This is a genomic window from Arthrobacter sp. S39 (assembly GCF_004320525.1).
Lineage (GTDB): Bacteria > Actinomycetota > Actinomycetes > Actinomycetales > Micrococcaceae > Arthrobacter.
The window spans coordinates 1-113,630 of sequence record NZ_SIHX01000001.1 but is presented as its reverse complement, the minus strand read 5'-3'; the positions used below and the strand labels follow the sequence as shown (position 1 = coordinate 113,630).

Below are 113,630 nucleotides of genomic sequence, written 5' to 3'. Positions count from 1 at the left end.
TGCCAGCAGGTCACCCACGCGCGGTCCCCCGGCGACCACCACAATGAAGACGCCCTGGAGCCGTCCCCGCAGGTGGTCCGGCGTCGCGGCCTGCAGGATGGTGTTGCGGAAGACGCTGCTGATGGAGTCCGCGATGCCTGCCAGGGCACAGCACAAAGCCGCCGGCAGCAGCCACAGGGTGGCGCCGCCGTCGTCCGTCCGGCCTGCCAGGAGCACCACCACGCCGAAGCCCGCAATCGAGGCGCCCCAGCCCATCACCGACCACACCACGGCACTCCCCTGCCAGCGGACGTGGCCGAGCGGCCCGGAAAACAGCCCGGCCAGGAACGCGCCCACCGCGGTGGAGGCCAGCAGAATGCCAACAGTGGACTCGCCGCCGCCGATCATCACCGCACCGATGGCGGGCATCAGCGCCCGCGGCTGGGCCAGGATCATGGCCACGAGGTCGATGATGAAGGTCATCCGCAGGTTGGGCCGCGTGCCCAGGAAGCGGAAGCCTTCAACGACGGACCGGATCCCGGCGCGCCCGGCGCTGCCCGCCGGCGGCATGGCGGGCAGCCGGAAGACGGCCCAGAGCACAAACGCGAAGCTGATGAAGTCGATCGTGTAGGTCCAGCCGAAGCCCACCCACGCCACGAGCACACCGGCCAGCAGCGGGCCCACCGTCATGGCCAGGCCGAAGGACACCATGCTGAGCGCGTTGGCGGCCGGCAGCAGTTCCTTGCGGATCAGTACGGGGATGATGGCGCTGCGGGCCGGCTGGTTGATGGCCTGCGCCGCGCTCTGCAGCGCGACCAGCAGGTAGAGGATCCACACGTTGCCCAGCTGCATCCATGACTGCAGGGCGATCAGGCCCGTAGTCAGCCACAGGACCGCGGTGGCCAGGAGCGCCACGCGCCGGCGGTCGTGGGAATCGGCGATGGAACCGCCCAGCAGGCCGCCGAACACCAGCGGCACCAGTGCAAACACGCCCAGCAGGCCAACATAGAAGCTGTCCTGGGTGAGCCGGTACACCTCGAGGCTCACGGCCACGAGCGTGAGCTGGCTGCCGACTGCGGATACAGCGGACCCCAGCCAGAGACGGCGGAAAGCAGGGCTCTCCCTGAGCGGTGTGATATCGGCCAGCAGTTTCCCCACCCTGCAACCCTAGTGGGGCAGCCATGTCCTGATTTGTCACACGCTTGGTATCCTCAGGCGGGGGAAGGAATTGGCTTATGAAACTGTCCAGGCGGCTGCTTTTTGCATCGGCGTTTTGGGAGGTGGCCCGGCCCCGGACCGCCCTGAACGCCGGCCATCTCCTCATCCGGCTCACGAATCCCGCCATCGCCTTCGATCTTCGCTCCGCCGCCGACTGGCTGCTGTGCCACAACGCGGCGAGGCAGGCCCTCACTGACGTGCTCGGCGCCAAACGCTGCACCGTGGTTTTTGCCCACCAGTGGCATCCCATCGGGGCGGCCATCGGAGAGCCGGAAGTCGAGTCCTCCACCCCCACCTTCCACGTGTTCGGGCGCTGGGACGGCGAACCGGTCACGCCGGGCGAACAGCTCCGCCTTCCCGCGCAGCGCCGCATGCCCGTTCCAGAGGACCAGCTCCTGGAGTACGACGGCGGCCTCCGCGCCGCCCTGCGCCGTTCGGCTTTGGAGCGCCAGACTGATGCGAGTTGGCAGTTGGCGGAGCCTGCACCGGTGGGCGATGCCGTTCCGGAACTCGTTGCGGCGCCGCCCCGGTTCAAGGCGGGGGCCCACCACACTGTTTTATCTGCGGCGTTGCCGTTGCCGTCGGCGTCGGGCGAACCGGGCCTGACACCCGGGCACCTGCTGGCGCTGGCTGCCTCCCTGCAGGGCCTGACGGAACGCCGCGGCGTGACCGGACTGAGCTGTGTGGTGCCGGAGCCGGGCAGCGGGCCGCTGGAGGTCCATGCCATGGGCCGCTCGGCAGGGGAAGCCGTCAATCCCATGCAGGAATTCCTGGATCTGCCGGAGGTTAGCCAAGCCTTATTGTGAAGAACTCATAATAAGTGCTTGAATAGAGGCATGACGGAACACTTTGGCGGCCACGAAGCATGGGCTGCTGCCCTGCGCGCCCACGGCCGCCGGGTGACCAAACAGCGGCTGGCGGTGCTGGCCGCCGTCGAACACCACCCCCATTCTCCGGCCGAGAGCATCCTGGCCGCCGCGCGCACGGAACTCCCGGAGCTCACGGCCCAGTCCGTCTACGTGGTCCTGGGCGACCTGACCGACCTTCACATGTTGCGCCGCTTTGAGCCGCCGCACTCCCCCGCGCTGTACGAGACCCGGGTGGGCGACAACCACCACCACGCGATCTGCATCAGCTGCGGCCGCGTCGAGGACGTGGAGTGCGCCGTCGGGCATGCGCCGTGCCTTACCCCGCACTGGGATGAGAACGCCAAGCCCATGACCATCCAGATCGCCGATGTTATGTACCAGGGCATCTGCCAGGACTGCCAGCAGTCCCAACAACTTTCCCCTCGAACGTCCCAAGTAACAGAGAAATAGGAGAAAAATGACTGCCATTTCAACCACCCAGTCAGGTGCGCCCGTCACGTCCGACGCGCACTCGAAGTCAGTTGGTGCCGACGGTGCCATCATCCTGACCGACCACTACCTGGTGGAAAAGCTCGCCCAGTTCAACCGCGAGCGGGTGCCGGAGCGCGTAGTGCACGCCAAGGGCGGCGGCGCATTCGGTACGTTCAAGGCCACCGAGGACATCTCCAAGTACACCAAGGCCGCGTTCCTGCAGCCGGGTGCCGAGACCGAGATGCTGATCCGCTTCTCCTCCGTTGCCGGCGAGAACGGCTCCCCGGACACCTGGCGCGACCCCCGCGGTTTCGCCGTGAAGTTCTACACCTCCGAGGGCAACTACGACCTCGTGGGCAACAACACCCCCGTCTTCTTCATCCGCGACGGCATCAAGTTCCCGGACTTCATCCACTCCCAGAAGCGCCTGCCGGGCACCCACCTGCGCGACGCCGACATGCAGTGGGATTTCTGGACCCTGTCCCCCGAGTCCGCGCACCAGGTCACCTGGCTCATGGGCGACCGCGGCCTGCCGGCTTCCTGGCGTGAAATGCAGGGCTACGGCTCGCACACCTACCAGTGGATCAACGCCGCGGGCGAGCGCTTCTGGGTCAAGTACCACTTCCAGTCCAACCAGGGCGTCAAGACCATCACAGGCGACGAGGCTGCTGAGCTGGCCGGTTCGGACGCGGACTTCTACATCCGCGACCTGTCCGAGAACATCGCCGCCGGCAACTTCCCGTCCTGGGACCTGCACGTCCAGGTCATGCCGTACGAGGACGCCAAGACCTACCGGTTCAACCCGTTCGACCTCACCAAGGTCTGGCCGCACTCCGACTACCCGCTGATCAAGGTGGGCACCATGGAGCTGAACAAGAACCCGGAGAACTACTTCGCGCAGATCGAGCAGGCCACCTTCGCGCCGTCGAACTTCGTGCCGGGCATCGCTGCCTCCCCGGACAAGATGCTGCAGGCCCGCATCTTCTCCTACGCCGACGCACACCGCTACCGCGTAGGCACCAACCACGCCCAGATCCCGGTGAACCAGCCCAAGAACCAGGTCAACAACTACAGCCAGGACGGCTCGGGACGCTACCTGTTCAACGCCCCCACCGTCCCGGTCTACGCCCCCAACTCCGTGGGCGGACCGGCCGCAGTTGAGCCGGCTGTTGCCGGCGGCGGCTGGGAGAACGACGGCGAGCTGACCCTCTCCGCGCACACCCTGCACACCGAGGACAGCGACTTCGGCCAGGCCGGCACGCTGTACCGCGAGGTCTACGACGACGCCGCCAAGGCCCGCTTCCTGGACACCATCACCGGTGCCGTGGGCGGCGTGAAGAGCGCGGACATCAAGGAACGCGCCATCCAGTACTGGACCAACGTCGACACCGAGCTCGGCGCCAAGCTGCGCGCCAACCTGGGTGCGGCTCCGGCTGCGGACTCCGCCGCCGAGGCTGCCAACAAGATCGGCTAATTGGCCCTTGCACCACTTGGTGGCTTGTGCCACCTAAGAACACCCCGCTGCGGATACTCCGCGGCGGGGTGTTCTGCTTTGCGGCTGCTTGTCCCTTTCTCCGGCGCTATCCACATAGCGGATACCTGCTCTGGCTGGAGCCCGCTGCGGTCCCTAGGATCACTGCATGAGTACATTCCAAGGCATCCCCGCTGGGGCATTCGAGTTTTATGCCGAACTTGAGGACAACAACAACCGGGAGTGGTGGCTGGAGCACAAGGACAGCTACAACACCCTGGTCCGGGACCCGGTCACGGCCCTGCTGGCCGAGCTCGAACCGCGGTTCGGGCCGGGCAAGGTCTTCCGTCCCAACCGGGACATCAGGTTCTCCCAGGACAAATCTCCGTACAAGACGGCCCAGGGCGGCTTCGCGGCCACCCAGGAAGGCGTCGGCTACTACGTGCAGGTCAGCGCCGATGGCCTGCTGGTGGGCGGCGGCTGCCACACCAGCACGCCGGCCCAGCTGGTCCGGTTCCGGAACTCCGTTGATGCCTCAAGCACCGGCGAAGCCCTCCGGCAGATCGTTGATTCCGTCGCCGCCGCCGGCTTTGCCGTGGAGGGCGAAAAGCTGAAGACCGTGCCCCGTGGGTTCGACAAGGACCACCCGCGGGCGGAGCTGCTGAAGCACAAGTCACTGTCCGCCCGCGTTGAGCTGGGTGAGCCCGACTGGGTGCACAGCCCGGAAGCGGCCGCAAAGATCTCCGAAATGTGGGACCAGCTGCGGCCGCTGGTGGAGTGGGTGGGCCGGCACGCCTCACCCTGAGGGTGGTTGCGAAAGCCGGTCCGTCTTTGCCGATGGGTTAGGCAGAGGACTCCTGAGCCACTGCTGCGAGCCGGGTTTCCAGGTTGTTGAAGAAGACGGTGAGCATCAGCTCAAAAGCCTTCGTAGCGGCTTCGGGCTGGTTCATCACTACAAAGTCGAACTGCAGGCCGTAAAAGGTGGACGTGAAAAGCCGGGCATCGGTGTCCGCGAATTCCTCCGGGATGCCCTGCACCATCAGCCAGTCGCGGGTTTTGTGGTGGAGCATGCGGAAGTGTTCCTGGGAGGTTCCGCGCGGCTCAGCTGCCACGATGTCCTGGGCCGTGGCTTCGAACTCGAGGCGGGCCAGGTGCCGGTTCCGCTGGGCCATGGTCCACTGCCAGGACTCCAGCAGGTAGGTCCTCCAGGCTTCCCGGTCGATGTCGCGCACGTCAGCGCCGCGCATGCTGTCCAGCCGTGATTCGATGGACCGGATGATCTCGTTGACCAGCTGCTCGCGGCTGCCGAAGTGGTACACCAGCACGTACGCGCTGATGCCCAGGCCATCCGCCAGACTGCGGAACGTCAGTTCCGCCAGCGTCTTGTCCATCAGGTAGTCCAGGATCGCGGCGAGCAGCTCTGCCTTGCGTTCAGGTTTTGCGGGGCGGGCCATGGATCCATCTTAGGTAAAAGCCGCGAAGCCGCCCGCCGGTCCATGCTGCGGGCACAGCAAAGGTCAGCGGGCGGCTTCGGGGACATGTCTGATCCGGCCGGGTTAGGCGCGGCTGAACTCGTCCTCGTCGTCAGAGGTCTTGCCGGCAGTCTCAGAGTCAGCGGTTGCGTCCGAGGGTCCGTTGACAGCTTCCTTGGCCTCGGTGAAACGCTCGTTGAGGCGCGAGTGGCGCTGGCCGTAGGCGAAGTAAATGGCGAGTCCGATGACCAGCCAGATGGCGAAGAAGATCCACGTCTCCACCGCCAGGTTGGTCATCAGGTAGAGGCACAGAACGGCGGAAACAACCGGAAGGACCTTGCCGAACGGCACCCGGAAGGAGGGCTTGAGGTCGGGGCGCTTCTTGCGCAGCACCAGGATGCCCAGGCTCACCATCACAAACGCGGACAGCGTGCCGATGTTGATCATTTCCTCCAGCAGGTCCACGTTGGTGAGGCCGGCGACGAGTGCCACGGCGGCGCCGCAGATCACCTGCAGGCGTGCCGGCGTCGAACGCTTTTCACTGGTCTTGGACAGGGCACGCGGCAGCAGGCCGTCGCGGCTCATGGCCAGCACCACGCGGGACAGGCCCATGAGAAGCACCATGATCACGGTGGTCAGGCCGATCAGGGATCCGAATGCGATGACCTTCGCCGCGGTGGTGTCGCCCACCGCTTCGAAGGCGGTGGTCAGCGTGGGGTTCTTGGCTTCAGCCAGGTCGGTATAGGACACCATGCCCGTCAGCGCGAGGGAGACCAGGATGTAGAGGAGCGTGACGACGGCGAGGCCGCCAAAGATGCCCCGCGGCAGGGTCTTCTGCGGGTTCTTCACTTCCTCGGCGGACGTGGCCACCACGTCGAAGCCGATGAAGGCGAAGAACACCAGGGCTGCGCCGGCGAAGATGCCCAGCGTGCCGTACTGGGCGGGGGCAGCGCCGGTGAGGAAGCCGAAGAAGGACTGCTTGAGCACGTCGGCGGTGCCGCTGGCGCCGGTGGGCTCAGCGGCGGGCACAAACGGGCTGTAGTTCTCGAACTTGACGTAGGTGAAGCCCACCACGATCACAAAGAGGACCACGGCGATCTTGATCAGGGTGAAGATGTTGCCCACCCGGGCGGAGAGCTTGGTGCCCAGGACCAGCAGGACCGTGAAGATCGCCACGATCAGGAAGGCTCCCCAGTACAGGTCGACCCCGCCGAGGGACACGGCAGCCGGAACGTCGGCGCCCATCAGGGCGAACACCTTGCTGAGGTAGATGCCCCAGTACTTGGCGATCACGGCCGCGGCGGTAAAGAGTTCCAGGATCAGGTTCCAGCCGATGATCCAGGCCAGCAGTTCACCCATCGTGGCGTACGTGAAGACGTAGGCTGACCCGGCGACGGGGATCGCGGTGGCAAACTCGGCGTAGCACATGATGGCCAGCGCGCAAGTGACGGCGGCGATGGCGAAGGAGACGGTCACGGCGGGTCCGGCAAAGTTTGCTGCAGCCTTGGCTCCAACGGAGAAGATGCCGGCCCCGACAGCAACGGCGACACCCATGATCATCAGGTCCCAGGTGCTGAGGGACCGTTTGAGCTTGCGTCCGGGTTCATCGGCGTCGGCCATTGACTGCTCGATTGATTTGGTCCGGAGAAGGTTCATAAGAGATCCACAATCCTGATAGGGGATGGAAACAGACTTATCAACTTTACTGTCCATCCACTGGACGGTTCCAGTTGTCCCGCATCGTGAGACAGCCCTAATGCCGAAGTTAATTGCGGTAAACAGCTCGAGGCCCTCCTTTTTGGAGGGCCTCGAGGGTAAAACATCGAACTGCCTAAACAGGCCAATCCATCAGGGTGGACCGGATGAGGAAGCGCTTCCCCTCCGGCGCCTCCACCGAGAACCCGCTGCCCCGGCCCGGAACAACGTCCACCGTCAGGTGCGTATGGCTCCAGTAGCTGAACTGTTCACGGGACATCCAGAACTCCAGCGGCCGACCGTGCCCTGGGCCGCCGGGAGGGTCGGACGTGACGCCTCCGCCGGTCCCGGCACCGGAGAGGTCGAACAGGCCCAGCAGCACGTCCGAGTCGCCGGTGATGAACTCCCCGGCGGGATAGCACATGGGCGAAGAGCCGTCGCAGCAGCCGCCGGACTGGTGGAACATCAGCGGCCCGTGCTGCAACCACAGTTTCTGCAGCAGGCCCACGGCCTCGGCGGTGAGCGCCACCCGGGAGAAGTCCTCCCCGGGCAGCGTCACTGCGGCGTCGAGCCTTGCCTCCGTCATCAGAACGCGGCCGCCATCAGTACTTGATGACGACGCGGCCGTCGATCTTGGCATGCTTCATCTCGTCAAGAACGGCGTTGACCTCGGAGAGTTCCCGGGTGGATACCGTGGGGTGGATCTTGCCCTCCGCGTAGAACTCGAGGGCCTCCTCCAGGTCCTGCCGGGTCCCGACGATTGAGCCGCGGACAGTCAGGCCCTTGAGCACAATCTCGAAGATGGGCGCCGGGAAGTCGCCCGGCGGCAGCCCGTTGAACACAATCGTGCCGCCGCGGCGGGCCATGCCGATCGCCTGTCCAAAAGCTGACGGGTGCACCGCGGTGACCAGGACTCCATGGCAACCTCCGGTTTCACGCTGGATGACTTCTGCTGGATCTTCGTGCAGGGCGTTGACGGTCAGCTCCGCACCGTGCTTCTTGGCCAGGGCGAGCTTGTCGTCCGCGATGTCCACGGCGGCCACCCGCAGGCCCATGGCCACGGCGTACTGGACGGCGATGTGCCCCAGGCCGCCGATACCGGAGATCGTGACCCACTGCCCCGGCCTGGCTTCGGTCATTTTCAGGCCCTTGTAAACCGTGACGCCGGCGCACAGCACAGGTGCAACTTCCACGGGGTCCGAGCCGGCCGGGATCCTGGCCGCAAAGCGTGTGTCCACCAGCATGTACTCGCCGAAGGATCCGTCCACGCTGTAGCCGGCATTCTTCTGCACCTCACACAGCGTCTCCCAGCCGGTCCGGCAATACTGGCAGTCGCCGCAGGCGGACCAGAGCCAGGCGTTGCCGACGAGGTCTCCGACGGCCAGGTCAGTGACACCATCACCCAGGGCAACCACTTCGCCGACACCTTCGTGGCCCGGGATGAACGGCGGTGACGGCTTGACCGGCCAGTCGCCCTCCGCGGCGTGGAGGTCTGTGTGGCAGACGCCGGTGGTGATGACCTTGACCAGCGCCTCACCCCGGCCCGGGGTGGGAATGGGGAGGGTCTGGATCTGGAGATCCTTGCCGAACTCGGTTACTACTGCTGCTTGCATTGTCGTCGTCATTGGCGAAATCCTTGCGTTGTTGTAGCGGTGGTAATGCAGTGGACGCAGACCGGGCTTAGAAGAAGCCCAGCTTGTTCTCGTTGTAGCTGACCAGGAGGTTCTTGGTCTGCTGGTAGTGGTCCAGCATCATGGAGTGGTTTTCACGCCCGATGCCTGAGGACTTGTAGCCGCCGAACGCGGCGCCAGCCGGGTAGGCATGGTAGTTGTTGACCCAGACACGGCCTGCCTGGATTTCGCGCCCGGCACGGTACGCAACGTTGCCGTTGCGGGACCACACGCCGGCTCCGAGGCCGTAGAGGGTGTCGTTGGCGATTTCCATCGCGTCGTCATAGTCACTGAAGCGGGCGACCGAAACCACCGGCCCGAAGATCTCCTCCTGGAAGATCCGCATCTTGTTGTGGCCCTCGAAGACCGTGGGCTGGACGTAGAAGCCCCCGGCCAGGTCGCCGGGCAGCTCCGCCCGGGAACCGCCGGTGAGCACTTTGGCGCCCTCCTGCTTTCCGATGTCGATGTAGGAGAGGATCTTTTCGAGCTGGTCGTTGGAAGCCTGCGCGCCCACCTGGGTTTCGGTGTCCAGCGGGTTGCCCTGGATCATCTTCTCCACCCGGGCAACGGCGTCGGTCATAAAGGAGTCGTAGATATCCTCCTGGATCAGGGCGCGGGACGGGCAGGTGCAGACTTCGCCCTGGTTGAAGGCGAAGAGCGCGAAGCCTTCCTGGGCCTTGTCGTAGAACGCGTCGTTCGTTTCGGCAACATCGTTGAAGAAGATGTTGGGGCTCTTGCCGCCCAGTTCCAGGGTGACGGGGATCAGGTTCTGGCTGGCATACTGGCTGATCAGCCGGCCTGTGGTGGTTTCGCCGGTGAAGGCGATCTTGCGGATCCGCGGGCTGGAGGCGAGCGGTTTGCCCGCTTCGACACCGAAGCCGTTGACGATGTTCAGCACACCTGCCGGGAGCAGGTCACCGATGAGTTCGATCAGGACCAGGATGGACGACGGCGTCTGTTCGGCCGGCTTGAGGACCACGGCGTTGCCGGCGGCGAGGGCCGGGGCGAGCTTCCAGACGGCCATCAGGATGGGGAAGTTCCACGGGATGATCTGGCCCACGACGCCGAGCGGCTCGTGGTAGTGGTAGGCGGTGGTGTCGTCGTCGAGCTGGGACAGCCGGCCCTCCTGGGCGCGGACGGCGGAGGCGAAGTAGCGGAAGTGGTCCGCGGCGAGCGGGATGTCCGCGTTCAGGGTTTCGCGGATGGGCTTGCCGTTGTCCCAGGATTCGGCCACGGCCAGCATCTCGGTGTTTTCGTCGATCCGGTCGGCGATCTTGTTCAGGATGGCGGCGCGTTCGGCCACCGAGGTTTTGCCCCAGGACGGCGCAATCTTGTGTGCGGCGTCCAGCGCCAGTTCGATGTCCTCCGCCGTGCCCCGCGCAACCTCGCAGAAGACTTTGCCGGTGACAGGGGTGATGTTTTCGAAGTACTGGCCCTTGACGGGGGCAACCCACTCGCCGCCGATCCAGTTCTCATAGCGGTCCTTGAACGTGACCTTCGAACCGTCGGTACCGGGCTGTGCGTAAACAGTCATTGCTAGCTCCTTTGCTGTGCATGAGGCGGCGCTTGATGCTGGCGTCCGCCGTTGGTTTCAGCGTAGGAGCGTGGAGGTTGCAGTCAGGTTGCAACCGTGTGAGCCGGATCACGGCGGGTGATGCCCCTGGGTCCCCCGGGTCTCGACAAGCTCGACCACCGGCCAGGGGCTTTAGGCGCTGAGTTCGGCTTCCAGCCGTTCAAGGTCGGCGACGACGGCGGCCCGCTTGGGCGACCGCGCAGGCAGCAGCTTAAGTGCCACAGTCCGGACGTCGACGTCGTCCCTCGCCTCGGGCAGTGCCGCGTACTTGAGCAGCGTCTCGGCGCTGCCGTCGGTGAGCACCGCTTCGCGCATCAGCGAGGAGACCCTGTCGCGGAGGTCGATGATGCCCGGCGCCTCGGACCGCGGGAGCACTGCGCCGCGGTAGATTTCCAGGGCGATGCGGTGGGCGCCGCGCTGCAGGCAGCTGAGTACCTGGCCGCTGTCCGGGACCAGGTCCATGCTGAGCTTGTACGGCCGGGATTCGGGGACGGCGGCCGGGTTGAGCTGGTGCAGGATCTTGCGCAGCCGGACCATTTCGGCGCGGAGCGTCATGGTGGAGCCGTCGCCCGGGTAGAGCAGGACGCTGAGCTCCTCGGCGTTCAGCCCGTCCGGGTGGGTGCTCAGCAGGGCGAGGATTTCGCTGTGCCGGGCGGACAGCGCCACGGTTTTGCCTTCGATGCTGAGCAAAGCCTGGTCGCGGCCCAGCAGCTGCAGGCTGTTGCGGTACAGGCTGCCTTCCTTCGCGCCGCCGGCCCCCGCTCCCTGGGCCCGCGCCGAACCTGCCCTGGCCGCGGAACTGCTGCTCCGCCGTCGCGCTGGCCGGCTGGCCAGGGTTGCCGCCAGCTGGAGCCGTTCAACGCGCAACTGCGCCTGCGCGGCAGCCACGGTGGCTTCGACGAGCGACAGCGTGTGGGGCGCCACGGCAGAGGCCTTGCCCGTGATGTCCACAACGCCCAGCAGCGCGCCGGAATCCGGATCATGGAAGGGCACCGCGGTGCAGCTCCAGGGGTGCACCGACCGCTGGTAGTGCTCGGCTCCGGAAATCTGGATGCCGCGGCCCAGGGCCAGGGCCGTTCCGGGTGCACTGGTGCCCACGGTGGCCTCGGACCAGTCCGCGCCGGGCACGAACATCATGCCTTCCGCGCGGCGCTGCAGGACCGGGTCGCCCTCCACCCAGAGCAGCCGGCCCACCTCGTCACCCACGGCTACCAGGAGGCCGCTGTCGTGGCTGGGCTGGACCAGGAGCTTGTGGATCACGGGCATGATGCTGGCGAGCGGGTGCTGGCGGCGGTATTCCTCGAGCTCGTCCGTGTCCAGCGCCAGGGGCGCTTCGGGGTTGTCCGGGTTGGCCAACAGCTGCGCCGACCTTTGCCAGGACTCGCGGATCAGCTTGCGCAGGCCGGGGATTTCCTCTGCGCCCGGGAAGCCGGCGCCGGGGAAACCGGCGCCGGGACCGGCGAGGCGGATCACGCCGTCGAGCCGTTCATGGCCCGCCAGGGCACTGCGCTGAATCAGGCCCTCGGATTCGTTACCGGGAGCCGCCGGGTGGATCAGGTTCCTCATCGAATTCCCACTTGCGCTCAGCCTGCAGGCGCGGCGCATTGCCGACAGCCTTGGTGTGGCCACAAGTGTAGCCCCGCGCCCGCACGCCCGCCTAGGGCCGGAGTGTGGGGGCGGACGGAGGTCAGTCGCGGACTACTCGCGGGAGATGCTGATCATTTCCTCGCGCGGAACCACCTTGATGCGTTCGCGGACGACGCCGTCAGTCCCGTCAGTGCCTGTCCACGCCGCGCCGAGGGCTGCTTCGTGGGCGTCGAGCTTGTTCCAGCCTTCCCACGTGGTGTACTCGATGCCGCGCTCCTCCAGCAGGTGGATGATCGCCTGCGGGTCCGGGTTCTGCGCCGGCGGCAGTGTGAGGCGGTCCTCGAGCAGGAAGCCGATGGTCTCCAGGGCGTCGCCCTTGGTGTGCCCAATCAGGCCAACCGGGCCACGCTTGATCCAGCCCGTGGTGTAGATGCCCGGGACCGGGGCGCCGTCGGCGTCCAGCACGCGGCCGCCCTCGTTCGGGACCACGCCGCGCTTGGCGTCGTACTCCAGTTCGTCCAGCGCCGAGCCGTGGTAGCCGATGGCGCGGTAGACGGCCTGCACGGGGTAGTCCACCATCTCGCCGGTGCCCTTGACGTTGCCGGTGCCGTCCAGTTGCATGCGCTCGAACTTGATGCCTGCCACTTTCCCGGTCCCGCCGTTGTCGGCGTCCTCGTAGATCTCCACCGGGCTGTGCAGGAAGTGCAGGTGAAGGCGGCGGGAGGAGGGTTCCTCAGCTTCGGCGTGCTCCTCGACGAGCCAGTTGGTGAGGGTGTTCACCATGGTTTTGATCTGGTTGTTGCTGCGGATCGCGTCGTCGGATGCTTCGTCGAATTCGAAGTCCTCGGGGTACAGGACGATGTCCACGTCCTTCATGTGGCTCAGTTCGCGCAGCTCCAGCGGAGTGAACTTCACCTGGGCGGGCCCGCGGCGGCCGAAGACGTGGACGTCCGTGACGGGCGAGTTTTTCAGGCCCTGGTAGACGTTGTCCGGGATTTCGGTGGTGAGCAGTTCATCGGCGTGCTTGACCAGCATCCGGGCGACGTCGAGGGCCACGTTGCCGTTGCCGATGACGGCGATTTCCTTGGCGTCCAGCGGCCATTCGCGGGGAACGTCCGGGTGGCCGTCGTACCAGGAGACGAAGTCGGCGCCGCCGTAGGAGCCGTCCAGCTCGATGCCGGGGATGTCCAGCCGGGCGTCCTTGATGGCGCCGGTGGAGAAGATCACGGCGTCATAGAAGGCGCGGAAGTCGTGCAGGGTGAGGTCCCGGCCGTAGGTGACGTTGCCCAGGAAGCGGATGTCGCCGCGGTCCAGGACCTTGTGCAGGGCGTTGACGATGCCCTTGATGCGCGGGTGGTCCGGGGCCACGCCATAGCGGATCAGGCCATACGGCGCGGGGTAGGCCTCGAACAGGTCAATGCTGACTTCAAAGTCGCCGCCCTTGACCTCGTTGGACTTGGTGAGGATGTCCGCGGCGTAAACCCCCGCCGGTCCGGCGCCCACAATGGCGACGCGGAGGGGACGTTTGGAGCTGGTTTCGCCTGGGTTGGACACCGGAAGCCCTTCTGGAAGCAGGATATTGCGCCGGAGGCACAGTGCAGCAGCGCGCACAGTGCAGGAAGCGCACAATGCCCCATTCTAAATGTCTGCAGGGCCGGACGGGGTAACCCGTGACGCAGGACTCAGCCGCTATTCTGCAACGGAACAACGTCCCCTTCGCGGTACAGCAGCGCCCGCAGCTCGGACTCCGCCGAGTCCACCCGCCTCGGGTCGATCGTTTCACCGGCGGCGAAGTGGTCCAGCAGCCGCGGATCCACGTAACTCTTGCGCGCGATCGACGGCGTGTTCCCCAGCACGGCGGACGCGTCCTGCATGGCTGCGCTGATGGCCTGCTTCCGGGCGCCAACGGTTTTCTGCGGGCCGCTGCGGGCCAGGCTGACCGCGGCGGCAACGGTGCCGCGCAGGGTGCGGAAGTCCTTGGCGGTGAAGTCCGAGCCTGTGCGCTCCTTGACGTAGGCGTTGATGTCGGCGCTGGTGACCGGGTGCCAGCTGCGCCCGTTCTTGAACGCCAGCAGCCGGGCGTTGCCGCCGCGCCGCTTGAGCGTGCGCACCAGGGCGGCGAGGTCGGCGTCGTGGATTTCCGATTCCCAGTCCTTGCCGCTCTTGGCCGGGAACTTCAGCTCCAGGCATTCCTTCCGCACGTGGACGTGGGCGCACAGGAGCGTGGCCAGGCCATGGCTGCCGTTTTCGTTGGTGTACTTCTCGGAGCCCACCCGGAGGGAGCCGCTGTCCAGCATCCTGAAGGCGGCAGCCAGGACGCGTTCGCGGCTGTGGCCGTCGGTGCGCAGGTCCAGGGTGACCAGGCGGCGGGCGGTGGGCAGGGACTCCGCCAGCTGCAGGGCACGGTCGAACTTGACCCGGTCCTTCCGCTCCCGCCACTCAGGGTGGTAGATGTACTGCCGCCGGCCCACGGCGTCGAGCCCCGTTGCCTGGATGTGCCCGTTGTCGAACGGCGCGATCCACACGTCCGTCCAGGCCGGCGGGATGCCGATGCTTTCGAGCCGGTCCCGGATGGGGCCCGGCTGCAGCGTGGAGCCGTCAAGGTCCCGGTAGCTGAAGCCAGTCCCGGCGGCAACCCGGCGGTAGCCGCGGCCGGAGGCGTTGCTGCGGCGGAGCCTCACGCCGCGCACTCCGCCGGGTTCATCCTTGTCATAAAAGCAAGCATACTGACTACTTGGTGGAATACCTGTCCATCAACTGGTGTTAATGGTTAGGTGCCTACTCCCGACGGATCCGTCTCCTCCCCCAGCGTCCCCGCGATGCCAGCCCGGCAAACCCGGTCCAGCCCCGGTGTGCCGGCGCCCGGGCTCAAGGCAGTGGACAAGGAGACGACGGCGGGGATCGCCTTCGGTGTCGGCGCGTACGGCCTGTGGGGGCTGCTCCCCCTGTACTTCTTTGCGCTGCAGCCGGCCGGCGCGGTGGAAATCGTGGCCAACCGCGTGGTCTGGTCGCTGATCTTCTGCGCACTGCTCATCACGGTCACCCGCTCATGGCGGGCCATCGCGGGCGCCTTCCGCGACCGTTCAGTCTTCGCCACCCTGGCCATCGCCGCCGTGCTCATCGCCATCAACTGGCTGACCTACACCTACGGCGTGACCACCGGGCAGGCCGTCGAAGCCTCGCTGGGCTACTTCATCAACCCGCTTGTGTCCGTCCTGCTCGGCGTGTTCGTCCTGAAGGAGAGGCTGCGTCCGCTCCAGTGGGCCGCCGTCGGGATCGGTTTTATTGCCGTGGGCGTGCTGACGGTGTCCTACGGCAAACTTCCGTGGATCGCGCTGACGCTGGCGGTGAGCTTCGGCCTGTACGGGTTCGTGAAGAAACGCGTGGGGCCCAAGGTCGACGCCGTGACCAGCCTCAGCGTGGAAACAATGGTCCTGGCGCCGTTGGCTGCCGCCACCATGGTGTGGCTGGGCGTGAGTGGCGTGGCCACCCTCACTAGCCAAGGCGCCGGGCATTTCTGGCTCCTGCTGGCCTCCGGAGTGATCACCGCGGTACCGCTGCTGTTCTTCGGGGCCTCGGCACGGCGGCTGCCGATGACCACGATCGGGCTGCTGCAGTACTTCGCTCCCGTGCTCCAGTTCGTTGTGGCGCTGCTGGTGTTCCAGGAAGCCATGACCCTTGACCGCTGGATCGGCTTCGGCGTGGTGTGGCTGGCGCTGCTGGTCCTCACCGTGGACATGCTCCGCACCACCCGCAAGAACTCCGTGGCGAGGAAGCGCGCCCGCACCGCATAAAGCCGCACGTTTAAACAAGCGCGAACTGGCAGTTAATGACGTCAAATCCGGGATTTGAGGTCATCTGCTGCCAGTTCGCGCTATGTGTTCGCGCCGTTGCGAGGAGGCGCTAACTCTGTGGGGCTGCGTCCTAGGCGTTTGCCTTGATCGCGGCGGCCAGGACGTCCAGGCCGTCGTTCAGCAGCTCGTCGGTGATGACGAGCGGCGGGAGCAGGCGGATGACGTTGCCGTAGGTGCCGCAGGTGAGGATGATGACACCATCCTTGAGGCAGGCAGCGGCCACGGCCTTGGTCAGCTCCGGGTTGGGTTCCTTGGAGCCGGTCTGGACCAGTTCGATGGCCAGCATGGCGCCACGGCCGCGGATGTCGCCAATCACGGCGGATCCGGAAGCAGCCAGCTCGGCCTGGAGCTTCTGCAGGCGACCCGTGGCGAGCGCCTCAATGTGGCGGGCGCGCCCGGCGAGGTTGTATTCCTCCATGGACCCGATCGCAGCCAGCGCGGCAGCGCACGCAACCGGGTTGCCGCCGTAGGTGCCGCCGAGGCCGCCCGGGTGGACGGCGTCGAGCAGGTCCGCGCGGCCGGTGATCGCGGACAGCGGCATGCCGCCGGCGATTCCCTTGGCCATGGTCAGGATGTCCGGGACAACACCTTCGTGGTTCACGGCGAACCATTCGCCGGTGCGGCAGAAACCGGACTGGACCTCGTCGGCGATGAAGACGATGCCCTTTTCCTTGGCCCAGTCGGCGAGAGCCGGCAGGAAGCCTTCGGCGGGAACGATGAAGCCGCCCTCGCCCTGGATGGGTTCGATGATGATCGCGGCCACCTGGTCGCCGCCGATCTGCTTCTCAATCATGGTGATGGCGCGCTTGGCGGCCTCGGCACCGGTGATCGAGGGGTTCTCTTCGCGGTACGGGTAGCTCATGGGCATGCGGTAGACCTCGGGCGCGAACGGGCCGAAGTTGGTCTTGTACGGCATGGCCTTGGCGGTCAGCGCCATGGTCAGGTTGGTGCGGCCGTGGTAGGCGTGGTCAAAGGCGACGACGGCGTCCCGTCCGGTTGCGAGCCGGGCCACCTTGACGGCGTTCTCCACTGCCTCGGCACCGGAGTTGAACAGCACCGTGCGCTTTTCGTGGTCGCCCGGGGTCAGGCGGTTCAGCTGCTCGGCGAGGGCCACGTAGCTTTCGTACGGGGTGACCATAAAGCAGGTGTGGGTGAAGTGCTCAACGGCTTCCTTCACGGCACCGACGACGGCGGGATCGGACGCGCCGACGCTGGTCACCGCGATGCCCGAGCCGAGGTCGATGAAGGAGTTGCCGTCGACGTCGTGGATGATGCCGCCGTCGGCGTCCGCCACGTAGACGGGAACGCTCGAGGCGACGCCGGCGGCAACAACTGCCTTGCGGCGTTCGGTCAGGGCCACGGACTTGGGGCCCGGGAAGTCGGCCTGGACACGGCGCTTCTGCTCCAGGCGGAAGGTGAGTTCACTTGCGGTGGTGGTCATGGAGAAGCCTTTCTTGAAAGCTGGGGATGTTGGGGTCTCGACAAGCTCGACCACCGGGTAGTTATGCATCGAGGGCGGACATCACGTGCTTGATGCGCGTGTAGTCCTCGACGCCGTACATGGAGAGGTCCTTGCCGTAGCCGGACTGCTTGAAGCCGCCGTGGGGCATTTCGGCGGTGAGGAGGATGTGGGTGTTGATCCACACGGCGCCGAAGTCCAGGTCGCGGCTCAGTCGCATCGCCGTTCCGTGGTCGGACGTCCAGACACTGGAAGCCAGGGCGTACTCGACGTCGTTCGCCAGTTCCACTGCCTCTTCCTCGGTGCTGAACTTCTGCACCGTGATGACCGGGCCGAAGGTTTCCTTCTGCACGATGTCGTCCGTCTGCTTGGCGCCGGTGACGATGGTGGGTTCGAAGAAGAAGCCCTTGTCGCCTGCGCGGTGGCCACCGGTGACGATCTTGCAGTTCTCCGGGAGGTGCTCCACTACCGACGTCACGGCGTTGAAGTGGTTCACGTTGTTCAGCGGGCCGAAGTAGTTGTCCTCATCGTTCTGCGAGCCCGTGTGCAGGGTCCTGGTGTGCTCCACCATGGCCGCCACAACGTCGTCGTGGACCGAATCCTCAACCAGCACGCGGGTGATGGCGGTGCAGTCCTGGCCGGCGTTGAAGAAGGCGAACTCGGCGATGGCCGCGGCGCTCTTTTTGATGTCGGCGTCCTTGAACACGATGGCCGGGGCCTTGCCGCCGAGTTCCAGATGGGCGCGCTTGAGGCCCTTCGCAGCTCCGGACGCGACGGCGATGCCGGCCCGGACCGAGCCGGTGATGGAGACCAGGCCGGGGACCTTGTGCTCCACCATCATGGCGCCGGTTTCGCCTGTTCCGAGGACAACGTTCAGCACGCCGGCGGGCAGGATTTCGCCTGCCAGGCGGGCCAGTACCAGGGTGGATTCGGGGGTGGTGTCGGAGGGCTTGAGGACCACGGTGTTGCCGGCAGCGAGGGCGGGGCCGATCTTCCAAATGGCCATCAGGAAGGGGTAGTTCCAGGGTGCCACCTGGGCGACGACGCCGATGGGTTCGCGGCGTACGTAGGAGGTGTGGCCCTCGAAGTATTCTCCGGCGGACTTGCCTTCGAGGATGCGGGCGGCGCCGGCGAAGAATCGGAGCTGGTCGGCGCCGGCGGCAACTTCCTCGGAGGCAATCAGGCTGCGGACCTGGCCGGTGTTGCGGTGCTGGGCTTCGACGAGTTCGTCGCTGTTGGCCTCGACGGCGTCGGCGAGCTTGAGCAGCATCAGCTGGCGCTGGCCGGGGGTGACGTGCTTCCAGGTCTTGAACGCATCCTTGGCGGCGGTCATCGCCGCATCAACGTCGGCCTGGACGGAGATGGGTGACTGGGCCACGACTTCGCCGTTGGTGGGATTGACGATGTCCAGCAGGCCGGTGCCGGCGGGCGTGACGAACTCACCGTTGATGAAGTTCTGCAAGGTTTGAACCACGGTGTGCAACCTCTTTCATAGGGATCATCAGCTGCGAAGCGGATGGATGCGACTGCTTTGAGCCTATGCCAGCACCCCTAGCCAGGGAATAGCCACCTGCACACCCTTGACGAACATGTTTAGTGCGGTTGCCCAGCGCCCGGCTATCCTTTAAACCATGGCCATTTCCCTCGCTGCACTCCTTGGCGTGAGCTCCCTGAACCTGTCCAAGGCAGGCCTCGCCGAAACCACCTGGCACCAGGACATCAACTGGGTCGCCGTGACGGAACTCGAGGATCCGCAGCGGTTCATCAACGGCGGCGAACTGGTGCTCACCACCGGCCTGCGCCTGAAGTCCGCGCCGGAACAGCGCCGGTTTGTCCGCCAGGTCCAGCGCGCCGGTGCCGTGGGGATCGGCTTCGGCATCGGCCTCTCGCACGACGCCGTCCCGCCGGCCATGATCGCCGAGGCCAACCGCTGGGGCCTGCCCATGGTGGAAGTCCCGTACGAGACGCCGTTCATCGCCATAGGCAAGCTGGTGGCGGACGCCCAGTCCGCAGACCACTACTCCAAGCTGGAGCGGCTGATCGCCGGGCACCAGGTCCTGGCCCGGGCGCTCCTGACCGGCGGCGGCCTGGCGGAACTGCTGAAGCACCTGGGCAGCATGCTCCGGACCGACATCGCCCTCACCCAGTTCACGGCGCAGCTCTACAGCAGCAGCCAGGACCACCCCTCCGCGGACACCTGGGCCTCCTACCCGATCCCCACCGGCCGCCGCGATGCCTGCACCCTCTGGGTCCGCCAGCCGTTCGAGGATTCGGGCATCATCGGCTACGCCCAGAACCTGATCAGCGTGGAGCTGAACAACATGGTCAAGCAGCGCCAGGCCCAGCGCGCCCTCTGCGGCCAGGTGCTGGAGGACGTCATCCACGGTGCCCTCGAGACCAGCGAGGCCCAGCGCAGGCTCGCGGGCGTGGGGCTGAACAGCACCCGCAAGAACGTGGTGCTGCTGGCGGTGTCGGCCGCCCACCACAAGGCCCTGGTGAGCACCTCGGTGCCGCAGCCGCTGGAGAACGCGGTCGCCGCCGTCGTCGGGAAGGACCTGGTGGTGGTGATTAACGACGACGGCGGCGCGGCACCTGCGCTGGCCCGGAGACTCAGCGACCACCTGGCTGAGGCCGGCATCCATGCGACGATCGGCATCGGCGGCGCGTACACCAAGCCCAACGGCCTGCGCTGGAGCTACTTCGAGGCCCGCGATGCGGCCAGCCATGGCCTGCCGGTGAACGAACCGGAACGGCTGAGCCTGACCTCGCTGCTGCTGGCGAGCGAGGATGTCCCGCTGGCGGACATGGCCAACGAATCCCTCAATCCCCTGCGGACCTTCGATAACGCCCACGGAGCGGAACTGATGACCACCCTGGAAAGCTACCTGGGCAACAACGGTTCGGTGGCCGCCGTCGCCGAAGCCCTGACCCTGCACCGGAACACCGTGCGCTACCGCCTGGCGCAGATCACCGAGCTGACCGGCTACGACCCCTCGGTCACGGCAGACCGGGTGCAGCTGTGGCTGGCCCTTGCTGTCGCGAGGCTCGGCGGCCGGCAGGGCAGGTAGTCCCCGCTGTCAGCAACGCGGGGTCACTTAATGCCCAAAGAACGGGCCGCATTGGGCGTTAAGTGACCCCGCGTTGCAGTGGGTGGTGGGCGCCAAAGCCGGACACTCGAACCGGCCTGCCTAGAGCACCCCGGCTTTCAGGCGCTTCTTCGACTTCTTCCAGGCCTTCACGTACGCCGCCTCGGCTTCGGCCGCGAGCTGGACTTGCCGGGTCTGGAGCGTGATGTAGGCCGAGGCGACGGGTTCGGGCAGGCCCGGGATGGCGCCTAACTCAGCCAGCAGGTCCCGGGCGATGACACCGTCGTGGAAATCGCCCAGTGCCTGCTGCAGCCGGTGCGCGGCCTTCGCGACCTTCACCGCCCGCTTGCCGTGGACCGGCACCATCGACTCCGCCACGTGCCGCACCTTCTTGGCATCCTTGCGGACCTGGTGCAGGGCGGATTCGTGCGGAGCGCCCCGCCGCGCATTCTTCGCCGCCCGGTGCGAGAGGCGCAGCCGCTTGGCGGCCTTGCCCACCAGCTTGCCGGCCATCTTCCGGGCCGGAGCATCCGCCTCCGGCCTGGCGGGGGGCTGGTCGCGGAAGCGTTCGAGGTCGTCCAGCAGCCGGTAGTACCGTTCGGACAGCAGGGTGCCCTGGAGTTTCCGGTAGGCCGTGTCCAGGGTGTCCCCCAGGTCGTTCTCCAGCTGGGCCTTCACGGCCGTCGCGGCCGGGCCGGGCTCAAGTTCGTCGATATGGCCGCGGAGCCGGTCCAGCATGACTTCGGCGTCACGGGGTTCCCCGAGGATCTGGCCGAGCCATTTGAGTTCATCACACAGCCGCCGGACTGCCACTGCGCTGTAGAGCTGCCGGTAGGCCGAGAGCACCGAACGTGCCCGGCGCGTGGCTGAGCGCATCTCGTGGACGGCTTCGGGTTCTTCCAGGCGGACACCCGGATCGCGCGCCAGGATCTCCTGGATCTGCGCACCGAGGTAGGCCGTGACGACGGCGGTCGCAGGCGATTTCCTGCCGGCGGCTGCAGCGGCCGGGGCGGCCCGGTCGTGGGGACTCAGGTCCGGCCCGCCGGCGAGCGCCCGCGCCAGTTTCGAGGCATATTCGGCAGGGCTGGCTCCCGCGGCGGCGAGGGCGTTGTCCGCTGCTGGGAAGAGCTCGGGGCTGCCATGGACGAGCTCAAGTTCCCACTCGCGCCACCGCTGGGTCGTGCCGGAATCCCCCGCGGCGCCGAGCAGGTCCGCACTCACGCGGTCGTCCGCAAGGTCCGCCAGGTGCATGCCGTCTTCGGCATACAACGGGTAGGTGGTCCGCCTGGTCTCCAGCCTGACCACCGGCGCCACGTCATCGCCACGCAGGTAGGCGCGCAGGTGCGCCAGCAGCCTGTCAGGCACGACGTCGGCCTGGCCCAGTGGCTCGTGGAGCTCACGCCGCTGCTGGGGTGCTGAACCGGCGGCAGCGTCGGATGCGCCGGGCACGGCTTCCGCCGGGAGTTTCAGGTGCCACCCGGCGTCGGTATCGCCGGTCCGCCGGCGCAGGGTCATCCGCCGTGAGGCCAGGGTGTGCCTGTCGGTGTCGAAGTACACGGCATCCAGGGTTGCCGCCCGCGGCTCCCCCACCCGCGCCACTCCCGGCACGCCGGTCAGGGACGGCACCTCGGCCGCCTCGCCGACGTCGTACTTCTTTTCGATCTCGACTCCCTGGGTAACCACTGCGCGCCGTCCTTCCACATCACTTCACTGCGGCGCATCCGGACCATGCTGTCCGGACATGCCGTGGCCACGAGTCTATGGCCCCGACGTTAACGGCCGGGAGAGGTTGGCCACAAAACTCTAGACATCAAACGTCTAACGTCTAACCTTGTTAGATGACCACCGCCGCCTCAGCCCCCTCCGCACTGGACGCCCCACCCAAGCCGCGCACCGCCGTCGTGCTGGGTGTCATTGCCCTGGTGCTCATCGGCCTGAACCTCCGCGCCGGGATCACCGGGGCGTCGGCCTTGCTGCACGACCTCCAGGTGGTGCTCGGCTACGGGCCGCTGGTGGCGTCGATCATTCCGTCCATTCCCACCCTGTGTTTTGCGGTGGCGGGCGCAGGCACGTCCTGGCTGACTGGGCGGCTGGGCGTTGAGAAAGCCATCCTGCTGGCGCTGGCGATGCTGGCCGGCGGGCTGATGGTCCGCGGCATCCCGGCCACGGGCGCGCTGGTAGGCGGCACCGTGCTGGGGATGTCCGGACTGGCGGTCTGCAACGTGGCCATGCCGTCCTTCATCCGGGAACACTTCGCCCGTAAGACGTCGCTGATGACCGCGCTGTATACGGTGACCATGACCACCGGGGCCACCGTGACCGCCGTCGCCGTAGTCCCGCTGGCGCAGGCACTGGGATCCCCCTCGGCCGCCGTCGGGGCGATCGGCATCATGGCCGTGGCCGCGTTCCTGGGCTTCCTTCCCGTGGCGCTGCACGCCCACCGCAACAGCGTCCGCGCCACGGCCGGCCACATCTCGCCGTGGCCGCTGCTGCGCACCCGCAAGGGCCTGCTGCTGACCGCGATTTTCACCCTGCAGGCCCTTCTCGCCTATGCGCTGCTGAGCTGGTTCCCGTACATGCTGACCACCATGGGGCTCAGCGCGTCGGCGAGCGGCCTGATGTACGGGCTGATGCAGCTGGTGTCCGTGCCGGCCGGGATGGTGCTGATCGCCATCGGCTCCCGCCCGCGGATGCTCCGGCCGGCCTTCTACCTGGCCAGCGTCACCATGGCGGCGGGCGTGGCGCTGCTGTTGTTCCTGCCGGTGTCACTGGCGGTGGTCCCGGCGGTCCTGCTGGGCTTCGGTCTGGGCATTTTTCCGCTGGTGATGGTGATGATCAGCCGCAGCGGCGAGAGCACCGCGGAGACCACGGCCCTGTCCACCCTGGCCCAGTCCACCGGTTACCTGCTGGCCACGGCGGGCCCGTTCGGCACCGGGCTGCTGCACAGCGCCACCGGCGGCTGGACGTTGCCTCTCGCCATCCTGCTGGGCCTCGCCCTGGTCCAGATTGTTGTTGCGCACCTGATCAGCGGCCGCCCGGCAGTTAACGGCCGCCCGGCCGCGAAGAAGAAGTAGGCCACCATGACCCTGAGCACCTCGCACCGCCAGCCGCTGGCCGACGAAATCACCGCCAAGCTGCGCGCCATGATCCACTCGGGCGAGTGGCCGCTGCAGCAGCGGATTCCGTCCGAACCCGAGCTGATGGCCAAGCTCGGCGTCTCCCGCGGCACCCTCCGCGAGGCGGTCAAGGCCCTGGCCCACAGCGGCATGCTGGAAGTCCGGCGCGGGGACGGCACCTACGTCCGCGCCACCAGCGAGATGTCCGGCGCGGCGCGGCGCATGTACCAGGACCACACCGAGGAGCACATCCTGGAGGTCCGGGTGGGGTTGGACACCCAGGCAGCCCGCCTCGCCGCCCGGCATGCAACGGACGACGACGTCTCCGCCCTGCGTGCCCTGCTCGCCGAGCGCGATGCGGCCTGGCACGCCGCCGACTACGCGGCGTGGGCCCGCGCCGACTGGGGTTTCCATGAGCGCGTGGCCCAGGCATCCCGGAACCCGCTGCTGCACGAGCTGTACGTCAGCTTCGGCGACGTTTTCCATGACGACCTGCTGAAGCAGCACGTCCGCGCCGGCTTTGAGGGCCTCCCGCACGAAGGCCACGACACCCTCGTGGATGCCATCGAGGCGCGCGACGGCGACGCCGCCGTGGCCAGCGTCAACCGGAACCTGAACTCCTGCTCGGAGTGGCTGGGCGCGTAGCCCCGCATTGCAGGGTTTCGCCACACTCCAACCGGTCAGTAGGCTTACCATCTGACGTAGGTAGTAACGCCGCGGGCGCCGCCGGCACCCGGAGGTGCCCGCCGATGAAGGAGTACACATGGCGCGAGCAGCACGCCCGTCCGAGAACCGACGAAAGCCAGCCGCGGCACTGTGGGCTGACGGGCTGGGCAGGGTGGGCATCCGTTCCGCCCAGGTCCTGCTGATCCTGGCAGTGGCCGTCGCCTCCGTTTACGCGTTGATGCAGATCAAGCTGCTGGTCATTCCGGTACTGATCGCCCTCATCCTTGCGGCCGCCATCGGACCATTCGTGAACATGCTCCGCCGCCGAGGACTGCCCGGCGCCGCGGCCACGGGCATTGCCTTTGTGGCCCTCCTCATTTTGCTCGCCGGCGTCTCCACGGTGATCTACTTCTCCGTGCGGAGCCAGTGGGGCGATCTGGCGCAGCAGGCGTCGTCGGGCCTGGACGAACTGGAGCAGTTCCTGCGTAACGGCCCCGTGCCGATCGACCAGGAGCAGCTGGACCAGGCGCGTGAGGGGATCATTCAATTCGCTACGAGCAGCCAGGTCCGCTCAGGCGCCATCACCGGCCTGTCCGTGGTGACCGAGTTCATCACCGGGACCATCCTGATGGTGGTGATCCTGTTCTTCTTCCTCAAGGACGGCGCCAAGATCTGGAACTTCTTCCTGCGGCCGTTCACGGGTGAGCGCGAAGCGAAACTCCGCCGCGTGGGAAGCCGCACCTTGGAGGTGCTGGGCGGTTATGTCCGCGGCACCGCCATCGTGGCCCTGGTGGATGCAGTAGCAATCGGCGCGGCACTCCTCATCCTGCAGGTACCGCTGGCCTTCCCGCTGGCCATCATCGTTTTTATGACCGCCTTTATCCCGCTGGTGGGGGCAACGGTGGCGGGCATCCTCGCGGCACTGGTTGCCCTCGTCGCCAACGGCCCCGTGGTGGCGCTGATCGTCGTCGCCGTGGTGGTGGCCGTCAACCAACTGGAGGGCGACTTCCTGCAGCCTGTCGTCATGGGCAAGTCCCTCCAGCTCCACGCCCTGGTGATCCTGATGGCCTTGACCGCAGGCACCATCCTCGCGGGGATCGTGGGCGCCGTGCTGGCCGTCCCGCTGGCCGCCGTCGCCTGGGCGATCATCCAGGTGTGGACCGCGGAGGATCCGCACCTTGAGGACATGAACCCGGACCTCCCGCCGGCCAACACCCAGCCCGCCTGAGGGTCCCAGGGAGCGCCCGACGGCGGCCCGGCACCTGGGTGCCGGACCGCCGTCGTACTTCCACCAGCGCGAACGTACACTTGGGGCCCTTTGGCGAGGGCCTCAACTGTACGTTCGCGCCGTCTTTGTGGCTGGTCAGGAGCGGAGGCCGGCGAAGACGTTCTTGGGCCGCTGCATCTCGCCGTGCTTGGCGCCGAGGACGACTACCGCCGCCGCGAAGGCCGGAATGGCCCACTGCAGGATCTTGAGCTGCTGCTGCGCCGATTTCAGCTCGTCGGACGCCGCCGGCTGGGGCTCCGTCGCGCCGCGCGCACCCTGGTCGGCGAGCTTCTCCACCTTCTTGCCGAGGATGCCGGAGTACAGCGTCACTCCGGCACCCGCCAGTGTCACCGCCGTCTTGATCACAGTGTCCCTGGCCACGCCGTCCTGCGTTGCGATGCGCCCCTTGTTCTCCAATGCGATGGCGAGGTCAGCCACCAGGTGCGAGGCGAACGCCGCCGTCTGGACCGGCGCCCACTTCATCCAGCCGGCGCTGGAGAGCCGGGTGCGTTCCGCCGGATCCTTGGCCTGCGCGGCCGCCCCGTTCAGCCCGATCGCTCCCATCAGCGAACCGCCGAACCATGCCGCGGCGCTCAGGTCGTGAACGGACCGGGCAACAAGATTTCCTGCCATGATGTGGTTTCCTAACGTCGAACTGGTTCCGAAAATGCCGCTGGTGCGGTCTTCACTGGCCGTGATCCATCAATGTCATGGAGTAGCTATGGTAAGCACACTTACTAATGTTACGAAACCCCGACTTGAAGGACTCTTACGCGTAATATCGTCGCCATGGAAAACACTGGGACTTTGTTCGGCTGGGCATTCGGCGACCCCGCCCGTGAAGATGATGCCGCGTACATGGCAGGCCTTGAGAAGGAAGCGCTGGAGAACGCGACGGCGACAGCCAAGGCCAAGGGCGTGACGGTGGTCGCGGGCTCGGAAGTCTTCACCGCACTCAGTGCCAACGACAGCCTGGTGGAGCTCGATCACGCTCCGGGCAAGCTGGTGGTCCGCTGCACGGTGCACGTGGAAGGCCCCGGGGCCGCGAAGCTGCACGCCGAGGGGCCCATGAACGGATAGCTCTCATGGCCGATGGGGAATCCGGCCTCAGCGAGGCGGCGGATGCAGTCGAGGAGGCGTCGGACACCAAGGCGCTGGATGTGGTGGCGCGCTCCGGATTCGCCGTGATGGCCCTGCTCCACATCATCGTCGGTGCGATTTCCGTCGCCTTGGCCTTCGGCCAGCCGGGGCAGGCCGAACCCACCGGCGCCATCGAGCAGCTGGCCGCGAACCCGTGGGGACCCGCCGTGCTGTGGGCCTGCGTGGTTGCCTGCACCGGGCTTGCGTTGTGGCAGCTGAGTGAAGCGACGCTCCGGGCACGGCGCCTTCCCGCCGGGAAGCGGCTCGGGAAACTCATCTCGTCGGGATGCCTGGCCGTGGCCTACGGCAGCGTCGGGCTCAGCTTCGCCGGGTTCGCCGTGGGCATGCGCGGGGACTCGGGCGACACCACCCGGGACTTCAGCACCGCGCTCCTGAACGCACCGTTTGGCCTGCCCGTGCTGGTGGCGGTGGGCCTGACCATCATGGGCGTTGGCGTCTATTTTGTGGTGAAGGGGCTGCGGCGCGGCTTCAAGGAGGAGCTGTTCCGGTTCGACGGCAGCCGGCGCGGCAAACTCATCGATGCCCTGGGCGTCACCGGGCACGTGGCCAAGGGAATCGCGCTGAACCTGGCGGGACTGCTCTTCGTCATCGCCGCCGGGAAGCAGAGTCCGGAGGAATCCACTGGACTGGACGGCAGCCTCAAGGCGCTCCGCGACCACCCGTTCGGCCCGTACCTGCTGGTCGCGATCGGGGCGGGCTTCATCTGCTACGGCATGTTTGCGCTGGTCCGGGCGCGGTTTGGCCGGATGTAGCCCTGGAACAGCAACGCGGGGTCACTTCCCGCCCAATAAACCCCGTTTATCGGGCGGGAAGTGACCCCGCGTTGCGTGTCTTGGTCCGGACTTAGACGTTGGCGGCTACGCCATCGCGGGAGATGGCAACCATGTCCTCGCGCGGCACCACCTTGATGCGCTCACGCTTGACCTCCACGCCGTGTGATCCGCCGGCCTCGGTGGCGGCTGCGCCGAGGGCGAGTTCGTATGCGTCCAGGGCAAGCCAACCTTCCCAGCTGGTGAACTTCACGCCGCGGGCGTCCAGGAGTTCGACGACGGCGTCCGCCTCGGGAACGGCGGCAACCGGCAGGTTTTCGCGGTCTTCGAGCAGGTACGTGACGGTCTCCAGGGCGTCGCCCTTGGTGTGGCCGATGAGGCCGACCGGTCCGCGCTTGATCCAGCCTGTGGCGTAGATGCCCGGCACGTGGGTGCCGGCGGCATCCAGGACGCGTCCGCCGTCGTTCGGGACAACGCCCTTCTTGTGGTCGAACTCGATCTCCGGCAGGGCCGAGCCGAAGTAGCCGATGGCGCGGTACACGGCCTGGACCGGGTAGTCCACGAACTCGCCGGTGCCGCGGGCGTTGCCCGTGCCGTCCAGCTCGGTGCGCTCGAACTTCATGCCGGCAACCTTGCCGGGGGTTTCGGCGTCGTCGAAGATTTCCACCGGGCTGTGCAGGAAGTGCAGGTGCAGGCGGCGGGAAGCCGTGAGCTCGGAAAGGTCCTCGGGCTGCTCGGCGATCCAGTTGGTGAGCGTGCCCACCATGGTCTTGACCTGGTTGTTGCTCTGGATCAGGCGGTCCGATTCCTCGTCGAACTCGAAGTCCTCGGCGTAGAGGATGATGTCCACGTCCTTGGAGTGGGACAGTTCGCGGAGCTCCAGCGGGGTGAACTTGACCTGGGCGGGGCCGCGGCGGCCGAAGACGTGGACGTCTGTGACGGGCGAGTCCTTCAGGCCGGCGTAGACGTTGTCCGGGATTTCGGAGACCAGCAGGTCATCGGCGTGCTTGGACAGGACGCGGGCCACGTCCAGTGCCACGTTGCCGTTGCCGATCACGGCGATTTCCTTGGCGTCCAGCGGCCATTCGCGCGAAACGTCCGGGTGGCCGTCGTACCAGGAGACGAAGTCCGCGCCGCCGTAGGAGCCGTCCAGCTCAATGCCCGGGATGTTCAGGTCCGCGTCCTTGATGGCGCCGGTGGCGAAGATGACGGCGTCATAGTGGGTGCGGAGGTCCTCGATGGAGAGGTCCGTGCCATAGTCCACGTTGCCGAAGAAGCGGATGTCTCCGCGGTCCAGGACCTTGTGCAGGGCGTTGACGATGCCCTTGATGCGCGGGTGGTCCGGGGCGACGCCATAGCGGATCAGGCCGTAGGGTGCCGGGTAGCGGTCAAAGAGGTCGATGCTCACGGTCAGCTCGCCGCTCTTGACGGCTTCGCTCTTAGTGAGGATGTCCGCGGCGTAGACGCCGGCCGGGCCGGAGCCCACAACGGCAACGCGCAGCGGACGCTCGGCAGATCCTACGGTGGTGCTGGTTGACACGGCTGTGTTCCTTTTCTTCTGCATCGGTTGCTCCGTAATGGCCCTTTTGAGGCCTCATAAGGGCGGTTGCGGAGCAATCGATGGGTTTCAGGGGGTTAGAACTCGGGTGGTACGGGGCTTGTTCGGGCTGGTGGTGCTGTAGTCGGCGGTCTTGAAGTGCGACGGCGCGAAGGGGCTCACGCGCACCACGTCACCGATCACAATCACGGCGGGATTTGCGACGCCGGCGGCGTCCGCCTGGTCGGCGATGGAACCGAGCGTGCCGATGGTCACGCGCTGATTCGGCAGATAGCCGTTCTCAACGATGCCAACTGGAGTGTCCAGAGGCAAACCGGCCTGGTGGAGGGCGGCGGCGGAATCGCGGAGCGCGGCGACGCCCATCAGCAGGACGACGGTGTGGTCTGCGCGGGCCGGGACCTCGGAAAGTTCCTCATGCCCGGTGACCACGCTGAAGCCCTTGGCCAGGCCGCGGTGTGTCACGGGAATGCCGGCGGCGGCGGGAACGGAGATCGCGGACGTGACGCCGGAGACCACTTCCACCTCGACGCCGTGCTGCCGGCAGTACTCGGCTTCCTCGCCGCCGCGGCCCAGGACGTACGGGTCGCCGCCTTTGAGTCGGACCACACGGTGCCCGGCGAGGGCTTCTTCGACGAGGATGCGGTTGATCTCGGCCTGCGGCACGGGATGGTGGCCGGGGGTCTTGCCCACCTCGATGACGCGGACGTCGGGGGCAAGTTCGTTGAGCAGTTCGCGCGGGCCAAGGCGGTCAGCCACCACGACGTCGGCCTGGCCGAGGAGCCTGCGTCCGCGGACGGTGATGAGGCCGGTATCGCCGGGTCCGCCGCCCACGAGGGCCACGGAGCCGGCAGATGCACGACGGCGGCGCAGCGGGAGGTCGCCCGTTTCCAGTGCGGTGGCGACGGCGTCGCGCAGGGCCATGGCGCGGCGCGGGTCTCCCCCGGCGTTCACGGCGATCTGCACGTCGTCCACCACGGCGACGGCGGGAGTCCACGCGGCGGAGGCTTCGTGGTCGGAGGCGTTGACGCACCAGATGCGCTGCGCCTCGGCGTCGGCCGCAACCTGGGTGTCCACGGCGGGATCGCCGGTGGCGGTCTGGACGAACCAGACGCCGTCGACGTCGGTGCCGACGTAGGTGCGCGGCTCCCAGGTGAGGAGGCCGGCGTCGGCCAGTTCCTGGAGCGCGGCGGAGGCAACGGGAGCCACGACGGTGACCCGGGCACCGGCGTCGAGCAGCCCCTTGGCGCGGCGGGCAGCCACGGGGCCGCCGCCCACCACCAGCACGGGGCGGCCGAGCAGCCGCAGTGCTGTGGGGTAAATATCCTGAATTGCCATGGATCAACGGTAGGGCCGCGTCACATTCACCAACAACGGCAGTGGAAACACCAGTTCACGTAAGGTAACGCTGCGTCACATACGGCCGGGCCGCCGTCGTGGGGCAGATTGGCGACGATGAGGGCCGGCGGGGGCTCAATTGGCGGCGTGTCCGTGTCGAAGTGCCCCACGACGGCGGCTGCGGGGTTAGTGCGCGGCACCCGGCAGCCCGCGCGAGAGGGCCTGGTTGAGCAGGGCGGCCGCCGTCCACCGCTGGGAGGCGACGGCGTCGTCCCGGCTCAGGCCGCCGACATCCGTGAGCCAGACCAGGGACTCAATGCCGGTGGCACTGCGGATCGCCAGGACCAGCCGGTGAATATCCTTCTCCGCCATCGTTTCCTGGAGCGGGGAGAGAGCCTCAGTGATCCAGGCGATCGCCCGGCCCTGCCGCAGGGGCAGGCCTTTTTGCTGCTCAGTGGTCTGTTCGAGGGACAGCCTCAGCATGGTCCGCTGCTGCGCTTCCGTTTCGAGGATCATCCGGGTGAACTCAACCACGACGGCGTCCAGGCGCCCGGCGACGTCGGCCGGCGGATTTTCCGGGAGCATCGTCGTCCGGGCAGTTTCCGGATGGGCGGCAGCCAGCAGCTCACGCTGCCCCGGGAAGTACCGGTAGGCCGTGCTGCGGGCGACGCCGGCGACGAGCGCGGCCTCGTCCACCGTGGGCGTGGCGCCATCAGCAACAAGCTGGCGCGCCGCTGCGACCAGGGCATCAAGGGTGCGGCGTTTCTGGCCCGTGCGGCCGACGTCTGCGTAGGGTCTTGACATGCACTTCATGGTACTCCAGTCTTGTTATGGGACATGAGTCCCATAAGCCCATCAGCGTCGAGGCGGCCACCATGGAGACAAAGAATTCAGCATCCGCAATTGTCCGGCAGCCCGGCGAAGGGGCCAGGCGCTGGTTCTTCGGCGGAGGCGTGCAGACCTGGAAGGCCACGGAGGAGGACACCGCCGGGGCGTTCCTCCTGTTCGAAGACGAGATGGAAATCAACAAGGTCACTCCCCTGCACACCCACCCGGACTCCGACGAGACGATGTACATCCTCTCCGGCGAGATCCTGATGAACATGGACGGCACCGAGCACCGGGTCGCCGCCGGCGGGGTGACCATCGCCCCGAGAGGCGTCCCGCACGCGTTCAAGGTCACGCAGGAGGGCACCCGCGTCCTGTGCCTGCACACCCCCGGCGGTGCCCAGGCGTTCTACTTCGGCGCCAGTGAACCGCTCGCGGCCGGTGAGGCTTCAGGTCTCGTTGACTTCGGCCGCATCCGCGAATCCGGCCGGCTCAATGGCGGCATCGAGCTCCTGGGTCCGCCGCCGTTCCCGGAAGGCTAGGCGTTCTTCAGCCGCAGGTAGTGGTCCCGGTCCGGCTTGTCCAGGTGCTCGATCGCGTAGCGCAACGCCGTCCGCGGCATCGAGGCCGCGTGCGCGTCCAGGAATTCCAGGAGGCGGGGCCGGTCGCTGCGGCCGGCGTCGCGGAGCCAGCCGCCGGTGGCCTTGTGGATCAGGTCCTCCGTCTCGTCGAGGAGCAGCTCGGCGATGGCGAACGTGTCTTTTACGTCGCCGGTCCGAAGGAACCAGGACGTGGCGACGATGGCCGTCCGCCGCTCCCACAGGTTTGCTGAGCGGGCCATTGTGTACAGGACCTCGCGGGGCTTGTCGACGAGCCACCCGCCCACAACGCGTCCGGCCCCCAGGTCCACGAGGTCCCAGTTGTTGATCCGGTCGTGGCGGCGCAGGTAGAGCCCGTACAGATCCCTGCGGAGGTCATCGCTGGCCTTTTTGCCGGCGGCCTGGAGGGCCATGATTTTGACTGCCCCGGCCCGCGCCTCGTGGATGTCCACGTCCAGGAGGGCCTCGATCTGCGGCAGCTCCATGGCCACGAATTCCTTGCCGAGATCGAAGACCTGCCCCATCCGAACGCCCAGGAAGAAGTCGCCTTCGGCGTAGTCTCCCGGACCCGTCTTGAAGTAGCGCTGGTACTTCCGCTGTTCGTCGTCGGACTGCAATTCCTGCAGCCGGGCCAAGAACGCGGCGGCGGTGGGATGCGCTGGAGATCCGGGGGCCATGGCGCCAGTCTGCCAGACGCGATGCCACGCCGTCGTGGGGCACATTGGCCGGGATTTAGGGGCAGATCATCTTTGGCAACGGCGTGTCCGTGTCAATGTGCCCCAGTTCGGGGCGGGTCGCGCCAACAAAGTCGCCAACAAACAGCAGAGCCCGACGGCGGGACTCACCGTCGGGCTCTGCTGTGACGTTTGGGTCGGGCCGGGTTAGCGGGTGCTTCCGGACAGGAGGCCGCGGCTGCGGAGCAGGCGCTTCTCGATCGGCGCGAAGACCAGCAGCTCGATCAGGATGCCGACTCCGAGGATCAGCAGGATGGCCGCCATCACCACGGTCATGTCGGACAGGACGCGGCCCTGGTCCAGCAGCGAGCCGAGGCCGAAGCCGATGGTGCCGCCCACGGCGATGATTTCCGCCGCCATGAGGGAGCGCCACGAGAACGCCCAGCCCTGCTTCAGGCCGCCCAGGTAGCCGGGAAGGGCCGCGGGAAGGATGATCTGGACGGCCATCTGGAAGCGGTTCGCGCCCAGGACGGTACCCACCCGGCGGTACTGCGGCGGGATCTGGTCCACGCCGGAGATGAGGCCGTTGATGATGGACGGTATGGCGCCCATAAACACCACAAAGTAGACGGTGGCGTCGGTGAGGCCGAACCAGATAATCGCAGCCGGAACCCAGGCCACGGAAGGCAGCACTTGCAGGCCGGAAATCAGCGGCCCGAAGGCACGGCGCAGCGGAGCCACCTGGGCCAGCAGCAGCCCCACGGGGGTGGCAATGGCGACGCTGATCAGGAACCCGACCAGCCCGCGCTGCAGCGAAGTCCACACTGCTTCCTGGAGCTTGCCCTCGCCCCACAGGACTCCGACCTGGCCCAGCACGTCGAGCGGGCCGGGCACCAGGTCGCGGCGTTTCACGCCAAGGGAGACGTAGAACTGCCAGATCAGGACCAGGACCACCAGGGCTGCAATCGGCAGCAGGATGCGGCTCCAGTCGATGCGGGCCTTGCGGACGGCGTCGGACTGCAGGGAGTCGAGGCCGGCTTCCAGCTGGCGAAGGTCCTCGTGCCCGGTGGAGGTCCGGGTCAGCGCGGCGTGGACGGACGGAGCGCCCGATGCCGCCCTGGGAGTGGCATCGGGCCTGTCGAAGCCGGCCGCTTCGTCCGCAGGACGAAAGCGGTCCGGCGAAGGGGCGGGGGCGGCATCGGGCGCGGAGGCGGCGACGGGTGTGGGGTTATTTGGCATGGCGGCGAATCTCCTCCCGGAGCCGGGCGGTGATGACCCCGGTCAGCTGTCCGGCCAGGCCGGCGTCGGTTCGGTGTTCCTCGGTGACGGCCCACTCTTCGACCACACGGCCCGGGCGGGACGACAGCAGCAGCACGCGCTGGCCCAGCCGTACGGCCTCGCGGACGTTGTGGGTGACAAAAACGATGGTCCGCCCGGTCTCTTTCCAGATGCGTTCCAGCTCATCATGCAGGAGGTCCCGGGTGATGGCGTCCAGGGCCGCGAACGGCTCGTCCATCAGCAGCAGCTGCCGGTCCTGGGCGAGGGAACGCGCCAGTGAAACACGCTGGCGCATGCCGCCGGAGAGCTCGTGCGGGCGCTTGTCCCCGGCTCCGCCCAGGTGCACCAGCTCCAGCAGCTCGTTGGCCTTGGCGCGGCGCTCGGCCTTGCCCACGCCGCGCAGCTGCAGCGCCAGTTCGATGTTCTCCCGCGCTGTGAGCCAGGGGAACAGGGCGGCGTCCTGGAACATAAACGCGGCGCCGTCGCTGGGCACTTCCAGGGCGCCCGACGTCGGGGCCTCCAGTCCCGCCATGATGTTCAGCAGGGTGGATTTGCCGCAGCCGGAGGCACCGAGGAGGGCGACGAACTCGCCCGACGCGATGGTGGCGTTGACGTCGTCCAGCACCGGGGCGCCGTCGCCGAAGCGCTTGCCCAGGTTTTCCAGTACGACTGGCATGGTCCCGTCCTTACGTTGGTAGTGCGGTTGCTGGGTGGTGCGGTTGCTGGGTGATGCAGTGCTTGGTGGTCAGTCCTGGCCGAGGTTGGCCGCGGAGATGGACTTTCCGGTGACTTCGTTCAGGGCCCGGAGGTCGAACAGGCCGTTGATGTCGGCCTGTTTGGTGGTGCCGGCCTCCACCCCGTCCTTGAGCAGCTTGGGATAGGTCCCGGCAAGCGGGTCCACGGTGAAAATGATGTTCTTCAGTGACCGGTCGATGACGTCCGCCGGGAGGGCTGCGCCGGCGGATTCCTGCAGCGCGGCGTTGATGACGGCCGCTTTTTCCGCGGAGGGGGTGTCATTGAGCCAGGCCACGGACTTGGCGTGGCCGCGGAGGAGGGCCTTGACCGTGTCCGGGTGCTCCGCGGCGAAGGTCTTGTTGACGATCAGGATGGTGGTGGGGAATTCCCCCGGCTTGCCGGACGCTGAACCGTCCCACAGGTCCTTTTCGTCCACCAGGACCTTGGCTCCGGCCTGGAGCACCAAACGCGAGGCCCACGGCTCCGGCAACCACGCGCCGTCGAGCTTTCCGTCCTGGAAGAGCTTCAGCGTCTGGGCGTTGTCCGTGGGGTTGATGGCGACGTCGCCGCTGCCGTCCACGTTGGTGTCGTAGCCCTGCGAGCCCAGCCAGGCGCGCAGCGCGACGTCCTGGGTGCCGCCGAGCTGGGGCGTGGCGAGTGTCTTGCCCTTGAGGTCCGCGGCGGAATTGATGTCCGGCCGGACCACCAGCTGGGCACCGCCGGCGGCAGCGCCTGCGATGACGCTCACCGATTCCCCGCCGCTCTTGACGAAGGAGTTAATGGCCGGGTTGGGGCCGATGTAGGCGGCGTCGATGGCGCCCGCGTTGAGGGCCTCGATGGCGGCCGGCCCGGCGTTAAACGTTGCGGTGCTGAGCTTGGTGCTGCCCAGTTCCTTGGCGAGGAAGCCCTGGTTGATGCCCACCAGGGCTGCTGCGTGGGTGATGTTGCCGAAGTAGCCAAGCTTCAGTTCTTCAGCGGGGGTGGGCGACGGCGTGGCGGCCTGGGCCTCAGTGTTACGCGAAACGCTGGACGCCACCACGGCGCCAACGGCGATCAGCAGGACCAGCCCGATGGCCAGCGCAGCCTCAATGGCACGCTTGTGCTTGGGCACCGCGCTTTCACCGGCCACGATCCGGGTCATCCCGGGCTTGGAACTAGTCATTGTTTCACCATAGGGAGTGCCGATTACCCGTTCAATGAAGCAGAAACGCTGGGTCACGCGGGTTCATCTAGCGTCACATTCGGTGGCGGGGAGACGCGGTTCGCGGAGTTCAGTTGCCCTTGACGTTGACCAGCTGCCGCAGCTTGTGCCGCACCTTCACGAGGTCCGCTGCGTCCCTCATCACGACGTCGATGGGCTTGTAGGCCGCTGGAATCTCGTCGATGAATGCCTCGGATGGGCGGAACTCGATGCCGTGCATGGCTTCCTTCAGTTCCGCCAGCGAGAATGTCTTCCGGGCGGCGGTCCGGGAGTACTCGCGGCCGGCCCCGTGCGGGGAGGAGTTCAGCGAGGAGGGGTTGCCCAGGCCTTCCACCACGTACGACGCCGTCCCCATGGACCCCGGAATAAGTCCCGGATCGCCGGGCTCGGCTCTGATCGCTCCCTTGCGCGAGACCCACACGGATTTGCCGTAGTGCGTCTCCAGCCGGGTGAAGTTGTGGTGGCAGTTGATCCGCTCGCGTTCCGTGACGTGGCCGCCCACCCAGTGGCCGAACTGCGTGATCACCCGGTCCATCATTTCCTCGCGGTTCAGGAGGGCGAAGTGCTGGGCCCAGCGGAGCTCCGCGATGTACCGGGTGAACTCGGGGGTGCCTTCGTCGAGGTAGGCGAGGTCGGGGTCCGGCAGTTTGGTCCCCCGCTTTCGGGTCACCTGCTGGGCGACGCCGATATGATGCTGTGCGATCTTGTTCCCCACGCCGCGGGAGCCTGAGTGAAGGAAGAGCCAGACGGCGTCGGTTTCGTCGGCGGAGACTTCGATGAAGTGGTTGCCCGATCCCAGGGAGCCCAGCTGCAGGTCCCACTTTTCGACGTACTGGGCGGGGTTGAAGCCGGCCTTGGCCGCCAGCCTTTTGAGCTCGGCGATCCGCGGCTCGGCGGTGGCCTGGACTGTTCTGTTGTTGTGGCCTGCGGAGAGCGGGATGGCGCGTTCGATGGCCTCGCGCAGCCGTTTGCGGTCCCTGGGCAGGTCCTTCACCGAGTACTGGGTCCGGACGGCGATCATGCCGCAGCCGATGTCCACGCCGACGGCGGCCGGAATGATCGCGTGCAGGGTGGGGATCACCGAGCCCACGGTGGCGCCCTTGCCCAAGTGCGCGTCCGGCATCAGGGCGAGGTGCGGGTAGATGAACGGCAGGGTGGAGGTGGCCAGCGCCTGGTCAAGGGTCTTGGCGTCCAGGATCGAGGCCCAGCTGATGAGCTTGCTGTTGATGGTCTCCACGCGTGTCGCCTCCTTGTTGAAGGATACGAAAACAACAAAACCGCGGCCTGTTCGCAAAACCGGCCCGTGAAGGCCAGGATCTGCGAACATGCCGCGGTTCCGAGGTGGATATCAGATCGAGTAGCGCTCGTCCTCGTGGTCGCCCGGGTGGTCCTTGACCAGGCCAGCGGCCAGCGTGTTGCCGTCCAGCGGGTCGATCACCAGGAACGCGCCGGTGCGGCGGTGGTGCAGGTAGTTCTCCAGCGGCAGCGGCGCGGCGAGCCGAAGCTGCGCGTGGCCGATGTCGTTCAGTTCCAGGCTTGACGCAGCTTCGAGCTTGAAGGAGGCCAGGTCCAGCTTGCCGCTGACGTTGCGGACCAGCGCCTGGACGGTGCGTGTGCCGTGCTTGACCAGCACCTTGGCACCTTCCCGCAAAGGCTTGGGCGAGAGCCAGCACAGGGCTGCGTACAGGTCGGCGGAGGACTCGCGGACGGTCCCGGCGGCGGCGATGGTGTCACCGCCGGCGACGTCGAATTCCTCAGCGAGGCGGATGGCCACGGACTGCGGCGCGAACGCCTCCTCCAGGGACTCACCGGCGAAGTCGATGCCGGTGACCGTGGTGGTGCGGGGGCCCTGGCCGGGCGTCAGGACGGAAACCTTGTCCCCCACCTTCACGGAACCCTCGGTGATCTGGCCGGCATACGCGCGGTAGTCGCGGTAGGCCTCCACGTCCAGGCCGGCGGCCACGGCGTCGGGAGCCAGCGCACCCTGCGGCCGGATGACCAGCTGCACGGGGAAGCGGAAGCTCTCCAGCTGGGTGTCGATCTCGTCGGCGGCCGGCAGGGTCTCGAGGACCTCCAGCAGGGCCGGGCCGTCGTACCAGGGGGTGCGCTCGGACCGGTCCACCACGTTGTCGCCGTCGAGGGCGGACACCGGGATCACCAGCAGGTCGTCGATGTGGTCAGCGGTCCCCAGCGCAGCCGCGCCGATGCCCAGTTCGCGGGCCACCTGCTGCACGTCGGCCTGGATCTCACGGAACACGGACTCGCTGAAGTCCACCAGGTCGATCTTGTTCACGGCCACAATCACGTGCGCCACCCGCAGCAGCTGCAGCACGGACAGGTGCCGGCGGGTCTGCTCCAGGACACCCTTGCGGGCGTCAATGAGTACGACGACGGCATCCGCAGTGGACGCGCCGGTCACCGTGTTCTTGGTGTACTGCACGTGCCCGGGGCAGTCGGCGAGGATGAAGCTGCGCTGGTCCGTGGCGAAGTAACGGTAGGCCACGTCGATGGTAATGCCCTGCTCGCGCTCGGCGCGCAGGCCATCGGTCAGGAGGGCGAGGTCGATCGCCTGGGTGCCGGTGGCACCCGCGCCGCCGAACCCGCGGTCCGCAGAGGTGCGGGCAACGGCGTCGAGCTGGTCAGCGAGGATCGCCTTCGAGTCGTGCAGGAGGCGGCCCACCAAAGTGGACTTCCCGTCGTCGACCGATCCTGCAGTGGCGAAGCGGAACAGGGTGGTGGGCAGGGCTGCCTCGGTGATTGAGCTTGTCGAAATCAGGGTTTCGACAGGCTCAACCACCGGCGTATTAAAAGTGCTCATTTAGAAGTACCCATCCTTCTTGCGGTCTTCCATGGCTGCCTCGGAGATGCGGTCATCTGCACGGGTGGCGCCACGTTCGGTGATGGTGGAGGCGGCAACTTCGATCACAACGTCGCTCACGGTGGCTGCGGCCGATTCAACGGCACCGGTGCAGGACATGTCGCCCACGGTGCGGTAGCGGACCGTCTTGGTGATGACTTCCTCGTGCGGCAGCGGCTGGGAAACCTCGCCCACCGCACGCCACATGCCGTCGCGGGCAAACACTTCGCGGTCGTGGGCGTAGTACAGGCCCGGCAGCTCGATGTTCTCGCGTTCGATGTAGCGCCAGATGTCCAGCTCGGTCCAGTTGCTGATGGGGAACGCACGGACGTGCTGGCCCACGGTGTGGCGGCCGTTGTAGAGGTTCCACAGCTCAGGGCGCTGGTTGCGCGGGTCCCACTGGCCGAATTCGTCGCGGAGGCTCAGGATGCGCTCCTTGGCGCGGGCCTTGTCCTCGTCGCGGCGGCCGCCGCCGAACACGGCGTCGAACTTGTTCTTCTGGATGGCGTCCAGCAGCGGGACGGTCTGCAGCGGGTTGCGGGTGCCGTCGGCACGCTCGGCCAGCTCGCCGCGGTCGATGAACTCCTGGACGGAGCCGACGACGAGCTTCAAGCCCAGGCGCTCGACGGTGCGGTCGCGGAAGTCGATGACCTCGGGGAAGTTGTGGCCGGTGTCCACGTGCAGCACGGGGAACGGGACCTTGCCCGGCCAGAACGCCTTGGTGGCCAGGTGCAGCATCACCACGGAGTCCTTGCCGCCGGAGAACAGCAGCGCGGGCTTCTCGAACTCGGCCACGACTTCGCGGATGATGTGGATCGCTTCGGACTCGAGGGCGTCCAGGCTGGAGAGGCGCGTGGATATCTCGACAGGCTCGATCACCGGCTCGGTGGTTGAGCCTGTCGAAACCAGGGTGTCGTTAAGGGTGCTCATACGTGTAGTCCGCATTCTGTCTTGTCGGTCCCTGCCCAGCGGCCGGCGCGGGGGTCGTCGCCCGGCGCCACCTTCCGGGTGCAGGGCTGGCAGCCAATGGAGGGGTAACCCTGGGAAAGCAGCGGGTTGACCGGCAGGAGGTTGTCATCGGAGTACTGGACCAGCTGGTCGAACGTCCACGCGGCCACCGGGTTGACCTTGACCAGGCCGTTAACGTGGTCCCAGGTCACCAGCGGAGTGTTGGTGCGGGTGGGGGCCTCGTCGCGGCGGACACCCGTGAACCAGAGTTCGTAGCCGGCCAAGGTGCGGCGCAGCGGGGCCACCTTGCGGAGGGCGCAGCACTGGGCGGCGTCGCGGGCAAAGAGGTCCTTGCCCAGGAGCCGGTCCTGCTGCTCGACGGTGTTCTCCGGCAACACGTCAACGACGTTGACACGCAGGTTCGCGGCCACCTCGTCACGCGTGGCGTAGGTTTCCGGGAAGTGGTAGCCGGTCTCCAGGAACAGGACGTCAACGCCGGGCATCTGGTCCGCGACCAGGGCCGGCAGGACGGCGTCGGCCATGGAGCAGGCGACCGCCACTGCGGAGAGGTCGAAGTTGCGTTCCACCCAGGCGATCACGTCGCGGGCGGGTGCGTCCCAGCCGAGCTCGGCGGCGCCGGACTCGGCGATGGCCTTGAGCTCGTCGTGGGTGCGGAGGGTGGGCTTGGTTTCGACGGGCTCAACCACCGGATCGGTGTTGCTCACTGGAGTGCCTCCTCATCTGCTGCGTGGGCCCATTCGGCGAAGGTTTGGCCTTCGGCGCGCTGGGCGACGAACGTGCGGACGACGCGTTCGACGTAATCCGGCAGGTCCTCAACGTAGACCTTGAGGCCGCGGACGGTGCGTCCCAGGCCGGCCTCCTCGCGGTCGGTCGAAGCCAGCCCGCCGCCGAGGTGGACCTGGAAACCCGGGGTCGGGTCGCCGTCGGGCGTGGGAAGCATCATGCCCTTGAGGCCGATGTCCGCGGTCTGGATGCGGGCGCAGGAGTTGGGGCAGCCGTTGATGTGCAGGGACAGCGCGTGCGGCAGTTCGCCGGACGCCATGAGGTCAGCCAGGCGGCGTTCCAGCTCGGCGACGGCGGTGGCGGCGGTGACCTTCGTTTCCACGATGGCCAGCTTGCAGTATTCGATGCCGGTGCAGGCAATGGTGCCGCGGCGGAACACGGACGGGCGGGCGGACAGGCCCAGGGCGTCGAGCTCGGCGACCAGCGGCTCCACGTGGTCCTTGGCAACGTCCAGCACTACGAGCTTCTGGTGCGGGGTGGTGCGCAGGCGGTACGAGCCGCGGGCCTCAAGGGTGTCCGCGAGCTTCACCAGCTGACCGCCGGACAGGCGGCCGGCCAGCGGGGTGGCGCCGATGAAGAACTTGCCGTCCTTCTGCTCGTGCACGCCGATGTGGTCGCCCGGTGAGGTCGGTTTGGGGGCGGCGGGACCGTCGGCCAGCTTGTAGCCCAGGTATTCGTCCTCAAGGATCTGGCGGAACTTCTCCGGACCCCAGTCAGCCATCAGGAACTTCAGGCGGGCCTTGGTGCGCATGCGGCGGTAACCGTAGTCGCGGAAGATGCTGGTGACGCCGAGCCATACTTCGGCGGCTTCCTCGGGCCTCACAAAGGCACCGAGGCGCTTGCCGAGCATCGGGTTGGTGGACAGTGCGCCGCCGGCCCAGAGGTCGTAGCCGATACCGAGTTCGGGGTGCTTCACACCCACCAGGGCGAAGTCGTTGATCTCGTGGACCACGTCCTGGCTGGGGTGGCCCGTGATGGCGGTCTTGTACTTGCGCGGCAGGTTGGACAGCAGCGGGTTGCCGATGAACCGCTCCCCCAGCTCCGCAATCAGCGGGGTGGGGTCGATGATCTCGTCCTTGGCGATGCCGGCCACCGGGGAGCCGAGGATGACGCGGGGCACGTCGCCGCAGGCTTCGGTGGTGGACAGGCCAACACCTTCCAGGCGGGTCCAGATCTCGGGGATGTCCTCCACGCGGATCCAGTGCAGCTGGATGTTCTGGCGGTCGGTGAGGTCGGCGGAATCCCGGGCGAAGTCCACGGAGATCTGGCCGATGACGCGCAGCTGCTCGGTGGTGAGCGCGCCGCCGTCGATCCTGACCCGGAGCATGAAGTACTTGTCTTCGAGCTCGTGCGGCTCGAGCGTCGCGGTCTTGCCGCCGTCGATCCCGGGCTTGCGCTGGGTGTACAGGCCCCACCAGCGGAAGCGGCCGTGCAGGTCCTGGCCGGGGATGGAATCGAAGCCCTCTTTGGAGTAGATCGACTCGATACGCTCGCGCACGTTAAGGCCGTCGTCTTCCTGTTTCCAGGTTTCGTTGGCGTTCAGCGGGGTTTTTCCGTCCACTTTCCACTGGCCGTGCGGCTTGGCAGCGGGGCGGGTGGAGGTGCGTGCGGGGCGCTTGGGGGCAGCGGGGTCCGCAGACGCTCCGGCTAGAGCTGTATCAGTCATGCATCGACTGTAGGTCCCACCCGAATAGCGTCACAAAGGGTCGGGAAACGCTAAGTCACCTAGGGAAACATTTCGTCATGAACCGCCGAGGGGCCTTGAACATGCCCCCAGGCTGTGCATCCTCGGAGGCCTCCGGGGATGGCTCCTACGGCTCGACGGCGGCAGCCTCTGCGGCAGCCTTTGCGGTGACGACGACGGCGTCGTACCGGTCCAGCGCGATCTCTGCCATGAGCCGCGAAGGCAGCAGCGGTTCCGTCACGATGTCGGCTTCGGCTTTGGCCAGCTGGTCGTGGAAAAAGCCGTGCGCCAAGAGGTACGAGGCAATAATGACTCTGCTTTGCCCCTCCCCACCCGGATATTCGGCACGCAGGGAGGCAACGGCGTCGGGCACTGACGGCTTAGCGGCCGCACCGTAGGCGGGCACGATCCTGTTGCCCCGCAGCTCCCTGAGGTGCGCGGCGAGTTCTTCGACGCTGACGGAGGCTTTGGGATTGGTGGATCCCGCGGCCGCCAGCACCACGGCATCATGCTCGGTGGCGCCGGCCTCGCGCAGCCGCTGGTCGAGGATCTCCGCCAGCCTGGCGTCCGGGCCGAGGGGTTCCGACGCGCTGCTGCCATCACGGCCACGCGCCGCCTTGGCAATGTCCACCTTGGTGTGGAAGCCGACACTGAGCAGCAGCGGCACAATCACCGCCGGCTCGCCCTCCGGCAGCCCTGCCATGACGTCAACGAGGTCCGGGTCCTGGACATCCACGTACGCCTCCCGCACATCCAGGCCGGGGCGCAGCGCGGCGATGTCGGCACGGAGGCCATTGACCTCGGAAGCACCCAGCGGGCTGGACGTTCCGTGGGCGCAGGCGATCATGATGGGGCTGTTCATACCCGCTAGCGTAACGTTGGAGCCGCTCTGTCCGCCCTCTTGAAATATGCCGGGACGCTCCATGACATTCCCTTTTGACATCGCCCTGGTCTGGCTGGACCTGGCCGGCGTCTTCTTCTTTGCCGTCTCCGGATCACTGCTCGCGGCGCGGAAGCAGTTCGACCTCGTGGGTTCGCTGCTGCTGGCCTCCCTGGTGTCGTTGGGCGGCGGCGTGATCCGCGACATCATCCTGAACACCACCCCGGCCGCGTTCACCAACCCGGCGTACCTGGCGCCTCCCGTCTTTGCCACTGTGCTGGTGTATTTCCTTTTTTCCAGCGTCCAGCGGTTCACTTCGCTGCTCATCCTGTTCGACGCCGGCGGGCTGGCACTGTTCTGCATCACCGGCACGCTGAAGGCCCTGACGCTGGGGATGAATCCGGTTGCCGCGGTGCTGCTCGGTGTGACGACGGCGGTGGGCGGGGGCCTGCTGCGGGACATCACCGCCAATGAGGTGCCCCAGCTGTTCGACCCCCGGGACCTGTACGCGCTCCCCGCTTTCAGCGGAGCGGCCCTGACCACTTTCCTCTGGGTGACCGGTTCCTTCAATGCTTTGACCGCGTGTGCCGTGGCGGCCGTGGTGTTCACCTTCCGTGTCATCGCGTGGCGCCGGTCCTGGTACGTTCCGCTGGCGGTGCACGGCTGGCACCGCCGGGGTGTGGACGGCGGCGAATCACAGCCGTGGAATTAGCTACGATATGACCATGACTGACATGTTCCTCGAGAAGTTCCGCGCGCTTGTTCCGAAGTATCTCGAAGACGAATGGCAGGAAGAGGACGGGCTGTCCGCCGACGAGCTCGACTCCGCCCTCGACGAACACCAATTCCAGATTCCCCTGGTCCTGCGCGAGTTCTACCTGGCCCTCGGCGGCTGCGAGGACCTGATGGAGGCGTACCACTACTTCTGGGACCCCGAGGAACTCGAAGTTGACGACGAAGGCTTCCTGATGTTCCTGGAGGACGAGGAAGAACAGTTCACCTGGGGCTTCCGTGTAGGCGACCTCGGCGTCCCTGACCCCATCGTCTACCGCCGCAACAACGCCCGCGCCCAGTGGAAGTCCGAAGAAGGCACCTTCTCGGAGTTCGTCTTCGACATGTTCGAGTGGGCCTTCAACGACGAGGAAGACTAGGGGCTCCTGGCGCTTGGCGGCTCTCTTCGCCGCCTTCGTGGGGCACTTCGACACGGACACGCCGTCAGTCCAACGCGGAATGCGCTTGCCGGGCGCCAATGTGCCCCACCACGGAAAGTACGACGGCGGCACTCACCGCGCGCCGAAGCCTCCCTGCCGGCACAGCTCCAGCACCGCCAACACCTCTGCCACCATCCGCTCAGGGTGATGGACGACGTCGTCATAGCCGAACCTAAGGCCAAGACGCCCGCCAATCAGGGTGGCATTGTTCCGCTTTCGGTCCTTCTTTACTTGCCGTGGCTCCAAATGGGTGCTGCCGTCGGTCTCCACCACGAGGCACTCCTCAACAAGGAATTCCACCTCGCCCACCCCAGGTAGCTCTACATGCCTGCGGACGTGGAGGCCCGCACGCCGGAAGTGGTAGTTGGCCAACACCTCCAGTACGGAATCCGCCCGTGGAATCACGTAGTCCAATAGGGACCTGGCGCGGGCGTTGCGATTGCCCGGGAGCTTGCGCCGCAGGAAATCCACCGTGACGTCTCCCCGCTGGGCTGCGCACTGGACCATAACCAGCGCCTCCACCGCGGGCAGGCATCGCAGCGCGTGGATGAGGACGTCGGCCAGGCCCGCCACCGGCAGCCATCTGTGCGGCGGGTGTGCACACCTCCCGTGAATCAGGGTCCCCGAGGGCGTCTTCTTGTGCCCAGGGCTCAGGTGCACAGAATCTGGGTTGTGGAGCGTCCATAGACGGTAGGTGGGGGCGGCCGACAGGCACGTCAGCAGGGCGTTGTGCTGCAGCGCCAGGCCGAGCACATCCGCCTGCCGCGGCAAGCTGTAGACGCCCCGCCGAATCCTGACGATGCGCCCGGCGGCCAACGCTTTGTCGATGTACGCCCGGGAAAATCCAGCCTTACGGAGCGTGGAAGCCCGGGCTGCGCTCCGCAGGGCGAGAAAACTCTCAATATCCATGGCTCCACGGTGCCCGCCGGCCACAGCAGAGGGCAGATCCAAGCTGTGCCATGTGGACAACGCCACCGTCGTGGGGCACTTCGACACGGACACGCCGCCACTCCAGCGCGGAATGCGCTTGCTGCGCGCGAATGTGCCCCACGACTGCCAGAAAAACCTGTGACAAGCGCAGTAACAAGGGACTTGCATCCTGTGACAAAGCTGTCATAGACTGTTCACGGATCCGCTAAACGCCTCCGGCGGATCTGATGCGAACGGAGAGATAGCCCCGGTTCGACGCAACGTTTGACTCGTATCGTTGCTGAGAATCGGGGCTATTCCGTTTAAGCCAAAAGGCCTGGCCGGGCGCTAACCCGGGCCAGGCCCCAAAAAGAACTAGCTGGCGCGGTCCACCACGGCCAGGGCGAAGTTGGACAGCGACGACTTCACAACACCCTCCGGCAGCGGGGCCAGCGCGGCAATAGCCTCGTCGGCCCAGCGGCGCGCAACCACCCAGGACTCGGCGGTGACGGGGTGCTCGCGCAACCCGGCAACTGCGGCGGCCAGGGCGTCGTCGGAGGTCAGGTCGCCGTCAATCAGCGTCAAAAGTTCGACGGCGGACTGGTCACCAGCGGCGGCATCGCGCCGCAGGAGCAGCACCGGCAGCGTGGGGACGCCTTCGCGGAGGTCGGTCCCCGGGGACTTGCCGGACTTGACCTTGATGCCGGTGACGTCGATGACGTCGTCGGCGAGCTGGAAGGCCACGCCTACCTTCTCGCCGTATTCCACCAGGACTTCCTCGTAGGCCTCATCGGCGCCGGCGAAGATGGCACCCAGCTGGCCGGAGGCGGCAACCAGGGAACCGGTCTTGTCCGCGATGACGGAGAGGTAGTGCTCCACCGGATCCTCATCGGGGCGCGGGCCAACGGTCTCGTGCAGCTGGCCCAGGCACAGCCGCTCGAACGTGCGGGCCTGGATGCCCAGGGCGCGCGAGCCCAGCTCGGACACCAGGATCGAGGCGCGGGCGAAGATGAGGTCGCCCGTGAGGACAGCTACGGAGTTTCCCCAGACCTCGTGGGCGGTGGGCGCACCGCGGCGGAACGGGGCCGAGTCCATCACGTCGTCGTGGTAGAGCGTTGCCAGGTGGGTCAGTTCCACCACGACGGCGGCCTGCACCACGGCGGGCAGCGAAGCGTCGCCAAGGTGCGCGCACAGCAGGGTCAGCAGCGGCCGGATGCGCTTGCCGCCGGCTTCCACAAGGTGACGCGACGTTGCGTCAGCCAGCGGGTCCGAGTTGGCAATGGCTTCGCGCAGCTTCTTTTCCACCCGCGCCAGGTTGTTGGTGATGGCGGGGCCCAGTTCGGCGTCCTCCGCGATCGCCGCGAAGCCTGCGGGCAGCTGAAGTCCCGTGGCAATGGCGGTGGTGTTGAGGCTGGGTTCGGAGTCCGGCAGGCCGTGCCCGGCGTGCGTCCAGCTGTGGTCTGCGGAGTTGGTCACGGGTTAACCCTAACTTTTTGTTGCGGATACCGCTGATTCGAGGCCGACGGTGTATTGGATGTGGCCGGAACCAGCGACTCCAGGACGCGGATGGCCCGGTCCTCGAAGCCTTTCGCGGCTGGATCGGTGAGGTTGGCAAGCAGCCGCACCACAAAGCGCATCAGCACGGGAATGGGCATCCCGGTCTGCAGCGCGAGCTTCATGACGGCGGGCTTTCCGATCAGCGCGGCAAAGGCCCGGCCCAGCGTGAAGTGCGATCCCCACTGGCCCCGAACATAGTCCGCGTAGCCCGAAAGGTGCGCATCGGCGCCGTACATTCCGCCCGCGGCATAAGAGCGCGAGGAGGCGTCAATGATGAACTCGGCCGCGAACCGCGCCGATTCCATGGCGTAGGAGATGCCCTCGCCGTTGAACGGGGAGACCATGCCCCCGGCGTCGCCCAGGAGGAGCAGGCCCGGCGAGTAATGCGGGGTGCGGTTGAAGCCCATGGGCAGCGCGGCACCGCGGATCTCGCCCACCTGGTTCTCGGGGGTGAAGCCCCAGTCGGCGGGCATGCCGGCGGTCCATTCGCGCAGGACCTGCTTGTAGTCGAGCTTGCCGAAATCCTTGGACGAGTTCAGGATGCCGAGGCCCACGTTGGAGGTGCCGTCGCCGACGCCGAACACCCAGCCGTAGCCGGGGAGCAGTTTGCCGTCGCGGCCGGGGAGTTCCAGCCAGCCTTCCATCCAGTCGTCGTCGGTCCGGGGCGAGGTGAAGTAGGTGCGGACGGCGACGCCGAGGGGCCGGTCGTCGCGCTTCTGGATGCCCAGCGACACGGCGGTTCGCGTCGAGTTGCCGTCCGCGGCGAGGACGACGTCGGCGCTGAAGTCGCGTGACTCCCCCGTCTTGCGTCCGGACTCGTCCAGGAGCGATGCGCGGACTCCGGTCACGCGGCCGTCCTCCGAGCGCAGGGCTTCGGTAACGCTGTGCCGCTCGAGGATTTGTGCGCCGGCGGCCTGTGCGTGGCGGGCCAGTTCCTCGTCGAAGCCCAGGCGCGTGCGGATCAGGCCGTACTGCGGAAAGTCGGACACCTCGGGCCAGGGCAGTTCGATGGTGCGGCCGCCCGCGATCAGGCGCAGGCCTTTGTTCCTCCGCCAGCCGTCCGTTTCCGGGTGCGGCAGGCCGAGTTTCTGGATTTCGCGGACAGCCCGCGGCGTGAGGCCGTCGCCGCAGACCTTCTCGCGCGGGAAGCTGGTTTTTTCCAGCACGGTCACGCTGATGCCGGCCTTGGCAAGGTAATACGCGGCGGTGGAGCCGGCCGGCCCCGCGCCGACAATCAGTACATTCACGCCGTTCAGCGGACGATGTTGCGGCGAAGCTTGGCTACGGGACCTTTATTCGCGGCGATGGCGGCCGCACCGCCGTCGGGGCTTGAGTCGGCCGGTTTGGTGGCGCGGTGGATGGCCACGATCCCGCCGGTGAGGTTGCGGTAGGTGACCTTTTCCCAGCCGGAGTCCTGCAGCCATGCGGCCAGGTGGTCCTGGTCCGGCCAGGCGCGGATGGACTCGGCGAGGTAAACATAGGCGTCCGGGTTGGAGGCCACCTTCACGGCGATGGCCGGCAGGGCACGCATGAGGTATTCGGTATACATGGTGCGCCAGAGCGGAACCACGGGCTGGGAGAACTCGGCGATGACCAGCTTGCCGCCGGGCTTGGTGACGCGGAGCATCTCGGCCAGGGCCTTCTTGGGCTCGTTGACGTTGCGCAGCCCGAACGAGATGGTGCTGGCGTCAAAGGAGTTGTCCGCGAACGGCAGGTTGGTGGCGTCACCGGCAACGAAGTTGATGTCGGGGCGGCGGCGCTTGCCCACTTTGAGCATTCCGAGCGAGAAATCGCAGGCGACGACGTCTATGCCTGCATCGGCATATGGCTCGCTGGAGGTGCCGGTTCCGGCGGCCAGGTCAAGCACCCGCTGGCCCTTCGTGACTTCCATGGCTTCCACCACAACCTTGCGCCAGCGGCGGGTCTGCCCCATGGAGAGGACATCGTTGACGACATCGTATTTAGGTGCGACGTCGTCAAACATCGTGGCTACTTCGTCCGGACGCTTATCCAAGGATGCTCGGTTCACTCAGCCATTGTCTCAAATGTTCAGCAGGCCCCCTAACCACGGGCGGTTTCCACGGCGGAGGGCCGGTTACGGGGAGTCCCTGCGCCCGGGAGTACTGTTATCTCATCATGACGAGCACGTTCCGCACCTTGACAGTCCCCCTGGATGGAAAAGCATCTCCCGGGGGGCTGCCTCAGTTTCTGGTCCGGGACGATGTCCTCTGCTGGACCCGCCGCGAGGCCGGACTGGTGGGCTTCGGCGAGATCGCACGGTTCACCGCCACGGGCCCCGAGCGATTCCTGGAAGCCGACATCTGGTGGCGCCACCTGGTCATTGAAGCCGAGATCACCGACTCCGTGGAACTGCCGGGCACTGGCCCGGTGGCTTTCGGCTCGTTCGCCTTCTCCAAAAAATCTGCCCATGAGTCCCGGCTGATCGTGCCGGAAATCGTGGTGGGCGTCCGGGACGGCCGCTACTGGGTCACCCAGTTAACGTTCGACGACGGCGCGCTCACCAAGGCGGGCGCCCTCGCCGCCCTGGACCGCTGGCTGAGCAGCGGCAGCGCTGTTCCCGCTGGCACCCTGGTGGGCGGCCCGACTCCGGAGGCTCCCGCTTCGTCCGTGGGCGCCGCCGGGGACGGCACCTCCCCTGCCGTACCCGCGAAGGCGGGTCACGCCGTCGTACGCCCCTTGCCCTTGGCCGCCGGCGCAACGCTGCACACAGGGTCCCTCAGCGAAAAGGACTGGATGGCCGCCGTCGCCGCAGGTGTGGAGGAGATCCGGACCGGGGCGCTGGAGAAGCTGGTGCTGGCGCGCGACATCGTGGCCACGATTCCCACCGGAGTGAATGCGGCCCGGGTGCTGCGCGAACTGTCGGCCCGGTACCGCGAATGCTGGACGTATGGTGTGGACGGGCTGGTGGGTGCCACGCCGGAGATGCTGATCCAGGTGGAGGGCCGTACCGCGCAGGCGCGCGTGCTGGCAGGGACGCTGGACCGGCGCGACGCGCACGGCGAGGCCGGCATTCCGATGGATTACGCGGAGCGGGTACTGGCCGGATCCGAGAAGCAGCGGCACGAGCACGAGATCGCGATCCAGTCGCTGACGTCGCAGCTGGCGCCGTTCTCCGAGGCGATGAACGCGCACGACGAGCCGTTCATCCTGGAACTGCCCAACGTGTGGCACCTGGCGTCGGACGTGAAGGCCGAACTCGCCGAGGTGGAGGGACATGTCCCCACGTGCCTGGCCCTGATTAACGCGCTGCACCCGACGGCCGCCGTCTGCGGCACGCCCACACTGGTGGCGGGTGCGCTGATCCGCAAGCTTGAACACCTGGACCGCGGGCCCTATGCCGGGCCGGTGGGGTGGCTGGACGCGGCCGGCAACGGCGAGTGGGGTATCGCGCTGCGCGGGGCCGTGATCGAGTCGCCGGATACGGTGCGCCTGTATGCCGGCTGCGGCATAGTCGACGGTTCCCAGCCCGAGGCCGAACTCGCCGAGACGTGGGCGAAGTTCCGGCCGATGCTTGAGTCGCTGGGCATCAACAGCTAGTTTCCGCCGGAGTGTCCGGGATCGCAGACACCTACCCCTCGCCTAGGCTTGAAATCAGCGGTAGTTTAGTTATCCAATAGTGAAACTAAGTTTCCTGTGATGCACATCTCTTGTTCGGCGCTACACTATGAACCGATTTAGTACCGCATACCCCTGCAACAAAAGGTAAGAATTATGCAGCTCAAGTCCCTGGCCACGGCCAAAATGACCGCCAAGGCAGCAGCAATCCTCGCCGCCGGCGCCCTCACCCTCACGGCATGCGGCGGCAGCTCCACCCCGGCAGCATCCGAAGGCGGCATCCAGCTCATCAACGCCGGCAAGCTCACGGTCTGCTCCGACGTCCCCTACGAGCCGTTCGAATTCCAGAAGGACGGCAAGACCGTCGGTTTCGACATGGACATCGCCGCGGAGGTCGCCAAGGACCTCAAAGCCGAACTGAGCGTTGTGGACAGCTCCTTCGAAGCGATCGAGACCGGCACGGCGCTCACCCAGTGCGACGTCTCCATCTCCTCGATTTCCATCACGGACACCCGCAAGTCCGTCATGGACTTCTCCACCCCGTACCTGGACGACGACCTGGCCCTCGTGGCCAGCACGGACTCCGGCATCAAGACCCTGGACGACGCCAAGGGCAAGAAGGTGGGCGTCCAGCAGGCCACCACCGGAGCCGACTACGCAGCAGAGAAGGGCCTCGACGCCCAGCAGTTCGAGGACACCGGCCTCCTGGTCCAGGCCCTGCAGGCCGGCACTATCGACGCGGCCCTGGGCAACCAGTCCGTCCTGGGCTACGCCATCAAGGATGAGCCCAAGTTCAAGGCTGTTGAGAAGTTCGCCACCGGTGAGCAGCTGGGAATCTCCATCAAAAAAGGCAACACCGCCATGGCCGAGAAGGTCAACGGAACGCTCAAGCGCCTGACCGACGACGGAACCCTCAAGAAGTTTGAGACCACCTGGTTCGGCGAGGTCGCCAAGTAGCCAGCGCTTCGGCCCCAGGAAACTGAGGCCTTCGCCGCCCTGAGAACCATGCCGCCGGGGCCCCGGACACGCTGTACCGCAGTAGGTCCGGGGCCTCAGCCACGCACTACGAATGTGAGCACCCCATGGCAATGACCGCACGTCAACGGGCCAGAGTGAGCCTGTATGTCCAGATCGGCATCTTCATTGTGGCAGTGGCCGCACTGGTCCTGGCCACGGACTGGAAGACCATCGGCAACAGCGTCTTCAACTTCGGCAAGATCGGCCCGATGTTCCCGGACATCTTCCTGGTGGGCCTGAAAAACACCCTGATCTACACGTTCCTGGGCTTCGTCGTTGGGCTGTCCGGCGGTCTGCTGCTGGCCCTGATGAAGCTCTCCGCCTTCCCGCTGTACCGCTGGATCGCCACGGGCTACATCGAGTTCTTCCGCGGCATCCCGGCACTGCTGGTGTTCATCGCCTTCGGCTACGGCGTCCCCTTGGCCTTCGGCGTCTCCTGGAACGTGACCATCGTGGTCATGGTTTCGCTGGGTATGGTCGCGTCGGCATACATCGCTGAGACCCTCCGCGCCGGCCTGCAGGCTGTGCCCAAGGGACAGCTGGAAGCCGCCCGTTCGCTGGGCATGCCGCAGTGGCGGGCCATGGTCTCCATCGTCATCCCGCAGGCGTTCAAGATCGTGCTGCCGCCGCTGACCAACGAGGTCATCCTGCTCACCAAGGACTCCTCGCTGATCTATGTCCTGGGCCTGACCGCGTCGCAGTACGAGCTGACCAAGTTCGGCCGCGACGGCATCTCCAGCCTGGGCGCCGGCCTGACGCCGCTCCTGGTCGCCGGCGCCTTCTACCTGGTCATCACCATCCCGCTGAGCCTCCTGGCCCGGAAGTTCGAAAGCCGCTCCGCGCGGACCAAGCGATAGGCAGGGAAGCCATGAACGACGTCGTAAATTCCACCGCCGGCAACCCCGGCACCGTCAACGCGGCAGGCGTGTCCATCAAGGACCTGCGCAAGTCCTACGGCACCAACGAAGTGCTCAAGGGCATCAGCCTCGACGTGAAGCCTGGCGAAGTGGTGTGCCTGATCGGCCCGTCCGGTTCCGGCAAATCCACCCTGCTGCGCTGCGTGAACCTGCTGGAACAGCCCAACGAAGGCGCCATCCAGGTGGGCGGTTTCGAAGCCACCGATCCCGACGTGGACATCGACAAGATGCGCCGCAAAGTGGGCATGGTGTTCCAGCAGTTCAACCTGTTCCCGCACCTGGACGCCAAGCGGAACTGCACCATCGCCCAGACCAAGGTCCTGAAGCGGTCACTGGCCGAGGCGGACGAGGTGGCCCAGCACAACCTGGACCGCGTGGGCCTGGGGCACCTGTCCGACCGTTTCCCGGACCAGCTTTCCGGCGGCCAGCAGCAGCGCGTGGCCATTGCCCGGGCGCTGAGCATGAACCCCGAACTGATGCTCTTTGACGAGCCCACCTCCGCACTGGACCCCGAGACCGTGGGCGATGTCCTCTCGGTTATGCGGAACCTGGCCAAGGAGGGCATGACCATGCTGGTGGTGACCCACGAGATGGGCTTTGCCCGCGAAGTGGCCGACCGCGTGGTCTTCATGGACGGCGGCGTCGTGGTGGAGGAAGGCGTGGCCGAACAGGTCATCTCCGCCCCCACGCAGTCCCGCACCAAGGAGTTCCTGCGCCGCGTCCTGGATCCGACGCACATCGAGATCGAGGAATAGGCTCTTCCGAGGCGCAAATTATCTGTCGACGCGCATGTGCCCTGTCGCTACCTGAATACCGGTAGCGACAGGGCACATGCGCGTCACGGGGTAATTCGCGCGTCGAGTGGCGCGGCGCGTCGACTCAGTCCGCCAGGACTCCCGTCACCGCCGCGGCCACTGCTGCCTTGATGCGGGCGTGCAGGTCCCGCAGGCTGTGCCGGTCGGTCCGCACCTCGACGATGCTGCGGCCCTCGATCGGCCGGGCGAGCGCTTCGGCGAGTGCCGCCGTCGTACTTACCGAGCAATGCCCGACGCCGTACGCTGCGGCGAGTGCCGCGAGGTCCACTGTGTGCGGGGTGCTGAAGAGCCGCTCGACGGCGTCTCCGTAGGTTCCCGATTCGCGGACGGCCCCGTGCTCGAGCAGGTCGAAGATGGCGCCGCCGGAGTCGTTGAGCACCACGATCCGGAGCGGGGGTTCGGCCTCCCCGGAGCCGAGGAGCAGGCCGCCGGCGTCGTGGAGGAAGGTGACGTCGCCCAGGAGGAGGGTGGTTTCCTGGCGGCCGCCGAGGGCGATGCCGGTGGCGGTGGAGGTGGTGCCGTCGATCCCGGAGAGGCCGCGGCTGGCGTAGACCGTGGCGGCCGGTTCTGAGGCGGGCAGGCCGGCGAGGTCGACGTCGCGGATGCCGTTGGAGGACCCGAGCACCAGCTGGCCGCGCGAGTTGTTCCACACAAGAGCGCCCACGGACGGCCCGGTGGCGACGGCCTCCCCGGCCAGGACCTGGTCCAGGGCGTGCTGCGCGGCGGACCCGGCCAGCAGCCAGGCATCCAGCCACGAGGACGGGCCCCGGCCGGCGAAATCGGCGAGGTCGGCCAGGCTTTCCAGCGGCAGTTCCGTCCGCCGGCCGGGCTCGTACCAGGCCACGGGAACCGGCTGGTACAGCGCCGACGGCACATCCGCCCGCGCCAGCAGGGACGCCACTGGCCGGGACAGGGTAGGCCGGCCGAAGAGCACGACGCGCTCGATCGGCTGCGCGGATTCCGGTCCGAAGTGCTGCAAAAGCAGCCGGTACGGACCCACCGCGTTCGGGCCGAAGCGGGCGTTGGACGACGGCTCGGCCAGCAGCGGCAGGCCGTGGGCGCGGGCGAAGGCTTCGGCGACGGGACCGGCGTCATGTCCTGCGAGCACCACGGTGCGCCGCTCCGCCAGGTCGCCGGACGCGGGCGGCAGGTCCATGGTGAGCGGGTCGGTGCCGATGCGGAATTTCGGGCGCGCGGCTTCCGTCGGGAGCCTCTCCCCCGCTGCGGGAACCAGCGGATCGCGGAACGCCAGGTTCAGCTGGACGGGCCCGGGGGCGAGGTCCGAGAACGCGCCGGTGGCGGCGGCCAGCGCCGTCTCCACAGCGCGCAGCGGACTGCTGCCGGCCTCGATGTCGGCGGCGAACCGGACGTGCTCGCCGAACAGGTCCAGCTGGATGGTGGTCTGGTTGGCGCCGGTGCCCCGCAGCTCCTCGGGCCGGTCGGCGGACAGCACCACCAGCGGGACGGCGGCGTGGTTGGCCTCCATTACGGCGGGCATGAGGTTCCCGACGGCGGTGCCGGACGTGGTGAGGACAGCCGCCGGGGAGCCGGTGGACAGTGCCAGGCCCAGGGCCGTGAATCCGGCCGAACGCTCATCGATCCGCACCAGCAGGTCGACGCGCCCGGCCGCCGACGCCTCGGCCAGGGCGTAGGCCATCGGAGCCGAGCGCGACCCCGGCGACACCACCACGTACTCAACGCCGCCGTCGATCAGGGCTTCGACGGCGATCCGCGCCGCTTCGAGTGAGGTCAGGGAACGTGCGGCTGGGGGTGCGGAGGCGCCGTCGTCGGATGCGGGATGGAAGGCGGAGTCATTCGGCGAAGTCACCGAACCAGTCTGCCACCCTGACACGCTCGTTACTTCCTGTCGGTTAAACCCGAACGCTCGTTACTCGCCGCCCGGCGGCGGTAGGGGCCTGCGGGCGTCACGCCAGGCACGCTTTCGGGGAACGGACGACGGCGGCGGCCCGGTTTGCCGGGGTAGCGGCACCTAAGGTGCGCCAAAAGACTGCCTGGCGTGACGCCGTCGTTCGTCCCGCCTGAAACGCTCTATCACTTCCTGTCGCTTAAACCCGGTTGCTCTATCACTTACGGTCCCCAAAAGGCCTGCGAAGGGACCAAAAGTGATAGAGCAACGGAAAGGAATTAGCCGCGGAAGACCTGGACCACCGACGGACGCGGGGCGCGCACCTGGCCGGGTGCCGGCGTCGTGCCTGCCGGAACGTAATCCGGGAAGTACGAGTTCGGCGCGTCAAACGAACCTTCCTCGCCCGGGTGCTGGACCGAGACGAAGACGGTGCGCTCCTCGTCGTGGATGATCGGGCCGCAGGTTTCGCCGTCGCGCGGCACGGCCAGGAACTGCTCCACCTTGCCGCGTTCGGCGCCGTCGAGCGTGACCTTGAACAGGCCGTCCGCGCGGCCGATGCCGGACGGGGCGCCGTCGGTGGAGATCCAGAGGTTGCCCACGGAGTCGAACGCGAGGTTGTCCGGGCAGGAGATCGGCGAGACCTGGTCCACCGGGAAGCCGGAGAAGTAGGTGACGTCACCCTGGGCCGGATCGCCGCAGACCATGAGCAGGTTCCAGGTGAAGGTGGTGGAGGTCTGGTCTCCGGTTTCGGTGATTTCGACGATGTGGCCGTCGCGGTTGGCGTTGCGCGGGTTGATTTCCGTGGCGCCTTCCTTGCCCACCTTGCCGCGGTCGGAGTTGTTGGTGCAGGCCACGTAGACCTTGCCCGTGTGCAGGCTCGGCTGGACGTCCTCGCAGCGGTCCATCTTGGTGGGTCCCACCTTGTCCGCGGCCAGGCGGGTGTAAACCAGGACCTCCTGCACGGTCATCCCGGGCACGGCCGAGGCGCCGTCAACCACCAGCGGCAGCCACTCACCGATGCCGTCGAACGCGCCGTCCGCCGGGACGGCCCCTGTACCGGTGATCTCGGCGGCGGGTGAGTTGCCGGTGAACTTGGCCACGTACAGGTTCCCGGCGGACAGCAGCGTCATGTTGTGCGCGCGGTCGCCTTCGCGGTACTTATCCCGGGAGACGAACTTGTAGAGGTAGTCGAAGCGCTCGTCGTCGCCGGAGTACGCCACCACATGGCCGGAATCGGCAACGATCACGTTGGCGCCCTCGTGCTTGAAGCGGCCCAGCGAGGAGTGCTTCTTCGGGGTGGACGTGGGGTCGAACGGGTCGACCTCGACGATCCAGCCGAACCGGTTGGCCTCGTTCTCGTAGCCGGCGTTGCGGGTGTCGAACCGCGGGTCATCCAGTTCCCATTTCCGGGCCGTGGCGTTCGACGTCAGGCCGTACCGCTTGTCGGACGCGGACGTGCCCGGGGAGACGAAGTAGCCGTTGAAGTTCTCCTCGCCGGACAGGATGGTGCCCCACGGGGTGGTGCCGCCGGCGCAGTTCCCCAGGGTGCCCCTGATGGCGCGGCCGGTGGGGTCAGCCACGCTCTTCACCAGCGCTGAGCCGGCAACCGGGCCCGTCAGTTCGTAGACCGTGCTGTTCAGGTAGCGGCGGTTCAGCCCCGCGCCCTGGACATAGCTCCACGGCTTGTTCTTGTTCTTCCGCTCCAGCTCGACCACGGACAGCCCGTGCGCGGCCTGGCCCACGGCGCGCACGTCGGCCGCGGCCATGGAGGCCGGAAACATGATGTTCTCGTTCGTGTATTCGTGGTTGGCGAACAGCAGCGCGCGGCGGCCATTGCTGCCCGGAACCTCGAGGATGTCCGTGTAGTCGTTGTTGTAGCCGAACTGCTTTTCCTGGGCCGCGGCGGTCTGGTTGTTCAGGTCAAAGGCGGGGGCGTCGTTGAAGATCGGGTCGCCCCAGCGGATCACCGGCTGCCAGGTGAAGCCTTCCGGAACCGTGACCGCGTCGACGTCGGCGGCGATGGAGGGGATGGACGTGAACTTCAGCTTCGACGTCCCGAAGCCCTCCTTCGCAGCGGGCGAGAGTCCTGCGGCGGTCGCCGGCTCCGCGGATGTCACGGCACTTCCAAGTACGACGGCGAGCGCACCGGCGGCGCCGAAGCCCAGTGCGGCGCGGCGGGACATGGTCGCGGAGGCGATGTCGCGGAAGTAGCTGTTGGAGCTGGTGTTGCAGACGTCGCCGGCGCAGGCGTTGTCGCACTTCAGCGCGCAGGTGACGGCGCTGCGCTTGCCCTTGGTGTGGCCGAGCATCGGCAGCAGGGTGAATTTGCGGGCAGTCGTTTCAGACATGGGGGCCTTCCAGGGAAAATCGATGCGGTTCCCCCACCCTGTCAGCCGGTTTCTACGCGCAGCCGTCACCCAGGTGAAGTTCGGGTTAACCGCCGGTGACCTGCAGGAACACCCGCCGATTGCTCCGTTAGGGCCCTTTTGGAGCCGCAAAAGGGCCCGTTACGGAGCAACCGATGCCGTGAGGAGGGCGTGGACCCTTGCCAGCCTCGCCAGCCACCAGTCCCGGCGGTCCGCCGACGCCGCATAGCGCGAAAGCAGCCCGGCGTCGGCGGAGACGTCGCGGAGGCGGATGGCGCCGTCGTCGGCCACCAGCGGATCCAGCGTGATGTCCGACTCGAACAGGGACACCGTCCCCAGCCCGCACGCATACGGCAGCTCCGGCAGCGACGCTGCCAACGCCAGCCCGGCGCGGATGCCCACGGACGTATCCAGGGCGGAACTCACGACGGCGGGAAGCCCGGCCTGCGCCACGATGTCCAGGGCGCGCCGCACTCCCCCGAGCGGCGCCACCTTAACAACCAGCAGATCGGCCGCGCCGGCGCGCGCCACGCGGAGGGGGTCGGATTCCTTGCGCACACTTTCGTCGGCCGCGATCAGCACGGGGGTCCCGGCGGCCCGCAGCCGCGTGCGCACCTCGGCGAGGCCCTCAATGGTGGGCACCGGCTGCTCGGCGTATTCAAGGCCGACGGCGGCGAGCCGGGTCAGTGCCTCAACTGCGGAAGGCACGTCCCAGCCGCCGTTGGCGTCCACGCGGATGGCGGCGTCGGGCAGCGCTGCACGGACGGCGGCAACCCGGGCGGCGTCGTCGTCGAGCGTCTGCCCGCGTTCGGCCACCTTGACCTTGACCGCGTCCACCCGGCCGAACCGGGCCAGCACCTCCGGCACGCGCTCAGCCGAAACGGCAGGCACCGTGGCGTTCACCGGGATGACGGTCCGCAGCGGGGCCGGGAAGCCCTGCCAGCCGGCCTCGACGGCGGCGGCGAGCCAGCGGGAGGCCTCGGCGTCGTTGTATTCGGGGAACGGGCAGAACTCGCCCCAGCCCGCAGGACCATGCAGCAGCAGCGCCTCGCGCTCCATGATGCCGCGGAACTTCACCCGCATCGGCAGGCTCACCACGTGCGCAGTGGCGAGCAGTTCGTCGAGGGAAGGGACGGAAACAGGCATGCCTTTCAGCCTACCGGGGCGGCTAGATCCACTTGTTGCGCTTGAACGTCAGGTAAAGCCCCAGCCCCATGGCCAGCATCAGGCCCAGGGCAAACGGGTAGCCGAACACCCAGTTCAGCTCGGGCATGGAAGTGAAGTTCATGCCGTAGATGGTGCCCACGAGGGTCGGCGCGAACAGGATGGCGGCCCAGGACGAGATCCGCTTGACCTGCTCACTCTGGGCGAAGCTGGATTCGGTGAGCTTGCGCATCTCATCGTTCTGCCGCTGCGCCACGAGGGCCGCGTTGACCGCCAGGGCGTTCTGCAGCAGCGCCCGGAACGACGCCACCCGCTCGTTGAGCCGCAGCACGTGGTCCAGCACGTCACGGAAGTGGTCCTGCAGTTCCGGCCCGGGCGTGCGTTCCGGCGTCCCGTTCATCAGGACCTGGAGGATTCCCACGAGCGGGCTGGTGGCGCGCTGGAACGTGATGACCTGGCGGGAGAGTTCGTAGATCCGGCGGGAGACGTCGGGGTCGGCGCCAAAGAGGTCGTCCTCGATCTCGTCCACGTCGTTCTCCAGGCCCGCGGCAACGGGCTCGTACTCGTCCACCACCTGGTCCAGGATGCCGTACAACACCGCATCCGGACCCAGGGCGAGGAACTCCGGCATGGCCTCCATCCGGCGCCGGACCCTCGCCAGGTCCGGGGACTCCGCGTGCCGGACAGTGACCACGTAATCGGCGCCGACAAACACGTGGATCTCGCCGAAGTCCACCTTCTCGACGTCGTCCAGGTAGCGGGCGGGCCGCAGCACCAGGAACACGCATTCGCCGTAGTGCTCCAGCTTGGCGCGCTGGTGGCCGGCGAGCGCGTCCTCCACGGCCAGCGGGTTGAGGTCGAACTCCTCGGCCACGGACCGGAGTTCGACGGCGTCGGGCCGGTACATGCCGATCCACGCCATTCCTTCGCGCTGCCGGAGGACGAAGTACGTCTCGTCGAGGCCTTCCGGGTCCGCGGTCCGCAGCCCGTCCACGTATACCGCGTTGTCGATGATGGTCATGCCGTGCCTCCTTTCGACAGTCCCTCGCCGGACGGAACCTCGCCGGATGAAACCCCGCGGGAACCGCCCGCCCTTTGACGCTCCCAGTCGTCGAGGACTGCGGGCATCCTGGCCGCGAGGAAGCGGTAGAAGCTGCCCATTTCGGTCACCCGGGACCGGGCGGCGGATCCTGCCGGCAGCGCCTCCGCCGTCGCGTCGGTCAGGGCTGCGAGGCTCTGGTAGATGGGGCTCTTCCGCATCGAGACGACGTACCACTCGTCGTCGTAAAGCGCGTACAGGTCGCGGCGGCTGCCGGGCTGGGAGACCCGGTGGACGAAGCCCACGGTCTGCAGGTACCGGACGGCGCCGGACACCGCCGCGGCGCTCACTCCCAGCCGGTCCCCGAGCTCTGCCGCTGTGAGGCTCCCGTCCTCGGACGAGACCAGGGCCATCAGTGCCCTGGCAGGCATCTTGGGGAAGCCGGCCGCGGCGAAGGCCGCCGCGGCCTTTTCCGCCGCGGCGTTAACCTCGGCTTCCCCGGCCCTCATGCCGTCCCCGTTTCCCGCCGCCGCATGCCAATGACGGCCACGACGGCGGCGAGGACAGCGATGGCGAGCATCCACCACGCGCCGCTCCAGTCCGTCGTCGAACCGTTGGGCACGGGGGTGTGGGTGAACGGCGAGAGGTCGCGGATGCCCTGGTCAAGTCCCACCATGCCGCCGAAGATGCCCATCACCACACCGGCCCCCAGGAGCGCCCACCCTGCGGCAATGGTCGCCGCCGGCCAGAGGACGAACACCAGCGCCGGGACGGCGAGGTAGATCAGGGCCGCGGGAAGCTGGGCCGCGGCGGTTTCCCATACGGCCCACACGTCCATGGACGTGTCGCCCGATCCGGTCAGGGAAACCCAGGCGCCCAGCCCCGCGAGGAACATGACCAGCACCACCGAGGCCGTGCCCAGCAGCAGGTAGCCGGTGAGCCAGCGGATCCGGCTGACCGGGGCGGCGAGCAGCAGTTCGGCGGTGCCTGCCGCCTCCTCCTGGCGCAGCCGGAGGACAGCCTGGAGTCCGCAGGCGGCGGCCAGGACCCCGACGATCGAAAACAGGACCGAGATCATGATCTGGGTCAGCGACGCCCCCTGGGACTGGATGATTGCACGAAGCACCGCGGTGGCACTGCTGTCGGCCAGGTCGACGGCGGCGATCGCGCTGCCGAGCGAGCCGGTCAGGAGTCCCCCCGCCAGGCCGCCCAGGCTCCAGCCGATGATCGACCCGGCCTGCAGCCGGAGGGCGAGTGCAAAGGGGCTGTTTAATCCGCGGCGTGCGGCCACCCTGCCGGGAAGGGCTCCCCAGACGCTCGCGCCGCTGTCCCGCCGTTCCAGGAGGACCCAGGCGGCTCCGAGGCTGACGGCGGCAAGCGCCAGCGGCAGGAGCAGCGGCCACCACCGGTCACCGGTGAACGCGAACGTCTGCTGACCCCAGCCGATCGGTGAGAACCAGCTGGCCGGGCCCGCCGTCATGACCGTCCCGCCGGCGTCGGGCGTGCCCGTGGCGTCCCCGATGCCCCGCAGGACGTACGCGAGGACAACCAGTGCCGCGGAGAACCCGTTCGCGCCGCGGGACGTCCCCATCAGCTGCGCCACCAGGAGGCCCACGCCCAGGAAGGCCAGCCCGACGGCGCCCGTGGCGGCTCCCGCGACCAGGGCACCGGCAGGATCAAGCCCCGCCGCCGTGAAGCCGGCGAACACCGCGAGGGCCACCAGGACGTTCGCCGCGGTCCCGTGCAGGACCGTGGCCACCGCAGGGGTCAGGCGGCCTGCCGGGGTGGAGGCGATCAGCTCGGCGCTGCCGGTTTCCTCCTCGGCCCGGGAGTGGCGTACGGCCAGGAACGTGCTCATCATGCCGGCCAGCAGGGCCAGGAAGGAGAAGATCTGGAAGAACGTGAAGGCGCCGATGCCCGCCCCGCGGGCCAGGCCACGGAGCATCAGGATGGCCGGGGTGGCCAGGGCCACCTGCAGGATCTCGGCGCGGCTGGAATCGTCGCCGTAGGTCTGGTGGATGGCGGTGGCGGAGAACAGTGCCAGGGCGCCGATGCCCAGCACCCAGATGGCCAGCTGCCAGCGGTCACGGCGCAGCCGCTGGCCCCACAGGATCCGGAGCGTAGCCACCTCAGTCACGGCCCCTCGCGCCGAGCAGGTGCCGGTGCCGGGCGTGCTCGGGCTCTCCCCCGGCTGCCCCGGCGGCCACGGAGGCGTCACCATAATGGCGCAGGAACAGCTCCTCCAGCGACGGCGGCGTGATGGTCAGTCCCTGCACGCCCAGGGCACCGAGTGCCGGAAGCACCTCCGCGATCCGGTCCGAGTCGGCACCAAACCTGACCCGGCCGCCGTCGGACGTCAGTTCATGGACGGCGCCCAGCCCGGCCAGGGCACGGGTGTCCAGGCCGTTGGCCGCGAAGGAAACCTCGGTGCGGGTGAGGTGGCGCAGCGAGTCGAGCGTCCCGCCGTCCACGATCCTGCCCGCGCGGATGATGCTCACGCGGTGGCACAGCACTTCCACCTCGGAGAGGATGTGGCTGGAGAGGAGCACGGTGGCGCCACGTTCGACGGCGGCGAGCACCTCGCTGCGGAAGACCGCCTCCATGAGCGGGTCAAGGCCGCTGGTGGGCTCGTCGAAGAGGTACAGCTCGGCGTCCGTGGCCAGGGCGGCGATCAGCGCGACCTTTTGCCGGTTGCCTTTGGAATAGGCGCGGCCTTTCTTGCCGGGATCGAAGTCGAAGGCGCCGCAGAGCCGTGCCTTGCGCTGCCGGTAGTCCCGGCCCTCCTGCGTCCGGCCGGACGTGCCGCCCCGCAGGCGCGAGAGCAGGTCGATGGTTTCGCCGCCGGACAGGTTGGGCCAGAGCCGGACGTCGCCGGGGACGTAGGCCAGGCGGCGGTGCAGTTCCACGGACTGCGTCCACGGGTCCAGGCCCAGGACGCTGGCCGTGCCGGACGTGGCCTTCGCCAGGCCCAGCAGGATGCGGAGGGTGGTGGATTTGCCGGCGCCGTTGGGGCCGAGGAATCCGTGGATCTCCCCCCGCTGGACGTCAAGGTCGAGTCCGTCAAGGGCCCGGACGCGGCCGAAGTGCTTGTGCAAATCAACGGTCTGGATGATGGTCTCCATACTTCGAACATTACTCAGATTCACAAATTTGTGAATACTGCAAATGCTTCGCCCACTCCTTCCAATGCATATCCATATGGGTATATAATTTTGTCATGGCACGGGCAGCAACAACGGCAGATACGTTCAACGCGGTGGCTGAGCCCCGCCGTCGGGAAATCCTGGACGCCCTCGCCCAACGCGAACGGCCGGTCAACGAACTCGTGGAAATCCTCGGTCTGGCCCAGCCACACGTCTCCCGGCACCTGCGGGTGCTGCGCGAGGTGGGTGCGGTGGACGTGCGCGACGAAGGCCGGCAGCGCGTCTACCGGCTGAATCCGCAGGCGCTGAAGCCGATCCACGACTGGGTTGCCAGCTACCAGCACCTCTGGGAGGAGCGCTTCGATCTCCTGGAGGACGTGCTGGAGGACCTCAAAGAGCAGGAAAACTAGAAGGAGCAGGGCAATGGCACAGACAAGCAGCGGCACCATGGACGTCACTTTCCCCAGTGACGAGGAAATCCTGATCACCCGCACACTCAACGCACCCCGGCACCTCGTCTACAGGGCCTGGACCACGCCGGAGCTCGTCCGGCGCTGGTGGCCCGGGCGGCGCGGCGAGATGACGGTGGCGGAGATGGACTTCCGAGTGGGCGGCGCCTGGCGGTACGTGATGGTGGCGCACGGCGAATTCGAGGTGGGTTTCCACGGCACGTACCGGGAGATTGTGACCAACGAACGGATCGTCAACACGGAAGTCATGGAGATGCCGGGCGCGGCAACCGACAGCGAGGAGGGCGCAGTGGTCAACACGGTCACCTTTGAAGAGGCCGACGGCGGCGCCACCACAGTGCGGATCCGCACCGACGCGGGCAGCAAGGAAGTCCGGGACATGATTGCGCAGTCCGGCATGGAAGGCGGCGTGCGCGAGCAGTTCGAGATCATCGAGGAGCTGGCGGCGGCACTGGCCTGACGCTCGCCCTTTCTTAAAGCAACGCGGGGTCACTTCCGGCCCGATAAACGAAGATCATTGGGCCGGAAGTGACCCCGCGTTGCAGTGGACTTTCCAGGCGGAGGGTGGCCTCCCGCACGGCAGAACTTGTAACAGTTGTTACAATTCAACGTGTGACTTCCCTTGAACAGGTTTCCTGGCTGGTAATGCTCGTGCAGGTCCCCTCGGAGCCATCCCGGCACCGGGTGGCTGTGTGGCGCGAGCTGCGGCGCTTCGGCGCTGTCCCCATCGGCCAGGGCGCCTGGACCGCGCCGGATGTTCCCGCCTGCCGCGAGGGTGCCGGGAAGGCCAAGGAGCTAGCCCGAGCCGGCAGCGGCGAGCTGCTCCTGCTCACCACCGGACGGGACGACGACGACGCGGCACGGCTCCGTGAGCTGTTCGCCGCCGCCCGCGCGGACGAGTGGGCGGAGTTCACCGCGGACTGCGGCAAGTTCACGGACGAGATTGCCAAGGAAATCGCCAAGCAGAAGTTCACCCTGGCCGAGCTCGAGGAAGAGGAGCAGAGCCTGGACCGGCTCCGGCGCTGGTTCCGGGCCATCCGCAGCAAGGACGTTTTCGGGAGCCCGGAAGCCGCCAGCGCCGACCAGAGCCTCGCCGGCTGCACAGAAGCCCTGGACGGATTCGCCGCCCTCGTTTACGGCGAGGTGCACTCATGACAACCACAGGCACCACGCACGCACACGCCACCCGCTCATCGTCGGCCCCGCTGTATGCCGCCGGATTCGTCACCGCGTTCGGGGCCCACAGCATCGCCGCGGGCCTTGGCGCGCAGAGCGGGAACATCGGCCTGACGCTGCTCAACCTGGGCATCCTCCTGGCCCTGTACGACGTCTCCGAGGTCTTCCTCAAGCCTGTCTTCGGCGCCCTGAGCGACAGGATCGGCGCCAAGCCCGTGATCGTCGGCGGCCTCGTGGCCTTCGCCGCGCTGTCGCTGATCGGTCTCTGGGCCGCGGACCCGCTGATGCTGGCGCTGGCACGGCTCGGGCAGGGTGCCGCCGCCTCCGCGTTCTCGCCGGCGTCCTCGGCCGTGGTGGCCCGGATGGCACGCGGCGGGAAAGCCGGCACGTACTTCGGCCGGTACGGGTCCTGGAAGAGCCTGGGCTACATCATCGGGCCGCTGCTGGGGGCAGGCCTGATCTGGGCGGGCGGGTTCGCCCTGCTGTTCGGCACCCTGTCGGCACTCGCGGCGGCCACGGCAGTGTGGGTCCTGCTGGCCGTGCCGCACCTGGAACCCCTCCCCCGCCAGCGCTACACCGTGCTGGACCTCGCACGCCAGATCGGCGAGCGCCGGTTCCTGGTCCCCACGCTGGTACTGGCAGCGTCGACGGCGGCGCTCGGTGCCGCCGTCGGCTTCCTCCCTGCGCTTGCCACGCGGCACGGCCTGGACGCCGTCGCGGGCACGGCCGCTGTCAGCCTGCTCGCTCTCGGCTCTGTCCTGACCCAGCCGCGGATCGGCAGGCTGCGCGACCGGAACGGCATCACCGACAACCAGGGCACGACGGCGGGACTCCTCCTCATCGCGGCAGGCGTCGCGCTGCTGGCGGTAGCCCCGGGACCGGTCACCATCTTCGTCGCCGCGGCGGCAATCGGCGTCGGGGTGGGTGCGGCTACGCCCCTTGGTTTCGCGCACCTGGCGGACACCACGCCGCCGGAGCGGATGGGCCGCACCATGGGCTCCGCCGAACTCGGCCGGGAACTCGGCGACGCCGGCGGGCCGCTGCTGGTGGGCGGGGTCGCCACGCTGACTGCCCTGCCGTTTGGCCTCGGGGCCCTGGCGCTGCTGATCGCCGCGGCCAGCCTCCCCCGCCTCGCCCCGGTGAACCCGCCCCCGCCCAAGTAGGTAGCGCTATCTGCCGTTTTGACCCTTCATAACGACAGTTGGCGCTACCCAGTTGGGTGAAGCGCGCTCCCAGTTTTCTGTGACACCCTTAACCGATGACCTTTTCACGACAGGCCCCGGCCCGGACCCAGCTGCGCCCCGCCCCGGGCACCGGCTTTATGTTCGCCTTCGCCACGCTGGCCTGCATCGTGGGACTCATCGCCACGTACTACTACTTCGTCCAGACCACCACGGGCCAGTTCATCGACGAATCCGCGCTGGTTGAAGCCGTGGACATCCACGGCCCCGCCGGCAAGGCTGCCACCGAGTTCCTGGACTGGCTGCCCACCATCTCCCTGGTGATGGCCGCTGTCGTGGTCCTGTTTGTCACGGTGATCCGGCGCCGCTGGACTGCTGCGGGGATCGCCGTGGCCGCGTGCATCGGCGCGAACGTGGCCACCCAGGTGCTCAAGGACGTGCTGCCGGCCCGCCCGGACAAGGGCGTCATCACGCTGGAGCTGAATTCGCTGCCGTCCGGGCACACCACGCTGGCGGCCTCCGCTGCCGCGGCCGTGTTCCTGATGGCGTCGCCGCGCTGGCGCCCGATGGCCGGTTTTGTGGGCGGCACGTTCGCGATTGCGTCGGGCGTATCGACGCTGATCAACCAGTGGCACCGGCCCGCCGACGTCGTGGCCGCGTTCCTGCTGGTGGGCGCGTTCATGATCCCCGCCGGCTGGCTGATCCTGCGGCACGGCGGGGCCTGGAATGTGTGGGACGGCTTCGGCAGGCATGTGGGGTCGGCCAAGATCTGGCTGACCCTGCCGGTGATGATCGGCCTGGCGGCGGCCGGCGTCGCGGTGTATTCGCTGGCCAGGATCGCGCCCGGCCCGGCCCAGGAAACCAGCACCACCAACTACTTCTGGGCGGGCATCGCCCTCATCGTGATCGCCGGGTACCTGGCCACGGTAGCCACCACGTCGCTGTTCGCTTATGCCGCACGACGGCGGGACTCACCGAAGCGCTGACGGCTTCATCAGGCGACCCTACTTTTACGGACCATCTTGCGCAGCCAATCCGCGTCGCCCACTATGTTCAAACTGTCCCGGGCAATTGAGTCGAACACCGGTGCGGCGGAAATTTCGCTTGTCCTGTAGACCAGCGGCCGGGCATCATTTCCGGTCCAGGCGGCTATCCTCGCGGCCAAAGTGGCTATCCTCGCATCCGCCAGGTCATCGTCCACTTCGTCCGGCAACGCGATGAAAATATCCACGTCGCTGTCGGTTCGCATGTCGTTCCTAGCGGCGGAACCGAAGAGGACCACGCTGGCCGGGACGAAATCCCAGGAATCGATCTCGTTGCGGATGCGGTCGATGAGAACCGACTTGGCTGCGGCCATTGCCAGAATCGCGTCCGCCAGCAAATGCTCGCGGTTGAGCCGGTAAGCGTGCGTTCTGCCCACAACCTCGTCGAGAACTATGCCCTGCTCAGTGAGCCGCTGCAGTGCCTTGCGGACTCCGGCGAGGGAACCAGCTTCGGGGAGGAGCTTCTGAATGCCGGGCGCAGTAAAAGCCGCCTCCGCTCGACCCAGGACGTAGAGCACGCCCATGTCGAGTGATGGACTGATTGCCGTGAGCGGATTCTGAAATCTCATCAAACACCTCCGGATACACTATTGTAAGTCTATATACACAAAAGTAAAAATAAATGCACGAAAGTGGATATTCAGTCTCTGGTCGATGTAGCAGTCAAAGCCATGCAAACTTAGGTGCTGCTCAGGTTCCCAAAGGATCCAATCGAAGGTTGCAGGAACATGATTGGAAGTGGGCTGGGCGCCACAGTTTCGGAGAGGAGTGGTCATGGTCCGGGCTCTGGTGTGCAGGCTCAATATTGGCCACCGCTGGCTGGCAGAAACCAGTTTCGAAGACGGGTTCCGGCGCTGTAACAGGTGCGGGAGGTCCGACCGCCCCAGCGCCAATTGGTCCAAGTACCTGTTCGCTGGCCACCGCCCAGATAATGCATGGAATCCCGGTTCTGTGGTGAAAAGGAACGCCGCAATGGTGGCTGTAGCTCTTGTACTTTCGGGGTGCACGTACGTGACCCCTGACGAAACAGCCACAACCCCGCCTGCGAAGCTTTCCGCGGCCCTGGAAGCTTTTGCCGACGACGCGTCCGCACACGGTGCGCCTGCTGTGGTCTTCCATGTGCGGAATGGAGACCAGGAGGAGCTAAGGGCCACCGGGGTGAATAACCTGGAGTCCAACAAGAAGGCGGTCCCAGCGGACAAAACGTGGATCATCGGGGCGGGGACGCCGATGGTGGCCGTGTCCGTGATGAAGCTGGTGGAGGCCGGCGCCGTGGGCCTGGGTGACCCAGTCTCCGCTCATCTGCCCGAGTTTACGGCCATCTTCCCGGCGTGGGACCGGGTCACGGTGCGGGACCTTTTGGGCAGTACTTCCGGTCTGCCCGACTATTTTCCACCCCTGATTGAATCCAGGAGCCTGGACGAGCTCCAAACCCGCCCGTTGACCTTCGAGGAACGGCTCAGGATTGCGGCCGGGGTGGACCTGCCGCCGGGACCGGTGTCCTATTTTGCGTGGTCTGCAACGGACTGGGAAGTGCTGGGCTGGCTGCTGGAACGCAAACACAACCAGGGACTCGAAGAGGTTCTCGCCAAGGATGTGTTTGAGCCGGCGGGAATGGGCAACACCCACTTGGCGGTGGCAGGGCTGCCGCCCGAGCCCATGCTGCATGGATACGTGCTGGAGTCCGGGAACAGGCGCGACTTCACGCGTATTGACGCGGTTGCCGGGTCGGCTGATTCCGGGGTCATTTCAACGGTTGAAGACCTGAGCAGATTCGTGGCGGCGCTCACCACGGGGCGGCTCATCCGCGAGGAGACGTGGAAGAGCATGATGGAGGCCGAGCTGTTTCCTTTGGGTGGCATCCGTCCAAGCGATGACATCTGCCCGGGCACACGCCATGTCTTCGTGTCCGGGGGCGGAGGCCCGTACAGTGTCCAATCCGTTTCCTCTGTGGACGGGCAGCAGCAGGCTACGGTAGCTACTGTGCTTCCGCCCCGGGAACTGAACGTCGCAGACGCGCCTCCGCTCGTCCCGGAGATGGAGGACGCTATTCTGCAGACAGCCATGAGCATGTGCTAGCTAGACACCACCGTCCGCCGGGGCATTCTTGGACTGACGGGCGGCCAGACTCACCCTCCTGCTGTCGGTCCTATCCAGGCAACCGTGACGGGCTGGGCTTCAAACCGGATTTGCCCCGTTACGCGAGCGCCGCGGACAGCGAGCGCAGGAGCCAGCCGCGGTAGGCCTTCACGGTCCAGCCGGCCTCCCCCACCAGCGTCCGGTACGTCTGCGGGTGGCCGAGCGACCAGATGGCGGCGGCAGCATCGGCGTCGGACATTCCGGACCGCAGCCCGCCGTGGGTCCGCACCGCGGCGGCCGCCTCGCCGTACCGTTCCAGCCGCTGCAGCGCCCGGTCCGACTGCAGCTTCGCGGCGGCGGGGTCGACGGCGGCGGCCTGGGCGATGACCGCCACTACCGGTCCGGTGCGCCGGTGGACCTCCACAAACCAGTCGGCCAGGACGGCGATAAGCGCGTAGAAGTCGGGCGCGTCCGCCGTCCGCTGCCGCATCAGTTCCAGGACGTTCGACGGCGAGTGGGGGCCCGACGCCGCAGCGTCCAGTACCGCGGACAGCAGCGCCGCTTTGTTCCCCACTGAGTTGTAGACGGTTTGCAGTGCCACGCCGCTCTCCGATGCGATGGCCTCGATGGTGGTGGGCACGTACCCCTGGTCGGCGAAGAGGCGCCCGGCCACCGACACGATCAGGGCCCGGGTGTCCGCCGCCTGGACCGCGCGGCGGCTCGGTTTGGGAACAGCGGAGTGGGTGGCGGACGCATCGGCTGAAGCGGTCATAAACCTAGACTATTCCTCCACTCACTAGAATGCTATTCTAGTGAAATCCGCAGGGCGGCCGCAGAGGAAGCGCCCCGGATCAGGCGAAGGAGCCGGCCATGGATTCGCACATCTATGACGTTCTGGTCATCGGGGCAGGACAGTCAGGCCTCGCCGCGGGCTACTACCTGAAACCGTCAGGGACGGACTTCGGCATCCTGGACGGCGCGGACCGCGTGGGCGACGTCTGGCGCCGACGGTGGGATTCGCTGCGGCTCTTCACCCCGGCCCGCTACAGTTCTCTACCCGGCCTGAAGTTCCCGGCGGCAGGCGGCAGCTACCCCGGCAAGGACGCTTTCGCGGACTACCTGGAAAGTTATGCGCAGCAGTTCCAACTGCCGGTCCGGACAGGAATCCGCGTCCATTCGGTCCGCCGCAGGGACGGCGTTTTCGAGATGCAGACCAGCGCCGGGGAGTTGCTGGCACGGAACGTCATTGCCACGCCGGGCGCCAATTCCACCCCCAACATCCCGGCGGTGGCACAGGAACTGGATTCCGGCATCACGCAGCTCCACAGCAGCCAGTACCGCGGCCCGTCGGGCATTCCGGAGGGCGGCGTGGTGGTGGGGGGCGCGGGAACGTCGGGCGCCGAGATCGCCCTGGAATTGGCGCAGAACCGGCTGGCCGGAACCGTGTATCTCGCCGGCACGCCCACCAAGCACATCCCCGACGCCGTGTTCCGTTTCGCCGGGCCACTGTACTGGCGCCTGGTGAACTCGCTGCTGACCCTGGACACCAAGCCGGGGCGCAAAGTGGCGGCCCGGTTCCACCAGCACGGGGCACCACTCATCCGGGTATCAATCGAGGACGTCGAGCGGGCAGGTGCCGTTCAGCTCCCCCGCATCAGCAGCGCCGCAGACGTCCCACCTGACGTGGGTACCGTCATCTGGGCCACCGGGTTCCGGCCCGACTTCGGCTGGATCGAGGGCCTCCCGACGGACGACGGCGGGTGGCCGGCCACCAGCCGCGGCGTGGTTCCGGAACTGCCGGGGCTGTACTTCGTGGGCATGCCGTTCCAGTACGCCCTGACCTCAGGGATCGTGGGCGGCGTGGGCCGGGATGCGGAGTACGTGGTGGAACATCTGCTGAGGATCAGGGCGGCCCAAGGAGCCAGCTCCCGGGCCTGAGCGCTAAGGCCTGCCCGGCACCGGCGTCAGGGGCAGATGATCTTGCCGTTGGACGTGCTGTTGTTCAGGATGATGTTCAGGTGGGCCGCCGTCTGGTCCGGGTACGTCGCCGTGACACGCACCGTCAATGGACCGGCAGGGTTGTCCCTGACGATCTGGGACGCCAGGGCCAGGTTCGGGTTTGACGTCAGGACAATGTATCCGGGAGTCATCCCCAAGAGACCTGAAATCCCGGAATAGCTGGTGCCGTACGTGCCGTTTGCCTGAAGTGCGGCGTACGTGACGGTTGCCGTCGCCGGAACGGTAACTGTGAGCGTGGCAATTCTTTGCGGGCTGTCGTTCGTGCAGGTGAGCGACGTGATCGCCGGGCCCGGCCACGCGCCGTTGGCGGTGACGGACATCGTGGCCGTTGCCGACTGCTGCCAGAGGGCGGAGGCCGAAACCGCCCCGGCACCCAGGAGAACGGTCAGCACAAACGCGCCCACCGCCAAAGCAGCCCCAGGCATCCGCAACAGCGTTTTCACACCGAAGCCCCGACGTCTGACTTCTGTGAACGCGAGCGGTTCCGCAGACCCTTGAACACCAGGAGCCCTCCGTACCCGATCAGCCCGGCTGCGGCCAGGGCGGTCCACAGGTTGCGGTCGGCGTTGCCCAGGGCATTCGCCAAGTATCCGACGTACGGGACGGCGTAAAACAGCTGGCCCTTGACCTGCAGTTCACGCACGGGATCGGCATCGTTGACGCCGTTGTTGTCGCCCTTGGTGATGAGGGTCTTCTCCCCCTCCTGGGTTGCCCCGAAGCCCACGATCCGGTGGGTTTCGACGTCGGGCCGGCCGGAGTACATCTGGAAGGTCACCACGTCGCCGTACTTGAGTTCGGCGAACTCCGCCGGCTTGACCACCAGGAAGGTTCCGGGCACGTACTTGGGTGCCATGGAGTTGGTCAGCACGGTATAGGTCTGCGAGCCCGTCGCCTTGGGAATGATGATCAGGACCAGGGCCGCGAAAACGGCGACCATCATGACCACCATGTTCAGGATTTTGCCGACGGCGGAGAGCCGACGGCGGGCTGGCGCCACGCCTGCGGGGCGTGCGGCAGCGGGTTGAGGTGCTGAGTCGGCAGGCGCCTCACGCGCCATCAGGTCAGGCGCAGCCACTTGGCACCCCGCAAAGCTGTCGTGCGGTGATCGGCAGTGAGATGTTCACGGCTTGACCTTTCACTGAGACTGGGGCGGTTGAACTCATGCTGACCTGGAAGCAAAGAACGGTACTCGCTGCCTTCGGAACGGAAGCGGACGTCAGTCCTGCCGACGTGAGGGTGGCATACCCGGTCAGGGTGCTGCATTCGGCAGCGGTTGCGACGTTCTTGGCGCTGACCGTCAGGTACTGCGCCAGCGAACCGCCATTGACGTTGGCCAGTGTTGCCTGGTCAACAGTGACGGTTGTGTTGAACGTTCCGCCGGCGTTGCTGTTGTTGGCGGCCGCCACGCTGGCGTACACGGAGGTTCCCGGCGTGATGGTGGCCGACTGGACGAGGTTGATTGTCGCTGCGGTCCCTCCGGAAAGGCTCATGTTGCTGGCCTGCCCGGAGGGGCTCGCGGTGAGGGCGACGTCAAACGATGCGGAGGTTACGGTTCCCGGAGCTGTAGAGGTGCCGGCGTTCCACAGGGCGTAGGTGCCCTGGACTGCCAGCAGCCCCAGGACCACCGCCGCTGCGATGAGCGCACCGGCCCGCAGCATCCGCGGGATCCGCATTGTTCCTCCTGGTCTGGTCCTTAAATGTCCTGATGGGCGGCTGGCCGGTGGGCCAGCCGCCTAGTTCAGACTAGGACAGACCGTCATTCGCGGTGTTGACCTGGGTCAGGGTGAAACCGACATTGTTGAAGTTGTAGGTTGCGCTGACGTCGGCGCGGCCCGCGGTGGTTGCCTTGAATTCGAACGTGATGGTCGACGTGACCGTCTGGGTTGAACCCGTCGGGTGCAGCGGGTTGGAAACAGCCGAGCCGCCGACAGTCAGGACCGGAGCGGAAACCACCACGTTGTTTGCGGCAGTGAATCCGTTGGTCGCGCTGATGCCGGAGGTGGCGATCGTTGCGGCCATCTTGTCACCGACGAGCGTGACGTTGAGGTCCTGCGTGAACGTAAGCAGGTCGCCCGGAACAACGTGGTAAGTGTTGTTGGCAATCTTGGCGGTGATATCGACGCCTAGCCGGTCCTTCCAGACCCCTGCGCCGTTGACGACGTTCAGGTCGCCGGCAACGATGGTGCCCGGCGTCTGGGTGGCAGCTGCGTTCCAGTTAGCCAGTGTGCCGCCGCCGCCCAGCAGCAGTGCTGCGCCCAGTGCGATTGCCGCGGATCCCTTGATGAGTGTGGTGTTTTTCACGATGTTTTGTCCCCTCAGACTTTTGCGTGCTTGTTTTGTACTGCTGAAAGCAACAATGCACGCCTTCGATCAGGACTTATGGGGGGAATTAGTCAATGTTTGCTCAAGATATTTGACGCTTCAACTGGCACCTGACCTGCGCTTTTATATCCAGTCGTTGGTCGAACTGGCCGCCAATGGCCGGACGGTAGACCCGCAGGGAAGAACAGGGCCCTGCAATAAAGTACGGCCATGGACCCTCATATGGACCCGGCGTAGTCTTGAATCGGCAACCGAAGATACCTGCAACGGCGCAGGTTACTGAGATCGCCTTTGGTGTTGGCGCCCACGCTCTCTGCCGTTAGGCGCCGCGTTTCGGCCCCGCTATCTGGGAAACGGATCGGCCCATCCTCCCGGGGCCTCCACGTTGGAGTTCCCGCCGAAAACACATCACCGCTCCATCCACCGATGGAAACCCACACCTTGCTAAGAGGTTGTACACAATGAAAGTCAACATCCGTCGATTGCTCATGCTCGTCGTGGCCGCGCTGGTTCTCTTCATGACCGGCGTGTCCGCAGCCCAGGCAGCAAACCCGCACTTCAAGCGCAACGGAGAGCCGGTCTGTACCGTGACCCAGACAGGGTCAACTAGTTCCACCACCTGCCGGACGGTTCTTGCCGGCCTGGGCAACGACGATCTGCTCGCCACGGTCACCGTGAGCGGCTTCGCCGTTTACCAATGCCAGAACCAGGGTGGCAACGTCGCCCCCGGGCAGAACAAAGTCCTGGTGGGCCCGGCGACGGCCCCCACCTTCATCGATAGCGACGCTATCAAGAACGGGAACCTCACCCTCGTCACCAACCCCGCAACACTGAGCGCCCCGGGAACAGTCACCGCTGCCCAGGCGGGCTGCGCCAACAACAACTGGACCGGCGTCAACCCGGTTCTGACTGTCACCTCGATATCGCTCGTCATCGAGCAGCCTCCGGGAACGGTGATCTTCACCTGCTCGGCGAGCAACCCGAACGGGCTCGGCAGCACGGTGGCGCTGACCTGCTGACGCCGCCGTAATCCCTTCCGAACCCCGCAAACCACCAGCCGGATGCCCCACCAGCACCCGGCTGGCCCGCGGGAGGCCACTTAGCAAAGGGCCCCGCAGCCCGCGTACCCGGCAAACAAAAAGCGAGTACAGGCTACTCGTGCGTAGGAAGCGCAGGAGGGCTTGAATGATGGGGACCGGTACGGAGGGTCGGGCTGGCATCCCAACGCAGCGATGTCCGCCAGGGTTTTTCCGCACCGGTCATATCCACAGGTTTCCCGGCGACCGACACGTTCATACCGGGTTCAAACCGGGGCCGGCGGTGGGATGGTCTTTTGAGACCGGGCCATCCGCCCCCAGACACCGCTGGCCCCCACCACCTGACGCTCCGCCGTCGCAAACGTCCCCAGACGCTTAGCCCCGCAGCTGCTCCACAATAATCCGCGCCGTCGCCGGCTCCCCCAGAATCCGGAAGTGCCCGGCGGAGGGCAGCTGGATGTTGGTGGCCCCGGGCAGGACGCTGCCTTCCGGGATGTGCGGATCGAACACACCGTAGATGGAGCTGATCCGGCTGTTGATGGTCTCCTCACGCGCCATCTGCCGGGTCAGGGCGTTCCGCGGCGAGAAGATCCGCAGGCTGGGCATCAGCAGGTAGCGGGCGTACCGCGATCCGGAGAACGGCGTGCAGACCGTGATCATGCGCCGGACCCGCTGCTCCGGATCCAGGGCCAGCATGACGTATTTGCCGATCAGGCCGCCCTTGCTGTGCGCCACGATCGACGCGTCCGTCAGGCCCGCCTCCTCGAGGTGCTGCGCCACCAGCCGCGCGGCGATGGGGACGTCCAGCTTGTTCCGCTGCAGCATGGTCACCACATGGACGGGATGCCCGGCGTCGTGGATAGCGTGGATGACGGGCAGCATAAACTGCCAGTTTTCGTAGACGCCGGGGATGATCACCACGGGACTGAGGTGCCCCTGGTGGAAGGATCCGGGCTGGGTACGGGACAGAATGCCGCGCACCTGCCAGCCCGCGGCATAGGCGTAGTCCTGCGCCCACCACAGGCCTTTCTGCAGCAGCCCGGCGTCGTCACCCATCTGTTGAGGATAGCCGCTTTGGGTGCGCTGCCGGGCTCAGTAGTTGCGGCGGTGCTTGAGGCGGGGAATCACGACGGCGAACACGGCGGCCGCCGCGAACCCCAGGACGCCGGTGGCTGAGACCCCCGCGCCCAGGGTTGCGAGTGCGGTCACCCCGGAGAGGAGGAGCGGCCCGCCGGTGGATCCGGCGTCGGCCATGAACCGCCACAGGCCCAGGAACTGGCCGCGGCCGCGGTCCGGCGAGAAGTCGGCGCCGAGGGTCATCACCAGGCCTGAGCTGATGCCGTTGCCGAACCCGATGAGCATGCCGGCAAGGAGCAGGCCGGTGAATCCGCCCGTCAGGGGAATGAGCAGCAGGGCCGTTCCCATGATCGCGGTGGACGGGATGGCCACCCATTGCCGTCCACGGCGGTCCATGAGTTTGCCGGCGGGATAGAACACCAGCATGTCGATGGCGCCGGAGATGCCGTAGATCAGGGAGGCCTGCGTGGCGTCCATGCCCAGGTGGTCGGCCCAGAGCGGGATGACCACCTGGCGGGAGGACCGCAAAGCGCTGAGAAGCAGAATGCCCACGCCCAGGCTAAGGAAGACCCCGGCGTGCGAAACGGCGACGCTGCGAAGCGTCGGCTGGGGACCGACGTCGGCACCCGGCTTGGGTGCGGGAACCTCCAGGTCCGGGATAGTCACGGAGAGGAGCGCGGCCCCCACCATCGCGACCACGCCCACCCAGTACGCGCCGCTAAGGCCCGCGAACTGGATCACGGCGGCGCCGGCGAAGGGTCCGATGAAGACGCCTATGCGGTTCACGCCGCCGAGGGTGGACAGCGCCCGGGCCCGGTAGTGGAGCGGCACGGCTTCGGTGAGGTATTTCTGCCGGGCCAGGCCAAAGACGCTGGAGGACATGCCCACCACCAGCATCGCGGCGGCCAGCAGCCAGATGCCGTCCGGCAGCTGCGGTGCCAGCGCGGCAGCCACGAGCGCCAGCGCAGCTGCAGCAGCCGCGCCGACGATCGACCAGCGTTCGCCGAACTTCAATGTCACCAGGGACGCGGGCAGGTTGAAGAACCAGGATCCCAGCCCGATCAGGGTCACGATCAGCGCGGCAACCGCCACCGACGCGCCCAGGTCGCGGGCGGACAGTGCGACGACGGGCATGACCGCCCCGGTGCCGATCCCGAACAGCAGTGTGGGTCCAAACGCGGCGACGGCGATGCTGCGGAGGCTGAACGGCTGGGGATCATCGGGCGAAGTCATCAGATTTATCCTATGACTCGGGCCCTCACTCCCCCGGCCGGAACGTCACATGGCTGACCGGTGATCCGTCACAGCCATTGACGTTTCGAACCGCAAGTGGGCAGCAGCTGCTCGTGCAGGATCTTGTCACATGAGCCGTCGCGTAACCCGGCGGAGGTCTGGCTATCTTCTGCGACTCAAATTCACCCGAAATACCAAATTCACCAAATTCACCCATATTCACCTGTAGCGTGGCGAGTATTTCCGCCATGGAGAACCCGTTCCGTCCAACGGCCGGAGCCACGCCGCCGGAAGTCATCAGCCGTGCTGGCTTCCGGCAATACCTGCGGAAAAATCCCCCCTCTTAAACTTGTGCCGGCCCGTCACGCCTCACCGGCCAAGCACGACTCGCAGGTGGTGGTCTGCATGGTCGCGCCGCCTATCCCAAGGGGGCCGGCGACCCGCTAATTGAGGCGTCCCCGACGGCGTCGGTACTGAGAGTGACCAGCGGCGGTTCCACATGGTTCCCCACCCTGTCGACGGAGCGGTGCAGCCTCGACACCCGGGGCTGGCCCCACTCCTGCGGCGTCCCGCCCTTCAATGCCTTGCCCGTGCCGTGGACGAAGACCACTATTTGGTCCGGCAGGACCAGTGAGCCCGGCGGAGCGCCGCCGTTCACGTTCGCACCATCTACAGGTCCGGGGCTGCTGTGCTTTCCCATGTCTCATGATCCGCCCGCGCGGCAACGCCCAGACAGCGCAATTCCCGCAGAGTAAGCCGCATTTCCACAGTATTAGTCGTGCCGCGGGACGGGCCGCAGATTTTGCCCGGAATTTAGGGGGGTCACAAGAAGCCATTTGAGGACTACCGTTTGCCTTGGGGGACGCTGCTACCTGTTCTCCACAAACCAATAGGGAGGGTTTTATGGGGGACGTATGGCTCCGCTCCATCAGCAACAGCCTGATCCGCGCGGAAAGTGTCACTGAAATAGCATCAACCCGCGGGTCGCTGCACGAGGAGCAGGGGTTTGCGCTCAAGGTCATCGTGCAAGGCAAGGGCCACGTCCTCATCGACGATAGCGACCTTCAGGGCTCGCTGTCCGACCGGCTCGAATATGCCCGGCATCTTGAGGACGCCCTGCTGCTCGCCATCGACGAGGCCAAGATCGCCGTGGCGTCTGTTGTGGTCAGCTTCGAGCCGGAAAGCCAGCGCTGGTCCATGGCGGCAGCACCGGAACTGGCCGGCGGCCTGACCAACCGTGTGGAGGCATCTTTGTAACAACTTGGCAGAAGTGTTGCGCAGGTCACATAAGCTGCCTACTCTTGGTGAGGCTGCAATGGCGCAGCCACCCGGGGTTCGACTGCAGCGTCGCAGGAGCCCAGGGTAAAGGCTGCAGCGTCGCAGCCAAACCAGGGGAAGGCAGTACATTTTGACCGATAAGCTCAGCATTCTTGTCCGCGTGGACCTCGACCACGCCCGTGCCCAGGTCCTCGCGCAGGGCCACGTCACCGTCCACAGCATCCAGGCCCTCTACGTCGTGGTGAAACGCGCCAACGCCCTGAAGGACGGCCTGGACCTGGAGCTGGACATCACCAAAGCGCACGTTGATCCGGAAGCGCTGGAACAGCTCCAGGACTGCTCCCGGACCCACCACTTGCCACGGATCATCGATCCGCAGCAGACCTACTGCACGCTCAGCGTTCTCCCGCCGCGGCACAACGACACCACCAGGAGCCAGCTGCTCGCCGCCTGACCCGGCCCGCCCACCGCCACTCAGGTCGGGGCCTTGCGCCGTCCGTCCCGGCCCGTCTGTAAACTGGCGGAGGCTATGCGAAACGTTCGCGTAAACGATTCTCCGAGGGCGGCGACGATGACGACGATGGTAAAAGTGGCCAAGCTTGCCGGCGTTTCCATCTCCACCGTTTCGCACGTCCTCAACGGAACCCGGCATGTGAACGACGAGACGCGGCAGCGCGTCCTGAAGGCCATCCAGGACACCTCTTACCGGCAGGACGCCCTGGCCCGCGCCATGCGGCGGTCCAGGACGGACAGCATCGGTCTCATAGTTTCCGACGGCGGCGAGCCGGCTTTCGCGGAGATGATCCGGGGCGTGGAGGAAACGGCCGCCAGCCAGGGCATCACGTTGCTGCTCGCCAATTCGGCCGAAGACCCGCAACGCGAGGCGCGGGCCGTCCAGGCGCTCCTCGAGCGCCGAGTGGACGGGCTGATCCTGGCGCGCGCCGCCGGCTCCGGCCCCGACGCCCTCGCGGAGTTCGCGAATTACGACACACCCCTGGTGCTCATGGACCGGCTGTCCGATGACCCGTTCGACCAGGTGGGAGTCGAGAACCGCCAGCCCATCATGGAACTGGTGGAACACCTCGTATCGCAGGGCCACCAGCGGATCCTGCTGGTCGCTGGGGACACCAGGGTTGCCACCCTTCACGAACGGCATGAGGCCTTCGAGGAAGCCATGACGACGGCGGGCGTCCGGAAGGCGGACCAGCTGGCGGTCATCGCAGCGGACCCTGAAGGAACTGACGCCGGGATCTCGGCAGCACTGTCAGCAGCCAAACCGCCCACTGCCGTCATCGCCTGCAGCACCGTCCTGGCCGCCGCGGCGCTCCGCCAGATCCAACAGCGGGGCCTGCGGATGCCGGAGGACATTGCCTTCGCAGCGTTCGACGGCTTCGCCTACGCGGACCTGTTCGAACCGCAGCTCACCACGGTCCGGCAGCCCGCCTTCCAGGTAGGAGCAACAGCGGCTGAGCTGCTGACCAAGCGGATTGCGGACAAGTCAGCGGAGCACTCGGTTGTCCGCCTTGCGCCCACCATCGAGTACCGCGCCTCAACCGGCGCAGGACCTGCGGCACGAGCCAGCAAGCCGCAGAATGTGGAAGTAGATCTTTGAAAATAGAGTTTGATCCGAATGAACCCGTGACGGAAGTCAAGCTGACGCTTACCGTAGATGAGCTGGAAGTCCTCTGGGGAACCATACGCGAGACGCTCGAGGCGGTGGACGACCGGGAGTTCTCGACGCGAGTAGGTGTTGAACGATCAGAACTCCGTCGAATGCAAGCCGAACTTGCCAAGCTTATGAACACCATTCCCTATTTGCCCGACTAGCGAACTGACAAATGCAGGAACACCGTAATTGCAGCCATCGACCCCCTCGTCTGGAGGTCGTGTACTTGGTGCCTAGAATGTTCTTCGGCGGGGCCGGCAGTCGGGGAGGAGCATCGGGTGGGCGATTATTTTGATCATGAGGTCCTTAAAGATCTTTACCTGGAAGACAGCTACGTGTTGGACATCCAAGCGAGCCGCGGCCAGCTTGCCATCACCGCGGAATTTGTCCTCACCCCGGAACACCCCTCCTATGCTTCGGCTCTTCCCGGAGAGCAACACTGCTACCGGAAGGGCGTCTTAGTGTTCGAAGGCGTTACTGACCTGAACTGGACAGGGCAGCTCGCGTTCCGGCCGTCGCAGGACCCCGACGGGTCGATCGACTACGGCAACATCGATGCCCTCGTCATCGTCGGTAACCGTTACATCGTGGAAGGAGATCTGGGCACGATTGACCTCCATGCCGCGTCCATCAGAGTGGTCCTGGTTTCGGACGACACGATCGACAAAGTTTCTTATGACGCAGAGCCCTGAGATGTTTCGAGACATGCCGTGGCCCTTCTACAACCATCAGTTCCCTGAAAGCCTCGGTGCCGTGGTGATGAAGACAGTCCTATCGGGCGAACGCCCAGCGCTTCAAGTCCTGCATGATCCGGACAATGGATGGAATATCGCGGACGGAGTGGACGACCCGAACACTCCTGGAGGGTGCGTTGCCGCGCACATCAGTCATGTCGTAAGTCTCGACCCGACACTTGCACCCTTGGCAGCGATGCCTCCGGGGACAATAGCCGACCGTTTCGAAGTTGGCGGCGATTGGCACTTCCGAGACTTCGAGTGGGAAACGGAATAGAGAGCTCTCTGGTGCTTCCATGACAAGCGAATTTGCAGACCACGCCAGTGGCATTGTTCGATGGCGTGATGCTTCAGAGGGCCTGGCTTCCGGTGCGATGTTCTACGTAATGGAACGTCCCGGGGTAGTGGGCGAAGCCGAAATCACACTAATTTCCAAGGAGTACCAGTGAGCAGCAAGCTTCTTACCAAAGAGGAGTTGCCCCACGGCTTCGAGTATCCATCGGACTTCACACGGTTTGTAGAGATGGAGATTTTTTATCTGGAGCCGTGGTTTCTATTACGGGAAGACCGGCTCCGAACGCGATATCAAGGGATGAAGCAGCGGTACCCAAAGCGGCTGTTAGTTCCATTCGCCAGGCGTGAGGACAACGATGATGTGGCGTGCTGGGATCTAGCAACTGGGTCAGTTTCAATGGTGCATGACTTCGCTAGTCCAGGATGGGAATCTCGGGGAGACCGAGGATTTCCTGACTTCGCAGCATGGCTTCACTCAGCAATTGACGACATGCTGGAATTTCGCTGATTACTGAGCGGCAACGTATCGACATGGTTGGTCTATTTCAGAAAGCACGACCGTATGACTGATTTCTCGAAGTTGAGTCGGGCGGCGTCGCATGCCCTACGCCACGAGCCTTGGCTTTACGAACTTGAGTTGGATGCTGAAGGGTGGACGCCCGTAGATGACCTTCTACAGGCGCTCCGACGCGAATCGCCTGACTGGGTTGGACTTGAGCCTGCAGACTTGAAGGCAATGATCGAAACCTCGTCGAAGCGTCGTCATGAAATCCGAGGAGGCCGGATTCGCGCGTTTTATGGTCACAGCGTTCCTGCGCGTGTGATTAAGACTGCTGAGGCGCCACCCCCAGAGCTCTTTCACGGAACCTCGAGAAATAACCTCGAGACCATTCGGGTAGAAGGTCTGCGTCCCATGGGACGCCAGTACGTGCATATGTCGAAGGACGTGGAAACGGCAACGCTTGTGGGGCTGCGAAAGAGCTCCGCCCCGGTTGTTCTCGTGATTGACACCTTGGCCGCTCACCGAGCTGGTGTCGCCTTCTACCGTGGTGGCGAAAAGGTATGGCTGGCCGATATGGTCCCCGCCAGTTTCGTCATGGTCGCAGATGCAGAGGGCGACCGGTAACCTCAGCGGTAGCCGCAACTGATGCGGGAATCCGATGGAGGCGGGTGCCACGAGCATCGATTGGGACGGTTACGTACTTTACAACCCAGGAGTGATGGGTCCGCTGAACGGCCTGCCGCTAACCGAAGCCCGGCTGGCGTTCAAGCGATGCATGGAGACGAAAGCGGAGCGGCTCGAGATGCTCGGTCGACTCCTGAACGCCAACGGTGTCACGATGGACGTCGACGACTCCGCAGTCCAAAAGCTCAATGGTTGGTTCTACGAAAACGTGGAATTTGATCCTGAACAGCCCGGTCGGTTGCTAGCGGATTGGTACTCAGTCGTTCACGATATGGCTATGTTCCTGGGCGAACTGACGATTCGCCGGCACCCGAACCTTCGCTGGGAGTTCTTCACTTGGGGCAGAACCAACGTTTCGTTTCAAAAGCCTGTGATCATGGGATTCGGCACTGAAGATCCAAAGTTCCGTACCAACATTGATTTTGAGCGAATGGTGGCTGCGTACGCTCACAGGATTGTCGCGGGCCGCGGTTCGATACCCACTTACGGCACGGTTACTGTCCGAGGCACAGCCATAGACGTTGATGCATTAAGTCGGGACCACGACAGCACCGACGCCACAGCCGATCAATTCTTGCTGTGGCTGCTGATGGCCAAAGAGAGAGCCTGAGGCCAACTGTGTTGAACCCCATTGAAACTGGCAGTCAGGATGAAGATCCTGAAAAGGAACGCGTTCCCGCGGCGTCCTGGGGCGCCCAACACCCGGACCCATATGCAGGCTATTGGCACCGCCCCAGCCTTGGATCGCCATACCCTCCACATGTCCGGTTCAATCAATCGAGCGAACTCCGCTTCCTGATCCGTCAGGTGGAAGAACCAAACAAGTTCATAGTCGGCGCGCTTACGCTCCTGGCCCAAGCAATCATCGCAGGCGTGGTCCTTATGTCAGTTGTGATAGTCGTCCTGGCGAATACCGTGATCACCTATGACGGCGTAGTCTCATTCATTGTCTGGGGGCTTGCCGCCACGATCCTCCCAGCCATAGCAGTCTGCATGGCCATCGTTTTAGGGCTTCCCGTTCGGCTCATCCCAGCTGTTCGCCGGTGGTGGATCAGGAACGGGGAAATCAGCGTGGCCGGCGTCCTCGCCGGATGGAGCCTTACCGTCTACGCGTTCCTGTCGGGCAAAAAAGAGTCTGGTATCGAAGAGGGCATCCATTATATGACCCACACCCCCAACTGGGCTGCACTCCTATGGGGTTGGTGTCTGCTCGCGTTCTTTATAACCCACCTCTGGATACCGGCCAGATGGAGACGACTGGCCCAATAGGACCACCACACAGCAACAACGCGGTGCCGCGACGAGCACTAATCCAGAAGATCCTGCTCTTCAGCTTTCGAAGCGGATCCGGCTCCAGATGGCGGATTCACTCCATTTGGGCAACTCAATTGCCCAAGCTGCTATCAGGGCATGCGCGGATCGCATGTCGTCCACATTTGTCCCGAAGTGTTCCTGGGGACTGCCATCACGGTACTCAACAACGTACGTTCCGTCATCGTTGCGGGCTGACTGAATGTAGGTCTGCTGTGTCGCATCTGCCAAGCGCTCGACTATCAAGAACTTTTCGTCGCCTCGTTCAATGTCCTCCAGGAGCATGAAGAGCAGATCTTCGGAGGGGTCCTCCCATGTTTGCCCTGACTCATTGAATGCCTTCAGCACCGACTGCACCTGCATACCCCTTTACGCTGAACAGGTAGGAGCAGCGGCCCCACCCCACTTCCGGAAGTCTATTCGGCATCGGATCTGCAACGCCCCGAGTTCGTCCCGGGAGTCCAGAGTCGCTCCAGAAGCTCAGGATTCTTTGGCGGCTAGCAAGTCCCGAAGCGACTCCACAGGCGCAGGACCTGCCTCGTAACGCAGGACCGGCCTCGCAGCATCCGGCTGGCCGGGTCCCTTCGGCTGGACGAGCAGATTCTGATGAACCGAAACCCACCCGTCGGCTTCCAACCCCGCGTGGTCAAACTGGTCGGGCACAAGCACCGCCCACCTGCCTTCCATGTCGGAAATGCTCGTCAGTACATACCTGCCGTCGATCATCGTGTTGCAGGCGAATTCCCACAGGCCGTCCCCAATAACGGGTTCGGTGAGGAGGCAGAAGGCGTCCTCGTCGTCGGCAACGGGAGTCACGAAGTAGTTGCTGTTGTTGTAGCTGCCCAGGAAGCGTGAGTCTTCCAACCGCACATCCCCAGCCAGCGAAGCGTAGTCGCCGGCCGGCATGTCCTGATCGGACGGCGCCCGGTCCAGCACATGAACGGTCCCCGGCTGGGGTATGAACACGGCCGCCCAGAGGAAGCCCAGAGCAACACAGGTGCCCGTCCCCGCTACGGCAGCGGAAGCGATGATCAGCTTCCAGACCGGGGTCACGCGATAAGGCCGGCGAGCGTCCGGCCATCGCTGCTGCACGGCGAAAATAGTGGGTTGACTGGTCATGCGCTGCCCCCTCAGGCTGATTGGTCTGCCTGTAGGTTACACCGGGCGCAACTGCCCCACCCCTCCGGCGCGAACGTACAGTGGAGGCCCCAGCTCGCCAGGGGCCTCCACTGTACGTTCGCGCTCTTTTCAACGGCGGCGGACCGGCCGCTCCAAGCGAAACTTCAACAATCATTCCTGTGACCCATTGCACATCGAAACGTTTGTCTCTACTATCGAAACGTTCGCGCAATCGTTTCGCTAGAAGGAGTCGCAGTGGCCACCATCGTAGATGTCGCCTCACTTGCCGGCGTTTCGACGTCCACTGTGTCGCACGTCCTCAACGACACCAGGCACGTGGAACCGGAAACCAAGGAGCGCGTCATCAGCGCTGTGAAGGCCACCGGATACCGGCGGGACATCCTCGCCCGTTCCATGCGCCGCGCCAGGACCGACTCCATCGGCCTCGTGGTCTCGGATGCCGGCGAACCGGCGTTCGCGGACATGGTGCACGGGGTGGAGGAAGCCGCCGCGCAGCTCGGCCTGTCCCTGCTGCTGGCCAACTCGGCGGAAGATCCCGCCCGGGAGCGCGCAGCAGTCGAGGCGCTCCTGGACCGCCGCGTGGACGGCCTGATCCTTGCGCGGGCCGCCGGCTCAAGCCCCGCGCTGCTCGAGCGGATCCGCGAGGAGAAGAAGCCCTTGGTCCTGCTGGACCGGCTCGCGGACCTGGACGTGGACCAGGTGGGCGTCAACAACCAGTCGGCCATGGCAGCCCTGGTTGAACACCTCACGGACCGCGGCCACGAACGGATCATGCTGGTTTCCGGCGACCTGCGGGTCTCCTCGCTCCGCGAGCGCCATGACGGGTTCCGCGCCGCCATGGCCAAACGGGGCCTGGAGGTGCCTGCGGGCCTCCTGTGCGAAGGAACAGTCACCGCGGCCGAGACTTTTGACCGCGTCCAGGCGGTCCTCCGGGCTTCGGCGGAGGCTGGTGAACGTCCGACGGCGGTCCTCGCCTGCAGCACGCTGCTGGCGGCAGGTGCCCTGAGGGCGCTGCAGCACGCAGGGCTGCGGGTGCCCGGGAACATGGCCCTCGCCACGTTCGACGGCTTCACCTACTCGGACCTCTTCCAGCCGCAGATCACCACCGTCCGCCAGCCAGCGTTCCGGCTCGGCGAAAGCGCCGTCAGTTTACTCATGCGGCGCCTCGAAGACCCCTCAGCCCCCACCAGGATCCTTCGGCTCGAATCCGAGATCGAATTCCGCAGCTCCACCGAATGACCGCACCACGCAATGACCGCTCCACCGACCACCAGGCGTCACCCAATAACTGCTGTTCAAACCCCATCGCATCCCATCAGCGCCCCCTCAGGGCGCCGCATGCAAAGGAGCATCACATGAGAAAAACATTCCGCACATCCATCGCCACGGCGGCAGCCGTGGCCCTGCTGGCCTTCACCGCCTGCGGGAGCGCCACGCAGACGGCGGCCCCGGCAACTGACGGGCCCTACACCGCCCCGGCGAAGGAGGTCACGGCCACCATCTCCGTCTCCAACTGGGGCGATCCTGGCGACAAGGCCGTCTACGATAGCGTGGCCAAACGCTTCAAGGAGAAGTACCCCAACGTCACGGTGAACAACAACTTCACCCCCATCACCACGTGGACGGAATACGTCAACAAGCTGGTCACCCAGGCCGCCGCCGGGCAGGCTCCGGACGTTATCAACATCGCCACCGAGGGCGTGGAACTGGGCCTGGCCAACGACCTGTTCACGCCCCTGGACGGCTTCCTCGAGAACGACCCCGAAGCCAAGTCGCTCCGTGCGGACATCGACCCCAAGCTGCTGGCAGGATTCAGCAAGGACGGCTCCACCTACCTGATACCCAACACCTTCAACACGATGGTGATCTTCTACAACACCAAGATGTTCGAGGCCGCCGGCATCGCCCGGCCCAGCGACGACTGGACCTGGGACGAGTTCCTGGAAATCTCCAAGAAGCTGACCACAGGGGAAGGCGCGGACAAGGTGTACGGGTTCGCCATGCCGTACTACTCCTTCGGCATCACCCCGTGGCTGTACTCCAACGGCACGTCCATGATGAGCGAGGACCTGAAATCGGCCCAGCTCACGGACGGAAAGGTCAAGGAGACGGCGGGCTGGGTCCGGGACCTGGTCACCAAACACGGAGTGTCCCCGCAGCCGAAGGGGTCCGACCCCTACCAACTGTTCCCCGCCGGCAAGGCGGCCATGACCGGCGCCGGGCACTTCGTCACCGGCGGCTTCGCCAAGGCCGGCTTCAAAGACTACGACATCCTCCCCTGGCCGAAGGGAACCACCAAGTCCACCGTTTTCGGCGCCGGCGCGTTCGCCGTCTCCAAGGCCTCCAAGAACCAGGAACTGTCCTGGGAGTTCATCAAAATGCTCACCGACCAGCAGACCCAGAAGCAATGGGCCGACGCCGGCGCCGCCGTTCCGTCGACGAAGACCGCCGCTTCATCACCGGAGTTCCTGGATTCCCCCGAGCACGCTGAAGAGTTCTACAACTCCCTGTCGTACGCCAAGCCGGTAGCCGCCCCGGGCGTCTACAACGTGCTGGACCCGGCGTTTATGCGGGCCATGGACGAGATCATGTCCGGCCAGGACATCGGCTCCTCGCTGGAGAAGGCCCAGAAGGATGTTGAGGAGGCGTTGCAGCAGTGACCATGACTGCCCCCAAAACCGCGCTGCCGCCCGCGCCGGCATCAGGGCGCGGGCGCCCCGGGCACCGGAGCGCCGCCCGCCGTCGGGAAGCCCTCACCGGTTACCTGTTCACCGCCCCCACCGTGATCGGCTTCCTGGTTTTTATCCTCGGCCCGCTGGTTGCCGCCCTGTACCTGAGCCTGACGAAGTACAACATCCTCACCGCACCCAAATTCATCGGGTTCGACAACTACGCAAGGATGTTCCGGGACGAACGCCTGGCCACAACGTACGGCAGCACGGTCCTCTACGTGGGCGCCGCCGTCGTACTGATCAACGGGTTCGCGCTCCTGTTCGCGGTGCTGATCAACCAGCGTCTCCCCCGGGCCCTGACCTACGTGTTCCGCTCCGCGTACTTCTTCCCGTACCTGGTGGCGCTGGTGTACGTGTCCATCATCTGGCAGGCACTGTTCCAGAAGGACACCGGCATCCTGAACTACTACATCACCGCGCTGGGCGGGGAACGGATCGACTGGCTCAACAGCTCCGAGTTCTCCAAGGTGTCCGTGATCATCGTGGACACCTGGCGGAACGTTGGGTTCGCCATGCTGATCTTTGTGGCGGCGCTGCAGGAAGTCCCCAAGGACATGGTGGAGGCCGCCCGGATGGACGGCGCCAACGAGTGGCAGGTCTTCCGCCGGATCGTGCTGCCGATGATCAGCCAGGCGACGTTCTTCAACATCACCATCACCATCATCGGCGCGTTCCAGATCTACGAATCGATCATCGTCCTCACCCGGGGCGGCCCTGGCGATGCCAGCCGCAGCGTGGTGATGTACATCGCCGAAGTCGCCTTCAACAAGTTCGACATGGGCTACGCCTCAGCCATCGCGGTCACCCTGTTCGTCATCATCATGCTGGTGACCATGGTGCAGTTCCGCCTTCGAAAGTCATGGGTGAACAATGAGTAACGCAGCTGCCCTTCCGTCCCGGCCAGGTGCCGGACGCCCACGTTCCGGAAAGGACGGACGACGGCGGCGGCCCCGCCCCGGCGTCGGCAAGACTGTTTCGGTGGTGCTGCTGGTCCTGGGCGCCGTCGGGATGATCGCACCGTTCCTGTGGATGTTCACCACCTCGCTCCGGGATGCCAGCCAGGCGTACGACCTGCCGCCGCAGTGGCTGCCCACCGAGTGGGACTGGTCCAACTACGTGGACGCGGTCAGCGGGCCGGTGCCGATCCTGAAGAACATGTTCAACAGCGCGGTGATCGCCATTGCCGTCAGCATCGGCATGATCCTCACCGCACCGATGGCCGGCTACGCGTTCGCCAAGCTGGACTTTCCGGGCAAAAACTCTATCTTTGTGGGCCTGCTGTCCTCGCTGATGGTGCCGGCGCAGGTGACCATCATTCCCCTGTTCCTGCTCATGCGGACCTTCGGCCTGCTGGACAACCCGCTCAGCCTGATCCTGCCCGGCATCACCGGAGCCCTGGGCGTGTTCCTGCTGCGGCAGTTCTTCCTGGGCCTGCCGCAGGAGATCATCGACGCCGCCCGGATGGACGGGGCCACCGCCTGGCAGACCTACCGGCTGATCGCGCTGCCGCTGGCCAAGAACGCCGTCAGCACCCTGGGCGTGATCACGTTCCTGGGCAGCTGGAACGCCTACTTTGCCCCGTCGATCTTCCTCAACAGCACGGACACCGCCACCCTGCCGCTGGGCCTGGTCCTCATGCTCGGCCCGTACGGCGCCGGCAACGTGGCCCAGGTCATGGCGGCCACCACCATCGCCATCGCACCGGCCCTCATCGTCTTCCTCGTGGCCCAGCGGTGGATCATCGCCAGCCTCACCCAGTCAGCCGTCAAGGGCTGAACAACTTTCCCGAAAGGTACCAAAAATGGCTTCATCGACCCGCTCAGGCCTGCTCTCGAGCCTGACCAAGCTCTCCACCGCCCGCACGGCCCGCGCCTCCAGCTGGGACCAGACCGGCCGGAACCGCGACAACTGGATCGTGATGCCCGGGGAGGAACGCACCTTGGCGGACATTGAGGGCCCGGGCTCCATCACGCACATCTGGATGACCCAGTCCTGCCGGATCCAGCCCGGCCCCGGCCAGATCTCGCCGGAACTGGTGGGCGTGCCCATGCTGGAAATCCACAACGCGCTCGGCGTCAGCTGGGAAGTGGTGGACCCGGACTACTACCGCAAGATTGTCCTCAGGATGTACTGGGATGACCAGGAAACCCCCAGCGTGATCGCGCCCCTGGGCGACTTCTTCGGCCTGCTGAACTCGCTGTCCGGCTCCTACGATTCGCTGCCGCTCTCCGTCTCCGCCAAGGAAGGGGAACTGAACACGTTCGGCGGCAGCGCGGCGTTCAACAGCTACTTCGAAATGCCCTTCAACTCGAGGGCCCGCATCACCGTCGAGAACCAGAACGACATCCCCTACCTGCAGTATTTCTACATCGACTACGAGCTCCACACCGAGCCCCTGCCGGAGGACACCGCGTACTTCCACGCGCACTGGCGCCGGCAGAAGCCCAACGCCGGCTGGGGCCCGGACCTGCAGACCAACAGCATCGAGGTGGCCATCCCCAACCTGTCCGGCGAGGACAACTACGTGGTGCTGGAGACCGAGGGCCAGGGCCATTACGTGGGCTGCAACTTGGCCGTGCGCCACTTCCAGGGCTCCTGGTGGGGCGAAGGCGATGACATGATCTTCATCGACGACGACACCTGGCCGCCCAGCCTGCACGGCACCGGCATGGAGGACTACTTCGGCCACGCCTGGGGCATGCAGCACAACGCGTTCCTGATGAACGGCACCATGGTCCATGAGGAAAACGTGCCGGGCTTCCACCACAGCTACCGCTTCCACATGACCGATCCCATCAGGTTCCAGAAACGCATCAAGGTCACGTTCGAACACGGCCACGCCAACCACCTGTCCGATGACTGGTCCTCCACGGCCTACTGGTACCAGAGCCTGCCCTCCCCCGTGCTGGACATCGATGCCGTGGAGGAGCGCCTGCCGCTGCGGCCCCGCGACCAGGTGGAGGAGCGCCCGCTGCCGGAACTGACGCCGGCCCAGCAGGCCGCCCGCGACGCTTCCGCCGAACGCATGAAGCAGTTCACCGAAACGCGGGATGCCGTCCGGAACGAACGCAAGGCCGAAATCGACCAGTGGGAAAAGGCCAACGCCGAGCAGGCCAGGGAGGTCCGGCAGCGGTTCCTGGCCGCCAACAGCGTCCTGGCCCACTGACCCCGTCCCCCAAACAAGCACAGAAGGATCAGCATGAACGCGCACGAACCCCGCCCCGCCTTCCACTTCACGGCCGCCGAAGGATGGATCAACGATCCCCTCGGCGTCACCTGGAAGGACGGCCAGTACCACCTCTTCTACCAGTACGTGCCCGGCCGCACCACGTGGGCCTCCAACTGCCACTGGGGCCACGCCACGTCCCCGGACATGATCGCCTGGACGGAGCAGGGCGTCGCCGTCGCGCCCGGGGAAGGGGACGACGGCGTCTGGTCGGGTTCCATCGTGACCGGCACCGATGGTGCGGCCACCATGTTCTACACCTCGGTCACCGAACCGGACCTCGGCATCGGGACGGTCAGGACCGCCACCGCCGATGACGCCTCCTGGAACTCGTGGACCAAGGGCCCGAAACTGATGACCGCACCGGACCTTGGCGTGGTGGCCTACCGGGACCCGTTCGTCTTCCGCGACGGCGGGCAATGGCGCATGTTCGTCGGCGCCGGGCTGGAAGGAGGAACCGCGGCGGCGGTTTCGTACAGCTCCGCGGACCTGTCGCAGTGGACCCTGGACGGCATCGCCGCGCAGCGGTCCGGCACCGAAACAGAGCCCGTGTGGACAGGAACCATGTGGGAGTGCCCACAGCTGTTCGAGATTGATGACTCCCATGTGCTGGTGACCTCCATCTGGGAGGACGACGTCCTGCACTACGTGGCGTACGGGGTGGGCAGCTACGCCGACGGCAAGTTCACGGCACGCTCCTGGGGGCAGCTCAGCTACGGCAAGAGCTACTACGCGCCGTCCTTCTTCCGGGACAGGGACGGGGCGCCGTCGCTGATTTTCTGGGTGCGGGGCGTCATCAGCCCGGACGGGCAGTGGGCCAGCGCCCTGAGCGTTCCGCACACGCTGACGCTCGACGGCGACACCCTGGTGGCTGCCCCGCACACCGACCTCGCGGGGCGCTCCGGGCCGGGCCACCTGGAGCAGGCGGGCGCTGGAGTTTTCGAGGCAGTGCTCGACGGCGGCGCGGACCTCCGCTGCACCGTCACCACCGGGACGGTCATCAGCCTGGCCACCCAGGACGGGTCCCTGGCCACCCTCCGGCACGACGGCGACGGCATCGAAGTCACGGCCGGCGGGAATCCTGACTTCAGCGATGTGTTCTTCCCGGCCGACGAAGGAACCGAACTGCGGGTGATCATCGACGCAGGAGTGCTGGAGATCTCCGGCCGCCAGGGGATCATGGCGGTCCCGCTGCCCATCGTGGACGTGCCCGTGACGCTGACGATGACCGGCGCCGCCGGCGCTCCCCTGCTCAGCACGGTGGCAAACCCGGCCGGAACTGAAGTGGACGCAGGCCGGTTCCTCCTGAGCGGCTCGCCATAGACTCTAGTTATGAACATTGCCGTTGCAGGGGGAACCGGAATTGTTGGCCGCCACGTGGTCCGCATTGCCCGTGAACGCGGCCACCAGGTCAAAAGCCTGTCCAGGCATGAAGGCGTTGACCTGGTCACCGGCAAGGGCCTGGCCGCGGCCCTGCAGGGAGTCGAGACGGTGATTGACGTGGTGGGACTGAACTCCATGCACACCAAGAAGTCAACGGACTTCTTTATGGCCACCACCGAAAACCTGCACCGGGAAGGCAAAGCCGCCGGGGTGAAGCACCATGTGGTGCTTTCCATCGTGGGCGCGGACAAGGCTCCCACTGGACTCTATGCCGGGAAGAGGGCCCAGGAAGAGGAGGTCCGCGGCGGAGACATCCCCTGGACCATCCTGCGTTCCACCCAGTTCCACGAGTTCGTGACGCAGATACTGGCCCACGCTTCAGCGGGCCCGTTAGTGTTCGTGCCCAGGTTCAAAACGCAGCCCATCGCCGCGGCGGAAGTGGCCGAAGCCCTGGTGCACGCGGCCGAAGTGGGCCCGCAGCGCCGCCTCCCCGACCTCGGCGGCCCAAAAGCGGAGCGGCTCAAGGACATGGTGGGCAGGTACCTCCGGAAGAACGGGAAGAAGCGGCTGGTTGTGGAGATTACCGCCCCGGAGGTCCGGTGGAAAGCAATGCGCAGCGGCGCGCTGCTCCCGGCAGCGGATGCCGCCGCCGGACGCCAGACCTTTGACGAGTGGCTGGACTCCCCGGAATCTTGATCCATTCTTGAGCAATACTGCGGCCGGCCTTGAGCCAAGCCATGCACAGTGGTTCGCAGAAGGCCCCAGCGCTGAGTCCACGGGTTGCAAACTGGGTAACCAACCCGTGGTGCAAGGGCTTTTTTGCCGGGGAAACCCGGTGGTCTCTGGCCCTTGGCGGTGTCATCACGGTGGCACCGCCAAGGCGTCCCAGGGACGCGAGTTTCCCCCGTTCCCGGTGATTGAACGGCTACGCGACGGCAACGCACCAGAGACGTCGGAGCCGCCTACCCACGGGATATTTGTGCTCGTCGTATGCCCAAAAGGTCAGCTACGCCAGCGAACGCCTTTCCCATGACCGCCCTTCACAGGGACAGGACGTAGCGGCGTTCCGGCCGGCCCGCCGAGTTGCGGACCTTAATCTCGGGCGTCGAAATCCAACCGGCACTTTCGTAGCAGGCGACCGCTCTCGTGTTGTCGGCGATAACCCAAAGCTCCAGGGGCGTCTGTGCGTTCACCGAGTGGTTTCGGAGGTGGTCCAGGAGTTGGCGCGCGAGGCCCTGGCCCCAAGCTTCCGGGTCAACTGCGAGGTAGAGCACTTCCAAGGCAGCCACACGAGGGACGACGATCGAGAACGCCATCGCACGGTCACCGATACGCGCCGTCAAGAGGAATGCGCCGTCCTCGGCAAGCGCTGATTTAATGCCTGGCAGCTTGTCATCGAGCGGTGGAATATCGGGGAGCTGATCCCGCAGAGCGGTAGCACGAGCCCAAATTCCGGCCGCGTCCCGTGCGGGCGCACTTCCCTGTTCCGAACGAACCTCTGGGAGTGGCGGTGAGTTCATCCGTCGATCCTGCCACGGACAACCACCGTTCACCTCAAAACGTTCACGGGGCAGGTCGACGGGAAGGACAGTGAAGTGGGATTTCCACGGCTTGGGAACTCTTGCGTGATTCTTGAGCGCACCTTCCGCGGTCCTTGATCCCGGCCGTGCAGAGTGGTTTTTGTAAAGCCCGGAGCGCTGAATCAACGGGGTGAAACTGGGGTTGGTGCCCGGTGATCCAAGGGCTTTCCGTCGGGAAACCGGCGGTCTCAAGCGCTTGGCGGTGTTATGAAGCTGGCACCGCCAAGCTGACCTCCTGACCACCATCGGGACCATTTACCAGGGCAGGAGACATGAGCGCACTAACTGAAACTTCCGCGGCGGCCGAGACCGCCGCCGCGGTCATACCGTCCCGGCGCCGAGGCACCCCCCGCCACGGCGCCGGGACTTTCCACCGAAGGGCAGACCACCTTGCCTGAGTGGGGTCCGGCCAGGCTGGAACCCGCAAAGATCCGGCGCCTGGCGGAGGACATCGAAAACCCCACCGCCGCTCTGAACTTCCTCGGAGACTTCCTGTCCATGCTGCCGGGACGGATCACACGGATCCTGGACACCCTGGCCGAGCGCGATGCGAAACGCGCCATGGACGCCACCCTGAGCCTGAAAATCACCTCGGCCATGACGGGCGCGGTGGAAGCGGAATCGTACTGCCGGCGCATCGAGTCGCTGATCCGCTGCGGCGCGTTCGAGGAAGCAACCGAGACCGCACAGGTCCTGCACGGGATCGTCACCACACTGATGGTGGCTGGTCCCAGCCTGCTGCTCGACGCGCGGTCAGACTTGCAGGGGTTCGAAGCTCAGCCTTCACGGCAGGAGCCGGCGGTCTAAGAAGGCTGCCGCCCCGTTGTCTGCTGGTGGGGCCGCCCGTCCAAAGGTCCGGAGCGGACCCGAGCTACCTAGTGGCTTCGCCGGAAACGCAGGACCATGGCGGAGAGCCCCATGGCACCCACGAGGGATCCGAGGATGATTGCAACGCCTGAGAAGTATTCAAGAATGGTCATCGTTGACGCACCTTTCATATGGCTGGTGCACTGAATCTATTCCTGAAGGCACAGGGTCATTGCAGTAATACCGGCGTGTCTGGTCACGATTAGGCGTCGGTGTTCCCGCTGACTGTCACAGGACGCGCCCAGTAAGGTAATCCCTACCGGTACCGTCGACAATGACAGCAGCGATTTCCTAGTAAAGGCCGCCCCCCGCTGATACCTAACGAGTTGACCGGCGCCGCATGATCCTAGTAGCCAACCCGACAACGGCTGCCAACGATTCGGTCACTTTAGAGGGACCGGGGAAGGGCTTGATGACGGTAACCTTTGTTTCCGTTCCGGCCTGAGAAATCAGGGCAATAAGTTCCTGAATCTCTTGGTCTGTGGGTCGGGCTCGTCTTAGCCGCCGTCCACCGCGAAAGTCCCCTCGTTCCATCTTCTGAGACTAGGAACTGGGTGCTGCTGAGCACACGCGTAATCACTACTCGAATTTCCAGCCGTTCACTACTCACTTCGAGATGAACGGTCCGGTTATTCCCGCAGATTTGACCAGTGAGAAACGCGAGGCCTACTGGTACCCGTCCACAATCGCAGCGGCAATCTCCTTGTACGCCCGGCGCGTCTCAGGCTTGAGAACGTCCAGGGTGACCAGGTCGCCGTCAGCAACGCCTCGGTCATGCGGAACGGCGATCAGCTGGCGGCAGATGCCGGAGAGGTGTTCCTCGATGGCGTCCTTGTCCACGCGGGAGGAAACCTCGTCCTTGTCCGTGATCACCACAATGGCGTTCCTGGCCAGGTCCTCGTAGCCGTGGCTTGCCAGCCAGTGCAGGGTGCTGCGGGCACGCTTGGCGCCGCTCACCGCGTAGCCGGCGGCGATCACCAGGTTGTCCGCGGACTGCAGGATCCCGCTCATGGCGTTATGGGTGACGCCGGTGCCGCAGTCGGTCAGCGCGACCGAGTAGTAGCTGGAGATCAGCTTGCGGATCCGCAGGTACTCGGCCGCCGTAAGCGAATCGGAAACCTCCGGGTCCTGCTCACCAGCGATCAGGTGCAACCGGCCGGCGTGGTGCATGTACCGGGCCAGGGCCGTGAGCGAATCGACAGTGTCGATGTTCCGGAGCAGGTCGGTGATTGTGCGGGGGCTGGCCTGCTGGTAGATGCCCTCCCCCAGTGCGCGCTCCACAAGATCGCCGGAGTCCGGGTTGGCGTCGATGGCGCAGGGCGCGTCGCCGCGGAATTCGGCGAGGGTCAGGCCCACGCCCACGGTGGTGGAGGTCTTGCCGATGCCGCCCTTGAGGCTGAGGATGGCGGTGTTGTAGCTGCCCTGCAGCTGGCGAGAGATGCGGCGGCCCAGTTCGTCTTCCTGCCGCTGCTTGGCGCCGGGGCCCATGTTCCAGGCTCCGCCTGTCATGGAGTAGATGGCACCGCGGAACCCACCGACGGGGCGCGGCTTCTGTTCCTTGACGAACAGCCCCGGTGAACTGATGAAGTCCGGCATCGGGGTGTCCGCGATGACGTCTGCCGCGGTAGGCCGGACGCGGCGGAAGGCAGGGGCCTCTGCGGGCGCAGCCGGCAGGGAAGGCGCGACGGCGGGACTGGCCGGGGCGGCGGCGCTCGACTCTGGGGCGACGGGCTGGCCGGCCTGGGGCTGGGACGTGGCCGGCGGCCTGGCGGGGCGGCGGGTGGGGGCCGGGACGTGCTCGATGGGGTTCACGGCATCTGCCGCGGCAGCTGCTTCGGCCCAGGAAGTCCGGCGCGTGACCGGCTGGCCGGCGTCTGCCTGGCTGGAAGGGTTGGGTGTTACGGCTGGCATGGTTCCTGTCCAGGCGTCCGCAAGATCGCCATCCCCACGACGGACGTCGCGGCGTCGGCGCAGCTGCGGCTGCCCTGCATCATCGTGTGCGTCGGCGCGCGGGTTCTTATCCGCCGGATCGGGCATGTCTGTCCCCCCAGGACGTTCGGCAAAAGGCATTGCGGCACTTTACTGTCTGGTACAAACAGCAAGTCTAAGTGCTGGGGAGGAAGCCCGTGGTCAGACGCGCGTCAGTGCGGCGCCCACCACACTGGCGGTAAGGATCAGGAGGATGGCCAGGATGGTATATCCCTGCCATTTGGGGCGGCCTTTGTGGGGGTTGATGTCGACGTACGGCATGCTGGCGGTAACTACCTCGGGGTGCGGTGGGGCGTGGGCATGATCCGGATGGCGCGGCGCTTCAGCCGCAGCATCTGGAGTAGGACTGCAAAGGGGATCAACAATGTGCCCAGCAGCGCGCAGAGCGCCAGGACATAGTCGGACAGGGCCATACAAACCTCCATTGGTTAGCAGCATTTCCCCATGTCAAATCAGGGAGGACGCTACCGGCTTGTCCCCGGCAATACAAATCATGACAAAAGCCATGCTCGCAAGACCCGCCGTCAGCGGGCGAGGGCCAGCGTCACCATGCCCACTGTGGCCGCAGCCAACGCGCCAAACAAGACGTACAACATCCACCGGATCCGGCGCCGCCGGAGCTCCCGCCGTGCGTCGCGTGCGTACTGTGTGCCCCCGAAGTTACCCATACAGCGAGGCTACAGAAACAATGTTTCCGGCTGATCAAGTCAAGCTGTATGGGACCCATGATGTGCCTGAACGTCCGGCACCGCCGTCAGTGCTGCGGGCGCGTCTCCTGCAGTCGCTTGATGAACCAGCGGGACTGCTCCGGGCCGTACGGAAGAACAGGGATGGCCTTGGTGGCATCGGACGGGGCGTCGCGGATGGACTGCTGGGCCTGGCGAACGGCCGTGGTCATGGTGTTGGCCATGGTCTTCACGAACTGGTCGCTGCAGGGCTGGCCGTGGCCGGGGATCAGGAATTCGTAGCGGTGCCGCAGCGCGGAGATGTGGCGCAGAGAATCGGCCCATTCCTCGGGGAAGGAATCCTCGAAGGACGGGTGTGCGCCCTGCTCCACGAGGTCACCCACGAACAGGGTGGTGGGGGTCCCCACCAGCAAGTCGCCGTCGGTGTGGCCGCGGCCCAGCCAGAAGAGGGTGGCGGTCACCCCGCCAAGGTGCACCAGGACGGGCTGGTCTTTGACGATGGCGTTGGGTACCACCAGTTCAACGTTCTCGCCTTCCCCGGTGGACATTTCCGGCTCCAGCGTGCCCACGAAGCGGCGCTGCAGGTCCCCGCGCTCGTCGATTTCCGCGGCGCAGTTTTCGTGGGCCCAGAATTCGGTGGCGCCATCCGCGGCGAACACGGCGTTGCCGAAGAAGTGGTCGTAGTGGGCGTGGGTGTTGACCACCACGAGGGGCAGCTGGGTCTTCTCCCGCACCGCGTCCAGGATTTCGCGTCCCTGCCGCGGGCCGCAGCCGGTATCGATCACCATGGCCCGCTCGGATCCAACAATCAGGCCGGTGTTCAGCAGCGAACCTTCGGTGACCAGCACATAGTTGTCCGCGCCGACTTCGAGCCATTCTGACATTGTTTCTCCATACCTCCGGCAAGCAGTTACGTTCGTCTTGGCCTCGATTCTACTCACGGGGCCTTGGAGTTTCCGGGACGCGCACCAGCGGCCTTACACTCCCGGCGCCCTCAATCAGCCACGTAATGTTTACCCCTTGGAAACTTTCCGCCGCGTACCATCTGTTTATGGGGACAAAACAACATCAGAGCTTCTGCGCCTCCTGCGCTAAGACCACCAACCACGTCACTCGCTACCAGAAGGCCGACGACGGCGGCCCGCTCATTGCCACCGTGCAGTGCTTCGAACACTCGGAGAAGCCCGCCCGCAACTGATGGGCACAGCTCCCCATCGCGGCCTGCCCCGCGTAACGACATGATGAGGCTTGCACTTGTCGCGTCAAATATTGGGGAAATCAGTGAACACCAACGAGCAGCCCGGCTGGCCACAGCAGGCGAAAAATCAGCCTCACACAGCGCCGCAGCAGCGGGGTTCTGAACCGCTCGCTGACACCACGCTGCGGTACGGCCACTTGCCGTCGCCGGAACAAAGCCAGCACTATGGCCAGCCGCCCATGTTCATGCAGGCTCCGCCCAAGACCGGCATTTCCATGTGGGGGTGGATTGCCGGTGGCGCGGGCGTCGTCGCGGTCATCGCCGTCGCCGGCGTCCTGGTGTTCAACGGACTCTCCGGCGGCAGCAAACAGCCGGAGGTCCTCCACTCGCCGAGCATCAGCGAATCAGCAGCGCCCGAAGAGTCAGCGGACGCGGCGGCCTCGGACGGTGCCGGCAGCGCTGTTTACCTCTTCGATGAGTCCGATTTCACCAGCCCGCCGGTGTGGTCCATCCGGGAACCGGAAGGCTGGACCAAGGAACCAGTGAAGGCGGGCGAAGTTAATTACCGCAACGCCAGGCTTCAATGTACTTTTACGATCCATCAGGATGCCCTGCCTGCCACCCGCGACGCCGGCGACGAAGCAGCGACTGCTGCGGCCATGGCCACCGAGATTGGCGGCGTCAAGCAAGCGGTGGGCAAGCCCGTCGAGGTCGTGGATGAAGCCGGATCCGTATACGTAGGCCTGCGCGACGGCAGCAAGGACATTGAACTGCAGGAGGCGGAACTCCGGTTCAAGAACGACAACAATGCCGACGTTGTCTACCGGATGGCCATGCGCGCGACCACCGGCAGCAGCGGGCTCATGGAACTGGCCTTGGCCTGCCCCGGCGGCGTGGCGGACGAAGGGGCGCTGTGGCTGGAACTGACCGACCGGGTGAGCATGGTCGACGCGGCGTAGCCCCAAATGGCACGTATGAGCGGCATGGGGCCTTGACGGTCTGTGCCGCTCATGCAGTTAAGACGGCCCAGGCCTCCAAGAACTTCTCGGCAATGTGGGCGTGGCCGGCGGCGTTCGGGTGCCCGCCGTCAAAATCGTATCCCGGGCTGTTGGCGTCGGTGAACCAGCCGCCCTCGGCGGCATCGACAAACGGAGCCTTGGCAGTTTCGGCGCCTGCCCGGATCGCGCCGTTCGTGGCCCGCAACTCCCCGGCGAACGGCTGTGGCGCTGTGGGTCCCAGAACTACCACCTGGACGCCCGGCCATAATCTGCGGGCCGCTTCGATGGTCTGCGCCGTGGCCGCTTTGATCTCTTCTGGGTCGGCGATCAGGGAGTCATTCTGCCCGCCCTGAAGAATAAGGAGGTTCGGGACAAACGCCGGATCCTCGGCAATTGTCTGCAGCCGGGCCTCGTACTCCAGTCCCAACTCATCCTGCGCGCCACCGCCCCACGCGAACCCGGTTCCCGGCTCGCCGTCGATGTTCGTCGGGTATCCGAGCGCGCCGGCAACCAGGTATGCCCACCCCTGGTCTGTTCGAGCTGCGCCCTCGCTGACGGTGTAAGAGTCGCCGAGAATCAGCAGGACGGGCTCCGCCGGAAGCTGGACTCCCAGCCGCTGGGTCGTCGCGGTTGCTGTTGCCGTTGGAGTCGGCGAGGCAGTAGGTGTGGCAGCGGCGGTTGGCGTGACGGCCTCCAGAGCGGCTGCCGGTTCTTCCGGAGAGCGCGGGCCAGCCAGGGCAATTCCGGCAACGCCGAAGGCCACTACTGCCAACACAAGAAGTGCTGCGTACTTGATCCACTCCTGTTTGGTGCCGCTGAGTCGACTGCCGTTTCTCGTCACCCGGCACATCTTACCGGCGACTGGTGATTGAGGGGCAGAAAGCCTCCGGGTCTCAGCTGACTAGCAAATCCAGAGAGAGCAGGCAACAAGGTACGGCGGCCCCACATGGGCCCGTTCGCTCTGGATCCGCGTCCACTACAGGTCCGAGAGTACGGATCCCGGATTCTCCATGCCGTCCGCGACGAACCGCAGGAACCCGGCGGCCGTCCCGCCGTCGCACACGCGGTGGTCGAACGTCAGCGTCAGCTCAGTCACTTTCCGGACGGCGAGCTCACCGTTCACCACCCATGGTTTATCGATGATCCTGCCCACACCCAGGATGGCCACCTCCGGGTGGTTGATGATCGCCGCGGACCCGTCCACGCCAAACACCCCATAGTTGTTCAGCGTGAACGTCCCGCTCCCCAGTTCAGCCGGGGTTGCCTTTCCTTGGCGCGCGACGTCGGCTAGCCGGCGGATCTCCGTGTCCAGCTCGCGTGCACTGAGCTTTTCAGCCCCGCGGACGGACGGCACCACGAGGCCGCGGTCGGTCTGGGCTGCGATGCCCAGGTTGATCCCGTCAAACCCGACGATCTCCTGGGAACCGTCCGCCGCAGTTTCGATGCGGGTGTTCAGCTCCGGGTACTTTTTCAGCCCCGCGGTGACAAAGCGGGCAATGAATGCCAGCAGGCCCGGCACCTGGGATGCGCCTGCCTTGAGATCCTTGCGAAGCTCCACCAGCGCGGTAGCATCCACGTCCACCCACACAGTCGCCTCGGGGATTTCCGAGCGGCTGCGCGCCATGTTGGCGGCAACAGCCTTGCGCACTCCCTTGACCGGCGTCCTGGAGGAGATGCCCAGACCGGTCCGGGCATCCTGAGCACCCTGGGCTTCGGTGGTTGAGCCTGTCGAAACCTCCACCGGAGCTTGGGTGGTTGAGCGTGTCGGAACCGCCACCGGCTCTTCCGTCCGGATGGCCGCCTCAACGTCCTTGCGCATTATCAGTCCGCTGTCCCCCGAGCCATGGAGCTCACCCAAATCGACGCCATGCTCGCGGGCCATACGCCGGACCAGCGGGGAAATCACCGCCCCGAGCTTGCCCGGAACGCGGGTCCGCAGGAGGGACAGATCGCCATCGGTGGTTGAGCCTGTCGAAACCCCTGAAGGGGCAGGCTCAACTATCGCGGTTCCGGAGCTCTTCCGTGCCCGCGTCCGCCGTGCAACGCCATGCCCGCCCGGGGTGCCGAACCCGATCAGCACGTTGCCAGACCCGGCCTTTTCTTCTTCACGGTAGGTCTCCGCCTCCGCATGCGCCGGTTCGGTGTCAATTGCCGTATCCCCAAGTTCGGTTTCGGCAGGCTCAACCACCGGGCCGGCGGGGGTATTAGCAGGCTCGCTTCCGGCAGGCTCCACCCTCGGCCCAACTCCCACAGGCGTCACCGAGATCAGCGGCTTCCCCACGTCCAGGGTCTGTCCCGGCTCACCGTGAAGCACGGCAACGGTGCCTGCGTACGGGGACGGGACCTCCACCACCGACTTGGCAGTTTCAACTTCGGCGATGGGCTGGTCCACTCGGATCTCGTCCCCCACGGCAACGAGCCAGCCGATCAGTTCGGCTTCGGTGAGGCCTTCGCCCAGGTCCGGGAGCAGGAATACTTTCGTTTCACTCATGGTCAGTTCTCCCACTGGAGGTCGTCGACGGCGTCGAGGATGCGGTCCACGCCGGGCAGGTAGTACTTCTCAAGCTTCGGTGCCGGGTACGGGACGTCGAATCCGGTGACGCGGCGGATGGGGGCGGCCAGGTGGTGGAAGCAGCGTTCCTGGACCCTGGCCACTATCTCCGAGGACACGGACGCGAAGCCGTGCGCCTCAGCGATCACCACGGCCCGGCCGGTCTTGCGGACGGATGCGCAGACGGTTTCGTCGTCGAATGGGACGATCGTTCGCACGTCGATGACTTCCAGCGAGCGCCCTTCCAGGGCGGCCGCCTCGGCGGCAGCGAGGGCGGTGGGGACGGACGGCCCGTAGGCGATCAGCGTTGCGTCGGTGCCGGGACGGGCGACGGCGGCACGGCCTTCCGAGGACCGGCCCGCCTTCGCGTTGGCGGAGTGCTGCTCCCGGAGCTCGTCCAGGTCCACCATGTCCTTGGACCAGTACAGCTTCTTCGGCTCCATAAACATCACGGGGTCGTCCGAGTCGATGGCTTCGCGGAGCATCCGGTACGCGTCCGGAACGGTGGCCGGGGTGAAGACCTTGAGGCCGGCCGTGTGGGCGTAGTAGGACTCGGAGGAGTCGCAGTGGTGCTCCACTCCCCCGATGCCGCCGGCGTAGGGAACCCGGATGACCATCGGCAGTTTCACGGCGCCCTTGGTGCGGTTGTGCATCTTGGCCACGTGGCTGACGATCTGTTCAAACGCCGGATACGCGAAAGCGTCGAACTGCATTTCGATCACGGGACGCATCCCGTTCATGGCCATGCCCACGGCCATGCCCACGATGCCGGACTCGGCCAGCGGTGTGTCGAAGCAGCGCTGCTCCCCGAAGGTCTTGGTGAGGCCGTCGGTGATGCGGAAGACCCCGCCCAGCGTTCCCACGTCCTCGCCGAACACCAGGACGGACGGGTCGGCGTGCATTGCGTCCGCCAGTGCGGTGTTGAGCGCCTTGGCCATGGTGACCGGCTGGGGGCCGGCGGCATCAGCGGTGGCGGCGGCCGACGCTGCTGCGCGGGCGGTGGCGGCGCTGACGTTGCCGTTGGCCTCGGATGAGGTGGTGACGGTGGGGCTCACTGGGCTGCCTCCTGGGATGATGCGTCGCGGGCGAGTTCGTCGGCGAGAAAGGCGGACTGTTCCTTCAGCTGGGGCGTGGGCGTGGCGAAGACGTGGCGGAAGAGTTCCTGCGGGTCCACCGGCACGTCCTCGCCGAGGCCGTCGCGCAGCTGGGCGGCAACCGCTTCCGCCTTTTCGGAAATCCGCGCCTCGCCGTCGCCGTCCAGGAGCCCGCGGTCCGTCAAGTAGGTCCGCATTCGGTTCACCGGGTCCTTGGCCAGCCACTCGGCGACTTCGCTGTCCTGCCGGTAGCGGGTGGCGTCGTCGGCGTTGGTGTGGGCCTGCATGCGGTAGGTATTGGCTTCCACGAGAAGCGGCCCGGAGCCTTCCCTGGCGAGTTTCACGGCGCGGTCCAGGACCGCGAGGAGCGCCACCACGTCGTTGCCGTCCACGCGTTCGCCGGCCATGCCGTAGCCCACGGCCTTGTGCGCGAGTGACGGCGCCACGGACTGGTGCGCCAGCGGCACCGAGATGGCGTATTTGTTGTTCTGGACGAAGAAGACCACGGGCAGGTGGAAGACGGCGGCGAAGTTCAGGGCCTCGTGGAAGTCGCCTTCGCTGGTGGCGCCGTCGCCGCACATGGCCAGCACCACGGTGTCCTCGCCGCGGAGCTTGGCCGCGTGGGCGACCCCGACGGCGTGGAGCAGCTGGGTGGTCAGCGGCGTGCACTGGATGCCCACTTTGTGCTTGGCGGGGTCGTAGCCGCCGTGCCAGTCGCCGCGGAAGATGGTCATCACCTGGACGGGATCCACACCGCGGGTCATCACGGCGACGGCGTCACGGTAGGTGGGGAACATCCAGTCGCCCTGGGACAGGCACAGCGCTGCAGCCACCTGGCAGGCCTCCTGCCCGTGGCTGGAGGGGTACACGGCCATGCGGCCCTGCCGGACGAGTGCCGAGTTCTGGTCGTTGACGCGACGTCCGACAACAAGCTGCTCGTAGGCAGCCAGCAGTTCCTCATCACCGGGCAGGGGGTACTCGTGGCCGGGTTCGGTGCCCTGCTCGCCAACCGGCGTGAGCCGGCCGTCAGGGTCCACCATCTGGATCTGGTGCCGGGCCGGGAGCATGTAGTCCTCGGCTGTGATGCCGAACTTCTCGGCAGCTTCGGTGAGGGCGTCCTCGGCCGGGGCCCTGCCGGCCTGGTCCGGTGCAGTGTGGTCTGCGGAGATCGTCATTGGTCCGTCCTTCTGTAGCCACTATTCACTCCCAGTATTGTCCTGCGGCAGGTTTCGTATCCAGCTTCTTTTGAAATTCTGGAGAAGTACGGCCCATAGGCCTACTCTGGAAGACGAATTGCAAATGTGATGCACGATACGGGCAGGGGCAGTGGACAGAATGGCAGCACCGGAGGCGGGCACGGAACCGGCACCGCTGGACGACATCGACCGCAGGATCATTGCGGAGCTGACCAGGGACGGCCGTATGTCTGTGACCCAGGTAGCGGAGAACGTCCACATCTCCCGGGCGCATGCCTACACGCGGATCGCCAGGCTCACCGGCGACGGTGTCCTGACTAAGTTCACGGCGCTGGTGGACCCGATCAAAGCCGGGCTGAGGTCATCCGCCTACGTGACCCTGAAGGTAAGCCAGCATTCCTGGCGTGAACTGCGTGAGCAGCTGCGCACCATACCTGAGGTGCACCACATCGCTCTGGTGGGCGGCGACTTCGACGTGATTCTCCTGGTCCGCGCCGTGGACAACATCGACCTGCGCCGGGTCATCTTTGACCAGCTGCAGTCCATGCCGGGAGTGCTGGATACGCAAACTTTTCTTGTTTTTGAGGATGTGGATACGCGGTAGGGAGGGCCGTCGAAAATCCCCGGCATGAGCCGCAAGCACTCCAGCACCCAGCGCCTGCTTGTCGCGAAGAAACGGACCGGCGTCCAGCACTATTAGCCCTCGACGTTGGCGCCGACAGCTCCAGCCCCCGCACTGTAAACCTCCAAGCTGGCACAGAGCGACGCAGCGCGGCACGGCGATGTCCGACGGAAGCTCCTGTCGTCGATGCGGCCGCATGATTAGTACCTCTTGGTCAAGGTCGCCTCGGTGGGCCCTATTCACTTCACCCCAGGGGTCAGGCATCCGATGGTGGCGCGAGATGCGGCCGCAAGCCTTAGTGCCCGCCGTCAAGATTGGGACGCAGCCTGCTTCGACGATCTGCACGAAGCATTACTCTTGATCGCCCGCGCCTGTGGCCTCGAACACCTGAGTACCTTGAACTTTTATCTGAGTATCAAATATGAAAAATACGCGTAGCTACCACTGGGGCTAATTCAATTCCAAAAGCATAACTTCTAGTGAACAGAAATCATGAGTTTGGAAGGCGCGATGTGGACCCCGAGACACTAACTGCCAAATCGGCACGGCCGCGGTGCAGTCATGACTAGCCGGCCTACCAATATGCAGCAGCCTTCGATCGAGCTCACTTCCGGGGTGGGACGTCGCAGGATTCTAAGGTTCGGATCCTTGGTAACTGCCTTGACAGGAGTTTCTGCGGTTTCAGGTGTTGGACGTGACAGCGCTACAGCAGCACCGGGCGATAACAAGAACCAACCTACGGCATACGTGCCCACCGCCGAAAAGGGGGTAGCTTCGGGGGTTGCGACTTTGGATGCACAATCGAAGATCCCAACCGCGCAACTTCCGGACCTTTCCGACAGCTATGCAGGCATACCCTATGCCGACAAAATCGCTCTAGTTGCAACCGTTGAGCGGTATCCGGCCCTGGACCCCACCGGTGTCGGTAACTCCCACGATGCGATTCAACAGGCAATCTTTGACTGTCCCCCCGACGGCGAAGTTGTCCTTCCGTCCGGAACTTACCGTTGCAGCGGCTCGCCTATCTCCAACCTGGCAAGCGGGGGCGGGCGCAAGTCCGTGACTTTTTCCGGATACGGGGCGACGATCATTCACGAAGGAACCTCGAGTCTATTCGCTTTTCAAGGGGCGTTTGAGGCGAACCTCGAAGTGTCTGCAGTGACTCCGGGAACCGTGACCGATGCGTCCGGTAACGCCATTAATTCAGTTGCTCTAACTCTCGATCAGTCGCCGTCCTGGATACGCGGTGATGTTGTCAAATTGTTCGCCGACGACGTAATCGTCGGGGCGCGGCCCGGTACCGGTGGCCTTGAACCCCGCGTTGGGCAATTCTTCACTGTATTCTCCGTAGGGGGCACTACTGTAACCCTGCTTGGAGCGCTACGTGACCCATTCACAGCAAACATCAAAGTCTCGAGACTTCCTCAGATTACGGCCAAAATTCGAGGATTGACGGTGGACACTACTCAGGCCGTCCTCGCTGGGGGCTCCGTTGCCGGATATTTTAGTCTCACGGCTTTGGTCCGTCCCAGCCTCGACGACGTCACGGTTGTGCGCTCGCCTAACGCTGCAACGGCCATCAACTCCTGTTATATGCCCACCGTGAACAGCTACATAATCGGATTTGCCGTCGACGACCCAGGCGTTAGCCGCTATGGCTACGGCATCGTTGACAACGCTTCGCACGGGCTGCGTGTCAATGGAATTAGCGCACGCATGGTCCGACACGCATATACCAATGACTGCCTTCGCATAGCGGCGGGCACTCCGACTCCGTACTCATACGGGCGGACGTTCGGGGCTACCATCCTCAACGGCATATGTGACACGCCGTCAGCTGTGGCGTGGGATACGCATCATGGGTCCGAAAGTACGACTTTCGTCAACTGCCGTGCGGTAAATGCCCGTGGAGCCTTCTCACTTCGCGGGCGGCGCCACAGCATCGAGGCGGGCAAGGCGACCGGCTGCAACCGTGACGTGCATGTCTTCACGGAAGCCGTTGGCGGAGAGTCTTGGGGCCACACGATCGACATAGAATCGGTGAACAACTCGTATCGGGTGATCGATGTAGACGTGAACGGGGCAGGCCACCCGTCAGCAGGCACTATTGAGGAGCGCTACACCACGATCAAGCGCTTGGCGGCCACAGGTGTTCAGAAGCAGATCCTCACACTTTCCAACGCTAGAGTGCGGCTTGAGGGAACGCCTTGTGTTGAGATGGCAGCATCCGTCAACACTGGCAGCCAGCTCATCTACGTTTCCAACTCAACCTTGCAAGCCACGACCCTGACACTCGACTTTGTGAAGAACTCATCAGGCACGGGCATCGATGTATTCGGGTCAAACACCGGATTAGCAACAGTCCTTGATATTCCCTTGGTAAGAATTTACTGCCTTAGCGGGCACTCAAGCAGCATCTCGCGCGTTGTGCGCGGCGTCCCTAACCTGCGAACCGACATGACCGTGAAAATCTCCTACCGCCTAACTGGTGCGTCCATAATGGCTGATGGCCTGTCGTCGGGAAGCATTTTCGAATGGTACTCGGAGAATAACCAGGACAACTCTGACTACTACCTTGCTACGGGCTCTGCCCTAGGGCAGACCGCAGCAACAACCTGGATCAGGCAAACGCGTGGTACACGCCTGACCTTGGATGCGCAACCGGGTGGTGGAAACTTCAAGTTGCAGCCAATTCCTACTGGCAAACGTCGCGGGCAACAGCTGACAATTATGAATACCAGCACCGTAGGTTCGATCACCATTCCGCACGGTGGGGATCACAACACGACCCTTGTCTCTGGATCTGACACAACGCTTAACCCGGGATCTTCAATGGTCCTCGTCTGGCTCGTCAGCACTTGGCGTCAGATCAGCTAGCATCCTTCGCCTAGAAGCCAACCGGTTTCACGTTCAAATCTTCCAATGAGTGCGTTGCCTTGCCTTCCGGCACCACAAGCCTTGCATGGGTGGTTTCTGTCAAAAGCCGAATTGAGTCCTTGCGTCAGGTTGTTCGGAAGTCCTGTGCGAGTAGAATCTACACGGAAGGACACCAAACAGTTGCCTCGCGGTGGCAACGATTGCGTTGAATCCAACAGTCGATGAATGATGAACGGCTCAAAGTCGCAACAGCACAAACTTGAGCGGGGCTCAAAGTCGTGGATTCTTTGATCTTGACTTAAAGATAGCCATCCACGATTGCCGCGGGGATCTCCTTGTAGGCGCGCCGCGTCTCCGGCTTGAGCACGTCCAAAGTCACCAGGTCACCGTCGGCAACGCCACGGTCGTGCGGGACGGCGATGAGTTGGCGGCAGATACGGGAGAGGCGCTCCTCGAAGGCATCTTTGTCCACACCTGACGAGACCTCGTCTTTGTCCGTGATCACCACTATGGCGTTGCGGGCCAAGTCCTCGTAGCCGTGGCTGGCCAGCCCGTGCAGGGTGCTGCGGGCACGTTTGGCGCCGCTCGCCGCGTAGCCGGCGGCAATGACCAGGTTGTCTGCGGACTGCAGGATCCCGCCCATGGCGTTGTGGGTTACGCCTGTGCCGCAGTCGGTCAGGGCAACGGAGTAGTAGCTGGAGATAAGCCTGCGGATACGCAGGTACTCGACGGCTGTGAGCGAGTCTGAAACTTCGGGGTCCTGCTCCCCCGCGATCATGTGCAGCCTGCCCGCATGGCGCATGTAGCGAGCCAGCGCGGTGAGCGAATCAACCGGGTCGCGGTGAGCGAATCAACCGGTTCGATGTTCTTCAGCAAGTCCGTCATGATCCGAGGGCTCGTCTGCTGGTAGATGCCCTCTCCCAGGGCACGTTCCACCAGATCGCCGGAGTCCGGGTTAGCGTCGATGGCACAGCGTGCGTCGCCGCGGCCAGGGGCTACCTACTGTGACGGAGAAAATTGCAGTCGTACTGAACGGCTACTCGATTGGGGTGAAAGTGAGTCGGCTACTCGATTGGGGTGAAAGTGAGTCGCGAAACGATCCTGTCATTGAAGTCAACTAGACTGGCCGCGTGTCTCACATTTCAGTCGCCAAGAATGACTCATCCGCGATAGATAGTCAAAGGAATAAGTCATTTCGTCCAGATATCGAAGGTTTACGTGCGGTAGCAGTTCTTCTCGTCGTAGCAAACCATCTAATTGCCTTTCCTGAGGGTGGGTACATTGGAGTTGATGTCTTCTTCGTCATCTCCGGCTACCTCATCACTGGCCAGTTATTCCGTGAAAGCGCAAAGACTGGATGGATCTCATTCACCGGCTTTTATGCCAAGAGACTTAGAAGGATTGTGCCCGCAGCCACCCTTGTGGCCGCAGTCACGGCGGCGGTAAGCTACTCGATCTGGTATCTGCCAAGGGCAAGCCAGACCTCCATAGATGGTTTGGCATCGCTGTTCTGGGTTTCCAATTGGCATTTCGCCGCTGCGGGCACAGACTATTTGCAAGCCTCCGGGCCAATCTCTCCATTTCAGCATTATTGGTCTTTGTCTGTCGAAGAGCAGTTCTATGTCTTTTGGCCGTGGCTGTTATTGGCTTTGGGCTCTATCTTCACAAAGGCCTCGACCCCAACCTATCGGACTTGCTTGATGGTCGGCATCGCAATGGTCGCAGTCCTCTCGTATTTCTGGGCAATCGTTGAGACTGCGACGAACCCAACTTTCGCGTACTTCGACACGGCGGCACGAGCTTGGGAGTTTGCAGCTGGCGCCTTGATAGCCCTGAGTGCCCACCGCATTCGGGAGATTAGATGGCCGTGGACCAAGTTCCTTTCAGCAATTGGTCTGACCATTATTTTTGGTTCCTCCATCGCCCTTACAGCAACCAGTTCCTTCCCTGGCCCATGGGCTCTCGTCCCTGTTTTCGGCGCAGTCTTGTTCATCTTCGGAAACGAGTCCCGCCTCGGCTGGGGAATGAGCCTAGTGACCAACAAAGTCGCTCGCTATGTCGGCAGAATTTCATATTCTCTATACCTTTGGCATTTTCCCGTAATTGTCTACTTGACGGTGCTATTTCCTCACTCTATCTGGGCGCCCGCGCTTTCCATTCCGATCATGTTCCTCCTTGCCCATCTGACTTATAGGTATGTAGAGACACCAGTCCGACACTCGGCTTGGCTCAGGAGTTGGGAAGGTTATTCAACTTCGGCGCAGCAAATGAAGCCCTCCCGCAGGTACCAAGTTCTGCTGGCAGTTGGGACCGCCGGCCTGATCATAGGGCTATCGGTGGCCCAGTTGAAGGGCCCGGACGTGCTTCGAAATGCAGCTGCTGCAAGTGCGTTGTTGAACGATAGAGGGCCCGCGGCATCGGTCGGGAGATTTGACACAGAAAGCCACATCGCCGGAGAAATCGACCTCTCGCTCAATAATCCAAAGGCACTCCGAGTAACAGTGCCTGCGGTAAATCAGTTGGATGCCAGCCAGGAATCCGAGGCCATGAACACGTCGACGGGATGCCGCAATACCGTTGGTACCCTAAAACCAAAAATTTGCGTTCACGGCGAGGAGACTGCTCCCAAGAGAGCCGTTATCTTAGGCGATTCCATGGCCATGAGCTGGGTACCGACAATTAACGCTGCACTGGAGTCATCGACTTGGCGTACTACGACCCTTGGCTACGCAAACTGCTCGCCCTACGACGTCGACACGATGCCTAGTGTGCCGAATCCCAGCTTTATAGCCCAATGTCGAGAAAGCAAGAAGCACATGCAAAAACTCGTCGACGAAGTACAGCCAGACGTAGTGTTCCTGTCAGGTGGGATAGGTGACTACCAGCGCCAGGCGGATGGGTCTGTGGGGGAAGCCGCCAAAGAGAATTGGGCGGCCGCCGTTGAGCGGACCACGGCAGCGCTCTCGGTCACCGGCGCCAGAGTTATTGTGATGTCTTCACCACCGCCCGGCCAAGACACTCTGGCCTGTGTCGACCGCATCACAGCATTTGCAAAATGCGAAAGAACCATACCGGATGTGTGGTTCGAAAAAACATTGGCCGAATCGTTTGCAACTGCGCGTGCAGTGCAGTCAGGGGCTCAGGCCGATTTCGTCGACAGCCGTAGCTGGTTTTGCGGCGCCAACAACGCTTGCCCAGCAGTCATCGGGCCATACATTGTACGTTTTGATTCGGGACACATGACAAACGCTTTCGCGGAGAGCCTGGGCACACTCCTACGGGGCAGGCTCTCGGGTTTCGGCATGCCGATGGCTTAGCGCCGCAGTGGGTGAGCGTACTCTGCCAAACCAAGGATGCACCAAGTCGCACCTTTCAGGAGAGAGGTGATTGAAACTGATCATGCCCTGGACAGGGTCATATTTTCACCAACCACGGTCTAAGTCTGGGTTCATGCCCCTCCGCCGCCCTTGTTTTGAATGCGACAACAAGAAACAAACAACGGCACTCGGGACAGTAGACTGGCTGTGAATGGCTAAGCACAGCACGGGCTAGATGAGTCGGATTTCAATCCTGGCAGTCGGACCCGATTGGGGCACCGCCCGCGGGCTTAGCCGTGACTTGCGCTCACCGGATGCGTGAAGCTGGTACATAATTGTCCGATTGACGGTTGCATGTCATAGAATTTTTAAGGCATAACTGATGCTGCGGCTGGGGGATCTGTGTCAATAAAGTCGAGTCAGAGCGGCTTGGGCGCGATAGCCGCCAAGGGTGCAATGACAACCATGTTGGGTCAAGTCGGAAAAATCGTCGTCCAGTTTGGCGGGATTATTTTACTCGCTCGGCTTCTTTCGCCCGAAGACTACGGACTGCTGGCCATGGTTCTCGCAGTAATTGGCGTCGGCGAAATTCTACGTGACTTCGGGCTTTCAACGGCTTCCATTCAAGCTCGCGAGGTAACTGCGGCCCAGCGCAACAACCTGTTCTGGATGAACACAGGACTTGGGGCAGCTTGTGGAGCGGCGGCCTTCCTTAGCGCTAGTGCCATTGGTTCAATCTACAACGAAGACAGGGCCGTCGGCATTGCACAAATCTTGGCCGTCACGTTCTTGCTAAACGGAATCTCCGCACAATTCCGTGCACAGCTGAACCGAGACCTAAGGTTTGGCTACATCGCGATCACAGATATGGGCTCGCAAGCTCTGGGGCTATTCGCTGGCGTTGTCGGCGCCTTGGCTGGATGGGGATATTGGGCGCTGGTCATGCAGCAAATGACAATAGGCGTCGTATCGACGATCCTGCTCATAACTCTCGGCAGATGGTTCCCCGGACTACCCACGCGGAAAGCCGACATGAAGCCCTTTCTGTCATTCGGATGGGCATTGATGGCCACTCAGGCAATCGGATACGTCAGCCGCAACGTCGACTCGCTGATTATCGGAGCGAAATTTGGGGCTGGATCCCTCGGTCTCTATAACAGAGCCTTTCAGTTGTTGATGCTGCCGCTGAGCCAAGTTAGTGCCCCGGCAACCACTGTCGCCCTTCCTGTACTCTCACGTTTGCGGGACGATACCGATCGCTATTCGAGCTTTCTGTTACGCGGCCAGACAATCCTGCTTCATGCCATCATAGGCATTTTCGCTTTCGCCTGCGCCCAAGCGCATCCCCTAATAGTCCTAGTACTTGGCGAGCAGTGGCTCGGCACCGTGCCACTATTTCAAATTCTGAGTATCGCTGGTTGCTTCCAGGCAGCGGGATACGCCGTTTATTGGGTTTTTCTGTCCAAAGGACTAACCGCGTCGAATCTCCGTTACTCGCTGGTGTCACGATCCGGGTTGATAGGGGTCATTACTCTCGGGGCGCTGTGGGGCCCGCCTGGTGTTGCTGCTGCGTATAGCCTCGGTTTGGCACTAATGTGGCCGTTTAGCCTTTGGTGGATCGGACGTATTTCGAACGCTCCCGTCAAGCAAATGTTCTTCAACGGATTGCGAAGTATCGTCGCATATGGCGCGGCAGGGGGCCTGTCATTCATCGCCTCAACATTCGTGCCCACAGACCTTTACTTGGCCCGGCTAGGTGTGGGCACAGCCGCGATGCTCGCACCACTCGTGATGATGTATTTCCTTTGGCCGTCATACCGTGCCGATGTTGTCGGAATATGGAAGTCCGCCCGGATGGCCTTGAAGAAACGATCATCTCCCTCCTCCCTCGCAACCCCGCCTTCCTGACGATTGGACAATTGGATTCGTGGCATCTATAGACAAAATCGAGCTTTATCAGTGGAATCCGCTTCGCCCAAAGCACAAAGGATTATTGGGTAAAATCCTTCCAAAGTCCCGCGTGAACAATTTTGGTGATTTACTCGGTCCGGTCATTGTTCGAGAGCTCCTCAAGAAAAACGCAACACGGATCGAATCCTCCACCGCAAAACCATCGCAGCGACTATTCTCGGTTGGTTCAGTTCTGCACTACGCTAGAAACTCTGACATCATTTGGGGAAGCGGTGTCAACGGCAAGATCTCTCAAGACCGGTATGACTTCACTGAACTTGACGTGCGCGCGGTGCGCGGACCCATGACACGGGACTTTCTCGCACAGCTCGGTGTGAAGTCCCCTGCAATTTTTGGCGACCCCGGCCTTCTGGTGAACGACTTGTGGGGACGAGACGCTTTTTATGCAGACCCCAAGGCAAGAAAAACGCTAATCGTTCCAAATCTCAATGACTTTCCTACTTACGATCCTGCTGACACCCGAGTAATGAACCCGCAATCTCCTTTGGAGGAATGCATTCAAAGGATTGCGTCCGCAGAGTTTGTAACAGGATCTTCGCTCCACGGAATTATCCTTGCGGAGTCATTCGGCATACCTGCCAGACTCATATTGCCTCGGCACGAGACGTTGTTCAAGTATGAGGACTATTACCTCGGTTCTGGCAGAACTAAATTTACGCCTGCGTCCGATGTGAACCATGCATTGGAACTCGGGGGCGAACTGCCTCTGAATTGGGAAGCCGATGCGCTGCTGGACGCCTTTCCGTATGATCTATGGCGGGTTGAACCCGAGAAACACGGGCAGGACGCCCGTTTCCGAACCAGCTGATCGCAGATCGTCCTCCGCGCTCGGTTCATCACAAAATCGGGTACTACAGACGTGACAAGGATTACCGGCTCTTCACGGTTCGTGGGGAACGGATCCCTGGAATGAGCGTCACGCCGCCGTCCGGACGGCACTTCTCAAGAGAATAACCGATTTGTAATTGGCGGCGTTGCGGTACCCGCGGGCAGTTCGCTTGATGTTCTTGATCGCGGTGTTGTTGGCCTCGACCTTGCCAGTCGTGGCGCCGGTGATGATCAGCACCTCGATCTCTTTCCACCATCTGCAAACGGTGCGGTAGAGCCTGTTGGTTTCCGGTCGTCCGGCTTCCGTGACCAGCTCCTCAAGTACCTTCTTGGCCGCCGCGGCGTCCTCCAGGGAGCCGGTACGCAGCAGGGCCCGGAGCTGTTCCTTGACCTTCCAGACGGCCTGGAGGGTGCCCGTTGGATCGTCCAGGGCGAACACTTCCTCGAGCCGGAGGGCGGCCCGGCAGTCGAGTGTGTCGCCGCCGCGCAGGAGCAGCATCCGGTGCGCCCAGGCCTTGTCGATGGCCCGGCCGCGGCGGCCCTTGACCTGTTGGGAGAGGTTCTGCCGGGTCTCGGTCATCGCCTGGTTGGCCAGCGAGATCAGGTGGAAATGATCAACAGCGACGGCCGTCCGTGGAAGCCACATCCGCAACGCCTTCCTGAACGCCGCGGACGGGTCGATCGCGACGACCTGAACGGCCAGGCGCCACTCCAGGGGCCGGGCGAACAGCCAGTCCCCGACGCCCTTGTGGTCGCGGCCGTCGACCACTCCAAGGACCTGACCGGTGTCCAAATCCGGCTCTTCGTGGTTCGTGGGGAATTGATCTCGTGTCGTAGATGACAGAAGGGCCCGTGGCCCTGCTGGGATGAGTGTGTCTAGCATTCAACCAGGAACAGGACCACGAGCCTTGACTGAGCCTACC

108 protein-coding genes and 1 pseudogene (1 of these 109 running past the window's edge) are annotated in these 113,630 nt (G+C 65.4%); 50 read left to right on the top strand and 59 right to left on the bottom strand.

The features are described from left to right. Positions 1-1,137 carry the 5' portion of an MFS transporter gene (locus tag EYS21_RS00530; protein WP_131131209.1) on the bottom strand. Its footprint begins 135 nt before the window's first position, so the window shows 1,137 of its 1,272 coding nt (coding positions 1-1,137); its start codon is at positions 1,135-1,137; its stop codon lies off the left edge, out of view. A gap of 77 nt (positions 1,138-1,214) precedes the next feature. On the opposite strand from EYS21_RS00530, the gene EYS21_RS00525 reads away from it, so the two are divergent. The 4 genes from EYS21_RS00525 (at position 1,215) to EYS21_RS00510 (ending at position 4,813) form a co-directional block, all read left to right on the top strand. Beyond that, entirely contained in the window at positions 1,215-2,003 is a 789-nt protein-coding gene (locus tag EYS21_RS00525) for a hypothetical protein (RefSeq protein WP_131131208.1), read from the top strand. 30 nt (positions 2,004-2,033) lie between these two features. After that, positions 2,034-2,516: a Fur family transcriptional regulator gene (locus tag EYS21_RS00520; RefSeq protein ID WP_131131207.1), complete on the top strand. Its 483-nt coding sequence runs from the start codon at positions 2,034-2,036 to the stop codon at positions 2,514-2,516. A gap of 7 nt (positions 2,517-2,523) precedes the next feature. Beyond that, positions 2,524-4,011 carry a catalase gene (locus EYS21_RS00515; RefSeq protein WP_131131206.1) on the top strand — a complete coding sequence of 496 codons (1,488 nt, stop codon included), beginning with the start codon at positions 2,524-2,526 and terminating at the stop codon, positions 4,009-4,011. A 166-nt stretch (positions 4,012-4,177) separates the two neighbouring features. Further along, positions 4,178-4,813, top strand: a complete 636-nt coding sequence (locus EYS21_RS00510; protein ID WP_131131205.1) for a DUF2461 domain-containing protein — start codon at positions 4,178-4,180, stop codon at positions 4,811-4,813. A 37-nt stretch (positions 4,814-4,850) separates the two neighbouring features. Here the strand turns inward: EYS21_RS00510 and EYS21_RS00505 are convergent, their stop codons facing one another. The 8 genes from EYS21_RS00505 to EYS21_RS00470 form a co-directional block, all read right to left on the bottom strand. Further along, a complete protein-coding gene (locus EYS21_RS00505; RefSeq protein ID WP_131131204.1) occupies positions 4,851-5,462 on the bottom strand; it encodes a TetR family transcriptional regulator in 612 nt (203 codons plus the stop codon). 102 nt (positions 5,463-5,564) lie between these two features. Further along, positions 5,565-7,136, bottom strand: coding sequence for an amino acid permease (locus EYS21_RS00500; protein ID WP_131131203.1), 1,572 nt, complete (start codon positions 7,134-7,136; stop codon positions 5,565-5,567). A 175-nt stretch (positions 7,137-7,311) separates the two neighbouring features. Beyond that, positions 7,312-7,761, bottom strand: coding sequence for a DUF779 domain-containing protein (locus EYS21_RS00495; protein ID WP_131131202.1), 450 nt, complete (start codon positions 7,759-7,761; stop codon positions 7,312-7,314). A 16-nt stretch (positions 7,762-7,777) separates the two neighbouring features. Continuing rightward, entirely contained in the window at positions 7,778-8,800 is a 1,023-nt protein-coding gene (adhP, locus tag EYS21_RS00490) for an alcohol dehydrogenase AdhP (RefSeq protein ID WP_207307651.1), read from the bottom strand. A gap of 55 nt (positions 8,801-8,855) precedes the next feature. Continuing rightward, positions 8,856-10,379, bottom strand: coding sequence for an aldehyde dehydrogenase family protein (locus tag EYS21_RS00485; protein ID WP_131131201.1), 1,524 nt, complete (start codon positions 10,377-10,379; stop codon positions 8,856-8,858). A gap of 171 nt (positions 10,380-10,550) precedes the next feature. Next, complete coding sequence (locus tag EYS21_RS00480; RefSeq protein ID WP_131131200.1) at positions 10,551-11,984, bottom strand: helix-turn-helix domain-containing protein; 1,434 nt, start codon at positions 11,982-11,984, stop codon at positions 10,551-10,553. 132 nt (positions 11,985-12,116) lie between these two features. Next, positions 12,117-13,559 carry an FAD-dependent oxidoreductase gene (locus EYS21_RS00475; protein WP_131131199.1) on the bottom strand — a complete coding sequence of 481 codons (1,443 nt, stop codon included), beginning with the start codon at positions 13,557-13,559 and terminating at the stop codon, positions 12,117-12,119. Positions 13,560-13,687: 128 nt separating this feature from the next. Continuing rightward, positions 13,688-14,686, bottom strand: a complete 999-nt coding sequence (locus EYS21_RS00470; protein ID WP_131131861.1) for a DNA topoisomerase IB — start codon at positions 14,684-14,686, stop codon at positions 13,688-13,690. A 138-nt stretch (positions 14,687-14,824) separates the two neighbouring features. Here EYS21_RS00470 and rarD point away from each other — a divergent pair, with 138 nt between their 5' ends. After that, a complete protein-coding gene (gene rarD / locus EYS21_RS00465; protein WP_131131860.1) occupies positions 14,825-15,799 on the top strand; it encodes an EamA family transporter RarD in 975 nt (324 codons plus the stop codon). Between the two features lie 130 nt (positions 15,800-15,929). On the opposite strand, the gene gabT is transcribed toward rarD, so the two are convergent. After that, positions 15,930-17,300 carry a 4-aminobutyrate--2-oxoglutarate transaminase gene (gabT, locus tag EYS21_RS00460; protein WP_131131198.1) on the bottom strand — a complete coding sequence of 457 codons (1,371 nt, stop codon included), beginning with the start codon at positions 17,298-17,300 and terminating at the stop codon, positions 15,930-15,932. A 61-nt stretch (positions 17,301-17,361) separates the two neighbouring features. After that, on the bottom strand, positions 17,362-18,792 hold the full coding sequence (locus EYS21_RS00455; RefSeq protein WP_131131197.1) for a gamma-aminobutyraldehyde dehydrogenase: 1,431 nt from the start codon (positions 18,790-18,792) through the stop codon (positions 17,362-17,364). A 157-nt stretch (positions 18,793-18,949) separates the two neighbouring features. Between EYS21_RS00455 and EYS21_RS00450 the strand changes: the two genes are divergently transcribed. Continuing rightward, a complete protein-coding gene (locus tag EYS21_RS00450; RefSeq protein ID WP_131131196.1) occupies positions 18,950-20,386 on the top strand; it encodes a PucR family transcriptional regulator in 1,437 nt (478 codons plus the stop codon). A gap of 120 nt (positions 20,387-20,506) precedes the next feature. Here EYS21_RS00450 and EYS21_RS00445 read toward each other — a convergent pair whose 3' ends face one another. Continuing rightward, a complete protein-coding gene (locus EYS21_RS00445; RefSeq protein WP_131131195.1) occupies positions 20,507-22,087 on the bottom strand; it encodes a CYTH and CHAD domain-containing protein in 1,581 nt (526 codons plus the stop codon). Between the two features lie 155 nt (positions 22,088-22,242). On the opposite strand from EYS21_RS00445, the gene EYS21_RS00440 reads away from it, so the two are divergent. The 3 genes from EYS21_RS00440 (at position 22,243) to EYS21_RS00430 (ending at position 25,414) form a co-directional block, all read left to right on the top strand. After that, entirely contained in the window at positions 22,243-23,478 is a 1,236-nt protein-coding gene (locus tag EYS21_RS00440) for an MFS transporter (protein ID WP_131131194.1), read from the top strand. A gap of 6 nt (positions 23,479-23,484) precedes the next feature. Next, on the top strand, positions 23,485-24,165 hold the full coding sequence (locus EYS21_RS00435) for a FadR/GntR family transcriptional regulator (RefSeq protein ID WP_131131193.1): 681 nt from the start codon (positions 23,485-23,487) through the stop codon (positions 24,163-24,165). Positions 24,166-24,283: 118 nt separating this feature from the next. Further along, positions 24,284-25,414, top strand: a complete 1,131-nt coding sequence (locus EYS21_RS00430; RefSeq protein ID WP_131131192.1) for an AI-2E family transporter — start codon at positions 24,284-24,286, stop codon at positions 25,412-25,414. A 135-nt stretch (positions 25,415-25,549) separates the two neighbouring features. Here EYS21_RS00430 and EYS21_RS00425 read toward each other — a convergent pair whose 3' ends face one another. Then, positions 25,550-26,086, bottom strand: a complete 537-nt coding sequence (locus EYS21_RS00425) for a hypothetical protein (RefSeq protein WP_131131191.1) — start codon at positions 26,084-26,086, stop codon at positions 25,550-25,552. Between the two features lie 156 nt (positions 26,087-26,242). On the opposite strand from EYS21_RS00425, the gene EYS21_RS00420 reads away from it, so the two are divergent. After that, positions 26,243-26,533, top strand: a complete 291-nt coding sequence (locus EYS21_RS00420) for a hypothetical protein (RefSeq protein ID WP_131131190.1) — start codon at positions 26,243-26,245, stop codon at positions 26,531-26,533. 5 nt (positions 26,534-26,538) lie between these two features. Beyond that, positions 26,539-27,366: a DUF1206 domain-containing protein gene (locus EYS21_RS00415; RefSeq protein WP_131131189.1), complete on the top strand. Its 828-nt coding sequence runs from the start codon at positions 26,539-26,541 to the stop codon at positions 27,364-27,366. Between the two features lie 91 nt (positions 27,367-27,457). Here the strand turns inward: EYS21_RS00415 and EYS21_RS00410 are convergent, their stop codons facing one another. The 3 genes from EYS21_RS00410 to EYS21_RS00400 all read right to left on the bottom strand — a co-directional run bounded on the left by EYS21_RS00410 (position 27,458) and on the right by EYS21_RS00400 (position 31,081). Further along, positions 27,458-28,924, bottom strand: a complete 1,467-nt coding sequence (locus tag EYS21_RS00410) for an FAD-dependent oxidoreductase (protein WP_131131188.1) — start codon at positions 28,922-28,924, stop codon at positions 27,458-27,460. An 87-nt stretch (positions 28,925-29,011) separates the two neighbouring features. After that, the gene (gene cobA, locus EYS21_RS00405; protein WP_131131187.1) at positions 29,012-30,277 is read right to left on the bottom strand and encodes a uroporphyrinogen-III C-methyltransferase; all 1,266 of its coding nucleotides are present in this window, start codon (positions 30,275-30,277) and stop codon (positions 29,012-29,014) included. Positions 30,278-30,463: 186 nt separating this feature from the next. Beyond that, complete coding sequence (locus EYS21_RS00400; protein WP_242633221.1) at positions 30,464-31,081, bottom strand: TetR family transcriptional regulator; 618 nt, start codon at positions 31,079-31,081, stop codon at positions 30,464-30,466. Positions 31,082-31,152: 71 nt separating this feature from the next. Between EYS21_RS00400 and EYS21_RS00395 the strand changes: the two genes are divergently transcribed. Next, positions 31,153-31,647: a cupin domain-containing protein gene (locus EYS21_RS00395; protein ID WP_131131185.1), complete on the top strand. Its 495-nt coding sequence runs from the start codon at positions 31,153-31,155 to the stop codon at positions 31,645-31,647. Here EYS21_RS00395 and EYS21_RS00390 read toward each other — a convergent pair. From EYS21_RS00390 to EYS21_RS00345, 10 genes are all read right to left on the bottom strand, one after another. Next, positions 31,644-32,381 carry a DNA alkylation repair protein gene (locus tag EYS21_RS00390; protein ID WP_131131184.1) on the bottom strand — a complete coding sequence of 246 codons (738 nt, stop codon included), beginning with the start codon at positions 32,379-32,381 and terminating at the stop codon, positions 31,644-31,646. The genes EYS21_RS00395 and EYS21_RS00390 overlap by 4 nt on opposite strands. Before the next feature lie 204 nt (positions 32,382-32,585). Next, a complete protein-coding gene (locus EYS21_RS00385) occupies positions 32,586-33,617 on the bottom strand; it encodes an ABC transporter permease (RefSeq protein ID WP_242633220.1) in 1,032 nt (343 codons plus the stop codon). Continuing rightward, positions 33,607-34,332, bottom strand: coding sequence for an ABC transporter ATP-binding protein (locus tag EYS21_RS00380; RefSeq protein ID WP_131131183.1), 726 nt, complete (start codon positions 34,330-34,332; stop codon positions 33,607-33,609). The genes EYS21_RS00385 and EYS21_RS00380 overlap by 11 nt, the downstream gene beginning before the upstream one ends. Positions 34,333-34,401: 69 nt before the next feature. Next, the gene (locus tag EYS21_RS00375) at positions 34,402-35,532 is read right to left on the bottom strand and encodes an ABC transporter substrate-binding protein (protein ID WP_131131858.1); all 1,131 of its coding nucleotides are present in this window, start codon (positions 35,530-35,532) and stop codon (positions 34,402-34,404) included. 130 nt (positions 35,533-35,662) lie between these two features. Next, positions 35,663-36,829 carry an RtcB family protein gene (locus EYS21_RS00370; protein WP_131131182.1) on the bottom strand — a complete coding sequence of 389 codons (1,167 nt, stop codon included), beginning with the start codon at positions 36,827-36,829 and terminating at the stop codon, positions 35,663-35,665. A 111-nt stretch (positions 36,830-36,940) separates the two neighbouring features. Continuing rightward, complete coding sequence (locus EYS21_RS00365) at positions 36,941-38,365, bottom strand: GTP-binding protein (RefSeq protein WP_131131857.1); 1,425 nt, start codon at positions 38,363-38,365, stop codon at positions 36,941-36,943. Positions 38,366-38,410: 45 nt separating this feature from the next. Next, on the bottom strand, positions 38,411-39,379 hold the full coding sequence (gene cysD / locus EYS21_RS00360; protein ID WP_242633219.1) for a sulfate adenylyltransferase subunit CysD: 969 nt from the start codon (positions 39,377-39,379) through the stop codon (positions 38,411-38,413). Beyond that, positions 39,376-40,122 (bottom strand): phosphoadenylyl-sulfate reductase, encoded by a 747-nt coding sequence (locus EYS21_RS00355; protein ID WP_242633218.1) that lies wholly within the window; start codon positions 40,120-40,122, stop codon positions 39,376-39,378. Before EYS21_RS00355 ends, cysD begins: the two co-directional genes overlap by 4 nt. Next, positions 40,119-41,867 carry a nitrite/sulfite reductase gene (locus EYS21_RS00350; protein ID WP_131131181.1) on the bottom strand — a complete coding sequence of 583 codons (1,749 nt, stop codon included), beginning with the start codon at positions 41,865-41,867 and terminating at the stop codon, positions 40,119-40,121. Before EYS21_RS00350 ends, EYS21_RS00355 begins: the two co-directional genes overlap by 4 nt. A gap of 145 nt (positions 41,868-42,012) precedes the next feature. Beyond that, complete coding sequence (locus tag EYS21_RS00345; protein WP_165478236.1) at positions 42,013-42,747, bottom strand: CbiX/SirB N-terminal domain-containing protein; 735 nt, start codon at positions 42,745-42,747, stop codon at positions 42,013-42,015. Positions 42,748-42,808: 61 nt separating this feature from the next. Between EYS21_RS00345 and EYS21_RS00340 the strand changes: the two genes are divergently transcribed. Next, entirely contained in the window at positions 42,809-43,477 is a 669-nt protein-coding gene (locus EYS21_RS00340; RefSeq protein WP_131131180.1) for a TRIC cation channel family protein, read from the top strand. A 13-nt stretch (positions 43,478-43,490) separates the two neighbouring features. Then, positions 43,491-43,916: a hypothetical protein gene (locus EYS21_RS00335; protein WP_131131179.1), complete on the top strand. Its 426-nt coding sequence runs from the start codon at positions 43,491-43,493 to the stop codon at positions 43,914-43,916. Positions 43,917-44,048: 132 nt separating this feature from the next. Here EYS21_RS00335 and EYS21_RS00330 read toward each other — a convergent pair whose 3' ends face one another. From EYS21_RS00330 to EYS21_RS00315, 4 genes are all read right to left on the bottom strand, one after another. After that, positions 44,049-44,885: a type IV toxin-antitoxin system AbiEi family antitoxin domain-containing protein gene (locus EYS21_RS00330; protein WP_131131178.1), complete on the bottom strand. Its 837-nt coding sequence runs from the start codon at positions 44,883-44,885 to the stop codon at positions 44,049-44,051. A gap of 375 nt (positions 44,886-45,260) precedes the next feature. Next, positions 45,261-46,361, bottom strand: coding sequence for a polyprenyl synthetase family protein (locus EYS21_RS00325; RefSeq protein WP_131131177.1), 1,101 nt, complete (start codon positions 46,359-46,361; stop codon positions 45,261-45,263). Then, positions 46,358-47,689 carry a geranylgeranyl reductase family protein gene (locus tag EYS21_RS00320; RefSeq protein ID WP_131131176.1) on the bottom strand — a complete coding sequence of 444 codons (1,332 nt, stop codon included), beginning with the start codon at positions 47,687-47,689 and terminating at the stop codon, positions 46,358-46,360. Before EYS21_RS00320 ends, EYS21_RS00325 begins: the two co-directional genes overlap by 4 nt. 5 nt (positions 47,690-47,694) lie before the next feature. Further along, on the bottom strand, positions 47,695-48,471 hold the full coding sequence (locus tag EYS21_RS00315; RefSeq protein ID WP_242633217.1) for a demethylmenaquinone methyltransferase: 777 nt from the start codon (positions 48,469-48,471) through the stop codon (positions 47,695-47,697). Between the two features lie 107 nt (positions 48,472-48,578). Here EYS21_RS00315 and EYS21_RS00310 point away from each other — a divergent pair, with 107 nt between their 5' ends. From EYS21_RS00310 to EYS21_RS00295, 4 genes are all read left to right on the top strand, one after another. Further along, positions 48,579-50,000 (top strand): chorismate-binding protein, encoded by a 1,422-nt coding sequence (locus tag EYS21_RS00310; protein WP_131131175.1) that lies wholly within the window; start codon positions 48,579-48,581, stop codon positions 49,998-50,000. Between the two features lie 174 nt (positions 50,001-50,174). Next, a complete protein-coding gene (locus tag EYS21_RS00305; protein WP_131131174.1) occupies positions 50,175-50,975 on the top strand; it encodes an ABC transporter substrate-binding protein in 801 nt (266 codons plus the stop codon). A 125-nt stretch (positions 50,976-51,100) separates the two neighbouring features. Further along, positions 51,101-51,892 carry an amino acid ABC transporter permease gene (locus tag EYS21_RS00300; RefSeq protein WP_131131173.1) on the top strand — a complete coding sequence of 264 codons (792 nt, stop codon included), beginning with the start codon at positions 51,101-51,103 and terminating at the stop codon, positions 51,890-51,892. Positions 51,893-51,903: 11 nt separating this feature from the next. Beyond that, a complete protein-coding gene (locus EYS21_RS00295; protein ID WP_131131172.1) occupies positions 51,904-52,707 on the top strand; it encodes an amino acid ABC transporter ATP-binding protein in 804 nt (267 codons plus the stop codon). 124 nt (positions 52,708-52,831) lie between these two features. Here the strand turns inward: EYS21_RS00295 and menD are convergent, their stop codons facing one another. The 7 genes from menD to EYS21_RS00260 form a co-directional block, all read right to left on the bottom strand. Next, positions 52,832-54,520, bottom strand: coding sequence for a 2-succinyl-5-enolpyruvyl-6-hydroxy-3-cyclohexene-1-carboxylic-acid synthase (gene menD, locus EYS21_RS00290; protein WP_242633265.1), 1,689 nt, complete (start codon positions 54,518-54,520; stop codon positions 52,832-52,834). Between the two features lie 392 nt (positions 54,521-54,912). After that, entirely contained in the window at positions 54,913-56,982 is a 2,070-nt protein-coding gene (locus EYS21_RS00285; RefSeq protein ID WP_131131170.1) for a PhoX family phosphatase, read from the bottom strand. A 159-nt stretch (positions 56,983-57,141) separates the two neighbouring features. Further along, positions 57,142-58,146, bottom strand: coding sequence for an o-succinylbenzoate synthase (locus EYS21_RS00280; RefSeq protein ID WP_131131169.1), 1,005 nt, complete (start codon positions 58,144-58,146; stop codon positions 57,142-57,144). Between the two features lie 22 nt (positions 58,147-58,168). Next, on the bottom strand, positions 58,169-59,185 hold the full coding sequence (locus EYS21_RS00275; protein ID WP_131131168.1) for a magnesium and cobalt transport protein CorA: 1,017 nt from the start codon (positions 59,183-59,185) through the stop codon (positions 58,169-58,171). Continuing rightward, positions 59,182-59,712, bottom strand: coding sequence for a MarR family transcriptional regulator (locus EYS21_RS00270; RefSeq protein ID WP_131131167.1), 531 nt, complete (start codon positions 59,710-59,712; stop codon positions 59,182-59,184). The genes EYS21_RS00275 and EYS21_RS00270 overlap by 4 nt, the downstream gene beginning before the upstream one ends. Further along, positions 59,709-61,340: an ABC transporter permease subunit gene (locus EYS21_RS00265; protein WP_242633216.1), complete on the bottom strand. Its 1,632-nt coding sequence runs from the start codon at positions 61,338-61,340 to the stop codon at positions 59,709-59,711. The genes EYS21_RS00270 and EYS21_RS00265 overlap by 4 nt, the downstream gene beginning before the upstream one ends. After that, complete coding sequence (locus EYS21_RS00260) at positions 61,333-62,325, bottom strand: ABC transporter ATP-binding protein (RefSeq protein WP_131131165.1); 993 nt, start codon at positions 62,323-62,325, stop codon at positions 61,333-61,335. Before EYS21_RS00260 ends, EYS21_RS00265 begins: the two co-directional genes overlap by 8 nt. Before the next feature lie 95 nt (positions 62,326-62,420). Between EYS21_RS00260 and EYS21_RS00255 the strand changes: the two genes are divergently transcribed. The 5 genes from EYS21_RS00255 to EYS21_RS00235 all read left to right on the top strand — a co-directional run bounded on the left by EYS21_RS00255 (position 62,421) and on the right by EYS21_RS00235 (position 66,159). Then, positions 62,421-62,756, top strand: coding sequence for a metalloregulator ArsR/SmtB family transcription factor (locus EYS21_RS00255; RefSeq protein ID WP_131131164.1), 336 nt, complete (start codon positions 62,421-62,423; stop codon positions 62,754-62,756). Positions 62,757-62,769: 13 nt separating this feature from the next. After that, the gene (locus tag EYS21_RS00250; RefSeq protein ID WP_131131163.1) at positions 62,770-63,276 is read left to right on the top strand and encodes an SRPBCC family protein; all 507 of its coding nucleotides are present in this window, start codon (positions 62,770-62,772) and stop codon (positions 63,274-63,276) included. Between the two features lie 152 nt (positions 63,277-63,428). After that, complete coding sequence (locus tag EYS21_RS00245; RefSeq protein ID WP_242633215.1) at positions 63,429-63,971, top strand: Chromate resistance protein ChrB; 543 nt, start codon at positions 63,429-63,431, stop codon at positions 63,969-63,971. Next, entirely contained in the window at positions 63,968-65,155 is a 1,188-nt protein-coding gene (locus EYS21_RS00240; protein ID WP_131131162.1) for an MFS transporter, read from the top strand. The genes EYS21_RS00245 and EYS21_RS00240 overlap by 4 nt, the downstream gene beginning before the upstream one ends. Before the next feature lie 95 nt (positions 65,156-65,250). Next, on the top strand, positions 65,251-66,159 hold the full coding sequence (locus EYS21_RS00235; protein ID WP_131131161.1) for a phosphatase PAP2 family protein: 909 nt from the start codon (positions 65,251-65,253) through the stop codon (positions 66,157-66,159). An 8-nt stretch (positions 66,160-66,167) separates the two neighbouring features. Here the strand turns inward: EYS21_RS00235 and EYS21_RS00230 are convergent, their stop codons facing one another. Next, positions 66,168-66,740 carry a nucleotidyltransferase domain-containing protein gene (locus tag EYS21_RS00230; RefSeq protein ID WP_242633214.1) on the bottom strand — a complete coding sequence of 191 codons (573 nt, stop codon included), beginning with the start codon at positions 66,738-66,740 and terminating at the stop codon, positions 66,168-66,170. Between the two features lie 448 nt (positions 66,741-67,188). Between EYS21_RS00230 and EYS21_RS00225 the strand changes: the two genes are divergently transcribed. Continuing rightward, a complete protein-coding gene (locus tag EYS21_RS00225) occupies positions 67,189-68,295 on the top strand; it encodes a serine hydrolase domain-containing protein (protein ID WP_242633213.1) in 1,107 nt (368 codons plus the stop codon). A gap of 118 nt (positions 68,296-68,413) precedes the next feature. Here the strand turns inward: EYS21_RS00225 and EYS21_RS00220 are convergent, their stop codons facing one another. Beyond that, complete coding sequence (locus tag EYS21_RS00220; protein WP_131131159.1) at positions 68,414-69,067, bottom strand: TetR/AcrR family transcriptional regulator; 654 nt, start codon at positions 69,065-69,067, stop codon at positions 68,414-68,416. A 98-nt stretch (positions 69,068-69,165) separates the two neighbouring features. On the opposite strand from EYS21_RS00220, the gene EYS21_RS00215 reads away from it, so the two are divergent. Beyond that, positions 69,166-70,233: an NAD(P)-binding domain-containing protein gene (locus tag EYS21_RS00215; protein WP_131131158.1), complete on the top strand. Its 1,068-nt coding sequence runs from the start codon at positions 69,166-69,168 to the stop codon at positions 70,231-70,233. 26 nt (positions 70,234-70,259) lie between these two features. Here EYS21_RS00215 and EYS21_RS00210 read toward each other — a convergent pair whose 3' ends face one another. The 4 genes from EYS21_RS00210 to EYS21_RS00195 form a co-directional block, all read right to left on the bottom strand. Next, a complete protein-coding gene (locus tag EYS21_RS00210) occupies positions 70,260-70,757 on the bottom strand; it encodes a hypothetical protein (RefSeq protein ID WP_131131157.1) in 498 nt (165 codons plus the stop codon). Then, positions 70,754-71,389, bottom strand: coding sequence for a signal peptidase I (locus EYS21_RS00205; RefSeq protein WP_242633212.1), 636 nt, complete (start codon positions 71,387-71,389; stop codon positions 70,754-70,756). The genes EYS21_RS00210 and EYS21_RS00205 overlap by 4 nt, the downstream gene beginning before the upstream one ends. Continuing rightward, positions 71,376-71,987: a hypothetical protein gene (locus tag EYS21_RS00200; RefSeq protein WP_131131156.1), complete on the bottom strand. Its 612-nt coding sequence runs from the start codon at positions 71,985-71,987 to the stop codon at positions 71,376-71,378. The genes EYS21_RS00205 and EYS21_RS00200 overlap by 14 nt, the downstream gene beginning before the upstream one ends. Positions 71,988-72,057: 70 nt before the next feature. Continuing rightward, on the bottom strand, positions 72,058-72,615 hold the full coding sequence (locus EYS21_RS00195; RefSeq protein ID WP_131131155.1) for an alternate-type signal peptide domain-containing protein: 558 nt from the start codon (positions 72,613-72,615) through the stop codon (positions 72,058-72,060). A gap of 482 nt (positions 72,616-73,097) precedes the next feature. Between EYS21_RS00195 and EYS21_RS00190 the strand changes: the two genes are divergently transcribed. Then, the gene (locus EYS21_RS00190) at positions 73,098-73,655 is read left to right on the top strand and encodes a hypothetical protein (protein WP_131131154.1); all 558 of its coding nucleotides are present in this window, start codon (positions 73,098-73,100) and stop codon (positions 73,653-73,655) included. Between the two features lie 393 nt (positions 73,656-74,048). Here EYS21_RS00190 and EYS21_RS00185 read toward each other — a convergent pair whose 3' ends face one another. The 3 genes from EYS21_RS00185 to EYS21_RS00175 form a co-directional block, all read right to left on the bottom strand. Next, positions 74,049-74,729, bottom strand: a complete 681-nt coding sequence (locus EYS21_RS00185) for an alpha/beta hydrolase (protein WP_131131153.1) — start codon at positions 74,727-74,729, stop codon at positions 74,049-74,051. 36 nt (positions 74,730-74,765) lie between these two features. After that, on the bottom strand, positions 74,766-75,983 hold the full coding sequence (locus EYS21_RS00180; RefSeq protein ID WP_131131152.1) for an MFS transporter: 1,218 nt from the start codon (positions 75,981-75,983) through the stop codon (positions 74,766-74,768). Positions 75,984-76,401: 418 nt separating this feature from the next. Further along, positions 76,402-76,683, bottom strand: a complete 282-nt coding sequence (locus EYS21_RS00175) for a hypothetical protein (protein ID WP_131131151.1) — start codon at positions 76,681-76,683, stop codon at positions 76,402-76,404. A gap of 203 nt (positions 76,684-76,886) precedes the next feature. On the opposite strand from EYS21_RS00175, the gene EYS21_RS00170 reads away from it, so the two are divergent. The 9 genes from EYS21_RS00170 (at position 76,887) to EYS21_RS00130 (ending at position 82,410) form a co-directional block, all read left to right on the top strand. After that, positions 76,887-77,240: a hypothetical protein gene (locus tag EYS21_RS00170; protein WP_131131150.1), complete on the top strand. Its 354-nt coding sequence runs from the start codon at positions 76,887-76,889 to the stop codon at positions 77,238-77,240. Between the two features lie 151 nt (positions 77,241-77,391). Then, positions 77,392-77,715: a hypothetical protein gene (locus EYS21_RS00165; protein WP_131131149.1), complete on the top strand. Its 324-nt coding sequence runs from the start codon at positions 77,392-77,394 to the stop codon at positions 77,713-77,715. A gap of 117 nt (positions 77,716-77,832) precedes the next feature. After that, complete coding sequence (locus tag EYS21_RS00160) at positions 77,833-78,873, top strand: LacI family DNA-binding transcriptional regulator (protein WP_131131148.1); 1,041 nt, start codon at positions 77,833-77,835, stop codon at positions 78,871-78,873. A 26-nt stretch (positions 78,874-78,899) separates the two neighbouring features. Further along, positions 78,900-79,088: a hypothetical protein gene (locus EYS21_RS00155; protein ID WP_131131147.1), complete on the top strand. Its 189-nt coding sequence runs from the start codon at positions 78,900-78,902 to the stop codon at positions 79,086-79,088. 117 nt (positions 79,089-79,205) lie between these two features. Continuing rightward, the gene (locus EYS21_RS00150; RefSeq protein ID WP_131131146.1) at positions 79,206-79,619 is read left to right on the top strand and encodes a hypothetical protein; all 414 of its coding nucleotides are present in this window, start codon (positions 79,206-79,208) and stop codon (positions 79,617-79,619) included. Between the two features lie 487 nt (positions 79,620-80,106). Beyond that, a complete protein-coding gene (locus EYS21_RS00145) occupies positions 80,107-80,463 on the top strand; it encodes a hypothetical protein (RefSeq protein WP_131131145.1) in 357 nt (118 codons plus the stop codon). Between the two features lie 54 nt (positions 80,464-80,517). After that, positions 80,518-81,081: an RNA 2'-phosphotransferase gene (locus EYS21_RS00140; RefSeq protein ID WP_131131144.1), complete on the top strand. Its 564-nt coding sequence runs from the start codon at positions 80,518-80,520 to the stop codon at positions 81,079-81,081. Positions 81,082-81,175: 94 nt separating this feature from the next. Beyond that, entirely contained in the window at positions 81,176-81,751 is a 576-nt protein-coding gene (locus EYS21_RS00135) for a hypothetical protein (RefSeq protein WP_131131143.1), read from the top strand. 11 nt (positions 81,752-81,762) lie between these two features. After that, complete coding sequence (locus tag EYS21_RS00130; protein WP_131131142.1) at positions 81,763-82,410, top strand: hypothetical protein; 648 nt, start codon at positions 81,763-81,765, stop codon at positions 82,408-82,410. Positions 82,411-82,470: 60 nt separating this feature from the next. Here EYS21_RS00130 and EYS21_RS00125 read toward each other — a convergent pair whose 3' ends face one another. Then, the gene (locus tag EYS21_RS00125; protein WP_207307649.1) at positions 82,471-82,809 is read right to left on the bottom strand and encodes a hypothetical protein; all 339 of its coding nucleotides are present in this window, start codon (positions 82,807-82,809) and stop codon (positions 82,471-82,473) included. A gap of 123 nt (positions 82,810-82,932) precedes the next feature. Continuing rightward, entirely contained in the window at positions 82,933-83,571 is a 639-nt protein-coding gene (locus tag EYS21_RS00120) for a hypothetical protein (protein WP_131131140.1), read from the bottom strand. Positions 83,572-83,826: 255 nt separating this feature from the next. Here EYS21_RS00120 and EYS21_RS00115 point away from each other — a divergent pair, with 255 nt between their 5' ends. The 7 genes from EYS21_RS00115 (at position 83,827) to EYS21_RS00085 (ending at position 91,629) form a co-directional block, all read left to right on the top strand. Then, positions 83,827-84,831: a LacI family DNA-binding transcriptional regulator gene (locus tag EYS21_RS00115; RefSeq protein ID WP_131131139.1), complete on the top strand. Its 1,005-nt coding sequence runs from the start codon at positions 83,827-83,829 to the stop codon at positions 84,829-84,831. Between the two features lie 116 nt (positions 84,832-84,947). Further along, the gene (locus EYS21_RS00110; RefSeq protein WP_165478235.1) at positions 84,948-86,252 is read left to right on the top strand and encodes a sugar ABC transporter substrate-binding protein; all 1,305 of its coding nucleotides are present in this window, start codon (positions 84,948-84,950) and stop codon (positions 86,250-86,252) included. 2 nt (positions 86,253-86,254) lie between these two features. Next, positions 86,255-87,202: a sugar ABC transporter permease gene (locus tag EYS21_RS00105; RefSeq protein WP_131131137.1), complete on the top strand. Its 948-nt coding sequence runs from the start codon at positions 86,255-86,257 to the stop codon at positions 87,200-87,202. Next, positions 87,195-88,100: a carbohydrate ABC transporter permease gene (locus EYS21_RS00100; protein ID WP_131131136.1), complete on the top strand. Its 906-nt coding sequence runs from the start codon at positions 87,195-87,197 to the stop codon at positions 88,098-88,100. The genes EYS21_RS00105 and EYS21_RS00100 overlap by 8 nt, the downstream gene beginning before the upstream one ends. A 25-nt stretch (positions 88,101-88,125) precedes the next feature. Further along, complete coding sequence (locus EYS21_RS00095) at positions 88,126-89,490, top strand: glycoside hydrolase family 172 protein (protein ID WP_131131135.1); 1,365 nt, start codon at positions 88,126-88,128, stop codon at positions 89,488-89,490. A 33-nt stretch (positions 89,491-89,523) separates the two neighbouring features. Beyond that, complete coding sequence (locus EYS21_RS00090) at positions 89,524-90,873, top strand: glycoside hydrolase family 32 protein (RefSeq protein WP_131131134.1); 1,350 nt, start codon at positions 89,524-89,526, stop codon at positions 90,871-90,873. Between the two features lie 9 nt (positions 90,874-90,882). Beyond that, positions 90,883-91,629 carry an NAD(P)H-binding protein gene (locus EYS21_RS00085; protein ID WP_131131133.1) on the top strand — a complete coding sequence of 249 codons (747 nt, stop codon included), beginning with the start codon at positions 90,883-90,885 and terminating at the stop codon, positions 91,627-91,629. 344 nt (positions 91,630-91,973) lie between these two features. On the opposite strand, the gene EYS21_RS23940 is transcribed toward EYS21_RS00085, so the two are convergent. Further along, positions 91,974-92,453 (bottom strand): GNAT family N-acetyltransferase, encoded by a 480-nt coding sequence (locus EYS21_RS23940; RefSeq protein WP_347559511.1) that lies wholly within the window; start codon positions 92,451-92,453, stop codon positions 91,974-91,976. Positions 92,454-92,903: 450 nt separating this feature from the next. Between EYS21_RS23940 and EYS21_RS00075 the strand changes: the two genes are divergently transcribed. Next, the gene (locus EYS21_RS00075; protein ID WP_131131131.1) at positions 92,904-93,320 is read left to right on the top strand and encodes an Hpt domain-containing protein; all 417 of its coding nucleotides are present in this window, start codon (positions 92,904-92,906) and stop codon (positions 93,318-93,320) included. 726 nt (positions 93,321-94,046) lie between these two features. Here EYS21_RS00075 and EYS21_RS00070 read toward each other — a convergent pair. From EYS21_RS00070 to EYS21_RS00065, 4 genes are all read right to left on the bottom strand, one after another. Next, a complete protein-coding gene (locus EYS21_RS00070) occupies positions 94,047-95,417 on the bottom strand; it encodes a MinD/ParA family protein (RefSeq protein ID WP_131131850.1) in 1,371 nt (456 codons plus the stop codon). A 224-nt stretch (positions 95,418-95,641) separates the two neighbouring features. After that, complete coding sequence (locus EYS21_RS23305) at positions 95,642-95,782, bottom strand: hypothetical protein (RefSeq protein WP_165478233.1); 141 nt, start codon at positions 95,780-95,782, stop codon at positions 95,642-95,644. 111 nt (positions 95,783-95,893) lie between these two features. Next, entirely contained in the window at positions 95,894-96,037 is a 144-nt protein-coding gene (locus EYS21_RS23300) for a hypothetical protein (RefSeq protein ID WP_165478232.1), read from the bottom strand. 86 nt (positions 96,038-96,123) lie between these two features. Further along, positions 96,124-96,939, bottom strand: a complete 816-nt coding sequence (locus EYS21_RS00065) for an MBL fold metallo-hydrolase (RefSeq protein ID WP_131131130.1) — start codon at positions 96,937-96,939, stop codon at positions 96,124-96,126. Between the two features lie 167 nt (positions 96,940-97,106). On the opposite strand from EYS21_RS00065, the gene EYS21_RS23295 reads away from it, so the two are divergent. Both EYS21_RS23295 and EYS21_RS00060 read left to right on the top strand, forming a co-directional pair. Then, complete coding sequence (locus EYS21_RS23295; RefSeq protein ID WP_165478231.1) at positions 97,107-97,253, top strand: hypothetical protein; 147 nt, start codon at positions 97,107-97,109, stop codon at positions 97,251-97,253. A gap of 83 nt (positions 97,254-97,336) precedes the next feature. Next, on the top strand, positions 97,337-98,212 hold the full coding sequence (locus tag EYS21_RS00060; RefSeq protein ID WP_131131129.1) for a hypothetical protein: 876 nt from the start codon (positions 97,337-97,339) through the stop codon (positions 98,210-98,212). 49 nt (positions 98,213-98,261) lie between these two features. Here EYS21_RS00060 and EYS21_RS00055 read toward each other — a convergent pair whose 3' ends face one another. The 4 genes from EYS21_RS00055 to pdhA all read right to left on the bottom strand — a co-directional run bounded on the left by EYS21_RS00055 (position 98,262) and on the right by pdhA (position 103,071). Beyond that, positions 98,262-99,092 (bottom strand): SGNH/GDSL hydrolase family protein, encoded by an 831-nt coding sequence (locus tag EYS21_RS00055; protein ID WP_242633211.1) that lies wholly within the window; start codon positions 99,090-99,092, stop codon positions 98,262-98,264. Positions 99,093-99,227: 135 nt separating this feature from the next. After that, the gene (locus EYS21_RS00050) at positions 99,228-100,742 is read right to left on the bottom strand and encodes a dihydrolipoamide acetyltransferase family protein (protein ID WP_131131127.1); all 1,515 of its coding nucleotides are present in this window, start codon (positions 100,740-100,742) and stop codon (positions 99,228-99,230) included. Positions 100,743-100,744: 2 nt separating this feature from the next. Beyond that, positions 100,745-101,857 carry an alpha-ketoacid dehydrogenase subunit beta gene (locus EYS21_RS00045; protein WP_131131126.1) on the bottom strand — a complete coding sequence of 371 codons (1,113 nt, stop codon included), beginning with the start codon at positions 101,855-101,857 and terminating at the stop codon, positions 100,745-100,747. Beyond that, on the bottom strand, positions 101,854-103,071 hold the full coding sequence (gene pdhA, locus EYS21_RS00040; protein ID WP_131131125.1) for a pyruvate dehydrogenase (acetyl-transferring) E1 component subunit alpha: 1,218 nt from the start codon (positions 103,069-103,071) through the stop codon (positions 101,854-101,856). The genes EYS21_RS00045 and pdhA overlap by 4 nt, the downstream gene beginning before the upstream one ends. A 160-nt stretch (positions 103,072-103,231) precedes the next feature. On the opposite strand from pdhA, the gene EYS21_RS00035 reads away from it, so the two are divergent. Continuing rightward, the gene (locus tag EYS21_RS00035; protein ID WP_131131124.1) at positions 103,232-103,696 is read left to right on the top strand and encodes an Lrp/AsnC family transcriptional regulator; all 465 of its coding nucleotides are present in this window, start codon (positions 103,232-103,234) and stop codon (positions 103,694-103,696) included. Positions 103,697-104,461: 765 nt separating this feature from the next. Beyond that, positions 104,462-106,591 (top strand): hypothetical protein, encoded by a 2,130-nt coding sequence (locus EYS21_RS00030; protein ID WP_131131123.1) that lies wholly within the window; start codon positions 104,462-104,464, stop codon positions 106,589-106,591. Between the two features lie 298 nt (positions 106,592-106,889). Here EYS21_RS00030 and EYS21_RS00025 read toward each other — a convergent pair. Then, positions 106,890-107,590, bottom strand: a pseudogene (locus tag EYS21_RS00025) (MinD/ParA family protein); the annotation flags it as partial. A gap of 131 nt (positions 107,591-107,721) precedes the next feature. On the opposite strand from EYS21_RS00025, the gene EYS21_RS00020 reads away from it, so the two are divergent. The 3 genes from EYS21_RS00020 (at position 107,722) to EYS21_RS00010 (ending at position 112,687) form a co-directional block, all read left to right on the top strand. Beyond that, positions 107,722-109,908, top strand: coding sequence for an acyltransferase family protein (locus EYS21_RS00020; RefSeq protein ID WP_131131122.1), 2,187 nt, complete (start codon positions 107,722-107,724; stop codon positions 109,906-109,908). Positions 109,909-110,364: 456 nt separating this feature from the next. After that, on the top strand, positions 110,365-111,816 hold the full coding sequence (locus tag EYS21_RS00015; RefSeq protein ID WP_131131121.1) for a lipopolysaccharide biosynthesis protein: 1,452 nt from the start codon (positions 110,365-110,367) through the stop codon (positions 111,814-111,816). A gap of 19 nt (positions 111,817-111,835) precedes the next feature. Next, complete coding sequence (locus EYS21_RS00010; RefSeq protein WP_165478230.1) at positions 111,836-112,687, top strand: polysaccharide pyruvyl transferase family protein; 852 nt, start codon at positions 111,836-111,838, stop codon at positions 112,685-112,687. Between the two features lie 108 nt (positions 112,688-112,795). Here the strand turns inward: EYS21_RS00010 and EYS21_RS00005 are convergent, their stop codons facing one another. After that, positions 112,796-113,590, bottom strand: coding sequence for a transposase (locus EYS21_RS00005; protein WP_278184699.1), 795 nt, complete (start codon positions 113,588-113,590; stop codon positions 112,796-112,798). Positions 113,591-113,630: the final 40 nt, after the last annotated feature.

What these genes read in the sequence shown, in the direction of transcription:
- EYS21_RS00525 (WP_131131208.1), top strand. Translation starts at nt 1,215, where the DNA reads ATGAAACTGTCCAGGCGGCTGCTTTTTGCATCGGCGTTTTGGGAGGTG.
- EYS21_RS00520 (WP_131131207.1), top strand. Translation starts at nt 2,034, where the DNA reads ATGACGGAACACTTTGGCGGCCACGAAGCATGGGCTGCTGCCCTGCGC.
- EYS21_RS00515 (WP_131131206.1), top strand. Translation starts at nt 2,524, where the DNA reads ATGACTGCCATTTCAACCACCCAGTCAGGTGCGCCCGTCACGTCCGAC.
- EYS21_RS00510 (WP_131131205.1), top strand. Translation starts at nt 4,178, where the DNA reads ATGAGTACATTCCAAGGCATCCCCGCTGGGGCATTCGAGTTTTATGCC.
- EYS21_RS00505 (WP_131131204.1), bottom strand. Translation starts at nt 5,462, where the DNA reads ATGGCCCGCCCCGCAAAACCTGAACGCAAGGCAGAGCTGCTCGCCGCG.
- EYS21_RS00500 (WP_131131203.1), bottom strand. Translation starts at nt 7,136, where the DNA reads ATGAACCTTCTCCGGACCAAATCAATCGAGCAGTCAATGGCCGACGCC.
- EYS21_RS00495 (WP_131131202.1), bottom strand. Translation starts at nt 7,761, where the DNA reads ATGACGGAGGCAAGGCTCGACGCCGCAGTGACGCTGCCCGGGGAGGAC.
- adhP (WP_207307651.1), bottom strand. Translation starts at nt 8,800, where the DNA reads ATGACGACGACAATGCAAGCAGCAGTAGTAACCGAGTTCGGCAAGGAT.
- EYS21_RS00485 (WP_131131201.1), bottom strand. Translation starts at nt 10,379, where the DNA reads ATGACTGTTTACGCACAGCCCGGTACCGACGGTTCGAAGGTCACGTTC.
- EYS21_RS00480 (WP_131131200.1), bottom strand. Translation starts at nt 11,984, where the DNA reads ATGAGGAACCTGATCCACCCGGCGGCTCCCGGTAACGAATCCGAGGGC.
- rarD (WP_131131860.1), top strand. Translation starts at nt 14,825, where the DNA reads ATGCCAGCCCGGCAAACCCGGTCCAGCCCCGGTGTGCCGGCGCCCGGG.
- gabT (WP_131131198.1), bottom strand. Translation starts at nt 17,300, where the DNA reads ATGACCACCACCGCAAGTGAACTCACCTTCCGCCTGGAGCAGAAGCGC.
- EYS21_RS00450 (WP_131131196.1), top strand. Translation starts at nt 18,950, where the DNA reads ATGGCCATTTCCCTCGCTGCACTCCTTGGCGTGAGCTCCCTGAACCTG.
- EYS21_RS00440 (WP_131131194.1), top strand. Translation starts at nt 22,243, where the DNA reads ATGACCACCGCCGCCTCAGCCCCCTCCGCACTGGACGCCCCACCCAAG.
- EYS21_RS00435 (WP_131131193.1), top strand. Translation starts at nt 23,485, where the DNA reads ATGACCCTGAGCACCTCGCACCGCCAGCCGCTGGCCGACGAAATCACC.
- EYS21_RS00430 (WP_131131192.1), top strand. Translation starts at nt 24,284, where the DNA reads ATGGCGCGAGCAGCACGCCCGTCCGAGAACCGACGAAAGCCAGCCGCG.
- EYS21_RS00425 (WP_131131191.1), bottom strand. Translation starts at nt 26,086, where the DNA reads ATGGCAGGAAATCTTGTTGCCCGGTCCGTTCACGACCTGAGCGCCGCG.
- EYS21_RS00420 (WP_131131190.1), top strand. Translation starts at nt 26,243, where the DNA reads ATGGAAAACACTGGGACTTTGTTCGGCTGGGCATTCGGCGACCCCGCC.
- EYS21_RS00415 (WP_131131189.1), top strand. Translation starts at nt 26,539, where the DNA reads ATGGCCGATGGGGAATCCGGCCTCAGCGAGGCGGCGGATGCAGTCGAG.
- cobA (WP_131131187.1), bottom strand. Translation starts at nt 30,277, where the DNA reads ATGGCAATTCAGGATATTTACCCCACAGCACTGCGGCTGCTCGGCCGC.
- EYS21_RS00400 (WP_242633221.1), bottom strand. Translation starts at nt 31,081, where the DNA reads ATGTCAAGACCCTACGCAGACGTCGGCCGCACGGGCCAGAAACGCCGC.
- EYS21_RS00395 (WP_131131185.1), top strand. Translation starts at nt 31,153, where the DNA reads ATGGAGACAAAGAATTCAGCATCCGCAATTGTCCGGCAGCCCGGCGAA.
- EYS21_RS00390 (WP_131131184.1), bottom strand. Translation starts at nt 32,381, where the DNA reads ATGGCCCCCGGATCTCCAGCGCATCCCACCGCCGCCGCGTTCTTGGCC.
- EYS21_RS00385 (WP_242633220.1), bottom strand. Translation starts at nt 33,617, where the DNA reads ATGCCAAATAACCCCACACCCGTCGCCGCCTCCGCGCCCGATGCCGCC.
- EYS21_RS00380 (WP_131131183.1), bottom strand. Translation starts at nt 34,332, where the DNA reads ATGCCAGTCGTACTGGAAAACCTGGGCAAGCGCTTCGGCGACGGCGCC.
- EYS21_RS00375 (WP_131131858.1), bottom strand. Translation starts at nt 35,532, where the DNA reads ATGACCCGGATCGTGGCCGGTGAAAGCGCGGTGCCCAAGCACAAGCGT.
- cysD (WP_242633219.1), bottom strand. Translation starts at nt 39,379, where the DNA reads ATGAGCACCCTTAACGACACCCTGGTTTCGACAGGCTCAACCACCGAG.
- EYS21_RS00350 (WP_131131181.1), bottom strand. Translation starts at nt 41,867, where the DNA reads ATGACTGATACAGCTCTAGCCGGAGCGTCTGCGGACCCCGCTGCCCCC.
- EYS21_RS00345 (WP_165478236.1), bottom strand. Translation starts at nt 42,747, where the DNA reads ATGAACAGCCCCATCATGATCGCCTGCGCCCACGGAACGTCCAGCCCG.
- EYS21_RS00340 (WP_131131180.1), top strand. Translation starts at nt 42,809, where the DNA reads ATGACATTCCCTTTTGACATCGCCCTGGTCTGGCTGGACCTGGCCGGC.
- EYS21_RS00335 (WP_131131179.1), top strand. Translation starts at nt 43,491, where the DNA reads ATGACTGACATGTTCCTCGAGAAGTTCCGCGCGCTTGTTCCGAAGTAT.
- EYS21_RS00330 (WP_131131178.1), bottom strand. Translation starts at nt 44,885, where the DNA reads ATGGATATTGAGAGTTTTCTCGCCCTGCGGAGCGCAGCCCGGGCTTCC.
- EYS21_RS00310 (WP_131131175.1), top strand. Translation starts at nt 48,579, where the DNA reads ATGACGAGCACGTTCCGCACCTTGACAGTCCCCCTGGATGGAAAAGCA.
- EYS21_RS00305 (WP_131131174.1), top strand. Translation starts at nt 50,175, where the DNA reads ATGCAGCTCAAGTCCCTGGCCACGGCCAAAATGACCGCCAAGGCAGCA.
- EYS21_RS00300 (WP_131131173.1), top strand. Translation starts at nt 51,101, where the DNA reads ATGGCAATGACCGCACGTCAACGGGCCAGAGTGAGCCTGTATGTCCAG.
- EYS21_RS00295 (WP_131131172.1), top strand. Translation starts at nt 51,904, where the DNA reads ATGAACGACGTCGTAAATTCCACCGCCGGCAACCCCGGCACCGTCAAC.
- EYS21_RS00285 (WP_131131170.1), bottom strand. Translation starts at nt 56,982, where the DNA reads ATGTCTGAAACGACTGCCCGCAAATTCACCCTGCTGCCGATGCTCGGC.
- EYS21_RS00280 (WP_131131169.1), bottom strand. Translation starts at nt 58,146, where the DNA reads ATGCCTGTTTCCGTCCCTTCCCTCGACGAACTGCTCGCCACTGCGCAC.
- EYS21_RS00275 (WP_131131168.1), bottom strand. Translation starts at nt 59,185, where the DNA reads ATGACCATCATCGACAACGCGGTATACGTGGACGGGCTGCGGACCGCG.
- EYS21_RS00270 (WP_131131167.1), bottom strand. Translation starts at nt 59,712, where the DNA reads ATGAGGGCCGGGGAAGCCGAGGTTAACGCCGCGGCGGAAAAGGCCGCG.
- EYS21_RS00260 (WP_131131165.1), bottom strand. Translation starts at nt 62,325, where the DNA reads ATGGAGACCATCATCCAGACCGTTGATTTGCACAAGCACTTCGGCCGC.
- EYS21_RS00255 (WP_131131164.1), top strand. Translation starts at nt 62,421, where the DNA reads ATGGCACGGGCAGCAACAACGGCAGATACGTTCAACGCGGTGGCTGAG.
- EYS21_RS00250 (WP_131131163.1), top strand. Translation starts at nt 62,770, where the DNA reads ATGGCACAGACAAGCAGCGGCACCATGGACGTCACTTTCCCCAGTGAC.
- EYS21_RS00240 (WP_131131162.1), top strand. Translation starts at nt 63,968, where the DNA reads ATGACAACCACAGGCACCACGCACGCACACGCCACCCGCTCATCGTCG.
- EYS21_RS00235 (WP_131131161.1), top strand. Translation starts at nt 65,251, where the DNA reads ATGACCTTTTCACGACAGGCCCCGGCCCGGACCCAGCTGCGCCCCGCC.
- EYS21_RS00230 (WP_242633214.1), bottom strand. Translation starts at nt 66,740, where the DNA reads ATGGGCGTGCTCTACGTCCTGGGTCGAGCGGAGGCGGCTTTTACTGCG.
- EYS21_RS00225 (WP_242633213.1), top strand. Translation starts at nt 67,189, where the DNA reads ATGGTGGCTGTAGCTCTTGTACTTTCGGGGTGCACGTACGTGACCCCT.
- EYS21_RS00220 (WP_131131159.1), bottom strand. Translation starts at nt 69,067, where the DNA reads ATGACCGCTTCAGCCGATGCGTCCGCCACCCACTCCGCTGTTCCCAAA.
- EYS21_RS00215 (WP_131131158.1), top strand. Translation starts at nt 69,166, where the DNA reads ATGGATTCGCACATCTATGACGTTCTGGTCATCGGGGCAGGACAGTCA.
- EYS21_RS00200 (WP_131131156.1), bottom strand. Translation starts at nt 71,987, where the DNA reads ATGCGGATCCCGCGGATGCTGCGGGCCGGTGCGCTCATCGCAGCGGCG.
- EYS21_RS00190 (WP_131131154.1), top strand. Translation starts at nt 73,098, where the DNA reads ATGAAAGTCAACATCCGTCGATTGCTCATGCTCGTCGTGGCCGCGCTG.
- EYS21_RS00185 (WP_131131153.1), bottom strand. Translation starts at nt 74,729, where the DNA reads ATGGGTGACGACGCCGGGCTGCTGCAGAAAGGCCTGTGGTGGGCGCAG.
- EYS21_RS00180 (WP_131131152.1), bottom strand. Translation starts at nt 75,983, where the DNA reads ATGACTTCGCCCGATGATCCCCAGCCGTTCAGCCTCCGCAGCATCGCC.
- EYS21_RS00175 (WP_131131151.1), bottom strand. Translation starts at nt 76,683, where the DNA reads ATGGGAAAGCACAGCAGCCCCGGACCTGTAGATGGTGCGAACGTGAAC.
- EYS21_RS00170 (WP_131131150.1), top strand. Translation starts at nt 76,887, where the DNA reads ATGGGGGACGTATGGCTCCGCTCCATCAGCAACAGCCTGATCCGCGCG.
- EYS21_RS00160 (WP_131131148.1), top strand. Translation starts at nt 77,833, where the DNA reads ATGACGACGATGGTAAAAGTGGCCAAGCTTGCCGGCGTTTCCATCTCC.
- EYS21_RS00140 (WP_131131144.1), top strand. Translation starts at nt 80,518, where the DNA reads ATGACTGATTTCTCGAAGTTGAGTCGGGCGGCGTCGCATGCCCTACGC.
- EYS21_RS00135 (WP_131131143.1), top strand. Translation starts at nt 81,176, where the DNA reads ATGGGTCCGCTGAACGGCCTGCCGCTAACCGAAGCCCGGCTGGCGTTC.
- EYS21_RS00120 (WP_131131140.1), bottom strand. Translation starts at nt 83,571, where the DNA reads ATGACCAGTCAACCCACTATTTTCGCCGTGCAGCAGCGATGGCCGGAC.
- EYS21_RS00110 (WP_165478235.1), top strand. Translation starts at nt 84,948, where the DNA reads ATGAGAAAAACATTCCGCACATCCATCGCCACGGCGGCAGCCGTGGCC.
- EYS21_RS00105 (WP_131131137.1), top strand. Translation starts at nt 86,255, where the DNA reads ATGACTGCCCCCAAAACCGCGCTGCCGCCCGCGCCGGCATCAGGGCGC.
- EYS21_RS00100 (WP_131131136.1), top strand. Translation starts at nt 87,195, where the DNA reads ATGAGTAACGCAGCTGCCCTTCCGTCCCGGCCAGGTGCCGGACGCCCA.
- EYS21_RS00095 (WP_131131135.1), top strand. Translation starts at nt 88,126, where the DNA reads ATGGCTTCATCGACCCGCTCAGGCCTGCTCTCGAGCCTGACCAAGCTC.
- EYS21_RS00090 (WP_131131134.1), top strand. Translation starts at nt 89,524, where the DNA reads ATGAACGCGCACGAACCCCGCCCCGCCTTCCACTTCACGGCCGCCGAA.
- EYS21_RS00085 (WP_131131133.1), top strand. Translation starts at nt 90,883, where the DNA reads ATGAACATTGCCGTTGCAGGGGGAACCGGAATTGTTGGCCGCCACGTG.
- EYS21_RS23940 (WP_347559511.1), bottom strand. Translation starts at nt 92,453, where the DNA reads ATGAACTCACCGCCACTCCCAGAGGTTCGTTCGGAACAGGGAAGTGCG.
- EYS21_RS00070 (WP_131131850.1), bottom strand. Translation starts at nt 95,417, where the DNA reads ATGCCCGATCCGGCGGATAAGAACCCGCGCGCCGACGCACACGATGAT.
- EYS21_RS23305 (WP_165478233.1), bottom strand. Translation starts at nt 95,782, where the DNA reads ATGGCCCTGTCCGACTATGTCCTGGCGCTCTGCGCGCTGCTGGGCACA.
- EYS21_RS23300 (WP_165478232.1), bottom strand. Translation starts at nt 96,037, where the DNA reads ATGGGTAACTTCGGGGGCACACAGTACGCACGCGACGCACGGCGGGAG.
- EYS21_RS00065 (WP_131131130.1), bottom strand. Translation starts at nt 96,939, where the DNA reads ATGTCAGAATGGCTCGAAGTCGGCGCGGACAACTATGTGCTGGTCACC.
- EYS21_RS23295 (WP_165478231.1), top strand. Translation starts at nt 97,107, where the DNA reads ATGGGGACAAAACAACATCAGAGCTTCTGCGCCTCCTGCGCTAAGACC.
- EYS21_RS00050 (WP_131131127.1), bottom strand. Translation starts at nt 100,742, where the DNA reads ATGAGTGAAACGAAAGTATTCCTGCTCCCGGACCTGGGCGAAGGCCTC.
- pdhA (WP_131131125.1), bottom strand. Translation starts at nt 103,071, where the DNA reads ATGACGATCTCCGCAGACCACACTGCACCGGACCAGGCCGGCAGGGCC.
- EYS21_RS00035 (WP_131131124.1), top strand. Translation starts at nt 103,232, where the DNA reads ATGGCAGCACCGGAGGCGGGCACGGAACCGGCACCGCTGGACGACATC.
- EYS21_RS00015 (WP_131131121.1), top strand. Translation starts at nt 110,365, where the DNA reads ATGACAACCATGTTGGGTCAAGTCGGAAAAATCGTCGTCCAGTTTGGC.
- EYS21_RS00005 (WP_278184699.1), bottom strand. Translation starts at nt 113,590, where the DNA reads ATGCTAGACACACTCATCCCAGCAGGGCCACGGGCCCTTCTGTCATCT.